The sequence below is a fragment of the Hungatella hominis genome, from assembly GCF_014288005.1.
Classification (GTDB): domain Bacteria; phylum Bacillota; class Clostridia; order Lachnospirales; family Lachnospiraceae; genus Hungatella; species Hungatella effluvii.
The window spans coordinates 1-115343 of sequence record NZ_JACOPB010000017.1; the positions used below are offsets into that span (position 1 = coordinate 1).

Genomic DNA, 115343 nt, shown 5'->3' on the forward strand with positions numbered 1-115343 from the left:
AATTGGACATCTAATTTTAAAATCTCCATGTAGCTAGGCTTATTTAAGTTACCCTTTTTTAGGATAATAAAAATATCAACTTTTTTCACATCACCTCTTGACATTTCTTAGCTGGACTTCAATTGTTGTTTGTATCTCTATTTTAGTGAATATGCATAAAACATAATACCTGAATTTCCGAACAAACAGCAAAAATACCGAACACATCAGTGAGATTTGTTCGGTATTTTCGTATTTATCCGCTGTGTACAAGTTTAAAAGCCTTTATATAATCTTTGTACGGTATTCTTTTGGGGAACAACCCATGTATTTCTTGAAGACGTAGCTGAAGTACTTATAGTCCCCGATCCCGCATTTCCATCCGATATCGGAAATGGCATTCCCCTCGTCCCTCAGCATGGCCAGGGCCTTCTGGATGCGGTACCGGTTCAGATACTCGATTACGGTGGTGCCTAACGCCTTCTGAAACCGCTGGTTTAAATAGCGCTCCGAGTAATGCAGCTCTTCTTCTAAGTCGGCCAGCGCGATCTTCTGATCGTAGTTTCTGGCGATGAAATCGAGAATCTGAGAGGCAACCGGGTCCATGCCGCCCATGGAGTCCGGCTCCGGTATCAGAACGGAATGCTTCAGCTTTTCCCGGTCCTCCATCTCCCGGCGGAGAATTCCGATGTTTTTCAGTTCCAGGGCAGCCCGTTCCAGCGCTTCCTTCATTTCCTCCATATCCAGGGGTTTTAAAACGTAGTAGGAGACGCCGTTTCGGATGGCTTCCCTGGCATACTCAAAGTCGGAGTAGCCGGTCAGGATGATGGCGACGTAATCATAGGCACATTTCGTCCTGGCGATCATCTGGAGTCCGTCCTCTACCGGCATGTTGATATCGGTTATGACGATGTCCGGGTTCCTCTCTGCGATCAGAGCGCCGCCCTCTTCCCCGTTTCGTGCCTCCCCGACGACACTGCAGTTAAATTCCTCCCACGGTACGGAGTTTTTGATTCCTCTTCGGATGATGTCCTCATCCTCTACCAATATTACACTGTACAAGGTTTCTTCTCCTTATTTTTTAATCTGATATCCACCCGGAAATATTCCCCTTCCCGGCTGTCTATGGTCATCTCGCTGTTGTCCCCGTATTCCAGCACAATGCGCCGGGCCAGATTCTGGAGGCCGTTGTGCTCGGTTTTCAATTCTTCCGATTTTAACATGGCCCGCAGGGTCTCCAGCGTGGAGCGGGGAACGCCTGGGCCGTCGTCCTCGACGCTCAGACAGAGGTAGTCTTCCTCACACCATCCGCGTATGGCGACACGGATTTCCATCTTCTTCTTAAAACCGTATTTAATGCTGTTCTCGATGAGGGGCTGTAAAAGCAGCTTCGGAACACGGTATCTCATGCACTCGTCCGTGAGGGCGGTCTCGCAGAGAAAACGGTCTCCGAACCGGGTACGCTGGATATAGAGGTAGTCTTCTATGTATCGCATATCCTCAAGCAATATGACATCCTGCTTCGTGTTATTGATGCTGTAGCGCAGAATATGCGTGAATTTCTCGATGAGGTGAGCGGCTTTATCGGGCTCCGACATGATCAGGTACTTGATGGTGTCCAGTGTGTTATAGATAAAATGAGGATTGATCTGGGTCTGTAGGTTGCTGATCTCGATCATGCTGTTTAAACGGATTAAATCGGTGTTGCGCGTGTTCAGATCGTTGATGCTCTTAACCATACGGTTGATCTGGCTGGCGATCTCCTCGAATTCATCTCCGGTATGGATTTCGATCACATGGCCGCTGTCGCCGTGGCGTATGATTCTCATCTCATCGGCCAGCATGCCGACCGACCGGGCATTCTTTTCCGCCATGAGTTTGGAGAGCCTCAAGGTCATGATAAACCAGATCACGCCCAGAAACACGATGGTCAGGATACCGATGGTAAGATAGAGCACATTTTTCGGGTAATAGATAAAGGAATAGAGAAACACGCCCTCGTCCTTCATAAAATGGGACGAAAGCAGATACCGGTTTCCGTGAAGGAAGACCATGCGCTCCTGTGATTCATTTCTGAATTTATTGGTATTCCGCTCCGGCAGAAATCCCTCGCGGGAGCAGAAGATGATATCCCCGTTTGCGGTGGTGATGATGTTGTCGTACTGATAATCGGAAAACAGCCGGGCCCAGTCATGGCCGTTTAAATAGGCGCCCACAAACCCGATAAGTTCGCCGCTGCGGTAAAGGGGCTTGGAGAAGACGTATTCCGAGGTGTCCCCGGTAAAATAGTAGACGGTGTGATAGAGGTCCGGGCCATTTTCGGCTGCGTTGTCACAGACAATGCCGTTAAATGCGATCCGGTGCAGGTTCATATCATCGGCGCCGTAGCTGGTATAGACGATATTCCGGTCCCGGTCTGCCAGAATTAAGTTCAGGCGGATCGGGCTGTCTACATTGTACTTGCTTAAGGAGTAATGTACCTCGCTGCCATCCGTCCCATCCTCGATGCACCGCGTAAAAACGGAGTCATTTTCCGTGTCGTTTAAGTAGGAATCCGTGGCGTAATAAGCCGTTTGAAAGGTGCTGGTCAAAAATTCAATGTGTTCCTGCACATTAAACCTGGTGTTTAAATAGTTAATCCCGAAAATGGCGGCTGAAAAAAACAGGCATCCGATGAAAACCAGGAAAACAATATTTCTGGTTGCCGCTTTTTCCAGCTGTTTTTGAAAAATAGTCTGTTCCCGTTTCTGTTTTAATGCCATGACGGCCTCCCATCGAAGGGCCTGCGGACAGTAACGGTCCGCAGACAGATATTTATACATGCAGTATAGCACAAGACTGCAAATAAGGACACATTTTTTAATAAACCGAGACCTTTTTTTCTGCCTGATAATTCGATAAAATATGATTAGAAAATATCGGAGGGTGATACAAATGGAGAACTATTACCTTGCAGTGGACATCGGCGCCTCCAGCGGCCGCCATATCCTCGGCACAGTGAAGGACGGAACAATCAGCCTGGAAGAGATCTACCGTTTTGAAAACGGCATGGAGAAGAGAAACGGCCATCTCTGCTGGGATGTGGAATCCCTGTTTCACGAGATCAAGATGGGAATGAAGCAGTGTGCGGCGCTGGGAAAGATTCCGTGCAGTATGGGAATCGATACCTGGGCGGTGGATTTTGTCCTGCTGGACAGAGACGGACGGAGGCTGGGAGACGCGGTCGGCTACCGGGATGACAGGACGAAGGGCATGGACGAAAAAGTATACGAAGTCATTTCTCAGGAGGCCCTGTATGAAAGGACCGGAATCCAGAAGCAGATATTCAACACCATCTATCAGCTGATGGCGGTGAAAGAGGAACAGCCGGAGGCACTTTCCGGCGCGGAGTCCCTGCTGATGATCCCGGATTACTTCCATTACATGCTGACCGGCGTGAAGAGACAGGAATATACCAACGCGACGACCACCCAGCTGGTCAGTCCGGTGACGAAGACGTGGGACTATGAGCTGATTCGTCAGCTCGGATATCCTGAAAAACTGTTTACCGAGCTGTCCATGCCGGGAACCGTGGTAGGGACGCTGACGAAAGCCGTGCAGGACGAGGTCGGCTTTAACTGCAAGGTGGTTCTTCCTGCGACCCATGACACAGGCTCTGCGGTTATGGCAGTCCCGGTTCCGGAGAACGGGGAAAGAAAAGGCCATGAGACTGAAAAAACACATGATACGGATGGTCTGTTATACATCAGTTCCGGCACCTGGTCCCTGATGGGTACCGAGTTAAGCGAGGCTGACTGTTCTGCAGAAAGCCGGAAGGCTAATCTGACAAACGAAGGCGGTTACGAGTATCGTTTCCGTTATTTGAAGAACATCATGGGCCTGTGGATGATTCAGTCTGTAAAAAAGGAGCTAGCCGCGGCCGGAGAAGAATATTCTTTCGCTGAACTTTGCCGCATGGCGTCCCATGAGACCATAAAGTCCATTGTGCCCTGCAACGACGACGTATTTCTCGCGCCGAAGAGCATGACGGAAGCGGTAAACGCGTATTTAAGAGAAGCCGGCCAGGAAGTACCGGAGACGGCCGGTGCGCTGGCGGCGGTTATCTACAACAGCCTGGCTCAGTGTTACAAGGAGACGGTGGAGGAACTGGAAGCCATCACAGGCAGAACGTATCAGGCTGTGAATATTGTGGGAGGCGGTTCCAACGCAGAGTATTTAAACCAGCTGACTGCAAAGGCCACGGGGAAAACGGTATACGCGGGTCCGGGCGAGGCAACCGCCATCGGCAATCTTCTGGCTCAGATGATCAGAGCCGGAGAATTCCAGGGACTTGCGGAAGCGAGAGCGGCCGTATACCATTCATTTGAGATCAGCACATATGTATAACGGAGGAACGAGGATGATACATAAATCATTTAAAATGCATCTGTATGAAGGCATGGCCGAAGAGTATGAGAGGCGGCACAACCTTTTATGGCCGGAGATGAAGGACATGATCCATGAGTATGGCGGCCATAACTATTCTATTTTTCTGGACAGCGAGACGAATGTGCTCTATGGCTATATCGAGATTGAAGACGAAGGCAAATGGGCGAAATCAGCAGACACGGCCATCAACCGCAAATGGTGGGATTATATGGCTGATATCATGGATACAAACCCGGACAACAGCCCGGTTAGTGTGGATTTAAAGCCGGTATTCCATCTGGACTGACCGGCGGTACAGATAAAATCAGAAAGAGGAGAATGATATCATGACAGTAAAAGAGAGATATGAAGCCGCAAAGGAAATTTACCGTGCAGTCGGTGTGGATACGGACGCCGCCCTGGAGGCCCTGAAAAATATTCCGGTTTCCATGCACTGCTGGCAGGGAGACGATGTAATTGGATTTGACGGGGCAGGCGCACTTTCCGGCGGGATTCAGGCGACCGGAAACTACCCGGGACGCGCAAGAACACCGGAAGAGCTGATGGCCGATATGGACGAGGCGCTCAGCCTGATTCCGGGAACACACAGAATCAACCTTCATGCAAGCTATGCCGTATTTGAAGAGGGTGAATGGGCAGACAGAGACAAGCTGGAGCCGAAGCATTTTGCAAAATGGGTGGAATTTGCAAAGGAAAGGGGCCTCGGAATCGACTTTAACCCGACCTTATTCTCCCACGCGAAGGCGGAAAATGCCACATTATCCAGTGAAGTTTTAGAGATCCGCAAATTCTGGATCGACCATGTGAAGGCATGCATCCGCATTTCCGAGTATTTTGCAAAGGAGCTGGGGACGCCATGTACCATGAATATCTGGATTCCCGACGGATTCAAGGACATTCCGGCGGACCGTACGGCTCCGAGAGCGAGACTGAAGGATTCCCTGGATCAGATCCTTTCCATCGATTACGACAAGTCCAGCGTGTTTGTGGCGGTTGAGTCCAAGGTGTTCGGAATTGGTATGGAAAGCTGCACGGTCGGTTCCCATGAGTTCTATATGAATTACGCTTCCAAGAATGATATTTTATGCCTGCTGGACAGCGGTCACTATCACCCGACAGAGGTTGTTTCCGACAAGATTTCTTCCATGCTTCTGTTCTTTGACAAGGTGGCTCTTCACGTGACGAGACCGGTGCGCTGGGACAGCGACCATGTAGTCTTATTTGACGATGAGACGAGAGCGATCGCGGGGGAAATCATCCGCGGCGGCGCAGACCGCGTCTTACTGGCCCTCGATTTCTTTGATGCCAGCATCAACCGCATCAGTGCCTGGGTTGTAGGCATGCGCAATATGCAGAAAGCGCTGTTAAACGCATTGCTTCTTCCGAACGCCAGGATGGCGGAACTTCAGAACAACAGGCAGTTTACGGAATTAATGATGCTTTCCGAGGAAATGAAGACCTATCCGTTAGGCGATGTATGGGATTACTTCTGCGAGCAGAACGGCGCCCCGGTTAAGGAAGCGTGGTTTGAGGAAGTAAAGAGGTATGAGGCCGACGTTCTGGCAAAGAGAAGTTAAATAAAAACAGAAAGAACAGGTGTATATAAAATGAAAGTAACAGAAGCAGAATTTGTAAAAGGCTTTATCCGTCTCTGTGACGACGGTTTCAAACAGAACTGGCATGAAAGAAACGGCGGCAACTTGAGCTACCGCATCAAACCGGAAGAAGTGGAATCCGTGAAGGAAGAATTAACAGACACGAATCCATGGCAGCCGATCGGAACCAGCGTTCCGAAGCTGGCCGGCGAGTATTTTATGGTAACGGGAAGCGGAAAATACTTCCGCAATGTAATCCTTGATCCGGCGGCCAACAGCTGCATCATCGAGGTAGATGAGGCGGGAGAGAACTACCGCATCTGCTGGGGCCTGGTGAATGGCGGACGCCCAACCAGCGAGCTCCCATCCCATCTGATGAACCATGAAGTGAAGAAAGAAGTTACTAATGGAAAGCACCGCGTTATTTACCATGCGCATCCGACCAATGTCATCGCCCTGACCTTCGTTCTTCCGCTGGAAGACAAGGTATTTACGAGAGAATTATGGGAAATGGCTACCGAGTGTCCGGTCGTATTTCCGGATGGCGTCGGCGTAGTAGGCTGGATGGTTCCGGGCGGACGCGACATCGCCGTGGCTACCAGCGAACTGATGAAGAAGTATGACGTTGCCGTATGGGCTCACCACGGCCTGTTTGCCTCCGGCGAAGATTTTGATCTGACCTTCGGCCTGATGCATACTGTGGAGAAGTCTGCCGAAATTCTCGTGAAGGTGCTCTCCATCCGCCCCGACAAGCTTCGGACGATTACCCCGCAGAATTTTAGGGATCTGGCAAAGGATTTTAAGGTAACACTTCCGGAAGAGTTTCTGTACGAGAAATAAGAGGCCTTACTGCCATGGAGAGGTCGTGGGAGGCGCCTGGTTCCAGTCTTCGGACATGATTTTTATGAATCAGCTCGTCCCCTTCTCCTGTGCGGGCTCCGGAACCGTTCCAGGGCTCGATGCAGAGAAACGGCGCCCTGTCCGGGTACACGGTCCAAAATGCAATCGTCTCAAAGTCCGGATAGGAAACCTCGACGCCACGGCCGCTTTCCCGATGGACGAGAGAGACACGGCGTGAGGCGATTTCGGGAAAATAGAGGGCATTGTCCTGGAAGAGTTCCCTGGAAAGGGGAATGATACGGCCATGCAGTTCGTATCCGATTGCGCCGGAGAGATATTCTCCCAGGAAACGGTCAAAGGGCATGGCATAAGTGGACTCCTCTTTCTCAAATAAAAGACTGTAATCCTCGAAGACAGCGTCTTCCTCTATAGGACAGCAGAAGCCAGGATGGGCTCCGATGCAGTAATACAGGGCAGAGGAGTCCTTGTTGGCGACCCGGTATTTCAGGAGAAGGCTCTCATACTGCAGCTCATAAGTCAGCGACAGGCAGAAGGACCAGGGATACATGGTTTTTGTGTATTCACTGTCCTGAAGAAGGAAGGACACGCTGCAGTTAGTCCGTGTGGTCCTCTGAAACTCCATATCCTTGCAGAAACCGTGCTTTGGCAGGCTGTATTCGCTTCCGTCTATCACGATCCGGTTATCCCGGCAGCCTCCAACCACGGGAAAGAGGAGCGGAGAACAGCGGTCCCAGAAGCGCGGATCCCGCTGCCAGATGTATTCTTTCCCTCTGCGGTCTTTTAAAGAAACAAGCTGTGCTCCTGCGCTGTCAATCACCGCGGTCAATTCTGAATTTCTAATTGTAGTCAACATAAATCTTCCCCATTTCTGTAAATTGATACGGATACTATACCATCCTTTTTGCTTGCCGGAAACAGGAATATCGAGTATGATAGTGATAGTGCTCCGGGGAGTACTTTAGTCAGGAAAGGAGGCTTGTCCTATGCTTCGCATTGAAAACACCGGTAAATCTCAGATGAAATCCAGAAACAGGGTTCGCATATTTCGCGAAATTTTAAATCATGAAGGCATTTCCAGAAAACAGCTGGAGAAGCGCCTGGGCCTTTCTGCGCCGTCCGTCACGCGGGTAGTGGAGGAGCTGCTGCGGGAGGGGCTTATATGTGAGGAAGGCACTGAACAGACCCATATGGGACGCAGGCCGGTTATGCTCTGTGTCAAAAAGAATGCCTATTACAGCGTCGGAATGAATTTAAGCAGATCGAGGCTTTACTACTGTATCAGGAACCTGGGAGGAGAGCCGGTGCATTCCGGTGAGATAAGGCTTTTAGGGAAAACGAAGGGGGATCAGCTCTTAAGTCTGATGGAACATGCCGTCCAGGACTGCTTAGAGACTGCAGGCATTGAGAAGAAACACCTTCTTGCCATTGGTATTGCCTCCCGCGGAACGGTAAACGAAGGAAAGGGAAGCGTAATCTATTCACCCGACTCAGGAGAGGAGATCCATGTAAAGGAATACATGGGAGCGCGGTATGACTGTGAGATTCTCGTGGAAAACAACGTGATTGCCGACTTAAAAGGGCAGTATCTGGACTTGAGCGGTACCAACCGGAATCTGGTGTATCTTTACATTTCCGACGGCGTCGGAGGCAGCATTATCTGCAATGGCCAGGTGATCGACGGCGAGAACAGCATGGCAGGTAAGTTCGCCCACATCCTCGTGGAGAGCGGAGGAAGACGGTGCGCCTGCGGAAAAAGAGGACATTTGGAATCGTATGTGTCAAAGCCGGCCATGGAAGAGGCGTACTTTGAAGCCAGCGGGAAACGGCTGGAACTGCCGGAGATCTGCAGGCAGGCTAATGAGGGCGAGACGGCCGCGGCTGCAGTCCTGACGGATGTCATCGACAAGCTGGCGGTTGGAATCAATCAGATTCTTCTGGTTGTGAACCCCGGAACGCTTGTGTTGTATGGTGATCTGTTCGAGAGTGTCGATGGGATTCTGGAGCGTTTGAAGCAGAAGACGAAGGAACTGGCCTTTACGGAGGAGATTGCCGACAACTGCTGGATGGTGAGAGAGACGAAAAATGTCCGCATTGAGGATAGCATTGCCAGACTGTCTGTGGAACGGGCTCTGGAGATTATTGTCTAAACTTAATAAAAAAATATAATTTCATATTGAAATAATATAGAGATGTGATATAATGATAAAAAGACAACGGGGTGTGTCTTAAAAATTTAACTAATTAATTTCAAAATGAAATTATATGAAAAGGAGAGGCAGCAAATGAAAAGAAGAAATTTGATGGCATTGGTACTTGCGGGAGTTATGGCGGCGTCGGTTATGGGATGCGCCAGCCAGAGCGGAGCGAAGAATCCGTCTGAGACACAGAAGGAGGCCGCCAAAGAGGAAGCATCCAATGAGAGTGTGTCCAAGGACAATGAGAGTGGAGCCGCCGACAGCGCCGCCGTGCCGGCCGGCAGCTGGAAGCCGGACCATGACATTACGATCCGTGTTCCCAATGCAGCAGGGGGAACCATGGACACGATCACGAGGATTTTGGGACAGGGAATTCAGCAGAGCACGGGAACGACGGTTATGATTAATAATCTGACCGGAGCGTCCGGTGCCATTGCAGCCAATGATCTTCTTGCCAAGGACGCAGATCCCTGCGAGCTGATGACGTCTGGAATCGCGCTCTTTACACTGGCGCCTCTCTTTAATCAGGATATTAAGGTCAGCCTTGACGATTTCGCCATTGTATCCGGCATGGTATCTGAGGATTTTGTACTCTGTGTGAACCCGGAAAAGAGCGGCATCCATAACTGGGAGGAACTGAAGGCCTATGGAGAGAAGGAGCGGATTCTGTTCGGCTCCAATACACCTGGAGGAACGACTCATATGCTGGGCACTGCGCTGTTCGGAGAAGCGGGCTTAAACGCGGAGGCTGTAACATCGGACGGAACGAATAAGGATATGCTGGCCCTGACCTCCGGTGACGTAGTCTGCGCCATCGGCAATGCCAGCGCCTGTCAGCAGTTTATCGAAGAGGGAACGGCCGTTCCCATCGTGGTATTTTCAGCGGACGCCTATGAAGGATTCGAAGGTTTTACCGTTCCGTCCGTCGTGGATTTGGGATATGATATTCAGTTCAAATCCTGCAACTTCCTGATGGCGAAAAAGGGAGCGGACCAGGCGGCTCTGGATCAGATTCATGACATGATTCAGGCCTATACGGAAACCGAGGAATGTAAGAAACTGGCCGAGAGCGCAAAATACGTCCCGGATATTGCCGACGGCGAGACCGTCCGTGCCATGATTGAGGATTCCGCTAACATGTGTCAGGAAATCTACGAAAAATATTATCACTAATAAGGCAGGGAGAAAGCGATATGAAAGTGAAGTACAGGACAAATCTGTGGGCCGGAATCGTAAGCGTGATCTTCGGCCTGGCAGTCCTCTGGCTGATTCCGGCTCAGATAGGTACAGAATATTCGTCAGGAAACAGCCTGACTTCCAGGGCCGTTCCCGGTGGAGCAGCCATTCTGTTTATCGTATGCGGCGCGGCGCTGATCGTCCAGAGCCTTATTTTAAAGAAGGACACGGTCCGGGAACTGGATCTGGCAAAAGAAGGCAAGGCGTTCCTTTACATGGCGGTGTTTGGGATCTATGTGATCCTGTTTGAATACAGCTTTATTGTGGCTTCCATATTCCTGGGAGCCGCAACCCTGCTTTTTACAAAGAGTAAAAAGCAGCTGTATTATATGATCGTAATTATCACGGTTTTCGTCCTGTATCTGCTGTTTACGCAGGTACTTCACGTGAGACTGAAGTAGGAGGCCGCAAATGAAGGAAATTATATTTCAGGCACTGCCCCAGCTGTTTACTCTGGAGAACTTTGTATTTGTAAACCTGGGGATTTTTATCGGAATCATTTTCGGCTCCATACCAGGGCTGAATGGCAATCTGGCCATTACCGTTCTGATTCCATTTACGTTTAAATTAGGCAGTGTTCCAGCCCTGCTGATGCTGACTGCCATCTTTTTTGGCTCGAATTTCGGAGGCTCCATAACGGCGATTCTGATCAATACGCCGGGAACGAACGCAGCGGCAGCCACCCTGCTGGACGGATATCCCCTGTCGAAAAAGGGAAAGACCAGGAAGGCCCTGGACATGGCCCTGGCGGCGTCCACCTTTGGCGGACTGGTAAGTGCGTTGTGCCTCCTGTTTTTCGCACCCCAGATCAGCAAGATCGCCGTCTATTTCGGAGCCCCGGAGTATTTTGCCCTGGCGGTGTTCGGGCTGTCCGTAATCGCCTCAGTCAGCGGACGGAGCATTTTAAAGGGAGTGATCAGCGGGGCCTTCGGCGTACTGATCGCCACGGTGGGAATTGATGCTGTCAGCGGCGTTACCCGTTTTACCTTCGGTAGTCTTCAGATGTATAACGGAATCAAAATGCTGGCGGTTTTACTGGGCGTTTACGCGATTGCACAGATGATCAGCCGTGTAAACGGCACGGAAGAGGAGGAAGCGGGGACAGAGCTGAAGAAGGCAGATCCCTCGGACCGCCTGACGCTCGGCGAATTAAAGAGTACCGTTCCCACCATGCTGAAATCCTCCGCGATCGGAGCGTTTATCGGAGCCATTCCGGGCACAGGCGGGGCGATCGCCTCCTATATCGCTTATAACGAGGCCAAACGCTGCGCGAAACCGGGCGAGAAGTTCGGTGAGGGAGAATTAAAGGGAATCGCTGCGCCGGAGTCCGCCAACAATGGGGCGACCGCGGCCACGCTGATTCCGCTGCTTACACTGGGAATTCCGGGAGATGCGGTGGCGGCCACGCTGTTGGGCGCATTCACCATGCATGGGCTGGTGGTTGGTCCGAAGCTGTTTTCCACTTCGGGTCCGGTCGTTTATGCCATTTTGATCGGATGTGTGATTTCTCAGATTGTGATGTTTTTACAGGGAAAATATCTGCTTCCCCTGTTCGTAAAAATCACACACATTCCGCAGGAGCTTTTAACGGCGCTTCTGGTTGTTATCTGCTGTACGGGAGCATTTTCACTGGCGAATTCTTCCTTTGACGTGAGGGTCATGCTGATTTTCGGCTGTATCGCTTATTTCATGCAGAAGGTGGAGCTGCCTCCCGTTCCGATTATTCTCGGAATCGTTCTTGGCCCCATCGCAGAGGCCAACTTAAGAAATTCCCTGGTCCTTTCAGACGGCTCCTGGACCATATTCTTAAAACGCCCAATCTGTCTGGCGTTTATTATTCTGACCTTTGTTCTGATCTGGCTTTTAAAGAAGAACGACAAAAAGCAGCGGAGCATGGAAGCAGAATTTCTGAAAAAATACGGAGAAAATACGGAGAAGTAAGGAAAGGAACCACTATGCATTACAAAAAACTATGGACGGATTTACACAGCAATATTCATCATAATCAGATGGGAGAGCTGAACCAATGGATTGAACACGCAAAAAAGACTGTTGATTTCTGGCCGGTTGCCTACTATCCCTTTTATATGAAGCGTACCGAAACAGGGGCAGGCCTGGAGGATTTATATGACAGGGAACAGATCGAACAGGACTGGGAACAGCTTCGCGATGCGGTAAAACAGCAAAACGAAGCCGGTTATCCGATGTTTATGGGCTATGAGTGGCAGGGCTCCGGAGAGGACGGAGACCATAATGTGTTCTTTTTGGATAATGATCAGCCGATGCTCCATCCCATGCGGTACGAGGAACTCTACCAGGCGTATAAGGACAGGTCGGCGATAGCCATCCCCCACCACGTGGCCTACCAGCTGGGCAGCAGGGGAAAAAACTGGGAGACGCACCGGGAAGCTTTCTCTCCCTTTGCTGAGATATATTCCAGCCATGGCTGCAGTGAAAATGATACAGGCCCTTTTGATATGGAGCGCCATCTCCACATGGGGCCGAGAACCGGAGAGACCTGCTATGAGAGGGGTATCGAGAAGGGGTATCTGGTCGGCATGATTGCCTCTGGAGACAACCACAATGTACCGGCAGTTCACGATCATGGAACCATGTGCGTGCTGGCAGCGGACGGCTCAAAGGAGGCGATCTGGGAAGGCCTGTTAAACCGCCGGGTATATGGCGTCAGCAGAAGCCGTATGGATATTGATTTTACCATAAACGGAAGCCCGATGGGGTCTGTGGTGAAGCCGGGAGAGGGAACGCTTGCATTTGCCATTGAGGCGGCGGACGCCATTGACCGGGTAGAGATCCTTCGGGACAATGTTCTGGATACCATGGCGGTTCATGCGGGAACCTGGGAAGAGACTGAGTATACCGGAGTAAGAAATTATAAGTTTGCAGTGGAGTTTGGCTGGGGGCCGAATCCCAAGTTTTATAAGGACCGTCTGACGAAAACATGGGATGGGTCTCTGGAGGTTCCGGGCCGTCTCTGCTCGGTGCAGAAATGCTTTAACAGCTTTGGTCAGGAGCTTTGCAATGTGACGGAGAAATCCTGTGAATTCCATATGACTACCTATATGAGCACCACTACAGGCCACTGGATGGGACCAAGTACGGTCGTGAAGGAAGGCTTTGTGTTTGAAGTGGAGGGAAAGCCGGAGGACGAGATCGTGCTGAAGGTGGACCGCTACGTCTACCGCTTTACGCTTAAGGAATTGATGAAATCCTCGAGAATTCTCGCCCAGTATCAGGAGAGCATGGATTTGGCCGCAGAGGTCTTTGGAAATGTGGAACACTACCGCGATGATTTCTACTGGCACAACGCCTATAAGACCAGAATTCGTCAGGCAGTGCCGGAAGAGGCGTATACGATGAAGTATGAAAAGAAGGTGACACTGGAGGCGGGAAGCTGCTACCGGCTTCGGGTACACTTGAGAAATGGAGACACCGCCTGGGTTTCCCCGATTTTTGTGCGGGAATAACAGACAAAAAGAGTTCCGAAGAGTGAAGGCGTGTGCCTGGAAATGGAATCGTGAGAGCGGCATTCACTTTTCGGGACTCTTTCTTATTAATATGTAAACTTTAAAATGTAAACTTAAATTGTAATCCTAAAATGTAAACTTAAAATGTAAATTTAATGGCGCAGAATGGAATACCACTCTGCGCCGTCTGATTACCGGTTGGCTGATTCTAATTCATTATGGTTCGTCTGCCGTGTCTTCCACAATGGTAGTGGATTCCTCTGCGGCAAATTTCTTCAGTGCATCTCCGGTTCCCTCATATATCTCTTCGACTTCTTCTGAGTCTGCTTGTTTATCTTCTGTATCTGCGGCCTGCTCCGGTTCTTCTTTGAACCCTTCTGTGGCGCCGGCTGCGTAGTCGAGCCCGCCGTCTTCGGTAATATCTTCTTCTTCCTCGTCGTCCTCTGAACGGTCCATAGCGGAATCAAGCATATCCTTGGCAGTATCGGCAACTGCGGAAGCGGCTTCCCTGGCCGTACTGTTCACGATGCTGGCTGCGTCTTTCACGAGGTTCTTCGCGGCAGAAGCTGCATCCTTGGCTGCGTCGGCCATATCGGCGGCGGCTACCTTGAATTCATCTTTGTCTGCGTGAAGGGATACGTAGTTCCTGTTCATTGTGCTGTCAATCTTGGAAATGTCATCATTCCCGTCATCTTCAAAATCATGAAAATCTTCTTCCAGTTCTTTATGGAAAGATTTATATTTCGTAAAATAAGAGATACCGGCCGCAACGGCACCCGCGATGGTGGCGAAAGCCACTAACTTCCCAAAACCATTACCCTTTTTTGCCATGTGAAACACTCCTTTCATTTGATTCTTATTGTAATACTTATAAAGAAAAAAATAAAGGTATATAATAAGAAAATTTCTATAAACTATGTAGGAACGGGAAAATGCTCTCAGTTATGGAATGAAATTGTAAAAAAAATATAAAATTAGCACTCAACTATTGACAGTGCTAATAATGAGTGATATAACTTAGTATGTGAATAAAAGAAGTTTCCATTGCGAAACAAAAAGAAAGAATCAATAGAAACAGTATGAGGAGGAATTGCAATGAAATTAGTACCATTATTTGACAGGGTAGTATTAAAACCATTGGTTGCAGAGGAAACGACGAAATCCGGTATCGTTTTACCGGGTCAGGCAAAAGAAAAACCGCAGCAGGCGGAAGTAATCGCAGTTGGACCAGGCGGCTTGGTTGATGGCAAGGAAGTAACCATGCAGGTAAAGGTCGGCGATAAAGTAATCTTTTCCAAGTATTCAGGAACCGAAGTGGAAGGCGAAAGCGAAAATGACAAGCTGGTTATCGTAAAGCAGAACGATATCCTGGCTGTGATCGAATAAACCGTATCCCTAAGGCAATACCGAAATCATAACAAAAACGATAGATAGAAAGAAACTGGAGGAATGAAATCATGGCAAAGCAGATTAAATATGGTGTAGACGCCAGAAAAGCACTGGAAGCCGGCGTAAATCAGTTAGCAGACACAGTTCGTGTAACATTGGGACCGAAAGGAAGAAACGTTGTTCTTGACAAATCCTTTGGCGCTCCGCTGATCACCAACGATGGTGTGACCATTGCAAAAGAGATCGAGCTGGAAGATCCATATGAGAACATGGGCGCACAGCTTGTGAAAGAAGTAGCGACAAAGACCAACGACGTAGCAGGTGATGGTACCACTACAGCGACGGTACTGGCTCAGGCGATGATCAATGAAGGCATGAAGAACGTGGCTGCAGGCGCTAACCCGATTGAATTAAGAAAGGGTATGAGAAAAGCCACTGAGGCAGCGGTAGATGCAATCGCAAAGATGAGCGAGCCGATCAAGGGCAAAGCTTCCATCGCCAGAGTAGCGGCAATCTCTGCAGCAGATGACGGTGTCGGCGAGATGGTAGCCGATGCGATGGAGAAGGTTTCCAACAACGGTGTCATTACCATTGAAGAATCCAAGACCATGAAGACTGAGTTAGACTTAGTAGAAGGTATGCAGTTTGACAGAGGATACGTTTCCGCTTATATGTGCACCGACATGGAGAAGATGGAAGCCAACTTAGACGATCCGTATATCCTCATTACAGATAAGAAGATTTCCAACATTCAGGAGATCCTTCCTTTGTTAGAGCAGGTTGTACAGTCCGGCGCAAGACTCTTAATCATTGCAGAGGATATCGAGGGTGAGGCCCTGACCACTTTAATTGTAAACAAATTAAGAGGTACCTTTAATGTAGTAGCTGTTAAGGCTCCTGGCTACGGCGACAGAAGAAAAGAGATGCTTCAGGATATCGCTATCTTAACAGGCGGCAAGGTAATTTCTGAAGAATTAGGCTATGAATTAAAGAGCACCACAATGGATATGCTTGGACGCGCTAAATCCGTTAAAGTTCAGAAGGAAAATACGATCATCGTAGACGGCGAAGGCAGCAAAGATGAGATCGAAGCAAGAATCGGCCAGATCAAGGGGCAGATCGAAGAGACCACATCTGATTTTGATAAAGAAAAATTACAGGAAAGACTTGCGAAGTTATCCGGTGGTGTCGCTGTTATCCGCGTAGGCGCGGCTACTGAGACTGAAATGAAGGAAGCAAAGCTTCGTATGGAAGATGCTTTATCCGCGGCAAGAGCGGCCGTAGAAGAGGGCGTTATCGCCGGCGGCGGTTCCGCTTATATCCATGCTATGAAGGACGTTCAGAAGGTGATTGACAGTCTGGAAGGTGAAGAAAAGACAGGTGCTAAGATTATCTTAAAGGCTTTGGAGGCTCCGTTATACCACATTGTGGCAAACGCAGGTCTGGAAGGCGCCGTTATTATCAGCAAAGTAAAAGAGGCACCGGCTGGCACAGGCTTTGATGCTTATAAGGAAGAATATGTTGATATGATCGAGGCCGGTATCTTAGATCCGACCAAGGTTACAAGAAGCGCGTTACAGAATGCGAACAGTGTTGCATCTACCTTATTGACAACTGAATCAGTTGTTGCTAATATAAAAGAAAAAACACCTGCAGCTCCGGCTCCAGGCGGAATGGATATGATGTAATAACGGAAGCAAAAGCGACGCATGCGTAATGAAAAGAGGGTTTGCAGTGCTTGCATTGCAGATCCTCTTTATTTTGTCTCATAGGAGAGTTCATCCTGTGAAACAAAAAACCTCCGGGTGATGTGGACCGTGAACTATATCATCTCCCTTCACAGAAGAAAGGACATCAGTCTATGAATGAAATGTATGCAGAATGGCTCGTAAAACGAAAAGCACCAGCTTATATGATGCTTGTCAAGGTATTGATGGTTCTGGTATGTGTGGTGGCATTCTTTATTGCTGTATCCCCGCTGCTCGGAATTTTCGGAATCCTGGTTCTCTTTGCGGCAGCAGCGGCAGCCTACTTTGTCTTCCGCAACAGCGAAGTTGAATTTGAGTACCTTTATGTAGGCAATCAGTTGACAATCGACCGGATTTACGGAAGGACCAAGAGAAAAAAGGCCTGGGAAGGTTCCATGGATGAGATTCAGATCGTCGCGCCTACCGGTTCCACGGAAGCGAAAGATCACGAGAGAAATAATATGAAGGTTTTGGATTTCTCTTCCCACACCCCGGACGCCAAGACATTTACATTGATCAGCCAGTCCGGCAGTGAATCCGTGAAGATTATTTTCGAGCCGAACGATAAGCTTCTTCACTGCATGAAGATGACGGCTCCACGAAAGATCGTGGACCGCGTTTAAGGAGATGCCTTGAACGTCGTTTGAGGATTTGTTTCAGGATAAGTTTTATAAGGGTAAAAGGAAAAGGACAGATACATGATGCGTATTAGGACGCGGCGTGTGTTTGGCCTTTTTTGTGCTCTTTGGGAATGGGGGAGGGGTGAAGCTAAAACGGCTGGATTGGTGGGGAGTGAACTGTTACGATTTTTATAGGAATTTTTGTAAAACCTAACATCGATGCTTGACAGGTGTGATTCGAATATAGTAAGATAGAAAACAAGTTCCACAGCATTTTCTTGCCTGTGAAATTCTAAAATTCTTTGTTTCAATGCGGTTTCCGCAAAAAAATCCTATGTTTAGCTTCAGGAGAGTTGGTGATGTGTATGAATGATTGAGAAAAAGTCTTGTAATGGCAAAGCTTTTACAGTATAATAAAAACATCTGAGAGACGTAAAAACTAAATACAGGAGGAGTGAAATGACAATAGATGAAAAGTTGGATTTACTCTGTGGAAATGTTCAGAGTATAAATGATAATGTAATTGTGATGAAAAATGATATGGCTGTGATGAAGGGCGATATCGTGGAATTAAAAGGCGATGTAGCAGAGCTGAAGAGCGATATGGCTGAGGTAAAGAGCGATATCGTGGAGTTAAAGAGTGACGTAGCAGAGCTGAAGAGTGATATGGCTGAGGTAAAGAGTGATATCGTGGAGTTAAAGAGTGACGTAGCAGAGCTGAAGAGCAATATGGCTGAGGTAAAGCGCGATATCGTGGAATTAAAAGGCGATGTAGCAGAGCTGAAGAGCGATATGGCTGAGGTAAAGAGCGATATCGTGGAGTTAAAGAGTGACGTAGCAGAGCTGAAGAGCAATATGGCTGAGGTAAAGAGCGATATCGTGGAGTTAAAGAGTGATGTAGCAGAGCTGAAAAGTGATATGGCTGTGGTAAAGAGCGATATCGTAGAATTAAAGAGCGATATGACCGTGGTAAAGACTGATATCGTAGAATTAAAGTACGATATGACCGTGGTAAAGACTGATATCATAGACCTGAGAAATAATATGAACACCATGGAAGGCAGAATTGATGCTAAGATGGAACAGTTAAATGAAAATGTGAAGGGGATTCGTTTTACCATTGAAAATGAAATCCGCCCGAGTATTGCTCTTATTGCAGAATCACATTTCATTCTGAACAGAAAACTGGATGAGGCGATAAGAGTAGCGGGAAGTATCGAAATGACAAGAATTCGAGTCAGCATACTGGAAGATGATGTAAAGAAGCTGAAAAGAGCAGTAAATATGTGATCTATATCATAAGATACGAGAAATTAGTAGATTTTGAAGAGAATATCAGTTATACAACAGAGCTTACTATAATTAGAAAAGAAAACAGTAAATAAATGAATGCAGCTTACTTCAGCAAATGTGCCGAAATAGGCTGCATTTTTGATTATAAGCTTCTATTTTTAATTTGGATCTTAAAGGCATAAAATAAAGACCAGCAATATACAATAACAGGAGATTTCTAAATAAATCAGATACAAATGATAAATAATAAAATGTTATTACGTGTTAACATTTACTGATATGTAAATAAGGGGGATGAAATATAGATCGAATGTGTTAACAGCATCTCCTGTAATTTCATAAATACAAACCAAGCGTTAGAAAGACCGCTTGACAGGCTCCATATTAACATATAAAGTATAAGAAACATATCGTTTTAAAATCAGGTGAGACGGCTAAATAAATCCAAAGTCGAACGACAGAAGGAGCTGTACATGAAAAAACTAAGAAGTCCCTTGTTATCGGTGCTCGCAATTTACATACTGTGTTTTATCTTTCGAATGATAGAATATTTTATCATTCGTACAGATCAGACCTTATTGGGAGAAGCGATTATACATAAGATTGCTGGCATCATAATTCTCTGGATTGCAATAAAAATGCTATCTACTGATTTCGAGTATATTGGATTTAAGCGTAAAGGTATATTCAAAAATTTTACTTTCGGTTTACTGTTTGGTATTTCTGTGTTTGCGGCCGCATATGGGGCGGAAATCCTGATTGCAGTTTCGCAGGGAAATTTCCAGTCCCTTCAATTTTATGTCAGCAGCTATGCTGTGGATAAAAATATAGGAAATCAGACCGGTATCCTGTTCTTCCTTATTTGTATAGTTGGTAACATCGTTAATGTACTGATGGAGGAAGGCGTATATCGAGGACTTTTTCAAAAAATTCTTCAACAAAAATACAGATTTATTGCAGCGGCAATTATTTGTTCCATTTTATTCGGTGCGTGGCATGTCATAGGCCCGATTCGCAATTATTATGACGGTCTGAGCAGCATGGGAGGGATGGCGGCCAACATTTTCATGTTGGTAATCACAAGCGGTCTTGTTGGTTTTAAAGCGGCTATGATAACAAAATTGACCGGCTCACTTTACATGGCTATGGGGGATCATTTTGTCAATAATACAATCGTAAATATTTTACACGTTACTTCCTATACTGGCGCTGATGAATTGATGTTTGTGCGAATTACAATTGCTCAAAGTCTCTCATTTCTGTTGGTTCTTATTTTCTATATCTGGAAACAGAAGAAGACTGATTCAGACAGTTCTCCCTCCGGAAATTAGTCAGCCGTATCGAATCGGGAATGGCATCACTAAACGATAAATTTTGATTGCGGGCAGTGCATTTGTTTACATACTTATGCATTGCCCGCTTAATGATTATGCGCATTCGGACAGGAAGATTATGTACATTTATAAGCCGCAATGAATATATTAAATACGCTGGAAATTATGTCTTTCACACACGGAAAACAGATTGAAATTGTCCGTTGACAAGTGACGCAAAATTTGTTAAACTATGTAACTAACAAGCAAAAATATATTAGTTACATTAATAAAAAGGACAAGAAAGAGAGGAAAAATTAATGGGTACAATTATTGGCGACGGCATTACTTTTGACGACGTACTTTTAGTTCCAGCTTATTCAGAAGTAATCCCCAATCAGGTTGATTTGACGACCTGCCTCACGAAAACCATCAAGCTGAACATTCCCCTGATGAGTGCTGGTATGGATACGGTTACCGAGCACCGTATGGCAATTGCCATGGCAAGACAGGGAGGTATCGGTATTATCCACAAGAACATGTCGATTCAGGCGCAGGCAGATGAGGTTGATAAGGTAAAGAGGTCGGAGAATGGCGTCATTACGGATCCATTTTATCTTTCCCCAGAACATACATTAAAGGATGCGGACGAGCTGATGGCGAAGTTCCGTATTTCTGGTGTGCCGATTACAGAAGGTAAAAAGCTGGTCGGTATCATTACCAACCGTGATTTAAAATTTGAGGAAGATTTTTCCCGCAAGATTAAAGAATGTATGACTTCCAAAAATCTGGTGACGGCGAAGGAAGGCATTACCATGACAGAAGCGAAGAAGATTCTTGCCAAGGCGAGAGTAGAAAAGCTTCCGATCGTTGATGATGATTTTAATTTAAAGGGACTCATTACAATTAAGGATATTGAAAAGCAGATCAAATATCCGTTGTCTGCAAAAGACAGCCAGGGAAGACTTCTGTGTGGTGCTGCTATCGGAATTACTGCTAATGTTCTGGATCGTGTGGCCGCTTTGGTCGCTTCCAAGGTCGATGTGATTGTCCTGGATTCCGCTCATGGCCATTCCGCCAACGTTTTAAACTGTGTACGCATGATTAAGGAAGCATACCCGGATCTTCCGGTTATCGCTGGAAACATAGCGACCGGAGACGCGGCAAGGGCCCTGATTGAGGCCGGTGCAGATGCTATTAAGGTCGGTATCGGACCTGGTTCTATCTGTACAACCCGTGTGGTTGCCGGTATCGGTGTGCCGCAGATCACAGCGGTTATGGATTGCTATGCGGTAGCGAAAGAATATGGAATTCCGGTTATCGCAGATGGTGGTATCAAGTATTCCGGAGATTTAACAAAGGCTATCGCAGCGGGCGGTAATGTCTGCATGATGGGGAGTATGTTTGCCGGATGCGATGAGAGCCCGGGAACATTTGAACTGTATCAGGGAAGAAAGTATAAGGTATATCGCGGCATGGGCTCTATTGCAGCCATGGAGAACGGAAGCAAGGACCGTTACTTCCAGTCTGATGCCAAAAAACTGGTTCCGGAAGGCGTGGAAGGCCGTGTTGCATACAAAGGTCTCGTCGAAGATACCGTATTCCAGATGCTGGGCGGACTCAGAGCAGGAATGGGCTATTGTGGTGCTTCTGATATTAAGACACTTCAGGAAACAGCTAAATTTGTAAAGATTACCGCAGCATCCCTGAAGGAAAGTCACCCGCATGATATTCATATTACGAAAGAGGCTCCGAACTATAGTATTGATGAGTAGACGGGTCCGCAGATCTGGGATGCAGCAGAGTGATCGGTGGATGAGGGCTGATTTTAGTAATAAATGTATTTGACGAGACGCTGAAGCAATGTCTGATGATCTTTATATAAGAGTTTTTATAAGCCGGTATAACCCGTAGTTTTGGGTTTTACCGGTTTTTTCTATACCGGAAGAGTTTCACAGATTCTCTCATGGCTTTTATCCCGCGGCAGCCACTAACGCCCGCATTGGCTGCATTGGAACCGAAATCACTGTACTCAGATAACATAAAATATTATTCGTCGGCAATAAATCGGTAATATTTGTCGCAGTCCTTTTTGGAAGCTGATTTCCAAAATAAATTTTATTATTATTCCAAAATTTTATAATTTGTCCATTTGGCAAAGCATATTCATTGTTGATGAGAAATTCTTTCAGTGCGTGAAATTCTGTGATTTCTTCCATATCTTCTATATTAAATGAATAAAATGCTGCCTTTAAATTTCTTTTGAATTCACATAGCTCATTCATTACTTTTCTAAGCAAAGCGCAAATATGCACTCTGTGCCAAAAGGCCGGCCTTTCTTTCCATGCAACGGTTACGAATTATGTAGCCATTTTTGTTTTTCCCCTCCATAATTTAGATTTTATGCTTGCTCCATACGTTCGATACAACGAAGTGTCTTATACCTTTTGAACTGGTCCGATATACTCCCAAACCTTTTTTAATATAAAAGGCTAGTTTTTTTGCCGCAGATATTCACTGAATTGCATCAAGCGGTGGCTTGATTTTACTTGCTGTTATTCTAAAGAGAGCAGGTTTTCTTTTTTTATTGGAATGGAGCGTGAATTTTGACTATTGATAAAATAGGAAATTGTAGTATTTGATTTATTGAAGAATGTAATAAAAAATGTAATATAAAGTATATAAATGATAATATAACTGTCTATAAACAAAAAACATATTAAAAGAACTGATAAAATAGTTCTTATAATCTGCTTTATCTACCAATTTAAAAAACAAAATCCAGCATTTTAAATAAAAAAAAGTAAAAAATTACAAAGAAAGAAATGGAAAAAAGTTGAAATGTAACCATTATGTTACCATGAAGATGTATAATGCATCTATAATTAATTTTTTTATAAGGAAAATAAAATGAATTGTAAATTTTTTTGAAGGAATAGGAAATTTAGATTAATGTGGATTACTTAAAGCAGATTATAAGAAGGTGAGAAAATTGTCGATAGCAAAAATGAGCATGCTTGATAACTCATATCGCTATTTTACCGTAACAGTAGAACGGTACGAGAGACAGTGTATGGAGGGAATTATCAGTCACGCGGGAGAAACACCCGGTATCCGTTATAGTAACTTTCTTGAATTAGTACTCCAGATGGACCAAATATTCAACCGGATGTCATGTCCGAAACAGACCATGGAATTTCGGGGGTTTTCCGGTACTGAGTATCCGGCACCGAAAGTGAAAGAATGCAAGAAGGTATGTAATGGAAAATTAGCAACATTTCAGATATACGTAAAATTCCGATATGACGCCAGCTGGCAGGGAGATATTACCTGGCTGGAGGAAGAACGGACGGAGCAATTTGAAAGCATATTACAGATGATCCAGCTGATAGACGAAATTCTTACCGGAAGATATAGAATAAAAGATTCGGGAAAAGGCGCAAGAACATGTCAGGTAGCTGTAAACTCCTATGACAGCGGACTGTTGGAAGGAAGTGTTCAGAACGCATTTATCAATCATCTGGAGGATTTCAAAGGAACCATTGGCCTGGCTGATGCTATGGTCCATTTATTTGAGGTTGGAATCGGCAGGAGTTCTTCCGGGATAGCACCGGGAGAATGCAAGATCATTTCAGAAGAGACTTGGGATGCCTACCGGAAAGGCGGTAGAAAAGCCACCTTTGTAATAAAGATCCTGTACAGGGAACACTCAACCTGGCAGGGCGTGATATGCTGGCGGGAAACCGGCGAAAAACAGGCTTTCAGAAGCTTTTTGGAAATGATAATTCTGATGGCCTCCGCTTTGGAAATCGGAAGCGGGGAAAAAGAGTGTGAAGATAGATACTATACTGACAATAGACATAAGACCATAAAGGAAGGGTAAGGAAGGAGAGAAAGTATGAAAGGACTAAGAAGAAAGTTCAGGCGAGGGCTGGCAGGTTTTCTGGCATTCGTGCTGACAATGACATCATTTAATATGGTGTCGTGGGCAGATGTGGCGAGTGCATTTGAAAAAGAGAATGCCACATTTGTTCTGAATGGAGAGGATATCAGGGATTCTGCTCAGGCTGCCATAGAGAATGGTAATGAGTTCTATTTCGAAGATCTTGGCGCCGACACATCAGACAGGAGTCTGGCTAAAGATTATCAAAGATTGTTTGAATCGGGATCTGTTTTTGAGTTTACTCCGTCATATGACATGGATGAAGAGGAATATGCAGCTGGAGCTGAGCTTCGAATGTTTATTCGTGTTGATGATGCATATGAGGGATATCAGATTACAGGAGATGAGGATATTATTTTCCTGTATATCAATGATTCCTCATCAAGGATCACATTCCGTTCTAAAATTGATGGGTATACAACTAAGAAGGTAACGGTAAAGGGCAATTCTTCATTATTAGATGATAATGGAGCAGCCGTACCGGGGGTAGAACCTCAACTGCCGACTGGAGAGGAAGAAACAAAATCAAATGGAGCAATTGAAACTCCTGATGCAAATGGGGAAAACGATTTAGATGGAGAGAATGAGGTTCCAGAACCAGGTAAGGAATCTGAATCAGAAGAAACAATTGAAACTCCTGAGGCAAACGAGGAACCTGAATCAGAAGAAGCCATTGAGACATCAGCAGCTGATACAGAAACAGGTGAAACAAACGAGGGTTCTGATGCGAATGCTGAAAGCAACGGGGATCATATTGTTCAATCACCAGATTCGAATACAGATGTTGAAGAAATTTTAAATACGGAAACAGAGACTGATAAATCAAATGAGGTTCAGACCCCAGCTGAAGATGCATCAGAAGACAACCAGGAACCAGGAGATCATGCAGCTTCTGAATCGGCTTCAGAAGATGATAGTAATATTGATACAACAGCTGATAAGAATACCGCAGCCCCCAGTTCTGATAACAGCAGCGATGTGGAAGTGTTATCTGACGATGCTGGACAGCTGTCCGTATCACATCATTCTTCCTATGTTCTGAAAACAGCTATTTCTGATATAGAGGAAAACGACAGCAATGATAAAGCTATAGATGAAGATAAAAATAACAAAGCTGCCGAAGTTCCAGCAGATAATCAGGAAAAAGTAGAAGATTTCCAGAATGAGGAAACAGATTATGTGGAAGCCGTTGATGCCGAAGTAAACGAAGAAACAACGATTGCGGCACCTGTGGAAACAGAAAGCTGTAATGATGCGGTAAGTGATGAAGAAGAACAGACATCGGTTTCGTCCGAAGAAATAATCCAGGTGGATGATTCTATTGATAATCCGGTGGAAAAAACAGAGGACAACAGTGAGAATCTTTCTGATGAAAAAGAATCGACAGTAACGGTAGAAACTTCAGCAGAGGCTGTAGAGCAGGAAGAAGTAACGGCAGTAACAGGAAGTACGAGCGGCAAGACGTATGGTCAGATCGTATTGGATGAATCCTATTATGCAAAAGCATATGTTACAACGCTTAATAAGCTTCATGTTGATGTGTCATCAGAAGGTTATGCAGTAACTTATACCGTGACCCCTGTAGGTACAGCAACCATAAAGGGTGCAAAGAGCGTTGCGGAAGGAAACGATTTGAGTTTTACAGTAAAACCTCAGATTGGTTATATGATTGACCATGTCACTGCAAATGGAGATGAATTGGAAGCGGTTGATGATTCCGAAGCTACAGACTCCAATGCTTCTTTATCTGCAAAGCGTTACATTGTATCTTCCGTGACAGAGGAACAGGAAATTATTATCTCAATGTCGGAGGTTGGTGAGCACCCTGAGTTTAGTTACAGCAAGACATTAGGCAATGTAGTGGTTTCTCTGCATGCGGAAGAAGGCATCTTACCAGCCGGGACAGTGGCAAAAGTAACGGAGGTTACAGAAAAAGTTCAAGAGGCTGTCAAAGAAAAAACAGCAGAAGAGACAGGGGAAGATATATCTGAAAATACAGTTCTTGCTTATGATATTAAGTTGTTTGTAGAAAATGATGAAGGGGAGCTGGAAGTTCTTGATAACAGTTGGAGTGAGAATGGCTATATAGATGTTACGTTCTCAGGTAAGGCAATTGAAGAGAAGAGCGCAGAGGCGGAGACTGTTGAAATTAAGCATGTAGACACCGGAGAAGTGGATGTAGCAGCAGATGATATAAGCAAAATTACTTCCGATGAAGTACAAAGTCTTGAAGCAGTTTCAGATATAATTGAAGTTCCTGGAGCCGCAAATGTTAATGAATTAGTATTCGAAGCAGAGCACTTTTCTATTTATACAATTATGTTTAATAGTTCCTCTTCTGGAGTAAGGATAATTACTGTTGATACTAATGGTATGGTAATCGGTAAAATTGAAGACACATATTCTCTTGGTAACTCCTCCAAAACAGTTACTTCCATAAGTCAATCTATAAAAAATGGAATACCGGCGGGATATGAATTTAAAAAGGCAACCGTTGGTAAAAAGTATTATGAGGGACAGAAAGCTGATAAACAGGATTATATTGATAAAGAATCAATTTATTCCATTAATCGCGCAGGAACTATCAGTAATAGAAAGCTGCAATACCAAACCAGTGGGAATTCTCAAAAAGTAGACATTGAAAAAACACAGGATATTTATTTTTGGTATGAACCTGAATCCACAACAATCACATTTGACGTAAATGGTGGATCAGGAAATACACCTGAAAGAATCTCGGCAAAGGTTGGTGATGTCATTGATCTGCCTGCGGGAGAGGGACTTTCGAAAAAGAATAATATATTCTTGGGTTGGGCCAAATCGAAGGATTCCAATACTGTAACGGTAGTTGGAAGCGTGAGTGAAAAAGTTCAGGTTTTTTCAGCCGGTGGTAAATTTGAAGTTTCAAAGAGTGAAACTTTATATGCTGTATGGGCACAAAACGCTGGCACGGTTTCTAATCAAAGTCTTACTATTGCTATAAGAAAAGATGGGGTTGCACCGGCGGAGCCATCAATTCAAGATGGTAATAAATATTATTATTTAGTTAATGGATTGGCTGTAGGTAATTTATTGAATTATTTTAATTACGCACATACAGTAGCTAATATTGGTGCGGTAAAAGAAAATTTAAAAGATGCTTTTTACAATCTTGCGAATAGCTATAATACAAATAATAAATATTGGAACACACAAACGGAATATGTTGATTGGTATGTAATAAAGTACCAGGGGAATGATTCAAGGTGGCATGTTGATGGAGTTGTGAGAGAACGTTCTAAGGTAAATCTTGATTACGACCCTAACTGTACTGATTACTCTGGCCTGGTTCCTGACGGAAAACAGTTTATGCCGGGAACAATGGTAACTGTTGAAGGAAAAAGAACTTTAGAGAGACCGGGATACCGTTTCGTATGTTGGAATACAGATCCTAATGGGCTGGGGATGCGTTATGAGGAAGGGGATCGTTTTTTACTAAATGAAAATACCAGATTGTATGCACAGTGGGCAGAGCGGGATAAAGTGCCAGTGTATTATCGGGTTATCAATAATCTTGGAGGCAGTGTCACTAGAAGTGAAGAGTGGCTAAATCCCGAAATAGGTATAGCCCAAGGAGCTACGGCGGCAGCAGATAATGGATATTTATTTGCAGGCTGGTATATGGATTCAGCGGGAAGTCAGTTACTTACCGAAGATCTAACATATACACCGGAAAAACCTGTGGGAGGATGGGTTAGTAAAACTTATTATGCTAAGTTTACGAAAGATTTAAGTAAATGGTTTTCAGTGGTTTATAATACTGATGGAAATGGAACGATAGATGGCCAGAAGAAACCGGTAGAGAAGACAGATATTCTCAAGGGAAGCGAATTCCCGGCACAGCCGATAGTGGCTGCGGATTACGGCTATCAGTTTGACGGCTGGTATGAAGGAAGTAAGAAAGTGGATACGTTCCCAACCACGGTGACCGAGAACAAGGAATATACAGCGCGATTCGTAAAAGATGAGAGCAAGTGGTTCGCGGTAACATATAACGCAGATGGAAACGGAACGATAGACGGCCAGAAGACAGCAGTAGTGAAGACAGACCTTCTGGAAGGAAGTGCATTCCCGTCAAGACCGGCAGTAGAAGCTGATTATGGTTACCAGTTGGATGGCTGGTATGAAGGAAGTACGAAAGTAGATGCGTTTCCACCCACAGTAACCGAGAGTAAGGAATACACAGCCCGATTTGTAAAAGATAAGAGCAAGTGGTTTACGATAACATTCCAGACAGAAGAACACGGTAAAATAAACGGAGGAAAAACGGATATTGTACATTCTGAGATTCTGGATGGAAGCATATTCCCTGGAAGACCAACAGCGACCGCAGATCCGGGTTATCTGACTGCTGGCTGGTATGATGGGGACACCAAAGTAGTGAAGTTCCCTGAGACAGTAACAGAAAGTAAGACATATGTATTAAAATGTGTTAAAGATCCAAGCCAGTGGTTTACGGTAAGATATAACACAGATGGAAACGGAACAATAGATGGCCAGAAGGAACCGGTTGAGAAGACTGATATTCTCAGGGGAAGCATATTCCCGGCACAGCCGATAGTGGCCGCGGATTACGGCTATCAGTTTGACGGCTGGTATGAAGGCAATACAAAAGTAAATACGTTCCCGGAAAAGGTGACCGAGAATAAGGAATACACAGCGCGATTCGTAAAAGATGCGAGCAAGTGGTTCACGGTAACGTATAACACAGATGGAAACGGAACGATAGACGGCCAGAAGGCAGCAGTAGTGAAGACGGATCTTCTGGATGGAAGTGCATTCCCGGCAAGCCCGTCAGTAGAAGCTGATTATGGTTATCAGTTTGACGGCTGGTATGAAGGAAGTACGAAAGTGGATACGTTCCCGACCACGGTGACCAAGAGTAAGGAATATACAGCACGATTTGTAAAAGATGAGAGCAAGTGGTTCACGATAACATTCCGGACAGAAGAACACGGTAAAATAAACGGAGGAAAAACAGATATTGAACATACTGAGATTCTGGCTGGAAGCGTATTCCCTGGAAGACCGACAGCAACTGCAGATCCGGGTTATCTGACTGCTGGCTGGTATGATGGGGACACCAAAGTAGTGAAATTCCCTGAGACAGTAACAGAAAGTAAGACATATGTATTAAAATGTGTTAAAGATCCAAGCCAGTGGTTTACGGTAAGATATAACACAGATGGAAACGGAACAATAGATGGCCAGAAGGAACCGGTTGAGAAAACTGATATTCTCAGGGGAAGCATATTCCCGGCACAGCCGATAGTGGCCGCGGATCATGGCTATCAGTTTGACGGCTGGTATGAAGGAAGTACAAAAGTAACTATGTTCCCGGAAAAGGTGACCGAGAATAAGGAATACACAGCGCGATTCGTAAAAGATGAGAGCAAGTGGTTCACGGTAACGTATAACACAGATGGAAACGGAACGATAGATGGCCAGAAGGCAGCAGTAGTGAAGACCGATCTACTGGACGGAAGTGCCTTCCCGGCAAGCCCATCAGTAGAAGCTGATTATGGCTATCAGTTTAACGGCTGGTATGAAGGAAGTAAGAAAGTGGATACGTTCCCGACCACGGTGACTGAGAGTAAGGAATATACAGCGCGATTTGTAAAAGATGAGAGCAAGTGGTTCGCAGTAACGTATAACACAGATGGAAACGGAACGATAGATGGCCAGAAGGCAGCAGTAGTGAAGACGGATATTCTGGATGGAAGTGCATTCCCGGCAAGCCCATCAGTAGAAGCTGATTATGGTTATCAGTTTGACGGCTGGTATGAAGGAAGTACAAAAGTAAATACGTTCCCGGAGAAGGTGACCGAGAATAAGGAATACACAGCGCGATTCGTAAAAGATGAGAGCAAGTGGTTCACGATAACATTCCGAACAGAAGAACACGGTAAAATAAACGGAGGAAAAACGGATATTGAACATACTGAGATTCTGGCTGGAAGCGTATTCCCTGGAAGACCGACAGCAACTGCAGATCCGGGTTATCTGACTGATGGCTGGTATGATGGGGACACCAAAGTAGTGAAGTTCCCTGAGACAGTAACAGAGAGTAAGACATATGTATTAAAATGTGTTAAAGATCCAAGCCAGTGGTTTACGGTAAGATATAACACAGATGGAAACGGAACAATAGATGGCCAGAAGGAACCAGTAGAGAAGACTGATATTCTCAGGGGAAGTATATTCCCGGCACAGCCGATAGTGGCCGCGGATCATGGCTATCAGTTTGACGGCTGGTATGAAGGAAGTACAAAAGTAACTATGTTCCCGGAAAAGGTGACCGAGAATAAGGAATACACAGCGCGATTCGTAAAAGATGAGAGCAAGTGGTTCACGGTAACGTATAACACAGATGGAAACGGAACGATAGATGGCCAGAAGGCAGCAGTAGTGAAGAACGATCTACTGGACGGAAGTGCCTTCCCGGCAAGCCCATCAGTAGAAGCTGATTATGGTTATCAGTTTGATGGCTGGTATGAAGGAAGGACGAAAGTGGATACGTTCCCGACCACGGTGACCGAGAGTAAGGAATATACAGCACGATTTGTAAGAGATGAGAGCAAGTGGTTCGCAGTAACGTATAACACAGATGGAAACGGATCGATAGACGGCCAGAAAGCAGCAGTAGTGAAGACGAATCTTCTGGATGGAAGTGCGTTCCCGGCAAGCCCGTCAGTAGAAGCTGATTATGGTTATCAGTTTGATGGCTGGTATGAAGGAAGTACAAAAGTAGATACGTTCCCGGAAAAGGTGACCGAGAATAAGGAATACACAGCGCGATTCGTAAAAGATGAGAGCAAGTGGTTCGCGGTAACGTATAACACAGATGGAAACGGAACGATAGACGGCCAGAAGGCAGCAGTAGTGAAGACGGATCTTCTGGATGGAAGTGCGTTCCCGGCAAGCCCGTCAGTAGAAGCTGATTATGGTTATCAGTTTAACGGCTGGTATGAAGGAAGTAAGAAAGTAGATACGTTCCCGACTACGGTGACTGAGAGTAAGGAATATACAGCGCGATTTGTAAAAGATGAGAGCAAGTGGTTCGCAGTAACGTATAACACAGATGGAAACGGAACGATAGACGGCCAGAAGGCAGCAGTAGTGAAGACGGATCTTCTGGATGGAAGTGCCTTCCCGGCAAGCCCATCAGTAGAAGCTGATTATGGTTATCAGTTTGATGGCTGGTATGAAGGAAGTACAAAAGTAAATACGTTCCCGGAGAAGGTGACCGAGAATAAGGAATACACAGCCCGATTTGTAAAAGATGAGAGCAAGTGGTTCACGATAACATTCCGGACAGAAGAACACGGTAAAATAAACGGAGGAAAAACGGATATTGAACATACTGAGATTCTGGCTGGAAGCGTATTCCCTGGAAGACCGACAGCAACTGCAGATCCGGGTTATCTGACTGATGGCTGGTATGATGGGGACACCAAAGTAGTGAAGTTCCCTGAGACAGTAACAGAAAGTAAGACATATGTATTAAAATGTGTTAAAGATCCAAGCCAGTGGTTTACGGTAAGATATAACACAGATGGAAACGGAACAATAGATGGCCAGAAGGAACCGGTAGAGAAGACTGATATTCTCAGGGGAAGCACATTCCCGGCACAGCCGATAGTGGCCGCGGATCACGGTTATCAGTTTAACGGCTGGTATGAAGGCAATACAAAAGTAAATACGTTCCCGGAAAAGGTGACCGAGAATAAGGAATACACAGCGCGATTCGTAAAAGATGAGAGCAAGTGGTTCGCGGTAACGTATAACACAGATGGAAACGGAACGATAGACGGTCAGAAGGCAGCAGTAGTGAAGACGGATCTTCTGGATGGAAGTGCCTTCCCGGCAAGCCCGTCAGTAGAAGCTGATTATGGTTATCAGTTTGATGGCTGGTATGAAGGAAGTACAAAAGTAGATACGTTCCCGGAAAAGGTGACCGAGAATAAGGAATACACAGCGCGATTCGTAAAAGATGAGAGCAAGTGGTTCGCGGTAACGTATAACACAGATGGAAACGGAACGATAGACGGCCAGAAGGCAGCAGTAGTGAAGACGGATCTTCTGGATGGAAGTGCCTTCCCGACAAGCCCATCAGTAGAAGCTGATTATGGTTATCAGTTTGACGGCTGGTATGAAGGAAGTACAAAAGTAAATACGTTCCCGGAGAAGGTGACCGAGAATAAGGAATACACAGCCCGATTTGTAAAAGATGAGAGCAAGTGGTTCGCGGTAACGTATAACACAGATGGAAACGGAACGATAGACGGCCAGAAGGCAGCAGTAGTGAAGACGGATATTCTGGATGGAAGTGCGTTCCCGTCAAGCCCGTCAGTAGAAGCTGATTATGGTTATCAGTTTGATGGCTGGTATGAAGGAAGTACAAAAGTAGCTATGTTCCCGGAAAAGGTGACCGAGAATAAGGAATACACAGCGCGATTCGTAAGAGATGAGAGCAAGTGGTTCGTGGTAACGTATAACACAGATGGAAACGGAACGATAGACGGTCAGAAGGCAGCAGTAGTGAAGACGGATCTTCTGGATGGAAGTGCGTTCCCGTCAAGCCCAATAATAGTGGCAGATTCTGGATATGTATTTGATGGTTGGTTTGAGGGAACATCAAAGGTAGATGCATTCCCAGCAACAGTAAACGAAAATAAGGAATATGTTGCCAGATTTGTAGAAAGACAGGATTTACCTTATGAAGTCCATTATTTCTATGATTATGTCGAGAACAAATTAGAACAGGTAATTGCATACGATGGAAAGTTTAATGAGAAAATTCCATATGATGCACCAAACGTTAAAACCTATAACAACAATAACTATGTTTTAGAGTATATTAACGGCGCGGATAATAAAGTGACTATAGAACCAGAATTAAACATTGTCAATATCTACTACGCCCTTGACGAAAAAGGTACTGGCCCGGATCCTGATAAGCCAGACCAGATTCCCGATAAGTACCAGGTATCCTTTATGTATATTGCAGATATAAATGGTAAGGTAGAGGGACGCTTGAAAGAAGTTGTTACAAGGGAAAAAGCAGCAGATGGAAGTTTCAGTGCCACGAATCCAGCTTATCCGGAGGCACTGGTGACAGCAACGGCAGATAGCGGATACAGTTTCCAGAATTGGACCTCCAGTGCAGTGGGAGATGTTGCTGGAAAACCAGTAAGTACATTTGCATCGGAAGCGGATATTAAGAAAGCTGGTTTTACATCCGATTCAGTTTTCACAGCACATTTTTATGCAAAAGATGATACAACATACAGAGTAGAATACTACTACGAATCTCAGGGCAAATATCCTGCATCTACAGATAATTTCGAAATAAGAACTGGTAAAACCGATGCATCTGTATCTGTTACAGATAACGATAAAGCGAAAAACGGATATGTATATGATACGACAGCATCAAATGTGGAGAACGGAATTGTCAAGGGAGATAATAGTCTGGTATTAAAACTTTACTTTAAACAACAATTTACAGTAACGTATCAGCCGGGAGATCATACATTCTTTACAGAACAAGTGATCGGTGGAATTTCTTATGGTGATAAGACACCGGAATTTACGGGCGAAATGAATATAATCGGAAGATATGTATTCGACGGTTGGAAACCGTCTGTTGCAGGAACGGTAACAGAAAGTGCGGTTTATGTAGCGCAGTGGAAGTATACTGGCAGCAATGACAGTGGAAGCAGCGGAGGGGACGGAAACACTCCGAATCCTAATAAGCCATTCGTTCCAGAAGGTCCTGCTGGCGGGATGGTAACTGTTGAGCCAGGAGATGTGCCTCTGGCTAATCTGCCAGAAGGTGGACCAGTAGATAATTTAATTCTGATCGATGATGGTAATGTACCGCTTGCAGGTCTTCCAAAGACCGGTGATCGTGCAGGAGCACATGCAGGATTAGCAGCATTGATTTCTGGATTCCTAATGGCAGCATTTACAGCATTGAGGAAGAGGGAAGAAGAGAAGTAAAGAATTAGCAAAGTGAAAATGATATGAAAAATGGCGACGGCCTGACAGAACTAATCATCTGTCAGGCCGTCGCTATTTTATGTCCAAATAATATAGAACCATAATTCAACAATTTTTATTTTAAGTATTTCACTGCATTTTCTTTTATTTAAAAAATTTTTTCTTGATAAACCCTGATTCCTGCTCCTTTGATTTAAAACTAATTTTTAGATATTCTGTAAGATTTGATGCGATTATAATGAAGCATTGGAAAGTATGAATGTGAAAAATGAAAGTACAGATTAAATATAAGATCAGTATTGTATAGACTAAAATATAGAAATAAGATATGAAAACAAACAAAAAGTAAGAAAATAACTAATAGTACATATAATTTATTTTATGAGTTTTAATTCAGCCAACCTGGCATAAAAGAAGTAAAAAGAACAAAAATAAATTATGGAAAAATCTTGAAATGTAACCGTTTTGTGACCATGACGCTGTATAATGCTTTTATAATTAATGTTTTTGTAAGATATAGAAATTAAAAAAATTAAAATAACTGTATAATAAAATAAATTATAGGAAGGTGAATAAATTGTCGATAGCAAAAATGAGCATGATTCATAATTCATATCGTTATTTTACCGTTTCCGTAGATAAATACGAAGATCGATGTATGAAGGGAGTTATCTATCATGCGGGAAAAACTCCGGGAATCCGATATGATAATTTTCTTGAAATGATAATTCAAATGAATCGTATTTTTGACAGCATGTCATGTCCCAAACAGGCTATGGAACTGCGGCGATTTACAGGAATAGAGTATCCGGAACCGGTAATACGGGAATGCAATCGCTATCAGAATGGCAGAATGGCGACGTTTCAGATTTATGTGAAATTTCGCTATAACGCCAGTTGGCAGGGAGATATTACCTGGCTGGAAGGTGAACAGACAGAAAGCTTTGAAAGTCTTTTGCAGATGCTTCAGATGATTGATCGAATCTTTACCGGTCAATCGGAGGAGAGAGGAACGAGGGTCACAAAGATCTGCCAGATTGCGATTAATTCCTGCGAAAAAGGATTGGTGACAGGAAGAGTACAAAACGCTTTTATCAATCATCTGGAGCGATTTAAAGGAACCATTGGTCTGGCTGATGCAATGGTGCGTCTGTTTGAAGCAGGCGTTGGAGAAAATGATTCCGGAAAATCTCTGGAAGGAAAAATTATTTCAGAGGAAACCTGGGATTCCTATCGTTTAGGCGGGAAGGAAGCGACCTTCCTGATCAAGATCCTGTTCAGGGAACACTCAACCTGGCAGGGAGTAATTTACTGGCGTGAAACCGGTGAAAAACAGGCTTTCAGAAGCTTTTTGGAAATGATCATGCTGATAGCCTCTGCATTGGAAAGCGGTAAGGAAGAGCGTGAGTTTGAAGATAGATTTACAACAACTAATAATAGAGAAAAAGCCCGGATGGAAGGGTAAGGAAGGAGAGAAAGTATGAAAGGACTTAGAAAAAAGTTCAGACGAGGGCTTGCCGCGTTCCTGGCATTTGTTCTGACCATGACCTCCGTGAACACGGTGTCACTGGCAGATGTATCAAATGCACTGGAAACAGAAAAAGCTACCTTTGTCATGAGCGGAGAAGATATAGTGGAATCCGCTCAGGCTGCTATTGATAATGGCAGTACCTTTACTTACGAGGATCTCGGAATCGAGGAGACAGGAAGTACAGCGAAAGAGTATCAGAAGTTATTTACAAATGGCACAGTATATGAAATCGCCCCTTCTTATGACCTGGACGAAGAGGAAAACGCAGACGGAGCGAATCTCCGGATGTTTATCCGAGTAAAAGGTGAAACAGAAGGATATCAGATAACTGGTGAGGAGGAAATTATTTTCCTTTATATCAATGATTCTGAATCCAAAATTGCATTTCGTTCCAGAGTTGATGATTATGTAACGGATAAGGTTACGGTTAAAGGAAATTCTTCTTTGGCAGAAACCGAAAAGCCGGTACTCGATGAGAATGGAAATGCAGTAGAAGGCGATAAGCCGGCACAAACCCCGGAAGAATCCACTGTACCCAGTGGGGAAAACGGAAGCGTAGAAGAGACGAAGGAGCCGGAGACTGAGGCACAGGCACAGGTACCGGAAGAATCGATGCAGGAACCGGAGTCGGAGGTACCTACGCAGGAACCGGAAACAACAGCACCGGCAGAAGAGCCAAAGACAGAGGCTCCTACGCAGGCAGAAACCGAAAAGCCAACACAGGCCCCGGTACAGGAACCGGAAACAGAGGCCCCAGTGCAGGAGCCAGAAACACAGGCACCGGAAACTGATGCGGCAACACAGGCACCGGAAGTGCAGGAACCAGATACAGAAGCTCCCGCACAGGAACCGGAACCAGAAGCACCGGCACAGGAACCAGAGGCGGCAGATACAGGAAATGAAACCGCGTCTATAATAAGAAACAACACCTACGTATTGACAACTGCAATTGAGCCGACTTCAGAAGAGTCAGACGTATCAATTGTAGATGAAGAGGTTCCGAAAGCAGATAGTCCGAAAGAGGATACAGAAGCAAATACGCCTGCCGATAATCCGGTTTCAGTAAGCACAGGAAGTAATGCGGATAAAGGTGATCATGCCGATCATGAAGAGAGTAAACCTTCAGAGAAAATCGAAGGCAAGACCTATGGCCATGTATTACTCAATGAAGAAAGTTATGCGAAAGCATATGTAACGACCCTTGATAAAATGGGGATATCTGTTGAAGCAGCAGAAGGGTTAACTCTTACGATTCATCATAATGCATTTTATAATGATGAAGATATTTCTGAGGATGAAGTGGTTAGAGGTCTTAAAGAAGGAGAGGAGATTAATCCTGCAGACTATGCATGGAATAAAGAATTTCTTACCTATGCGGGGAGCAGTCAGGATAATATTGTTATAAGCAGTCAGACTGAGAACAGAGTAGATTTATATTATAATGCAATAGCTGAAGAAAAAACAGAAGATGAGGTGACAATTACAGGCGCAATCCCCAGAAGCTATTTTCGATCGGCAAAAGCAGATGATAATACTACACCTGGTAAGGTATTTCCAACGAAAACAGCAGAGTGGGTAGATGAAGCGAATGGTATTGGCAAGATTGATTTTACGATATATGGAAACCCAATTAGACGAGGCAGTGATGTTGTTTTAGTTATTGACAGTTCCGGCAGTATGGAGGGAGAAAAATGGTCAACAGCTAAAAATGCTGCTAAAGGGTTCATAGATAATTTATATCAGAATAAAGATGGTGTTGTATCTGACGATAGAATTGCTATTGTTGATTTTGATAGCTCGGCAAAGGCTTATCCTGGAACAAATAATGGATCAGAGACTTTTTTAAAGGTTGATGACAAAATTGTAGCAAACAAAAAAAATTATTCAGCAACAGAATATTTTAAATCATACGTTTTAGATTCCCAAATGAAAGATAAAGGCGGAACAGACTATGATAAAGCATTACAAACAGCCCAGAGCGTAATTAATAATCGTAGGGATAGCTCCAGACCAGCATATATTGTATTCATGAGTGATGGAGAACCTAATGGTGAGTGGGTTTTTGATTGGCTGAACACTTATTATGATTATTATGACGGTCAGGAAGTAGCATCAGAACTTAAAAATAACGGTGTAACTATTTATTCTATTGGGTTAAATATTGGCTCTGATAATTTTACTGATTTTATTGTCCCATTAGCTTCCGATCCTGCATCAACATATGCTAAAAATATAGTTAATACAAGCGATCTGGTAGGCATCTACGACGCCATCGCCAGCTCCATCAAAATCGCCGGAACAGAAGCGACAATTACAGATGTCATCAACACAGAAGCGTTTGAGATTGCAACGGATTACAACGATGGCATGTGGTATGAAGCAAGCACAGGCACCGTAAGCAAGAGTTCCGATAATAAGACAATTACATGGGATTTCGGTAATATTTCTGCCAATAAGGAAACCCTTACTATCTATATTAAAGTAAAGGATACCGTACAAGGCGGCACTGCACCGGATACCAACAAAGAAGCAAAAGTAGATTACACGGATCCGAATGAACAGTCCCAGACTCAGGATATACCGAGTCCCAACCTGGCAGTTGGAGATGTGGGTACCATCACATTAAACTATTACCTGGTTAATGAAGACGGCATTACAATCAACGGAACCGGCGAAGCGATTGATTTCGCGCGCCGCCAGCAGCTGGGAACCAAACTTTACGGGGATGCACCTCAGGAGTTTGGCAGCTATACCGTGAATGCACCATCGACCATTGAGTACAATGGTATCAAATATCAGTATGTAGCGGCAAGTGCATCGAAGGATGGAAGTGCAAATCCTGCAAATGTAGAGCTGAGCCCTGCCAAGAAGGCAGTCAATCTGTACTATGGCTATCAGGAAATCAAAGATGTAACAGTAACCTTTCATGGCAACGGAGGCACGCCAAGCGTTAGCAGCGTGACCGTGCCAAAGGATACCGCTTTAGGCGGCCAGATAGCAACCGCAGTAAGAGAGGATCATAATTTCCTTGGATGGAATACAGCGATGGATGGTTCTGGCAGCGCGTTCACTTCCAACACGATCGTTACAGATAACATGACTGTATACGCACAGTGGCAGAAAAAACAGGCGCTGACCATCAAAGCAGCCGACACAGAAAAAGTTTATAATGGTGAAATACAGTATGCATCGGAAACAGGATACGAATCGACTGGTTTAAAAGCGGGTCACAGAATTACAAACATAAAAGCCAGTGGTTCCGGACGTGATGTTCAGGAAGATGGCTATCCAATCACCATTACAGGTAGTGTAAAAGTTGTAAATGAATCGGGTGTCGATGTAACACATGAATACACGATTACAAAAGAACCGGGAACTTTGACAATTAAACCAAAAGAAGTGACAATTACGGTAGATAACAGTTCAAAGGCTTATGGTTCCCCGGACCCGAAGTTCACCGGTAAAGTAGAAGGCCTTGTAAACGAAACAGACCTTGGCACCGTATCATTTGTGAGAACAAATGAGGCTGAGGAAGTCGATGTTTACAAGGAAGTACTCGCTGCAAAGTATAAAGCAAATAAAAACTATACTGTAACAGAGCACAGAGGCGACTTTGAAATCAAGGTAGCTACGATGCCGGGAGCGTCTTTATCGGCTAAGGGCGGCAGCTGGGAATACGATGGAAATGCACATTATGCAGCAGCAACTCTTAATAAGGCGGATGGCTATACCGTATATTACAAAGTAAATGACGGTGACTGGACAGTAAATCCGCCGAGTGTAACAGAGGTATCAGAAGGTATTGTAACGGTATCTGTAAAAGCAACGAAACATGGCTATGTAGACCTGGGGACTGAGAATGTCACGCTGCAAATAACACCGAAGCCAGCAACAATTACAGTAAAAAATGCAGAAAAGACCTTTGGGGAAAGCGATCCAACCTTTGAGGGAACCGTACAGGGACTTGTTAATAGTACAGATCTTGGAACGGTTACTTATAAACGATCGAATGATACCGAAAATGTGGGAACGTATATCGAAGTCCTGATTGCAGAGTATACAGAAAACAAAAATTATACGGTTGATGTAAAAAAAGGTGATTTCAGAATCAAGCCGGCAAAGGATCCTCAGGCTGACTTAAAGATCGCCGGAGGCAGTTGGCCGTATGACGGAAAAGAGCATAAAGTAAAGCTGAATGTCATAGATTCTGCACTGGCTGCGCTGAAGAGATATACGATTGAATACAGTACGGACGGAGGCCAGACCTGGTCTAAAAATGTACCAGGAGTGACTAATGTATCCGACGGAACGCTTACAGTCATTGCAAGAGGTACTCGTGAAGGATATGAAACGCTGGAATCGAATGAAGCTACTATTTCAATTACTCCGGCACCGGTAACGATTGTTGTAAACAATGCGGAGAAGTTCTATGGTGATGATGATCCGGCATTTACAGGTGTTGAAAAAGGACTTGTAAAAGCGGGAGATCTTGGAAACGTAACCTACAGCAGAACCAATGATGATGAAGAAGTAGGCGTATATCAGAACGTATTAACTGCAAACTATACTTCAAACAAGAACTATACAGTAGAGATAGAAAAGGGCGATTTCAAAATTAAGAGCGCATCTCTGGAAGGCGCAGTGCTGACAGCAGTTGGCGGAGAGTGGACTTATGATGGAAATGCACATGCCGCCACAGCTGCATTGGAAAATGCACCCGGCTATACAATCTATTATAAGACCGGAAACGGCGACTGGACTACAGAAGCACCAAGTGTGACAAACGTAGCAGATGGGCTTGTAACCGTATCGGTTAAAGCAGAACGCTATGGATACGAAGCCCTGGAGGCAGAAGATGTAACGCTCAAAATACTGCCGAAGGAAGTCATTATCCAGGTAAAGAATGCAGAGAAGTTCTTTGATGAGCCGGATCCAAAATTCGAAGGAACCGTGTCAGCGTTAGTAAACCAGGAAGACCTTGGTACGGTAACGTACACCAGAGAGAATACGGAAGAAGCTGTTGGTAAGTACACGCAAGTATTGACAGCAAACTATACTTCAAATGGTAACTATGAAGTTACCATTAAAAAGGGCGATTTTGAAATCAAGACAGCGACTTTGGAAGGTGCTTCTCTAAGTGCGACTGGCGGAAGCTGGCCGTATGATGGAAAAACGCATTACGCCAACGCAGAACTTACAAAAGCGGATAACTACACCATCTATTATCGTGTAGGAGATGGTGAATGGACGACGGAAAAACCAGGTGTCACCAATGTATCAGAAGGCGAATTGACGGTATCTGTGAAGGCAACGAGAACTGGCTACGTGGATATTGTGACAGAAGATGTCAAACTTGTCATTACACCAAGAGAGGCGACTATCACTGTAAATGATGCAGAAAAATTCTACGACGAAAAAGATCCGTCATTTACAGGAACAGAGACTAATCTGGTAAAGGCGGGAGATCTGGGAACGGTTACTTACCGCAGGACTAACGATGCCGAGGAAGTAGGCATTTATACAGATGTATTAACGGCAGATTATACCGCCAACGACAACTACAATGTAACTGTAGTAAATGCAGACTTTACGATTAAAGTTGCATCTATCGCAGGTGCGAAATTGACTGCGGCAGGCGGAAACTGGATCTACGATGGCGAGGCCCATGCGGCAGCCGGAAGAGTTGAGAACGCAGACGGCTACACTGTATACTACAAAGTTGGAGACGGCGGGTGGACCACAGAGGTCCCGAGTGTAACCAATGTACTGGACGGAATCGTGACAGTATCCGTAAAGGCAACAAGAACGGGTTATGAAGAACTGACGACTGACGCGGTTACACTGGAGATCATTCCGAAAGACGCAGCTATTGTTGTAGACGATGCAGAGAAGTTTTATGATGAAGCAGATCCGAAGTTTACAGGAACCGTGACAGGACTTGTAAAGGAAGGCGATTTAACAGGGCTGACGTACATCAGAACAAACTCTGACGAGGCAGTCGGCATTTATCCGGAAGTACTGGCAGCAGCCTATATTGAAAATCCGAACTACAATGTAACCGAGCACAAGGGAACGTTTGAAATCAAGACAGCGACCATGAAGGATGCCAAAGTGACGGCAGACGGCGGAAGCTGGGTATACGATGGAGCGGCACATGCGGCGACCGCATCTCTTAAGAACGCAGACGGCTATACTGTATATTACAAGGCTGGAGACGGCGAATGGACCACGACAGCACCGAGCGTCACCAACGTGGCAGAAGGAATCGTAACCGTATCCGTCAAGGCAACGAAGACGGGATATACAGATTTAACGGCTGAAGATGTAACCATTCAGATTACAAAGAAGCCGGTAACGATCACGGTAAACAATGCGGAGAAGTTCTTTAACGAGGCAGATCCGGCATTTACCGGAACCGTAACAAAACTGGTAGCAGACGGCGATCTCGGAACGATAACCTATGTGAGAACCAATGACGCAGCAGGTGTGGGAACGTATGAGAAGGTGCTGGATGCAGTTTACACAGACAACACAAACTACGAAGTAACCGTAAACCGCGGCGACTTTAAGATTAAAGAAGCGAAGGACCCGGAGGCAGAGCTTAAGATTGTCGGAGGAAGCTGGGTATATGACGGAGATGAGCACAGAGTAAAACTGGATGTCATCGATTCCGTTCTGGCAGCACTGAAGAAGTATAAGATCGAATACAGTACGGACGGAGGAAATACCTGGTCTGAGACTGTACCGGGAGTCACCAATGTGGCAGATGGAACCGTAACTGTGATTGCAAGAGGTACCCGTGAAGGTTATGAGACCCTGGTATCCAATGAGACAACAATCCAGATCACAGCCAGAACCGCAGCGATCCGGGTACATGACGCGGAGAAGTTCTTCGATGAATCTGACCCGGCATTTACGGGAACAGAAGAGAACCTGGTAAAAGCAGGGGATCTCGGAACCGTAACCTACAGAAGAACAAACGCAGACGAAGCAGTAGGAACCTATCCGGAAGTACTGACCGCGGACTACACGGCAAACAGCAACTATATTGTAAATGTAGTAAACGGAGACTTCGAAATCAAGACCGCATCCATAAAAGATGCAAAGCTGGAAGCAGCCGGCGGAAGCTGGATCTATGACGGAGCAGCCCACGCGGCCTCCGGAAATGTAACGAACGCAGACGGCTACACAGTATACTACAAAGCAGGCAATGGCGAGTGGACCACAGAGGCCCCGAGCGTAACCAATGTACTGGAAGGAACCGTAACCGTATCCGTGAAGGCTGTGAGAAGCGGCTATGTAGATTTAACGACAGAGGATGTAACCCTTAAGATTACACCAAGGGAAGCAGCCATCACAGTGGATCATGCGGAGAAGTACTTTGATGAGCAGGATCCGGAGTTTACCGGAACGGCAGCAAACCTTGTGGCGTCCGGAGATCTTGGAACCATTACCTACAGAAGAACCAACACAGAAGAGGCAGTAGGAACCTATCCGAAGGTACTGACAGCGGATTATGAGTCAAACAGCAACTACATCGTAACCGTAGTGAAGGGAGACTTTGCTATTAAGACCGCTTTCATTGAGGACGCGGAACTGGCAGCAGCCGGTGGAAGCTGGACCTACGATGGAGCAGCCCATGCAGCGACAGCCAAACTGAAGAATGCTCCTGGCTATACAATTTATTATAAGGCTGGAAACGGCGAATGGAGCACAGTGGCTCCGGATGTAACCAACGTATCGGAAGGACTCGTAACCGTATCTGTAAAAGCAACGAAAACAGGTTATGAAGACCTGACGACTGACGATGTAACCCTGCAGATCACACCAAAGACAGCGACGATCACGGTAGACAATGCAGAGAAGTTCTTTGATGAAGAGGATCCGGCATTTACAGGAACTGTAACAGATCTTGTAAATGAGAGCGATCTTGGAACAGTAAGCTATAAGAGAACAAATGCAGAGGAAGCGGTGGGAATCTATAAAGAAGTCCTGACTGCGGAATTTACAGATAACAGCAACTACAATGTGATTGTTCAGAAGGGTGATTTCCAGATTAAGACAGCAGCTATCACGGGAGCAGCCTTGACAGCGGCCGGCGGAAGCTGGGTATATGATGGAAATGCCCACAGGGCAGAAGCCATTGTCGAAAATGCAGATGGATACACCATTTACTATAAGACAGAAGGCGGCGCCTGGAGTACGGAAGTACCGAGTGTTACAAATGTCTCGGATGGAAAAGTAACCGTATCTGTCATGGCAGTAAAGACCGGCTACGAAGATTTAAATACGGAAGACGTTACACTTGAAATTACGCCAAGAGACGCTACAATTGTCGTCGATGACGCGGAGAAGTTCTTTGATGAAAAAGATCCGGTATTTACAGGAACCAAAAATAATCTGGTTAAAGAAGAGGATTTGGGAACTGTTACCTACCGCAGAACCAACACGGCAGAAGAAGTAAGAACGTATCCCGATGTACTGACTGCAGACTATGTTGCAAACAGCAACTATCACGTGACTGTGGTAAATGGCGACTTTACTATTAAGACCGCCTCGATCAGCGGCGCAGAATTGACTGCAGCAGGCGGAAGCTGGATCTACGATGGCGAGGCCCATGCGGCAGCCGGAAGAGTTGAGAACGCAGACGGCTACACTGTATACTACAAAGTTGGAGACGGCGGGTGGACCACAGAGGCCCCGAGTGTAACCAATGTACTGGACGGAACCGTGACAGTATCCGTAAAGGCAACAAGAACGGGTTATGAGGAACTGACGACTGACGCGGTTACTCTGGAGATCATTCCGAAAGACGCAGCCATTGTCGTAGACGATGCAGAGAAGTTCTTTGATGAAGCAGATCCGAAGTTTACAGGAACCGTGACAGGACTTGTAAAGGAAGGCGATTTAACAGGGCTGACGTACATCAGAACAAACTCTGACGAGGCAGTCGGCATTTATCCGGAAGTACTGGCAGCAGCCTATATTGAAAATCCGAACTACAATGTAACCGAGCACAAGGGAACGTTTGAAATCAAGACAGCGACCATGAAGGATGCCAAAGTGACGGCAGACGGCGGAAGCTGGGTATACGATGGAGCGGCACATGCGGCGACCGCATCTCTTAAGAACGCAGACGGCTATACCGTATATTACAAGGCTGGAGACGGCGAATGGACCACGACAGCACCGAGCGTCACCAACGTGGCAGAAGGAATCGTAACCGTATCCGTCAAGGCAACGAAGACGGGATATACAGATTTAACGGCTGAAGATGTAACCATTCAGATTACAAAGAAGCCGGCAGCGATCACGGTAAACAATGCGGAGAAGTTCTTTAACGAGGCAGATCCGGCATTTACCGGAACCGTAACAAAACTGGTAGCAGACGGCGATCTCGGAACGATAACCTATGTGAGAACCAATGACGCAGCAGGTGTGGGAACGTATGAGAAGGTGCTGGATGCAGTTTACACAGACAACACAAACTACGAAGTAACCGTAAACCGCGGCGACTTTAAGATTAAAGAAGCGAAGGACCCGGAGGCAGAGCTTAAGATTGTCGGAGGAAGCTGGGTATATGACGGAGATGAGCACAGAGTAAAACTGGATGTCATCGATTCCGTTCTGGCAGCACTGAAGAAGTATAAGATCGAATACAGTACGGACGGAGGAAATACCTGGTCTGAGACTGTACCGGGAGTCACCAATGTGGCAGATGGAACCGTAACTGTGATTGCAAGAGGTACCCGTGAAGGTTATGAGACCCTGGTATCCAATGAGACAACAATCCAGATCACAGCCAGAACCGCAGCGATCCGGGTACATGACGCGGAGAAGTTCTTCGATGAATCTGACCCGGCATTTACGGGAACAGAAGAGAACCTGGTAAAAGCAGGGGATCTCGGAACCGTAACCTACAGAAGAACAAACGCAGACGAAGCAGTAGGAACCTATCCGGAAGTACTGACCGCGGACTACACGGCAAACAGCAACTATATTGTAAATGTAGTAAACGGAGACTTCGAAATCAAGACCGCATCCATAAAAGATGCAAAGCTGGAAGCAGCCGGCGGAAGCTGGATCTATGACGGAGCAGCCCACGCGGCCTCCGGAAATGTAACGAACGCAGACGGCTACACAGTATACTACAAAGCAGGCAATGGCGAGTGGACCACAGAGGCCCCGAGCGTAACCAATGTACTGGAAGGAACCGTAACCGTATCCGTGAAGGCTGTGAGAAGCGGCTATGCAGATTTAACGACAGAGGATGTAACCCTTAAGATTACACCAAGGGAAGCAGCCATCACAGTGGATCATGCGGAGAAGTACTTTGACGAGCAGGATCCGGAGTTTACCGGAACGGCAGCAAACCTTGTGGCGTCCGGAGATCTTGGAACCATTACCTACAGAAGAACCAACACAGAAGAGGCAGTAGGAACCTATCCGAAGGTACTGACAGCGGATTATGAGTCAAACAGCAACTACATTGTAACCGTAGTGAAGGGAGACTTTGCTATTAAGACCGCGTTCCTTGAAGACGCAGTGCTGACAGCAGCCGGAGGAAGCTGGGTCTATGACGGAGCCGCCCACGAGGCAGCCGCTAAGCTTGAGCATGCACCTGGTTACACGATTTATTATAAGGCTGGAAACGGTGAATGGAGTACCGAAGCACCAGGCGTTACCAATGTAGCAGATGGAACCGTAACGGTATCTGTGAAGGCGGCGAAAACCGGTTATGAGGACTTAACGGCTGAAGATGTAACGATTCGCATAACAGCAAGGCCGGCAACCATTGTTGTAGATAACAAATCCAAATCTTATAGTGACATTGACCCATTATTTACGGGTCAGATACAGGGATTGATATCCGACGGAGATTTAGGGACTGTAGTTTACCACAGACTTGACGCGGATAAGAACAAAGAGGCGGTTGGCGCTGACATTACACTGACTGCAGGCTACAGTGATAATTCCAACTATAAGGTAGAGGTGAAGAACGGTAAGCTGGATATCATTGCATTAAATACGAATACCGTTAATGTAACCGGAGAAACCGTAACGTATGATGGAAAGACACATGGACTGAGAGAAGTAACCGCACTGAAGGAAGGCTCAACGATTCTTTACTCCGTGGATAATCAGAACTTTAGTGAGACAGTGCCTGTCTTTACAGAAGCGGGCAACCACACCGTCTATGTGAAGGCTGTCAATCCGAATTATCACGACACAGCCGTTGTAACAGGTATTGTAGTCATTCAGAAACGTGCATTATCCATTACAGCAGCCAGTGCGGAAAGAAAATACAACGGAACAGAATTAACCGCACCGACCGCGTCGATCACAGATGGAACGCTTGCAGACGGCCAGACACTGACGGCAGTTAAAGTGACAGGTTCACAGACCTCAGTTGGCAGCAGCGAGAATATAGCCAGTGATGCAGTGATCATGGCAGATAATGCAGAAGTTACCTCCAACTATAATATCACTTATTTAGCAGGCACCCTTAGAGTAACCTCAGGCAGCAGCGGAGGCGGTGGAGGCGGAGGCGGCAATACTCCGAATCCTGATAAGCCATACGTGCCGGGGGGACCTGGAACTGATCCGGGAACAGTAACGATTGAACCGGGTGAGGTACCGTTGGCAAACTTACCGGAAAGCAGTTCGTCTGATAACTTAATACTGATTGATGACGGCAATGTACCACTTGCAGGTCTTCCGAAGACCGGTGATCGTGCAGGTGCACACGCAGGATTAGCAGCACTGCTGTCCGGATTCCTGCTGGCAGCATTTACAGCGCTGAGCAGCAAGAAGAGGGAAGAAGAGAAGTAAAGATTCGATACGAAATGTGTTATTACGCAAATGGCGGCGGCCTGGCAGATGTTATGATCTGTCAGGCCGCCGCCGTTTGTATGAAGGAATTGCCGAACTACTTATTTTCCCGTCAGAAACTCCACCTGCGCTACTACCTGTCCGATGTACACGCTCAGCGGCAGTTCCTCACAGCCAACTACGTAGTGATTGCATTTGTTCACCGGAATCAGGATTTTCTTAGCCTGGCTGGAGCCGATGGCTTCCGCCATGACCGGAGTGATCTCACCGAGCAGCGAGTTCGGGATTACGATGCCGATAGGTCCGATAATAATGTCCGCGCTGCGGCTGGCCACTACCACGGGATTTTCACCGGTTGCACCGGCGTCCGCACCGGCTTTCAGCATGGAGGAGGTGGCGATGGAGTTGGTTCCGATTGCGGTTATTTCAAGTTCCGGATGGGACTTTTTTAACTGGACAATAACGGCGTGTCCCATCTTGCCGCCCTGCCCGTCGATTACGATAATTTTCATTTGTAGGTTCCTTTTCAATGATATATAATTTTCTTATTTATTATAAAGCATTCCTGCCGGGTTTACAAGAAAAGGGTATGAATTTTGAAGTGGCTCCCTTTTCCCTGTTTACGGAAGGGCTTACTTTGTAGTATAATATGGAATTACAAAAAACAGGAGGAATACATCATGTATGTAGAAAACAAAAATGTTCCGCTTACAGACTTAGGCGGCGGTGTTGTGCGGAAGGTACTGGCCTACAGCGAGAATTTAATGAATGTGGAGCTGAAGTTTGAAAAGGGAGCGATCGGTGCAAAACACAGCCATCCTCATGAGCAGATCGGTTATATTATATCCGGTTCCCTGTTATTTCAGGAGGAAGGCAAGGAAGACAAAGTTCTGGTAACAGGAGACAGCTATTACGTTGAGCCGGATGTGGTGCACGGTGTGGTAGCATTGGAAGAAACCATGCTGCTGGATATCTTTACACCAATGAGAAAAGATTTCGTGGAATAAAAGTAACAGTTCAGCCTTCGCTTCCGGCTGCCGCTGTCCGGCCCCGCGCTTTCGTTTCCCGGACCTTTCCAGTTCCGGTTTCGGGCATAAGCATTTCTAAATGTGCAGGATTTTTCTAAAAACCAGTGAAAATCCCCAAACTCGCTGCGCTCAGACAGGTGGGGATTTCCCCTGAACGAAAAATTCTGCACATTAAGAACTGCTAATGCCCTGCAAAGTCACAGTAAAGGTCTGGGAAACGAAAGCGCGGGGCCGGACAGCGGCAGCCGGAAGCGAAGGCTGAACTGTTACGAATAAAGAACCATAACAAGAGAGAAGTCCGGAAAACAGTTTTATTTCCCGGACTTCTTCCTTATTTCTCCTTATGAGGCAGTCTGCCGCGTAAGAAACGTTTCTTTAATTTACTCCAGTTAAACGGTATCATCGGATAGATATAGCTCTTGCCTGCGATCGTCTTGTTAAATACGACAGCACAGACGGATAGTATGACTCCGATGGCAAATCCCCAGTAATTAAAGAGGGCAGTGAGCACCAGCAGGATCATTCGCATGAATTTGAATGCGTAGCCCAGCTCGAAGCTGGCCTGGGAGTAATTGGCAATAGTCACGAAGGCCATATAGAGCATGGTTTCACTGTTAAACCAGCCGGATTTTACGGAGTATTCACCCAGGACGATACCGGCGATAACACTGAGCGGTGTGGTCAGCATGCTGGGCGTATTAACAGCGGCCAGCCTCAGACCATCGATGGCAAATTCCAGTATGAGTAGCTGGAAGATGAGCGGTACATGAGGCGGTTCTGACAATTGAATGAACTCCAGCCAGGAAGGGATGACATTGGGATTCTGCATCAGCAGAAGCCACAGCGGCGTTAAATAAAGGGTCAGCACAGAGATTGCCATACGCGAAAGCCGCAGGTATGATCCCGTTACCGGCGGGAAATAGTAATCGTCGGCTTCTTCAATAATGTCGAAGACAGACGAAGGCAGAATCATGGCGGCAGGAGAGTTATCCACCAGAATGATGATGTTTCCCTCCAGGATCGAGGCGGCCGCAGTGTCGGGACGCTCGGAAAATTTAAACTTCGGAAATGGATTGTACCATTTATGTGGATAAAGGCACTCCGCAAGGCTTTCCTGGTTCATGGTCAAAGCGTCGACCTCCAGCTTGTTGATCCGGTCTTTGATCATGGCGAGGAGATTTTCATCGATCCGGCCCTGCATGTAGCAGAGGGCGATGTCCGTGTGGGAGCTTTCCCCGGCGCTGGTGATCTCCATGGTGAGCTTTGGATCACGGATTCGGCGGCGGATCAGGGCCGTGTTGAAAATAAGGGTTTCCACAAACCCGTCACGGGAACCGCGAAGTACCTTGTCTTTTTCAGGCTCAGACACGCCGCGGGCCGGATAGGTGCGGCAGTCGATGGTGAAGCAGCTGTCATACCCGTCGATGAACAGACACGACACGCCCATGAGGAGCTGGCCGATCATCTCGGTATCACTCTTTACCAGTCCAACCTCTCCGTAGGGAAGGTATTTCTTGGAAAATGCGTGAGCGTCTTCCGGCATGGAGTCTTCCTTCAGCGTTGAAAATGCCTGGAGTATTTTGAGCCATACCTCATCTTTGGTGAAGCCATCTATAAAATAGAGACAGGCCTCCCGCCCACCCACATGGATGACTCGGTAGACTACGTCGAAATTCGTGTCCACATTCAATTTTTCTTTCAGATAAGACATGTTATCAGAAAGCTTACTGGAAAAGTCCATATTATGGTCTCCTTTTTTACTGTTTTGGTAGTCCGCGGATTAAGCGGCAATGAAAGGGAATTAGCGATATAGAAAGTATGCGCATTTTTTGTGAAAATATGTTTCATGAAAGCATGTACGCATGACTAAGACGTTTTTGCATGCATTGTATAAAAAATTGCGATAATCATTCTTCCATTCCGGCCCATTTTTGGTGAAATACACTAAAATGATTGACTTTTTCCATTATTGATGTTATGATTGTCCATGTGAGAAGCACAAAGGGGTGCCTTGCGTGTATGATTTCAGGCATGGGGATGCCAGAATTATAAGAACTTAATAATGTGACGGTTTTAGATCGTGACGAAGAACTGCTTTCTGTGGGGGATAAGCAGTTCTTTTTTTATTTCACAGCAAGTAAAATCAAGCATAAAATTCTCCGTGGCTTTATAATAACGGCAGGGCGGTTGAAACAAGGAGAACAGACGAATGTACGAGTGGCAGAAACAGATCCAAATCTTTGTCGATGAAATTGACAAATGCATCAAAAATTATAACGATGAAGCTTTGACACTGAGCTTTCTTTCCCGCAGTCTCGGTTATTCCGAATTTTATACGACGAGAAAATTTAAAGAGATATCGGGTATGCAGTTTCGGGATTACTTAAGGCTGAGGAAATTAGCCTTTGCACTAAAAGAGGTCCGGGACAGTGATAAGAGCTTTTTGGATATTGCGCTGGATTATGGTTTTTCGTCAAATGAAGCCTTTACCAGGGCCTTTAAAGGGACTTATGGCATGACGCCCAGTGAATACCGCAAAAAACCGAAGCCAGTTGTTCTGCGTACAAAAATAAACCCTTTCGACCGCTACTTATTAGGATTAGGAGAAATTGGCATGATGAAATCTACCGATGATATTAAAATTTATTTTGTAACCATACCCGCACACAAATTTCTGCACATTAAAAATTATGAGAGTAATGGGTACTGGGATTTCTGGCAGAAACAGAATCTGATTCCGGGCCAGGATTACGAAACCATTTGCGGTTTACTGGACAGCATTAAGGGGAAATTAGACGATGAGGGCGGAAGTGAACCTAACTGTGGAAGCGGCCAGATCATGGCCTATATTAACGACCCGGAGGGCAGACTCTGCGACTGGGGAATCTCGCGAACCGAGTGTCACGGCGTACGGCTTCCTTATGATTATAAAGGTGAGATACCGTCGCAGATGCTGCTCATTGATGTCCCTGAAGCCGAGTATATCGTCTTTGAACACGGTCCCTTCGATTATGAACAGGAAAACCGCAGTGTTGAGGAAAAGATTGAAGCGGCAATGGCGGCCTTTGATTATTCCGGCACCGGCTACAGTTTTGATGCCACACCGGGCAGAATCACATACTTTTACTTCAATCCGGAACAGTATTTTAAGTATATCAGACCGGTGAAAAGGTAGAGGTACCTCCTCATTGTGCCTGCAGTGAAGTTCGCAGAGCCTAATGGCAGTGTGCCTTCAGAAATTGAAAAAAACCGCCGGAACCTAATCGATTAGGTTCCGGCGGTTTCGCCATGGAGACAACAGGGCTCGAACCTGCGACCTTCTACACGTCAAGCAGATGCTCTCCCAGCTGAGCTATATCTCCATATCGCTATTTTAATCGAAAGGAGCAAAAAAATCAATAGTTAGAATAAAATTTTTTAAGTTGTCTTAATTTGTATTGATGGAAGTGAGAATTTTACATATAATAGCATTAATGCGTACTTAAGGAGAGGAGTTTTTTACTATGTGGAGGAAGTTAAGAAAGAACAGGCATTTTCGGACATTTATAACGACAGTGGCGGTCATCGGCTCGGCGCTGCTTCAGACATTTGTTATTCAGGCGTTCATAAGGCCGGCTGGGCTGCTGTCCGGCGGATTTACCGGAATTGCTATCCTGATTGACCGCGTGACGTCCCTGTTCGGAATCAATCTGTCAACTTCCCTGGCCATGGTGATTTTGAATATTCCGGTGGCCTGGGCCTGCAGCAAGAGTATCAGCCGGCGGTTTACATTTTTCTCACTGCTCCAGGTATTACTGGCCAGTTTATTTTTGAAAATCTTTCATTTCTCACCGATCTTCGAGGACGTGATCCTGAATGTGATCTACGGAGGCGTTCTGTATGGTTTCTGCATCGTCCTGGCGCTGAGAGGCAATGCCTCCACAGGCGGAACGGACTTTATCGCCCTCTACGTATCCAATAAGACGGGAAATTCCATCTGGACGTCTGTATTTGTGGGAAATGTGGTGCTTTTATGTATCTTCGGAGCTATCTTCGGATGGGATTACGCGGGATATTCGATTCTGTTTCAATTTGTGTCCACGATGATCGTATCCACCTTCCATCACCGTTATGAGCGGGTGACACTGCAGATTACGACCTCCAAAGGCCTGGAGATGACGGACGCCTATGTAAAAACCTTCCGGCACGGCATATCCTGTGTGGATGCCATCGGCGGATACAGCAAAAAGCACATGTATCTGCTTCACACCGTGGTGTCTTCCTACGAGGTGGCGGATATCATCACCCTGCTTCATGAGGTGGATGAGCATGTGATCGTCAATATGTTCCGGACCCAGCAGTTCTACGGTGGCTTTTACCGTGCTCCGATGGAGTAGGCGGAGCCTGGAGCGTGTTTGAGAATTCATTCCTGCCATCTGCACGCCCCACTTTGCGGTATATTTACCCCTCATTCGGTCAACGTAGCCCACTACGCTTTCCTCATTCGGGGCAAATCTCCCACAAAGTGTGACGCACATCTGTCAGAAAGCAATTTTCAAACACGCTCTAACGGTTCCGCCTCCGAAACCCATACCAGTGGTGTTTCTTCAGCTTGGAAAACCAGTTAAAATAGAAGAAGAACAGGATCGAAGTGATGACCCATGTCAGCGGATAGCTGAAAATAACGGTCTGAATCGTCGGACGGAGCGGTACTGCAGCCCAGATCCAGACGACACGGAGTGCACAGACGCCCAGACAGGTGATAATCATAGGAATCCAGCAGTCGCCGACGCCTCGCAGAGAACCGGAATAAATCTCGATGCAGACGTAGGTGAAGAAGGTCGGAACCAGATACTGCAAGATCTCGGTTCCTTTTTCGATAACCGCCGCGTCCGTGGTAAACAGCAGATAGATATAGCTGCCGCCGCAGTAGAGCAGGACACTTAACAGGAAGGTGGCGGCAAAGCTCATGGCCAGACACACGCGAACCCCCTTGTGAACCCTGTCCTTTTTCCCGGCGCCGTAGTTCTGTCCAACAAATGTGGTAACGGAGATGCCGAAGGCATTGATGATCATCCAGAACACGCTGTCGATCTTTCCGTATGCGGTCCAGGCAGCAATGGTATCGGTTCCCAGCGCATTGACGCTGGACTGGATAATCACGTTGGAAGCGGAGTACATGACGGACTGAAGACCCGCGGGGAATCCGATCTGGATAATCCGCTTCAGCATGTCCAGATCCAGCCGAACAGACCGGGGGATCAGATGGTACGACTCCTTTGTCTTCATCAGCACGATGATGACCAGTACGGCGCTGACCAGCTGGGAGATGATGGTAGCCAGCGCGGCTCCCATGACGCCCATATGCAGGTAGACGACGAAAACGATATCCAGTACAATGTTGGTAAAACAGCTGGCAATCAGGAAGTACAGCGGCCGTTTCGAGTCCCCGATCGCCCGCAGGATACCGGCTCCCATGTTATAGATCAGGTTGCCGATGACTCCCAGAAAATAGATTCGCATATACAAAACCGCGTGATTTAATATATCATCCGGTGTTCCCATGGCGGATAAGGCCCAAGGTGCGCCTGCCACACCGATGACCATGAGGACAATGCCTCCCACGATGGAAAATGCAATCGACGTATGTACTGCCCTGCTCACCCGGTCCGGCTGTTTCGCACCGTAAAACTGGGAGATAATTACGGTGGCACCGGAAGAAAGTCCTACGAAGAACCCCACAAGAAGATTGATCAGGGTTCCCGTAGGACCTCCTACGGCTGCCAGCGCTTCCTTTCCAACGAACCGCCCTACAATCACGGCATCGGCGGTGTTATAGAGCTGCTGGAAAAATGTTCCAAATAAAATTGGAAAGAAAAACAGAAGAAGCTGTTTCCAGATCACTCCTTCTGTAATTTGATTCTGCCCCATGACACTCTGTGTCCTGCTTTTCTGACTCATATCCCGTTCCTCTTACTGTAAAATAATTATGTATTCTGAACTCATTATACAGGGAGAAAAGAGAAAACACAATCCCCATACCATATTCTTATTTTGCAGTTTCGGCTTTGGTCAGCGCCGTGTCGACTGCTTTTAAGAGGACGGTGGATGTGTAGCGTGTCTCATCGGAGTAGGAGATGTTTTTGGTGGACTGATTTTTTACAATCTGCTCCGAGAGAGTGTCCATGGCCGGCTGCATCAGCGGATACATGGTTGTGACCGCTTCGCTTAAGGGAACGAGGGTGACCGATGTAATTTTATCCGCATCCACGGTTACCTGTACGTTGACATCCTGGTTATTCAGCGTGATCGCGGAAGAGTAAACTCCGGGCACATAAGTGGCCACTTCTCCGGAAGTGGGAACGGTATCTTTTTTCGGCCGGAACATGATGAGAAACAGGGTGATTAACAGTATTCCGAGGCCGACAAAGATGGCGGTGTAGATGATTTCTTTCATCCGCAGTACAACAATTTTTGTTTTAGAGCTCATATTAAAATAAGGTCCTCCGAACGGGTTTTGTTATAGTGTATTCTGCTTGGGGGCGGTTTATGAATAGACGGCAGAAGAGAACTGTTGTTCTGAAAACGATGGACTTGTACATCAACATATAGTAAAATATAGTTGGATAGCCATTAAAATGTGAAAGGCTTGAGAGGGAAGGAGCAACACGAAAGATATGTCCATACAGTTATTAACAGGCGGTTCCGGTTCCGGAAAGACACACCGCCTGTATACCGATTTGATCAGGGATTCCATTGAGAATCCGGACACGAAGTATTTTGCCATTGTTCCGGAGCAGTTTACCATGCAGACACAGAAGGAGATTGTGACGCTGCATCCGAACCACGGCGTGATGAATATTGATATTGTCAGCTTCCAGCGTCTGGCGTATCGTGTTTTCGAGGAGCTTGCCATCGTAAACCCGGACGTCCTGGACGATATGGGAAAATCCATGATTCTGAGAAAGGTGACAGGAGGTAAACAGAAGGAACTGCCGCTGTACCAGTCCCATCTGAATCAGAACGGCTTTATCGGCCAGTTAAAATCCATGCTTTCAGAGCTTTACCAGTATGGCATTACGCCGGAAATGCTGGACGCGAAGATCCCGGAGACCACCAGCCCCATGCTCCGCCAGAAGCTGGAGGATATTTCCGTCATTTACAAGGCGTTTAAGGAGTATATCAAGGACCGCTATATTACGACGGAGGAGATTCTGGATGTGCTTTGTAAGCACCTGCCGGAATCGAGGCTGATCAAAGACAGTGTGATCACTCTGGACGGCTACACGGGCTTTACTCCGGTCCAGTACCGCCTGCTGGACCTTTTTCTCCGTTACAGCCGCCGGGTGATCGTGACTGTGACCATCGATCCAACCGTGGCGGAACGGGGGAATAGGGGCGTGCAGGACTTATTTCACATGAGCAGTGAGATGATGGATAAGTTAAACGCACTGGCCCGCCAGAATCACGTAAAGCGGGAACCGGATATCGTTCTCGACGACCATCCGGCTGTCCGGTACCGCAGCGGAGTAAAGCAGCGGGTGGAGATGCCGGTAGAGCTGCAGGGGAGACAGCAGGGGAGACAGCAGGGGAGACAGCAGGCAGAGAAGCTGGCAAAGCAGCAGGAAGAGCAGCAGATGGAGCAGCCGGCAGCGGACACGCCGTCCCATTCGGCGCTTGATTTTCTGGAGCAGAACTTATACCGCTACAGCGGCCGTGTGTATTCCGGCAAAGCGGAGGAGATCCGCCTGGTGCAGGCGGTGAATCCGGCCGGGGAGATCTCCCACGTGGTCCGTCAGATCGGAAAACTGCTGCGCGAGGGATACCGGTACCGTGACATGGCCGTTATCACCGGTGACATCGGAAGCTTTGCAGGAGAGCTGATCCATCAGTTTGATGCGTCGGAGATTCCGTACTTCCTGGATGACAAAAAGAGCATCCTGAAAAATCCCATGGTCGAGTTGGTGCGCGCGGCGCTGGAGACGATTCAGAAGGATTTTTCCTACGAAACCGTGTTCCGCTACTTAAGAACCGGTCTTGTGACGAAGCCGGAGGATGAGCGCAGGCTGGACCGCCTGGAGAACTACGTGATCGCCATGGGAATCCGGGGATTAAAGCGGTGGAATACCACCTGGGAGGGCTGGTACCGCGGCGGCAAGGACTTAAATTTAGAGGAATTAAACCAGCTCCGGGAAGAGATTATGGCGCCTCTCACGGCGTTTATCGAGGCGTTCCGGGAAGAGGGAAGGACGGTGCGCACCATGACGGAGGCCGTGGTCCGGCTTCTGGAGGCGCTCTCGGTGGAGGAGAAGATGCTGGCCAGAGAGGCCTCATTTCGGGAACAGGGAGAATTTGGGCTTGCCAAAGAATACGGTCAGGTGTACGGCCTCGTCGTCGATCTGATGGACCGTCTCGCCAGGCTCTTAGGGGACGAGAAGGTGAGCCGCAGGGAGTATGCGGAGATTCTGGACGCGGGCTTTTCCGAAATCAAGGTAGGTCTGATCCCGGCGGCTGTGGACCGGATCGTGGTGGGCGATATTACGAGAACGCGTCTCGACCATATCAAGATTCTGTTTTTTATCGGTGTAAACGATGGAATCGTGCCGCAGAAGAAGGAAAACAGCAGCCTGTTTACGGATAAGGAGCGGGAATTTTTAGGCAGCCATCACATTGAGCTGGCGCCCACCGTACGTGTGGAGAGCTTCCGTCAGCGGTTCTATCTGTATCTCGCTTTAACGAAGCCGGCGGAACGGCTTTATCTCTCCTTCTCGGCCATGGATGCGTCGGGAAAGAGCCTGCGGCCATCGATATTGCTGGGAGAGTTAAGAAAGCTGTTTCCGCAGCTGACCGTTGTGGCCGCATCGGATGAAGCGGCCGGCGTGCCGCTTTCCATCCGGGAAGCCAGGGATAAGTTGACCCACGGCCTTCGGAACTTCGAGATGACCCGGGAGGATTCGGAATTCTTGGAGCTGTTCCGCCATTTTATGATGGATGAGGAGCAGAGAGAGAACGTAAAAAGACTGGTAGATGCGGCATTTTACGCCTATGAGGAGCGTGGAATCGGGAAAATGGCGGCGAAGGCGCTGTACGGCACGGTGCTGGGCGGCAGTGTCACGAGGCTGGAACAGTACGCATCCTGTGCCTATGCCCATTTCCTGAATTACGGTCTGGAGCTGGCAGAGCGCCAGCAGTATGAGCTGGCGGCTATGGACATCGGTAATCTGTTTCACGATTCCATCGACCTCTGTTTTAAGAAGATGAAGGAACAGGGAGGCGACTGGAAGACGATCGGGGAAGACGAGAGAAAGGCCCTGGTGCATACCGCCGTGACCGAGGTGACCGAGGAATATGGGAATACGATTTTAAAGAGCTCCGCCAGAAATGCCTATCTGGCCCGCAAGGTAGAGAAGATCACGGACCGTACCATATGGGCGCTGGCGGAGCAGCTGAAGAAAGGCGATTTCACGCCGGTAGGATTCGAGGTGTCCTTCTCGGCCGCCGATAATCTGAAGGCCATGAAAATCGCTCTCTCCGAGGAGGAAGCGCTTCATTTGAGGGGCCGTATCGACCGTATGGACTTGTGCGAGGATGAGGAACACGTCTATGTGAAGATTATCGATTATAAATCCGGCGGGACTTCCTTCGATCTGACTGCGCTTTATTACGGTCTGCAGCTGCAGCTGGTGGTCTACATGGACGCGGCCCTGGAGATGGAGGAACGCCGCAATCCGGACAAGGCTGTGATCCCGGCCGGTATTTTCTATTATAATATCAACGACCCGGTGATCGACCGGGAAGGAGACATGACCCCGGAGGCCATCGACAGGCGGATTCTAAAGGAACTGCGCATGAACGGTCTGGTAAACAGCGAGCTGGAGGTCATCAGCCATCTGGACCACGAGATTGAGACGGAATCCGATGTCATCCCGGTGGCGATGAAGAACGGCCTGATCCAGGAGGCGAAGTCATCCGTAGCGGGAGGAAAACGGTTCTCGGCCTTAAAACGCTATGTCAATGAGAAGCTGAAGACCGAGGGACGCGAGATTCTGGAAGGGGCCGTGGCGGTGAACCCGTACAAGCAGGGAAATAAGACGGCCTGCGACTACTGCCCGTACCATGCGGTGTGCGGCTTCGATTTAAAAACCTCCGGGTTTGGCTTCCGCAAATTCAAACCACTGAAATCAGAAGAAATATGGCCGGAGATAGAAGGAGAGCAGCAGGATGGCGATTAACTGGACAAAAGAACAGAAGGCGGTCATTGAAAGCAGAAACCGCAATCTTCTCGTTTCCGCGGCAGCGGGCAGCGGAAAGACAGCGGTTCTGGTGGAGCGGATTATCCGCATGATCACGGAGGGAGAGAATCCCCTGGACATCGATCAGCTTCTGGTTATGACATTTACGAAGGCGGCGGCGGATGAGATGCGGGAGCGCGTACTTCTGGCCGTCGATGAAAAATTGAAGGAGGACCCTGAAAACGGTCATCTGCAGATGCAGGCGGCCATGATTCCTTACGCCCGGATTACGACCATTGACAGCTTCTGTCTGGGAATCATCCGGGAGCACTATAACCAGCTGGACATCGATCCGGCTTTTCGTGTGGGGGATGAAGGGGAACTCCTCCTGCTTCGCGGCTCCGTGATGGAACAGCTGCTGGAGGACTATTATGAGGCCGGGGATGAGGAATTTTCCCGGTTTGTGGAGACGTATGCCACCGGCAAATCGGACCGGGGCATCGAGGATCATATTATGGCTGTCTATAACTTTTCCGGAAGCAATCCGTGGCCGGAAAAATGGCTGGAGGCCTGCGAAAAGGAACTGGAGGACTACGAGGAGGGAAGCGGCGACAGGCTTATGGAGACGGAGTGGATGCGTTTCCTGATGTGGGATGTCGCCATGCAGACAGGGGAATTCTGCGCCCAGCTGAAGGAGGCGCTTGCCGTCTGTGACGAGGAAAACGGGCCTGCGGCTTATATCCCCATGCTGACATCGGATTTGCGCATGCTGCAGGCGATCGGGAACGCAAAGGATTACGGCTGCCTTAATGAACTGTTAGGCAGCGCCTCCTTCGACCGCCTGGCCTCCATCCGGAGCAAGGAGATCGACGCGGATAAAAAATCGTTTGTGACCGGATGCAGGGACCGGATAAAGAAGGCGGTCGGAAAACTCCGTGATTTATACTGCTTTGAATCCATTGAGACCGTGGTGCGTGACTTAAGGGGTACCGCGGGGGCGGTGCGGATGCTGCTGAGACTGGCCGGAGAATTTCACGACCGTTACCAGGAAGCCAAGCAGGAAAAGAACCTGGTGGATTTCGGGGATCTGGAGCATTACGCGCTGGAGGTGCTTTTGGAAGAGACGGATGAAGAGGATACGGGGAGTGTGGAGAATCCCGCCAAAGTACATGGCCGAAGACCGTCTGCCGCAGCCGACGAGCTGAGCCGCCAGTTTGAAGAGATTCTGGTGGATGAGTACCAGGACAGCAACGACGTGCAGGAGGCGCTGATCCACGCCATTTCCAGAGAGCGGTTCGGGACGCCCAACGTGTTTATGGTGGGCGACGTGAAACAAAGCATCTACAAATTCCGTCTGGCCAGGCCGGAATTGTTCTTAAAGAAATACGAATCTTATCCCAGAGAAGAAGGTCTGTATCAGACCATTGAGCTGCACCAGAATTTCCGAAGCCGGGACAGCGTGCTTTCCGGCATCAATGAGGTATTCTATCAGATCATGACGAAAGGTTTGGGAGGGATTCTTTATACGGAAGACGCCGCTCTCCATCCCGGCGCGGTATTTGAACCGACGGAAGAGACGGTAGGAGGAAAACTGGAACTTCACATGGTCAACACGGGAGGCGGCCTGTTAAAACAGCTGGAGTCGGATCCTGCGGACGATTATACGGCCCGCGAGATGGAGGCCAAGCTGATCGCTGCCCGGATGAAGGAACTGATAAACCCTGAGACCGGGGTAAAGGTCTGGGATAAGAAGGAAAAGCGCTACAGGACCGCCTGTTACGGCGATATGGTTATCCTTCTGCGCAGCTTAAGCGGATTTGCTGAGGATTTCGTCAACATCTTAATGAATGAGGGAATACCGGCCTATGCGGAGCGGAGAACCGGCTACTTTACGGCGATTGAGGTCGAAACGGTGCTGTGCTTCTTAAGCATTATCGATAATCCGATGCAGGATATTCCGCTGGCTGCGGTCTTAAAGTCCCCCATCGTGGGAGCCACGGACGAAGAATTGGCCCGCCTTATGGCCGTGTTCAAGAGAACGGCGAAAAAGGGACAGGACAGGGGGATATACGGGGCGTGGATGTATTATCTGGAAAACTGTCCGGAGGGTGAACGAGATGGAGAACTTTACGGAAAGCTTGCGGCGTTTTCCGATGAACTGGCAGAGTACCGCCGCATAGCCGGCTATCTGTCCATCCATGAGCTTCTGTATACCATCTATGAAAATACCGGATATTACGATTACATCGCGGCCATGCCAGCGGGAGAGGCGAGACAGGCAAATTTAGACATGCTGGTGGAAAAGGCGTCAGCCTATGAAAAGACCAGCTATTCCGGGCTGTTTCATTTTATCCGCTATATCGAGAACTTAAAAAAATATGACACGGACTTCGGAGAGGCCGCCCTGGCCGGAGACGAGAATACCGTGCGGATTCTGAGCATTCATAAGAGCAAGGGACTGGAATTCCCGGTAGTCTTTCTGGCGGGCATGGGCAAGAAGTTTAATAAACAGGATTTATATGGAAAGATCCTCATTGACCCGGATCTGGGAATCGCAACGGATTACCTGGACTTAGAGCTGAGAGTCAAGACACCGACATTAAAGAAGAATGTCCTCAGACGCCGTCTGGAGCTGGAAGCATTGGGAGAAGAACTGCGTGTTCTCTACGTGGCTATGACCAGAGCGAAGGAAAAGCTGATTATGACGGGCACGGACCGCTATCTGGATAAGAAACTGGAGCGTTTTTCCGATATTAAGAGAACGGCCGGACAGATTCCGTTCACCATCCTGTCAACGGCGGATTCGTTTTTGGACTGGCTGCTCATGAGCCTTTCCGGAAAACTGTCGGAGTCAGCGCTTTTGTCTGACGCGGGAGCGGAAACTGGTCTGATGACGGTAAGGTCTTATTCCGTTGCCGATCTGGTAGGCGTGGAGATCGAACATCAGGCGGAAAAAAAGCTGTCTAAGGAAGAACTGCTGAACTTTGACTGCGCCCGTATTTACGATGAAGCGTATGCCGCAGGCATATCCGCGGCCTTTGCATACCGTTATCCCCATACTGCGGACATCGGCCTCCATACGAAGCTTTCCGTATCGGAGCTTAAGAAACAGGGCCAGCTGATCGATGAGGAGGAGAGCACCTTCCTGCCTACGATTCCGGCCTTTCTGCTGGAAGAAAGCGGGAAAAAGGATCAGGGCGGCGGCGCATTCCGCGGAACCGCCTATCACCGTGCACTGGAACTGTTAAACTTCCCAGGTATGAAAACCATTACCGATGTGGAGATGGCACTGGATACATTCCGCAGGGAGAAGTACATGGACGAAGAGAGCCTGTCCCTTCTGGATGCCGGGATTTTATGGAATTTTTTAAGTTCCCCCCTTGGCCGGCGCATGAGTGCCGCACAGGCCAGAGGCCTGCTTTACAAGGAACAGCAATTCGTCATCGGAATTCCGGCCCGCGAGATGGAGGTCTGCAATTCCGATGAGCTCGTCCTGATTCAGGGAATTATCGATGCATATATGGAAGAGGAAGATGGCCTCGTCCTGATCGATTACAAGACCGACCACGTGGTGAGAGGCCGCGAATCCCTGCTGACAGAGCGGTACGGGATCCAGCTGGAGTACTATAAGCGTGCGCTGGAACAGATGACAGGGAAAAAGGTGACGGAGAAGATTATTTATTCGCTGACGCTGCAGGAGGAGATTGTGCTTGAGTAGGGGAGGAATTTTGAACAAAATCAGGAGGAACATATGGATATAAACTATCAGGAAATTGCGGACAGGACTGCTGTCCATGCTTTAAAAAGCAATATTATACTTGACTACTCAGAAAAGAGTATTGCGGAAGTTGAGTCAATCTTAGGCACGTATTATGACCATCTTACAGAGTATGACGGAAAGGAAGGTGCAGATACGTTGTGGAATGTCGCAGTTCACTACGGTATTTATCTGGGGGAAACTATGCTGCGTCTTGGGATGAAGGAAAAGGGGTTTGCGTGGTTCGTAGATGATGGCTTGCCGATCCTGAAAAACCAGACAAGTGCACAGATTTCTCCCATCACAAAGGCCCACAAGCGGATTTTAAATGGGCCGGAGGACAATGTAAAGAGTTTCTGTGATGTGGCATTTCTGTTTGCTGAAGGGAAATTACCTACAGAAAGCGTTTATCGGGCCATCAATGTGCAGCTGTCCTCCGGTCAGATTATAGAAAATGTGTTACATCGGGATATTGATTCTTACGTTATGATGGTTGAACAGGGCAGGGAGGATTTCCTGATTCTGGAGTCCCGGGACGGTTTCCTTCAGTTTTACGGTGTGGACAACCAATACGTTTGCGAGGTGCGTGTAAATCTGCCGGACGGCGATTTCCATACATACTCTGTCATTGATAAGGCTAAAGAGCAGCGGACCCGGCGGGTTCAGTTTGCCACGCCTTATGGACAGTTTACACCTACAGAACGGGAGGTGGTGCCTCTGGAGCTGTTGAACATGGTTATCAGAGCCTATTACGAACATGTGAAGACAGACGACTTTCTCGAAGCGATTCCATATATTGATACCACAGAGATAACGAAGCGGTGTATGGGGCTTATTCAATAAATGACACATTTAATCCCTCTGCCCATTTATAACCGTTTTGCTGAAAAAGAATTAGTATTGCTAAAATATTTTTATGTGCTACAATGATAATAGATAAAATCTATAAATAAGGGAGCGGGGAAAACATGATACCAGACAACGAAGTAAGGCTGACACAAATGACAAAGACAGCGGGCTGTGCTGCCAAGATCGGTCCGGGGACTCTGGCGGGAGTACTGGAGAATCTTCCCAAGGCTGAGGATCCGAATCTGCTGGTGGGAATCGAGACCTCCGATGATGGAGCCGTATACCGGGTGAACGATGAGCTGGCGTTCATACAGACGCTGGATTTCTTTACACCGGTGGTGGACGACCCCTATACGTTCGGCCAGGTAGCGGCGGCCAACGCATTAAGCGATATTTATGCCATGGGCGGAGAACCGAAGGTGGCGCTCAATATCGTGGCCTGGCCCAACTGTGTCAATCCGGCATTTCTCGGTAAGATTCTGGAGGGCGGCGCCTCAAAGGTCGCGGAAGCGGGAGCGGTCCTGGCAGGCGGCCATTCCGTTCAGGATGATGAGCCGAAGTACGGTTTAAGCGTGACGGGATTTGTCCATCCGGACCGGATTTTTAAAAACTGCGGCGCAAGACCAGGCGATGTGCTGATTCTGACGAAGCCACTGGGAACAGGTATCGTCAATACGGCGGTGAAGGCGGATATGGCTTCCGAGGAGGCGAAGGCGGAGGTAATCCGGGTTATGACCTCCTTAAACAAGACGGCCAAGCGCGTGATCGAACTGTTTGACGTGCACAGCTGTACCGATGTGACCGGGTTCGGCTTAGCCGGTCACAGCGTCGAGATGGCGGAAGGAAGCGGTGTGACTCTGGAAATCCATATGTCGGATTTACCGCTTCAAAAGGAAGCTCCGGATCTGGCAAAGATGGGGCTGATACCGGCGGGAGCTTACAGAAACCGTTTGTTTGTTGAGAATAAGGTTGATTTCGGGGATACAGAGGAGTTTCTGTGTGATATTTTCTGTGATCCTCAGACCTCGGGGGGACTTTTAGTCAGCGTAACACCGGAGGATGGAGAAAAGATAACGGCCGGGCTGCGGGAAGCCGGTTTGGAGACTGCGTTTGCGGTGATTGGCTGTGTGAAGGAACTGGAAGATAAATTCGTGAAACTGAGGTGAGATTATGATCTATCTCGATAATGCCGCCACCTCGTACCAAAAGCCGGAGGCGGTATATCAGGCGGTACAGGAGGCCATGCACCATATGGGAAACTCCGGCAGAGGGGCTCACGGCGCATCCCTGGATGCGTCCAGGCAGATCTATTCTGCCAGAGAGCTGCTTGCGGAGCTGTTCCATGCGGGAGACCCATCCCGGGTGGCGTTTACGGCCAATTCCACCGAAAGCCTGAATATGGCAGTCTTCGGCCTGTTCGGACCGGGAGATCACGTAATCACCACAATGCTGGAACATAACTCCGTTCTGCGTCCGCTCTATCTTCTGGAAGAAGCCGGACTGGAGCTGACGATTCTTCCCGCCGATCAAAATGGCTGCATCTGCTACGAGAATATTGAAAAGGCAGTCAGGCCCAATACGAAAGGAATTATCTGTACCCATGCCTCCAACCTCACCGGAAATATGGTGGATATCGGACGGATTGGGCGCTTCTGCAGAAAGAAAGGCCTGCTTTTCGTTGTGGATGCTTCCCAGACCGCAGGCGTGTTCGACATTAATATGGAAGAAATGGGAATTGATGTTCTCTGCTTCACCGGACACAAAGGCCTGCTCGGCCCCCAGGGAACGGGAGGAATCTGCGTACGCCAGGGTGTTGCTGTGAGACCTCTTATCGTGGGCGGAAGCGGAGTCCACAGCTATTCCAAGGCTCATCCGGAGGATATGCCGACTGCATTGGAGGCCGGAACTTTAAACGGTCACGGAATTGCCGGACTTTACGCGGCTTTACGCTATATTAAGGAAACTGGCATGGAGCAGATCAGGGAAAGAGAGCTTTCTTTGATGAGGCAGTTTTACGATGGAGTGAGAACCATTCCGGGAGTGACCATTTACGGCGATTTTACGGGACAGAGGGCGCCTATTGTGTCACTGAATATCCGGGATTACGATTCCGGTGAGGTGGCGGACGAGCTGGCGTATCACTATGAGATTTATACCAGGGCAGGCGCCCACTGTGCGCCTCTGATGCATCGGGCGCTGGGGACGGAGGGCACCGGAGCCGTCCGTTTTTCCATGTCACACTTTAATACGGAAGCCGAGATCGACGAGGCCGTCCGGGCGGTACATGAAATTGCAGAAGGCTAGTACAGCGTTGCACTATTACCGCGTTATTCATGCAATGAAGTACTAGTACTGCTTTGCATAAATTCCTAAGTAATAGCACCTGCTAGGGGGAAATGTCTATGAATCTGAAACAACTGGAGGCCTTTGTCTGCGTGGCAGAGGTGAAAAGCTTTTCTCAGGCCGCCAAGAAACTGTATCTGACCCAGCCTACGGTCAGTGCCCATGTCCATTCGCTGGAAAAGGAGCTGGGGGCCAGGCTGTTTATCCGCACGACGAAGGACGTGGAATTATCGCCGTCCGGGGAACTCCTGTACGACAATGCCAGAAAAATGCTGCAGCTGGAAAAAAATATTCTCCGCGATTTTACGAGGACCGATACGCCGGGCGTTCAAAAGATAACGGTGGGAGCCTCCACTGTTCCAGGGCAGTACATTCTTCCCCAGATCCTTTCCCTGTTTTCCAGGACGTATCCCGGTAATAAGCTGGAATTAATGGAGGCGGACAGTCTGGAAGTAGTGCGCATGGTGTTGGATGGGAAGGTGGAGATCGGCTTTACCGGCACGCGGCTGGAGGATCCGACCTGTGTGTTTGAGCCATTTTATTACGACCGCCTTGTGGTGATTACGCCAAATGTGGAGACATACCGGCAATATGAGAAGACCGGCTTTCCCATGGAACGTTTCTATGAGGAGAAATGGATTGTCCGGGAGGACGGATCCGGAACGCGAAAGGAAACGGAACAGTATTTGAAGGAACACGGCGTAGATTTAAAACGCATGAACGTGGTGGCCACAATAAGCAATCAGGAGACCATTAAAAAATCGGTCAGCACCGCCATGGGAATTGCCATTATCTCCAGTGCCGCGGTGGAAGATTATGTGGCTCAGGGGCAGCTTCTGCGTTTCCCTCTGGCAGAGGGCGATATTTACCGAAAACTTTACATGGTCTGGAGTAAGAGCAATAAGCCTGGTAAGGCGGCCCGGCTGTTCATACAGTTTGTTAGGGAACTGTATGCTTACTTATAGATGAAATCTATAAGCGTAATACGATTATCAATTAGACAGAGGCCCCTTTCTTTGCTACACTGATTTCATAAAATCTGTGACAGTTCAGCCATGCGGCAGTTTGTACAGAAAAGTGTGTTACAAGCTGGCTTGTATAAGCGCTTTTCTGTACAAACTGACATAGGGCGGAACGCCTGGGCTTCTTGTTTTCTGTTTTTGAAAACAAGAAGATGCATGGCTGAACTGTTATTTATGAAAAAAGGGGGACAACATGAATTTGACGGAATCAAAAAAAACACTGGCGTTATCAGGGGCAGCGCTGGGTATCGTTGCGGCGGCGCTGGCTTTCTTCGGAAACCCGAAGAACATGGCGATCTGCATCGCCTGCTTTATCCGTGACACGGCGGGGGCCATGAAATTACACCAGGCGGCGTTGGTGCAGTATGTACGGCCTGAGATTGTCGGAATTGTGGTGGGCGCGTTTTTCATATCTCTGATCACAAAAGAATACCGCTCCACGGCCGGCTCTTCACCGATGATACGGTTTGTGCTGGGGATGATCATGATGATCGGCGCCCTTGTATTTCTGGGATGTCCGCTGCGTATGCTGATCCGTATGTCGGCAGGCGATTTGAACGCCTACGTGGCTCTGATTGGTTTTGTGGGCGGCGTCTTTACCGGAACAGCCGCACTTAAGAAGGGCTTCAGTCTTGGAAGATCTTATGAATCAAAAAGCGTCAGCGGATACGTTCTGCCGGTCCTTTTGGTTATCGTACTGATCTTGAGCGTGACGACGACCCTGATGGCAGTCAGCGAGAAGGGGCCGGGAAGTATGCACGCGCCGGTTCTCATTGCACTCGTGGGCGGGCTGGTATTCGGAGCGGTCTCACAGAAATGCCGGACCTGCTTTGCCGGAAGCTTTCGAGATGTGATTTTAATGAAAAACTTTGATTTGATTACGATTATCGGAGCATTTTTCGTAGTAATGCTTATCTTTAATATTGCAACCGGAGGGTTTAAGCTTTCCTTTGATGGTCAGCCGGTAGCCCATGCACAGCATTTGTGGAATATACTCGGTATGTATGTGGTTGGATTTGCAGCTGTCCTTGCAGGCGGGTGTCCCTTAAGACAGATGGTGCTGGCGGGACAGGGATCTTCCGATTCCGCTGTTACCTTCCTGGGAATGTTCATAGGCGCGGCTCTCTGCCATAACTTTGGACTTGCCGGCGCGGCAGCTGCGGCAGCGACGGACGCTTCACCAGCGGTAGCCGGAGGCCCGGGAATGGCTGGAAAAGCAGCGGTTATCATCTGTATCGCGGCGCTGTTTGTGATTGGTTTTCTTCCGGGAATTCAGCGGGAGAAAAAATAGATGAACAGAGATTAGAGTTCAGAGTGTGCAGAGAACAGATCAGGAGGAAACCCACATGTACGAAGTAGATGCAAGAGGCTTATCGTGTCCGGAACCGTTAATACTGGTGTCGGATGCATTGAAATCCCATCCGGGAGAGAAATTGAAAGTTTTGGTGAGCGAGCCGCATTCCAGAACGAATATAGAGAAATTTGTTAAGAGCAGAGGACTCACCGTGCTGGTAAAAGAGACTGGTTCGGAGTTCGAACTGACAATAGAAGGATAGAAATTAATGAGGCAAAAGGAAAATAAAGTGATCGTGACTTTCCACACAACTGCGGAAGCGATTGCGATGGAGAAAGCATGTTTAAACGGCGGAATCCCGGGTCGTCTTATTCCGGTCCCGCGTCAGATTTCCTCCGGATGCGGATTGGCCTACTGTGCCGCCGCAGAACTGGAGGAAATGGTTTTAAAATATATGAAGCAAAACGATATGCATTATGAAGCGGTTGGAGTGTATTTGATCTGACCGCTTTTTTGTTTTTCATAGGAAAGTTCATCCCATGAAACAAAAACCCTCCGGGGGACAGCGTGCCCCGCTTTATCGGGTATGCGCACTCCGTGCTAAGGAAATATGGCCGCTGAAGCGACCGCGCTCCGGCGCGAGAGTCCGGCTCGCCGGACTCTTTATTACTAATAATTTTTTAGATTTATAGAAAAAAACTATAAGTATCCTCTCCGAATTGTATTCAAAATATCGACCAAGAAGACAGAAATAAAGAAAAATGCACAAAAATGAAAATGGTATTGACAAATAGTTGTACAATATGGTAGACTCAAACTGTCAGAGGTCAGAAAATTTAATAGAGATAAGTATTCAAAGAAACTTATATATGCTCATAATTGGTTGAGCGTTTCTACCAACTACCGTAATAGTTGTCTATAAGTTTTTGCATGACTGTCAGCACGATCAGTAAAGACTGCAAAAGACACCAGTCATGTGAAAATTATAGGGGTGACGGTGGTTTTTTTTTGAGGTGGAAGTCGTCCGGACGCGATTTTACAGCTGTCTCTCCTATAACTGGAATACGGAATAGGAGGGAAAATGGCCGGAGATAAGAATTTTGTACTGAAGGGAAACATCTGTTACAGCGAAGATGCAAAGAACTTAAAACTGGTAGAAGCCGGATGGCTCGTCTGCAGGGAGGGGCTGTGTGCCGGAGTTTTTGAGACACTGCCGGAGGAATACGCATCGTATCCGGTGACGGACTGCGGTGATCAGATCATCACACCAGGACTGGTAGACTTACATGTCCACGCACCGCAGTATGCGTTCCGCGGTCTTGGAATGGATTTAGAGCTTCTGGACTGGCTGAATACCAACACATTTCCGGAGGAGTCCAAGTACCGGGATTTAGAGTACGCGAAGAGCGCCTATGGAATTTTTGCTGATTCCATGAGGAGCAGTGCGACAACGAGAGCCTGTATTTTCGCAACCATCCATAATCAGGCGACAAAGCTTCTCATGGATCTCATGGAGGAAACTGGATTAAAGACCATGATCGGCAAGGTCAACATGGACCGGAACTCACCGGAATACTTATGTGAAGAGAGTGCGGAGCAGTCCGTGGCCGACACGGTGAAGTGGCTGGAGGACACGGCGGATCAGTATAAGAACGTCCGTCCGATCCTGACACCAAGGTTCATTCCATCCTGTACGGATGAGCTGATGAGGAAGCTAAAAGAGGTTCAGAAGAAGTATGACCTTCCGGTTCAGTCTCATTTGTCGGAGAATCAGGGCGAGATCGCATGGGTACAGGAGTTGTGCCCGGAGTCACGCTTCTACGGAGATGCTTACGATCAGTTTGGCCTGTTCGGCGGAGATGTGAAGACCATTATGGCCCACTGTGTATCCTCGACTGAAGAGGAAATCGAATTAATGAGAGAACGCGGCGTATACGTCGCCCACTGCCCGGAATCCAATACGAACCTGTCATCCGGTGTTGCACCGGTGAGAACCTATCTGGACAAAGGCGTCAACGTGGGGCTTGGCTCTGACGTAGCCGGCGGAAGCAAGGAATCCATATTTTACGCCATGGCACACGCAGTCCAGGTATCCAAGCTGAGATGGAGATTACAGGATACCAGCTTAAAACCGCTTACCGTGGAAGAAGCATTCTATTTGGGAACCATGGGCGGCGGATCATTCTTCGGAAAGGTTGGAAGCTTCATGGAAGGTTATGAGTTTGACGCTTTGATTCTCGACGACAGTGATATCCGCCATCCGCAGCCGCTTTCCCTGAAGGAAAGACTGGAGCGTTTCATCTATTTGTCTGATGAGAGGCATATAAAAGGGAAGATCGTAGCGGGAAACAGAATTTTTTGATATAATGAAAGCAAAGTGTAAATTTAAAACTGAATATAGAATTTCGAGAAGTTACCATATACGAAAGAAACCCATATATACTGAGCTGCGTGGGGCTGCTCTGCTATATAAATGAAAATCATTCAACTATCAAGGAGGTAGGAAGTATGGAAACGAAGGGAAATGAGAACTTTTTTGAGAAAGTGTTCCACTTGTCGGAAAACCACACGGACGTCAAAACCGAAGTTGTAGCCGGTATTACCACATTTATGACCATGGCATACATACTTGCAGTAAACCCGAGCATCTTAAGTGCGACTGGTATGGACAGCGGCGCCATATTCACGGCGACTGCACTGGCAGCACTGGTAGCGACTCTGTTAATGGCAGCATTTGCAAACTATCCGTTTGTACTTGCACCAGGTATGGGATTAAATGCGTACTTTGCATACACCGTTGTTTTGAACATGGGTTACACCTGGGAGATGGCTCTGGCAGCTGTATTCGTAGAAGGTCTTATCTTCATTCTTCTGTCACTGACCAATGTGCGGGAAGCGATCTTTAACGCAATCCCGATGAACTTAAAACACGCGGTATCCGTAGGTATCGGTCTGTTCATCGCATTTATCGGCCTTCAGAACGCGAAAATCGTTGTGGACGGCGCCACACTTGTTTCTGTTTACTCCTTCAAGGGTGCTTTAACGGATGGAACCTTCAATTCCGTAGGAATTACAGTTTTATTAGCAATCATCGGTATTCTCATTACCGCAATTTTAGTTGTTAAGAATGTAAAGGGCAATATCTTATGGGGAATCCTGGCAACCTGGATTCTTGGCATGATCTGCCAGGCGGTCGGCTTATATCAGCCGAATCCGGAACTTGGCATGTACAGCGTATTCCCGGATTTATCTTCCGGTTTCGGTATCAAGAGCATGGCTCCGACGTTCTTCAAACTGGACTTCTCAAGAGTATTATCCCTTGACTTCCTGGTAGTTATGTTCGCGTTCTTATTCGTCGATATGTTCGATACGCTGGGAACGTTAATCGGTGTAGCTTCCAAGGCCGACATGCTTGATAAAGACGGAAAGCTTCCGCATATCAAGGGCGCTTTGATGGCAGACGCTGTTGGTACATCCGTAGGCGCATTATTCGGTACTTCCACCACCACCACCTTCGTAGAGAGCGCTTCCGGCGTTTCCGAAGGCGGCAGAACAGGTTTAACGGCAGTAGTAGCAGCCATTTTATTCGGCTTATCCTTATTCCTGTCCCCGATCTTCTTAGCGATTCCGTCCTTTGCAACGGCACCGGCTCTGGTAGTAGTAGGATTCTTAATGCTTACTTCCATTACGAAGATCGACTTCAACGATTTTACAGAAGCAATTCCATGCTACATTGCAATCATCGCCATGCCGTTTATGTACAGCATTTCTGAAGGTATTGCCATGGGCGTTATCTCCTATGTAGTCATCAATCTGGTTACAGGTCACGCAAAGGAGAAGAAGATCAGTACGCTGATGTATGTTCTGGCGGTACTGTTTGTACTAAAATATATATTAATTTAATAATATATAGAGCAACTGAAAATAGCAACCTGAGCAAATCAGGAGAACCGGTCAGGTAGACATTGTCAAACGGGCTGGCGGCGACATCACTTTGATGGATGAAATTGTCCTGAAAAAGTCTCGTCGCTGCCAGCCTTTCTTATTTTTTAAGAACCGGGGCCTGATTAGCAGGAGAATAAAAGAAACAGGAGGTAGGATACCATGGGAGTTGGTAATAACATGGTCCGCGTTGACGCCATCGAGAAAGTGACCGGCGGCGCCAAATATACGGCGGATTTGGAACCAAAAGGACTTCTTGTGGCTAAGGTCGTAAGAAGCACAATTGCCAATGGTGTAGTAAAAAGCTTTGATTTGGAGGCAGCTCTGGCTGTGCCGGGAGTCGTCAAGATCGTTACGTGTTTTGACGTTCCGGATATTCAGTTCCCGACACCGGGACATCCCTGGTCTGTGGAAACCGCGCACCAGGATATTGCAGACAGAAAGCTGTTAAATACCAGAGTCCGTGTCTACGGTGACGACATCGCTGCAGTAATCGCAGAGGATGAGATCGCGGCAAACCGTGCGGCGCGTCTGGTGAAGGTGGAGTATGAGGAGTACGAACCCATGCTTACCGTCGAGGCTGCCATGGCGGAAGGAGCCACGGTTCTTCACAAGGAGAAGCCGGGCAATGTAATCGCCCATTCCAGCTTTGTAGTAGGGGAAGGAACCTATCAGGAGGCTGTGGAAGGAGAGGACGTGGTAGAGATCGATCATGTCTATGCGACGCAGAGCGTTCAGCACTGCCATATCGAGACTCCGATTTCCTTTGCCTACATGGAAAAAGGAAGGATTGTTGTGACGACTTCTACACAGATTCCTCATATCGTACGCCGTGTCATCAGCCAGGCGCTGGGGATTCCGGCCGGTGAAATCCGCGTGATCAAGCCGTACATCGGCGGCGGATTCGGCAACAAGCAGGACGTCCTTTATGAACCGTTAAATGCGTTCCTCTGCACCCAGGTGGGCGGAAGAGGCGTCCGCATGGAGATTTCCAGGGAAGAGACGCTGGCCTGTACGAGAGTGCGCCATGCGATTAAGTGCCATGTTAAGGCGGCTGTCAAAAAGGATGGAACGTTGGTAGCGAGAAAATTTGAGGCGTATTCCAATCAGGGCGGTTACGCTTCTCACGCCCACGCCATTGTGGCAAACACATCCAATGAGTTCAAGCAGATTTACCACGATGAGAAGACTCTGGAATCCGACGCTTACACCGTCTATACGAATATTGCCACGGGCGGCGCCATGAGAGGTTACGGAATTCCGCAGGCTGCATTTGCGGCGGAGTGTATGGCCGATGATCTGGCGGTGGCCGTTCATATGGACCCGTTGGAATTCAGAATGAAAAACTGTATGCCGGAGGGCTATGTGGATCCCCATACCCACGTTGCATGTAATACATACGGCTTAAAGGAATGTATGGAAAAAGGCCGGAGCTATATTCATTGGGATGAAAAACGGAAAGAGTATGAGAACCAGACCGGTCCTGTCAGAAAAGGAATCGGTATGGCGATCTTCTGCTATAAGACAGGCGTTTACCCGATCTCTCTGGAGACCGCTTCCTGCCGTATGGTTTTAAATCAGGACGGCTCCATGCAGCTGCAGATGGGGGCTACGGAGATCGGACAGGGCGCGGATACCGTATTTACCCAGATGGCCGCGGAGACCACCGGTATTACGGAGGACAAAGTTCATATTCTCTCCACGCAGGATACCGATATTACACCGTTTGATACGGGCGCTTACGCATCCCGCCAGACGTATGTCAGCGGTATGGCTGTGAAGAAGGCCGGACTTATTTTCAAGGACAGAATCCTGGATTATGCGGCATATATGCTGGATAAAGAGAAAGACACCATGGATATCCAGAATAATGTGGTAGTCGATAAGGAGAGCAGGGAGAAGCTTCTTGATATGGCGGAGCTTGCGACGACGGCGTTCTACAGCCTCGACCGCTCGATCCACATCACTGCGGAGGCGACCAGCCACTGCAAGGATAATACATTTGCAACGGGCGCCTGTTTCGCAGAGGTGGAAGTGGATATGCCTCTCGGCAAGGTGAAGGTGACCAACATTGTCAATGTTCACGACAGCGGCAAGCTAATCAACCCGAAGCTGGCTGAAGCACAGGTTCACGGCGGCATGAGCATGGGACTTGGATACGCGCTCAGTGAAGAACTCCTCTTTGATAAGAGCGGCAGGCCGTTAAATGACAATCTGCTGGATTACAAACTGCCTACCTCCATGGACACGCCGGATCTCCACGTGCAATTTGTGGAACTGGACGATCCGACGGGTCCATTTGGAAATAAAGCGTTAGGTGAGCCGCCGGCTATTCCGGTCGCACCGGCCATCCGGAACGCAGTGTTAAACGCAACTGGTGTAGCGGTAGATTCCCTGCCTCTTGACCCGCAGAAGCTTGTGGCTCATTTTAAGGCAGCGGAACTGATTTAGAAGGGACGGTGATATTCCATGTATGATATTGAAAAATTATACCAGGCAAAAGATATAGGGGATGCGATCCGTGCCTTAAAGGAAGACCCCGAGGCCGTCGTCATTTCCGGCGGCAGCGACGTGCTCATTAAGGTCAGGGAAGGCAAGCTTGCCGGATGTTCCCTGGTCAGCATTCACGGAATCAAAGAACTGGAAGGTGTGAGAATGGAAGAGGACGGCACCATCGTCATCGGCCCGGCGACCACATTTTCCCATGTAACCAATAACAGGATTATTCAGAAATATATTCCGATTTTAGGGGATGCCGTGGACCAGGCAGGCGGACCGCAGCTGCGCAACATCGGTACGGTGGGCGGCAATGTCTGTAACGGTGTGACCAGTGCGGACAGCGCCTCATCCTTCTGCTGTCTCGACGCGATTTTAGTCGTCGAAGGACCAGAGGGAGTGCGGGAGATTCCGATCCGCGAGTGGTATACCGGCCCTGGAAAGACGGTAAGGCAGCACGACGAGATATTGACTGCCATCCGGATCCGCAAGGAGTCCTACGAGGGCTTTGGCGGCCATTACATCAAGTACGGCAAGAGAAACGCCATGGAGATCGCTACCATGGGCTGCGCGGTTACAGTAAAACTGACCGAAGATAAGAAGCACATCGAAGAAATGCACATCGGCTACGGCGTCGCCGCTCCGACCCCGATCCGCTGCTTTAAGGCAGAGGAAAAGGTGAAAGGCATGGAAATCGGAAATGAGCTGTTTGAGACGCTGGGCAAGAGCGTTCTGGAGGAAGTGAATCCGCGTACCAGCTGGAGAGCTTCCAAGGAATTCCGTTTACAGCTCATCGAAGAGATGGCAAAACGTGCCCTGAAACAGGCGATTATAAATGCAGGGGGTGAATGCGATGCTTAAGATTGTTCATATGATTGTCAACGATAAAGAGGTCGAGGTGGCGGTAGACGACAGGGAATCCTTACTGGAGACGCTGAGGGACCGTCTGGGCCTTACCAGCGTGAAGAAAGGCTGTGAGGTTGGAGAGTGCGGCGCCTGTACCGTCTTGGTGGACGGCGAGGCCATCGACAGCTGTATCTACTTAACCATGTGGGCGGAAGGACGCCGGATCATGACGGTAGAGGGCTTAAAAGGTCCTAACGGCGAACTGAGTACGATCCAGAAGGCGTTTGTGGAAGAAGCGGCCGTACAGTGCGGCTTCTGTACGCCGGGTCTGATCATGACCGCGGTGGAGATCGTGGGAACCGGAAAACGGTACAACCGCGAGGAATTGAGAAAGATGATATCCGGCCATCTCTGCCGGTGTACGGGATATGAAAATATCTTAAACGCCATGGAGAGAATCGTGGAAGAGACTTATAAGGTGGTTGGCAAAGAGGATTAAAGGGAGAAGCGTGTTACTGTTTTCATAGAGCTTCATTATGTTTTGGATTGTTTCGAAGAGAGAAAAAGCCGGAGCGGCGACATTTGGGAGAGTGTCGCCGCTCCAGCTTTTTTTGTGAGGTGCGGGGCGGAGAAGGGGAAAAATGGACGGCTGGTGTGATGTTTAGACTTGTTTCGGAAAAATGATGCGGAAGCATACTGTCAGACGCGGCATTTCTATGGTATGATAGATGAAACGTAAGTGACACATCTAAGAAAACGAGGACAGAGCGTATGGAAGACGGGCTGAGAACCGTGATGAAAGAATACATCGATCAGGTAAACGACGTTTGCCTCCGTTTGCTGGCTGGCCTCTGCCTGAAATCCAAAGCGGATTTTCTGTGCAGCAGAAAGCTGCGCTGGGGCATCGAGTATGAGATCAACGGAACGAAGTATCTGCTTCATGGGGCCGGATGCCGGGCCTGTGACGGGGAATGGTATCTGGACTGGAACTTTGGCTATGGAAGCAGATGGTGTGGAACTGTCAGCGAAACCTTTGAACCACAGTTTCCCAAAGAATTTGATACTCTGATCGTGGAACATTTTGAGGACCGGTGGGTGATCCTGAGGAACCGGATGGTTGAGCGCTTCTTGAGAAAGAGCAGAAGGGTGTACAGGGAAATCGGCAGCAGCCTGAATAAATATACACTGAGATTCATGCTGGACGGGAAAGAGACCGGTACATTTCTGTACGATGATATCTGTTATCCGGAGCGTGCGGTGACGATTATGAGAGAAATTCTGATAAACCTCGGGAGCGGTACAGACAAACCACAGAAAATGGAGAACAGATGAAATACTTAATATATGGAGCAGGAACGATCGGAATAACCTATGGATGGCTGCTGTCTCAGAACCACGAGATCGACCTGCTGGTGAAGCCGGAGCACTATGAAGAACTGTCTGGAGGAGTGGTTTTATCCGTTAAGGACTTGAGGAAGAAGGCCTCCTCTTACGAGAACGTGACTTTTTATCCCAGCTGTGTGACGGAAGTGACAGACCATTACGACGGGATCCTGGTAACTGTTAACCGGTGTCAGCTGGCAGACGTTCTGCCCAGGCTTTCAGAGCTGGCTGAATATACAAAATATTTTACATTTATGCAGAATAACTGGAATATTCAGGCGGAGATCGAGGCGTACTTATCGGCGGATCAGTATCTGATTGCGTTCCCTTCCAGCACGGGAGGCGGCCGCGATGAAGCCGGTTTAAAGGTCATCCTCTTCGATGAGGCAGTAAGGCTGGGCGGAAAATGCCGGGCCGGGCTTGGCGACATACAGACAGCGCTGAATCAGTCCGGGATTCGTACGGTTTTCGATAAAAATATCTTTGACTGGATGAAGGTCCACTATTTGCAGCAGTCTGTTACGGCGGGCGCTGTGCTGGAGTGCGGGGGTTACGGCTCATTTGCGAGTGACTATCAGGCCGTCAAGAAGGTGGTCAAGGCGTTTCGGGAGGGGATCGGTGTATGCCGGATGCAGGGAGTCGATACGAATAAGACATTTCCGGCCGGTCTGTTCAAGCTCCCGACGTTTGTGGCAGCCCATATCATGCAGAACATGTTTTTAGAGGCCAACACCAGGGAGATGGTGGAAAACCATATGAAGAAGGGGCTTCCGGAATGGGCGGCGGGCTATCAGGAGATATTAAACGCAGGAACGTGCTGCGGCCTGCCTATGACGGTATGGAGATCGTACGATGAGGCGGTGGAAAAGTACTGCCTGGAACAGACATTGAAATGTTAAAAATGCACAAAAAACAGACGATTTTTTTATTAATTTATACAGATTGCAGGAAATGAGACTGTCTGCTATACTAACACTCAGTAAGAATTGCACCTTGATAAGTACATCTCTATATGGCTGTTTAAAACATAGCTGGGTTCACGCGGCATATTTTCTCCCAATTTATATTCGTTGACATTAGTCTTGACGATATGAAGGGACGAATCGTGAGCGTCCCTGTCCGCCAGCAGTATACCAGAAGTATAGTTGTATGAAACAATGCATATTTTTACGTAAAAAATTCAGGAGGAATTGAAATGGCAGAAACTCTATTGATGAAAAACGTAAAGTATCTTGTGACATGTGACGACAACGACAGGTTAATGACGGATATTAACATGCTGGTGACAGATGGGGTAATTACCTACATTGGAACAGAAGAAAAAACAGCTGATAAAATAATTGATGCGTCCCGGATGGTTGTCTATCCGGGACTTATTAATTCCCATCATCATTTATATCAAACCTTCACAAGAAATCTTCCACAGGTACAAAACATGGAACTCTTTCCATGGCTGAAAACTTTATATGAGATATGGAAGGGCATCGACGGCGACAGTGTCTACTACAGCTCCTTAACTGGAATGGGGGAGCTGTTAAAGACTGGCTGCACGACGTGCTTAGATCATCACTACGTGTTTCCGGAGCATAGCGCCGGAGCACTTCTTGACGCGCAGTTTGCGGCAGCGGACGCCCTGGGAATTCGGATGGCGGCCACGCGGGGCAGCATGGATTTGAGTGTGAAGGACGGGGGACTGCCTCCGGACAGCGTGGTTCAGACGATCGATGAGATTTTAAAGGATTCGCAGGCGGTGGTTGAGAAGTATCATGATTCTTCCAGGTATTCCATGCATACCGTTGCGCTGGCGCCTTGTTCGCCGTTCAGCGTGACCGGCGGTCTCTTAAGAGAATCAGCGGCCCTGGCCCGCAGCCTGGGAGTCCGCCTCCATACGCACCTGGCGGAGACGAAGGACGAGGAGGCGTTCACCCTGGAGCATTACGGCATGCGTCCGCTGGCCTATATGGAGAGCCTGGGATGGATCGGAGACGATGTCTGGTATGCTCATGGAATCCATTTTAACACAGAGGAACTGGAACTTCTGGCAGCGACGGGGACTGGAGTGGCCCACTGCCCTGTCTCCAACATGAAGCTTTCCTCAGGCATTGCCAGAATCCCGGAAATGCTGCGGATGGGAGTAAAAACCGGACTGGCCGTAGACGGAAGCGCCAGTAACGACGGCTCCAATATGCTGGAGGAGATGCGGGTGGCCTATCTGCTTCACCGCCTGAATTCCAGCAGTGGGGCTCCATCCGGTTACGATATCTTAAAGATGGCTTCGAGAGGGAGCGCATCGATTCTCGGGCGAGAGGAACTGGGACATTTAGCCGAGGGGATGGCGGCGGATTTCTTTGCCATAGCCCTGGACCGCATCGAACTGGTCGGCGGACAATACGACCCGAAATCACTGCTGTCCTGCATCGGATTCAAAGGTGCTGTGGATTACACGGTTGTGAACGGGAAGGTCGTGGTAGAGCAGGGCCGTCTCGTCAATGTGGAAGAGGAAAAGATCGTATCGAAGGCCAACGCGGCTGTGGAAAAACTTCTGAATATAAAGTGAGGATCGTGAGATGAATGAGAAAAGAAATGCTTCGGTTTTTGATTTAAATGGAATACCCAAAATGTCCCAGACACTGCCCCTGGCGCTCCAGCATGTGGTTGCCATGATCGTAGGCTGTGTGACGCCGGCCATCATCGTCGCGGGAGTGACAGGCGCCAGCCGGGAGGACCAGATTATCCTGATCCAGGCGGCGCTGCTCATATCCGCGGTTGCGACGCTGATCCAGGTGTTTCCTGTCCATAAATACTGCGGCTCCGGCCTTCCCGTCATTATGGGCGCCAGCTTTGCATACATACCCATGCTGATATCGCTGGGAAGCAGGTTTGACCTGCCCACCATTTTCGGCGCGCAGCTGGTGGGCGGCGCGGTTGCGATCCTGGTCGGTGTCTTCTATAAGAAGATCAACGCGCTGTTTCCACCCATTGTGACGGGGACAGTGGTCTTTACGATTGGTCTTTCCCTGTATCCGACGGCGGTGAATTACATGGCCGGCGGCACGGGAGCGGCGGACTTTGGAAGCCCTCTTAACTGGGCAATCGCACTTTTTACGCTGGGCGTCGTACTTTTCTGCAATCACTTTACGAAAGGGATCACGAAAATGGCATCGATCCTGATCGGGATGGCCTGCGGCTACGTTCTGGCCCTTGTGCTGGGAAAGGTTTCCTTCGCCCCTGTAGCGGAGGCGGGATGGTTTCAGATTACGACACCGCTGCATTTTGGCATTAAATTTGAACTCACCTCGATCATATCGATGACAATCATGTGTATTGTGGGATCGGTAGAGGCAATCGGGGACTTTACCTCCACAGCGGGAGGCGGCCTGGACCGGGAGGCCACGGAGAATGAGATGTGCGGAGGGATAATCGGGAATGGAATCGCCTGCATACTGGGCGGTCTGTTTGGCGGAATCCCCACGGCGACATTCAGCCAGAATGTGGGAATTGTCATTATGACAAAGGTGGTAAACCGGTTTGTGATCGGTACGGCGGCTGTTATCATCCTTCTGGCCGGATTTATTCCGAAGTTTGCCTCGCTGCTGACGACAATCCCCTCCTGCGTGCTGGGCGGTGCGACGGTGTCCGTCTTCGCCATGATCGCCATGACTGGAATTAAGCTGATCGTGAAGGAAGAACTGACCGCCCGCACCATCTCGATCGTGGGCCTGTCCGTTGCCGTCGGTATCGGCATGATCCAGGCTCCGGGCTGTCTGGGACTGTTCCCGGACTGGGCCAGAACCATATTTGGGGAATCGGCGGTCGTGATGTCCAGTATCATGTCGATTGCACTGAATCTGATCCTTCCGAGGGAAGAGGCGGAAGCGGAAGAGCGGGTGTATGAGGCGGAGCGTGTTTAAGGAGCTTTCGTTTTGCTTGGAAAATGTGATTTTTTTCTTTGAGTAGTGTGGTATAAAGACATAACGTATAAAGCCGTCTTGTATTGACAAGGCGGCTTTATACAGTTCTCATCGGCAGCAAACGTGGATTCGAGGGCCTGGAGCGTTGCATAATTCACCGAAACTTACGCCCTAGTATGCCCCAATGCAATAAGCTTGTATGCGATCGATAGAGATTCCTTTACTTCTCGATATTACCGTTCAGCCTGATGATTTCCTGACGCAGGCGCTCCAGCTCATCATCTTTCCGTTCCAGCTCATCATCTTTCCGTTCAAGTTCATTATCTTTCCGTTCCAACGCTTCTGCAAGTCTTCTGATCTCTTCCTGCTGTTCTTCAATCATCAGTTCCACTGTGTTCTTATCATACATGGCCAGCGTCTCATTGTACATCGCAATCAACTCCTCCGGTTCCCTCTGAAATGCAGCTATTTCTTTGTATAGTTCCAGAAAAGCGGGATACGTCTCAATCACTCGTTTTATGTCTTCTGGTTTATCCGTGCTCAAAAAATACAGCCACGCATCCAGCTCTTTATCTATATTGTGAGTGATTTCCTTAAAAATGTCAAGCGCTATAAAGATATATTCCTGCAGCAGATTCAGCTCCAGTCCTGTGTCAAATTTTTGACTGGAGCGATGGATGTACTGGTCCGGAACCTTATGAAATTCAGACGAACTGTTCTCCACCAATACGATCGTATAGACCTTCTGGAGGTCGCGGTATGAAAACTTTTTCTTTTTCCTGCTCTTTTGCCGGTCATATTGACGAATGACCAGATCCGAGGAATAGCAGGCGCTTCTCTGTCCAGGAAAGTGGTATCCCACCTTCTGAATCTCCACATTGGCCAACGCACCGTTTTCCAGTTCCACAACGATATCCATGATAATTAACGACGCCTCGGCCGCCAGACGTCTGGACTGAGAAGGCAGAACCTGTTTTACCGTTACTTTCTGTCCAATAATAACCGTCAGCAGGCGGGACAATCGTTCCCCGTGAAGTACGGGATCAAATATGTGTTTAAAAAACGGGTCATATGTGATCTTTACCCCTTTTGCGCCCCTGACAATGTCAAAAATCTCCCTTTTGTAGTCTTCGGTCAGGTTTAAATACTCTTCATAGGCCGGCGACGTCTCCAGAATTCTCCGAGCCTCCTTTTCGGGCAGCACAATACCGCCCATACCGTTAGACAGATACTCTGTGTTTTTCATACGCATGATCTCCTTTTTCAGATGTGTTTGAGTGAATAGATTGGCGAAATGCCAGATAATCAGAATGAACGGAAGAGGTTCCGCTCATAAAGTGAATGTATTTATTATAGCAGAGTAACAGGGAAAATGGAACAGAAAGATTAGAAATAATGCCCCATACAATCCGACTGTTACAATTCACAGCACCAGGCGGCAGAGGCTCGCGGTGGGGCCGTGAATTGTAACAGCCAGCTGCCCCGATAAACAGGAGGAATAAATGGAATGCATGTGGCCTGCGTACTGCCTGCCTTATTTCCCTGCCCCGCAGGAGCTTCTCAAAATCAACTGCGGATGCAGCAGGATCGTGCCGATGGGAACGCCGTTTAACAGGCTGTCCAGCGCGTAGTATCCGCACTTTCCCAGCTGAGGGCGGTCCTGGCGGATTGTGGTTAAGGGGGGCGCCGTGTAGGGACTCATCGGCAGATCATCGAAGCCGATGATGCTTAAGTCCTCGGGGATCTTCTTTCCCAGCTCCTGGCACTGGACCATGGCCGCGTTGGCCAGCTGGTCGTGGCTGCAGATGATGGCAGTCACGCCGCGCTCCAGAAGCCGCGGCAGATGCTTCTGAATGCATTCGGAAATGTAATAGGAGCTTCCTGACAGCTGAGGATCGGCTGGAAGGCCGTTTGCCTTAAGCGCTGCAAAGAAAGCCCGGTGGCGTACTAAAAAGACGTGGGAGCCCAGCGCCCCGCTTAAGTATCCAATCTTCTTGTGGCCCAGGCTCTTTAAATGGTTCACCGCCAGTTCCATCCCCTCATCGTTATCCACGGCGACGCTGGCGACGGAGGGATTCCCCATGACATAGTTGTCAAACAGAACCGCGGGAGTGCGGCTCGTCTTAAAATCCGCGATCCAGGGTTCGCTTAAGGAGATACCCATGACCAGGGAGCCGATGTAATCGTTTTCCAGCATGAACACGTCGTAGGGTGTGGTCTTCTGCAGGCTTTTGGTAATGGGAATCACGTCCACGGTTAAGCCGGCCGGCTCGGCCATCTGGCGAAATCCCATAATGATGTCGTAGCCGAAGTGCCCGGGCGAGGTGTATTCCATATTATAAATAAGGACGCAGACCTTCTTGGAAACATTTCTTTTTCTGCGAAGTTTTGTGTATCCCATCTCGACTGCTGTCTCTAAAATTGTTTTTCGTAAAGTTTCGCTTATGTCGGGGGCATCACTCAGGGCTTTGGATACCGTACCCTTGGAAATCCCCAATTTATCAGCAATATCCGCTATCGTTACCATATTCTTCTCCAGTTCTTTCCGATAATTCAGACAGTCATTCCGGCTGCTTTCCAGTCCATTATATATAAAATAATAAAAAAATGCAATAAAATATACAAAATCAAAATAAGAATTTTCGGCTTGTTTCGTCTGAATGTCAAAATGCAAAAACAAATAAATCGTTCTTTCGTTGAAAAAAAGAAGGATGAAGAGGAGAAAATTAGATAAAATTCCTTAAAATAGTCTTGACGTACGGAAAAAGATGGAGTATGATACAAATATACGAAACTAAACGAAACTTTTTGAGAAAGTCACTGCACCTCAGCTTGAAATAATCTCGACACACGCGGGTGACACGTATCGCATGCAGAAGACAGAAAGGCTGGTCTCTGCGAACTCATAACAAGGAGGAAGATGGGAATGAAGAGAGAGTTGGGATTGACGCTCACCCTGGCGGCGGCAGCCGTGATGACCGCCGGAATGCTTGGCGGCTGTGGAAAGGCATCATCGGGACAGGGAGGAAGGGAAGAGGTCAGACTGATGGTGTGGTCGCCTTCCGAGGATCAGTCGAAGGACAGCGGCCAGTGGCTGCAGACGAGCTGTGAACAGTTTGCCAAGCTGCATCCGGAATGGGATATCACGTTCGTGTATGGAGTCGCTGACGAGGCTACGGCCGCCAACCAGGTGGCGCAGGACGCGGAGGCCAGCGCAGACGTGTTCATGTATGCCAACGACACCTTGACGATCATGACAGACGCCGGTGCATTGGTGAAGTTCGGCGGAAAGTACCGGGAAGAGATCGAATCGACAAACTCGAAGGAAGTCATCGATTCTGTGACCATGGACGGTGAATTGTACGGTGTTCCGTTTACTACCAACACCTGGTTTATGTATTACGACAAGAGCGTGTTTTCCGAGGATGACATTAAGAACCTGGATCAGATGCTGACTAAAGGCGTGGTTTCCTTTCCCTTTACCAACTCCTGGTATTTACCTTCCTTTTATATAGGAAACGGCTGCTCCCTGTTCGGGGACGGAACCGATGAGTCGCAGGGGGTCGATTTCGGCGGAGAGAAGGCACTGGAGGTCACCAACTACTTAGTTGATTTAATCGCCAATCCGAATTTCCGGGTGGACGCGGATGGATCGGGAATGGCCGGTCTCCGGGACGGAAGCATACAGGCCATCTTCTCCGGCTCCTGGGATATGGCGTCGGTGAAAGATATCCTCGGGGACAACATGGGCGTGTCGGCCCTTCCTGCCTATACGTTAAACGGCGAAGAGCGGCAGATGACGGCATATGCCGGTTCCAAGGCGATCGGAGTGAATCCGGAGTCGTCCAATATGGTCCCTGCGGTTCAGCTTGCCGTGTACTTAGGCTCTGCGGAGGCACAGAAGCTTCACTATGAACTGAGAAATGTGGTTCCGTGTAACTTAGAGCTGATGGAAGAACCGGCCATTGCCAGCGACGCGCTGGTGGCGGCACAGAATGACACCTTCAACCGTACGTCGATCCTTCAGCCGTTCGTTGCAGCCATGAATAACTGCTGGGTTCCGGTGGAGAACATGGGCAAGGGAATCCGGAATGGGAACGTAACCCACGAGAATGCAGGGGAACAGACGGAAGCCATGAATGCTGCGATGAACAGCAATGGAATTTAGGGGGATGAATCTATGGGAAAGTTAACGGGTAAATTAGAATTTGCAGCAGCCTGGTCCTTCCGGGAGGCGCTTAAAAACGGCGGCGCAGAGACGAAGCTGTCCATGGTTTTGATGGGTCTGGGAAATATTGTACATAAACAGGTCGCCAAGGGCCTGATTTACATGGCAATCGAAGCGGCTTACGTGGTATTTATGATTATGACCGGCTTTCACTGCATCTCCATGCTGGGAAGTCTTGGAACCGTGGGGCAGCAGGTGGTCTGGGACGAGGTGAACCAGGTCTACTTATACACGAAGGGAGACCAGTCTGTGCTGATCCTGCTCTATGGAGTGGCGGTGCTGTTTCTGACCGTACTCATGGCGGCCGCATGGTACGGCGCAGTGAAGAGCGCCTATAAGGCGGAATGCCTCGATAAGGCGGGAAAGCATGTGAACAATTTCGCGGAAGATTTAAAGAGTCTGCTCCACGAAAATTTATACCGCCTCTTCATGACGCCGCCGCTGACCTTTATCTTCGGTTTTACCGTGCTGCCGCTGATCTTCATGATCTGCATGGCGTTTACCAATTACAGCAAAATCGACAACCATCTGGTCCTGTTTGACTGGGTCGGCCTCGATAATTTCCGGGCGCTGTTTGATTCCGGCAGTATCCTGGGAAGTACCTTCTGGTCAGTCCTGTCATGGACTCTGGTGTGGGCGTTTTTTGCCACCTTCACAAACTATATCTTCGGTATGATCCTTGCGATCGCCATCAACCGGAAGGAGACGAAGGCCAAAGGCTTCTGGCGGTTCTGTTTCGTCCTTTCCTGCGCGGTTCCCATGTTCGTATCGCTGCTGATTATGAGAACGATGCTGCAGCCTAACGGCGCCGTTAACGTGCTCCTGAGAAATATCGGGCTGATTGGAGCTGATGCCAGCCTGCCGTTTTTTACCAATCCAACCTGGGCCCGCGTAACCATTATCGTCATCAACATCTGGGTGGGAGTTCCCTATACGCTGCTTCAGCTGACCGGTGTCCTTCAGAGCATCCCGGCCGACGTATACGAGGCAGCGAGAGTGGACGGCGCCAATGCCTTCCAGACCTTCTTTAAGATCACGCTTCCATATATGCTTTACATCACCACGCCGTACCTGATTGCCACATTTACCGGCAATGTCAATAACTTCAATGTCATCTACTTATTATCCGGCGGCGATCCGGTGACGGATTTAGCCTCTACGGCGGGCAAGACGGACCTTCTCGTCACCTGGCTCTATAAGCTGACGATTGATAAACAGTATTACAACATCGGCGCAGTCATCGGTATCCTGACGTTTATCATTCTGGCCGTGGGAGCGCTGCTCACGTACCGCAACAGCAAATCCTATAAAGATGAGGAGGCATTCTAATATGAAGAAAATGAGATCGGCAAAGCAGGTTAAGACGGTAAATAATATCCTGGTTCACACGGCTCTTGCCATTCTGGCGGCAGTCTGGGTGTTTCCCATCATCTGGGTGGTGCTCACCAGCTTCCGTGCGGAAAAGGGCTCCTATGTGTCCACCTTCTTTCCCAAGGCGTATACGCTGGCAAACTATACCAGGCTTTTCACGGATACGACGATTTTAAACTTCCCGCGTATGTTCGCCAATACGCTGTTCATCGCGGTGTGTTCCTGCATTTTGTCCACGTTCTATGTGCTGGCGGTATCCTACTGTCTCTCCCGGCTTAAGTTCCGTATGAGAAAGCCGTACATGAACATGGCGATGATTCTGGGTCTGTTTCCTGGCTTCATGTCCATGGTGGCGGTGTATTTTATCCTGAAGGCTCTTGGACTGACAGAAGGCAATCTGATCCGCCTGGCGCTCATACTCTGTTACTCCGGAGGCGCGGGACTGACATTTCAGATTGCCAAGGGCTTCTTTGACACGGTTCCGCGCGCCATCGACGAGGCGGCTTTAATCGACGGCTGCAACCGCTGGCAGATATTTTCAAAGATTACACTGCCATTAAGCAAACCGATTATCATCTACACGGTGCTGACCTCCTTTATCTCGCCGTGGGTGGATTTTATCTTCGCAAAGGTAATCTGCCGCGCCAATTCGGACCAGTATACGATAGCGATCGGCTTATGGAGAATGCTGGAAAAGGAATATATTGACAACTGGTACACCAGCTTTGCGGCCAGCGCGGTGCTGATATCCATACCTATTGCGATCCTGTTTCTGTGTATGCAGAAGTATTATGTGAATGGCATGTCCGGTGCAGTGAAAGGGTAACGCAGCATCAGGAAGGCTGAGGAATGACTATGACGAAGAAAATGACAGCAAGAGAGCTGAAACGCTTCTATGCGGACAGCACATTTAAGAAAAATTACATCTATGACGGCCATGATCTGGGCGCTGCCTGCGGCAGTGACGGGACTGTGTTTAAGCTGTGGAGTCCGGTCGCGGACCGGGTGGAGCTCCATCTCTACCCGGATGGGGACGAGAGCGGCTGTATCCGCTCCGTCTCCATGGAACGGGGAGAGAAAGGCGTATGGATGTACCGGACGGAGGAATGTCTTCACGGTACGTATTACGATTATGATGTGAGCATTGGCCATGAGACGCGCCGGACCGGGGACCCGTATGCAAGAGCCTGCGGAATCAACAGCAGGCGCAGTATGGCGGTAGAGCTTGGAAAGACAGACCCGGAAGGCTGGGAATCGGACCAGGCTCCGAAAAGGCAGCGCGAGGACATTATCTACGAGCTTCATGTGAAGGAGTTTTCCTGGGACGGGAGCGCGGGATTTCCGGAGGAGTTGAGGGGAACGTACCGGGCGTTTACAGTGGAGGATACCACCCTGTTCGGGGATGGCGTCCACCCAACCGGAATCCGGTATCTAAAGGAGCTGGGCGTTACCCATATCCAGCTGATGCCGGTCTATGATTTCGGCTCCGTCGATGAGGCCGGAGACCGGGACCAGTTTAACTGGGGCTATGATCCGGTCTGCTACAATGTGCCGGAAGGCTCCTATTCTACCGATCCGGCCCGCGGGGAGGTGCGGATAAAGGAACTGAAGGAGCTGGTGCAGACGCTGCACCGGAACGGTTTTCGGGTCATCATGGACGTGGTTTATAACCACACCTACTCGGCGGATTCTTCCTTCCAGCGGGTTGTGCCATGGTATTACTACCGCCAGGAGGAAGACGGAACGCTTTCCGACGGCTCCGGATGCGGCAATGATTTTGCCGCCGAGAGGGAGATGGCTGCGTCATTTATCCTGGACTCTGTCCTTTACTGGACAGAGGAATACCATATGGACGGCTTTCGGTTTGATTTAATGGGGCTGCTCCCGACGGAACTGATGAACCGGATCCAGGAAGAGCTGGATAAGCGGTACGGCATGGGTGAGAAGCTGATCTACGGGGAGCCGTGGGCTGCGAACGAGACGCCCATGGAACCCGGCTTTCATCAGGCCTTGAAAGAAAATGAAAAGAGACTGAATCCCCGCGTCGCCATGTTCTGCGACAACACGAGGGATGCGGTTAAGGGCCACGTGTTCGAAGCCATGGAACCCGGTTTTGTAAATGGCGGGGAAGGACTGGAGCGGGAGATCATGCACGCGGCTTCAGCCTGGTGCGACAGGGGAGGGGCATTCCACGCTGGTTCGCCGGAACGTGTCTTAAGCTACGTTTCGGCCCACGATAACCTGACGCTCTGGGATAAACTGATCCTTTCCATGACCCGCAACGATCACTCGCTGGCACTGCACATGAGCCGCTGTGACAGGAAAGGCTTTTATGAAAGACCGGAGGAGGTCATGCGGGCGTATAAGCTGGCGGTTTCTGTGTATTTTACATGCCAGGGACGCTTATTCTTCCTTTCGGGCGAAGAGTTTGCGCGGACAAAAGAGGGAGATGACAACAGCTTTGAAGCTCCCATTTCCTTGAACCGCCTGGACTATAAACGGGCGTATGAATTCGAAGAACTGGTTCATTTTTATAAAGACCTGATTGCGCTGAGAAAATGCCTTCCGGGCCTCTGCGATAAATCGGAGGAAGCCGGAAAACGCATTTTTAAGAAGAATGCAAACCGAAAGGGCGTCGTCAGCTTCCAGGTGGATAACCGATACAGGGGAGAGGGGCTCTGTGACACGCTCTTTATCGCCTACAACAGCCGCCGCCGTCCGGTGAAGGTGACACTTCCGGAAGGGGAGTGGGAAGCATTTTTAAAGGATGGAGACAGCGGGATGTGGAGACGGCCGCAGAGAGAGACGTATTCGGGCCTTCTGATTCTGCCGCCGGTTTCCGCGGTTATCATGGGACGGAAAACAGAGATGAAACAGGAGGCAGCGCGATGAAGCTTGTATATGGAAAACAGGATTTTAAAACACTGGAGCGCGGCCAGGAGAACTGTTATCTGCTGACCAACGGGCTCGGCGGCTTTTCATCGGAAACCGTGATCGGCTCAGCCGCCCGCAACGACCATGCGTTTTTTATGGCCTGCACGAAGGCACCGAATCACAGGTATCACATGATTCACAGGCTGCGTGAGAGGCTGGTTACGGCAGAGGGCGCGGAATATCTCTCCAGCCAGGAGTTTGCAGACGGAAAGGAACCGGAAGACGGATACCTCCGCCTGTCCTCCTTTCAGTTTGAGGATTGCCCCGTGTGGATGTACCACACGGCCGGAGTCGAAGTTAGAAAGACCGCGGCCATGAAACAGGGGGAGAATACAATTGCCGTCCGGTATGAGATTCAGAATCACAGGAGAGAGGCGTGTACTCTTTTAGTAGTTCCTTTTCTGCAGTTTGTAAAGAAGGGGGACGATCTGGACATGGATCAGGCGTTTTCCTGTTCTGACGGCCGGGTCAGTTCGGCGGGATTGGACCTCTATTTTTCTACAGACGGCATTGTGACTGCCTTCGAACCGGTTTATGAGACGTACTACTACGCTTATGACGCCTGTGACGGACGGAGGGAGACCGGGAGGGCTCTGGCCAACCATGGGGTCAGCTTAACGGCTGGCGCCGGGGCGTGTTCCAGTCTGGAAATCGTTTACTCTCTCAAACCGGTGACGGAAACGGCGGAGGCCATACTGGAAGGCGCGGTCCGATATCGCCGGGAACTGGAGAGACAGGCCGGTTTTCAGTCTGAGGCAGCTTCCATGCTGGCTAAGAGCGCGGCACAGTTTATCGCCCGCCGGGAATCCACAGGGGGAGATACGATTCTGGCCGGATATCCTTTTTTCGAGGACTGGGGCCGGGATACCATGATCGCGCTGGGCGGATGCGCTCTGGCGACGGGGCGGTTCGAGACGGTAAAGAGCATTTTAAGGACATTTTTGAAGGCGGAGAAGAACGGGCTGATGCCGAATCTCTTCCCCGAAGGCGGCAGCGAGCCCATGTATAACACGGTGGATGCGGCGCTTCTTTTTATCAACAGCGTTTATCTGTATTTTGAGAGGACAAATGACATATCCTTTGTAAGAGAGTGCTATCCGGTCATGGAGCATATCGTGAAGCGGTATGAGGAAGGGACGGAGTTCGGTATTCACATGGATGAAGACGGGCTGATCGCAGCGGGAAAGGGCTTCGACCAGGTAACCTGGATGGATGTGCGGATTGGCGACATACTTCCCACACCACGCCACGGGAAACCGGTAGAGATTAACGCTTACTGGTATAATGCGCTGCGGATTATGGAGAGATTGGGCGGGATCGCCGCGTCGTCCGATGACACAGCGGCCGCCGGTACAGCCGCTTCCGCCGCTCGCTGCGGCCGTCTGGCGGAGCTTGTAAAACAGTCTTTTAATGAAAAATTCTGGCTGGAGGAAAAACACTGCTTAAAAGATGTGATCTCCGGGACAGAAGACGGCGGCAGAGCGGCCGCTGACAATCAAATCCGCTGTAACCAGATCTGGGCGGTCTCCATGACTTTTTCCATGCTTTCACCGGAAAAAGAGAAACAGGTGGTGGAAACTGTGGCGGAAAAGTTGTATACTCCTTATGGACTGAGAACTCTCTCTGAGGATGAGAAGGAGTTCAGTCCATTTTACGGAGGCAGTCAGCTTGACAGGGATTTGGCGTATCATCAGGGTACGGTCTGGATGTTTCCGCTGGGCGGATACTACCTCGCATATCTGAAGGTACATGGGTACAGCAGGGAGGCGAAGGCGGAAGTATGCCGCCAGCTGGAGGTTTTGGAAGGCGCCATGCGGGAAGGATGCGCCGGGCAGCTTCCTGAGATTTATGACGGGAAAAATCCCGTTTCTTCGAAGGGCTGTTTTGCCCAGGCGTGGAGTGTGGGTGAAATCCTCCGTGTATATGAAGCTTTGGAAAAAGTATAAGTAAAGGAGAATCGATGATGATGGAACAGGAATTAAATAAAGTTCTGGGCGAAAGATTTGGAAAAACTCTTGAGGAAGCCTGTATGGAGGAAATCTACCATGCGCTTCTTACCATTGTAAAGGGCAGGATGAAGGATCTAAAAAAGAATGCGGGCAGCAGGAAGCTCTATTATATTTCGGCGGAATTTTTAATTGGAAAGCTGCTTTCCAACAACTTGATCAACCTCGGCCTGTTTGATGAGACGGCGGAAGTCTTAAAGAAGCACGGAATCGATATTGCGGATATCGAAGAGGCGGAGACAGAGCCATCACTGGGAAATGGCGGCCTCGGAAGGCTGGCGGCCTGCTTCCTCGACTCGATTGCGACGCTTGAGCTGCCGGGCGACGGCGTGGGCTTAAATTACCATGACGGCCTCTTTAAACAGACCTTTGCAGACCATAAGCAGAGGGAAGAGAAGAACCCGTGGATGACCGGGGACGACTGGCTGACAAGGACGGATGTTCGGTTTGAAGTGCCGTTTAAGGATCTTACCGTGACCTCCACCATGTATGACATTGACGTGCCAGGCTACAAAGGCGGAAAGAATTCCCTCCATTTATTCGATTTAGACTCGGTGGACGAATCCATCATCCATGACGGAATCGAGTTCGATAAAGAAGATATCCGGCGGGGCTTAACCCTCTTCCTCTATCCGGACGACAGCGACGAGAAGGGACAGCTTCTGCGCATCTACCAGCAGTATTTCATGGTGAGCAACGCGGCTCAGCTGATTTTAAAAGAGACGGAAGAGCGCGGATTTGATCTCTACCATCTCCATGAGCATGTAGTTATTCAGATCAATGATACCCATCCGACCATGGTGATTCCGGAACTGGTCCGCCTCCTGATGGCAAGAGGCTTTAACATCGACACAGCCATCGATGTGGTGAGAAAGACGTGTGCGTACACCAACCACACCATCTTGGCAGAGGCTCTGGAAAAATGGCCGGCTTCCTATTTGGAAAAAGTGGTTCCGCAGCTGATGCCGATTATCCGGGAGCTGGATAAGAGGGTGAGACGCGATTTCCACGATGAGAAGGTCTATATCATCGACGAGCAGGAACGCGTTCATATGGCTCATATCGATATCCATTACGGGCAGAGCGTCAACGGCGTTGCGGCTCTTCATACACAGATTCTCGAGGAATCAGAGCTGAAGCCGTTTTACGATATTTACCCGGAAAAATTCAATAATAAGACGAACGGCATCACGTTCCGCAGATGGCTGCTGCACTGCAACCATGAGCTGGCTTCCTATGTTGAGGAGCTGATCGGATCCGGCTATAAGATTCACGCGGAGGAGCTGGAAAAACTCCTTGTGTATCAGGAGGACGAGGCAGTTCTGGACCGTCTCCGCCAGATTAAGCAGAATGCAAAGCTGGACTTAAAGAAGTATTTGAAGAGTACCCAGGGAGTCGAGATTGACGAAAATTCCATTTACGATATCCAGGTGAAGCGTCTCCACGAATACAAGCGCCAGCAGATGAACGCGCTTTACGCAATTTATAAGTATCTGGAGATTAAGAAGGGCAATCTGCCGAAGCGTCCCATTACCATGATTTTCGGAGCTAAGGCTGCCCCGGCCTATACGATTGCCAAGGATATTATCCATTTAATTCTCTGTCTGCAGGAGCTGATCGACAGCGATCCGGAAGTGAGCCCGTACTTAAAGGTCGTGATGGTGGAAAATTACAATGTGAGCAAAGCTGCGAAGCTGATTCCGGCCTGCGACATTTCCGAGCAGATTTCCCTGGCTTCCAAGGAGGCGTCCGGAACCGGCAACATGAAGTTTATGTTAAACGGCGCGGTGACTCTGGGAACCGAGGATGGCGCCAATGTGGAGATTCATCAGCTTGTGGGCGACGATAACATCTATATTTTCGGAAAATCCTCCGATGAGGTTATTAAGCTCTATGAAACCAGCGGTTACTGCTCCAGAAAGATTTATGAGAGCGACAGCCTCGTGGAGGAGCTGGTGGACTTTATCATCAGCAAAAAGATGATCTTAACCGGTGATCCGGTTAATTTAGGAAGGCTTTATAAAGAACTGGTTTCCAAAGACTGGTTTATGACACTTCTGGATTTGAGAGAATACATTGCGGTGAAAGAGCAGATGCTGGCGGATTACGAGGATGAGCGTTCCTGGGCCCGCAAGTCCCTGGTTAATATTGCGAAGGCCGGATACTTCTCTTCAGACAGAACCATCGAGGAGTACAATAAGGATATCTGGCACCTGTAAAACGGAGGGTTTACGCTGCAAAGTGAGTGTGTATGGAAGTAATGATACGCTGGAGGAAATGGAAAGACTATGGCAGACAGAAATGAGCAAAAATGGTGGAAAACATCGGTGATCTATCAGATATATCCCAGAAGCTTTAAGGACAGCGACGGGGACGGAATCGGAGACTTGAACGGAATCATAGAAAAACTGGATTACCTGGAGGAACTGGGGATCGATGCCGTCTGGCTTTCACCTGTGTGTAAGTCACCTCAGGACGACAACGGGTATGATATCTCAGATTATCAGGATATTGATCCGCTGTTCGGCAGCCTCCAGGACATGGAACGCCTGATTAAAGAGGCGGGAGAGCATGGGATTAAGATCATCATGGATCTGGTCTTAAACCATACATCGGATGAACACCGGTGGTTTTTAGAGGCGAAGAAGAGTAAGGATAATCCATACCATGACTACTACGTCTGGCGCGACGGTGAGGAGGGCGTTCTTCCCAATGACATGAGAGCCTGCTTCGGCGGCCCGGCATGGGAGTGGGTACCGGAACTGTCACAGTACTATTTTCATCAGTTCTCCGTCAAACAGCCGGATTTAAACTGGGAAAATGAAGCAGTACGGAGGGAAATCTACGAGATGATCCGCTGGTGGATGGACAAAGGCGTGGGCGGCTTCCGCTTAGACGTCATCGATCAGATCGCCAAGGAACCGGACTTAAAGATTACGGGCAATGGACCGCGCCTTCATGAATTTATCCGGGAATTGAGCCGGGAGACGTTCCAGAAAGGGGATTGTGTCACCGTAGGCGAGTGCTGGGGCGCCGATACGGAGCGTGCAAAGCTCTACAGTGCGCCGGATGGAAGCGAGTTCTCCATGGTATTCCAGTTTGAGCACATTATGCTGGATTCCGTACCGGGCAGGGAGAAATGGGATCTGGCGCCCCTTCCTTTCGTAAAACTCAAGGAAGTTTTAAACAAATGGCAGTGTGAGCTGCAGGGGAGCGGCTGGAACAGCCTTTTCTGGGACAATCACGATCTGCCGCGGATCGTATCGCGGTGGGGTAATGACAAGGAGTATCGTGTGGAGTCGGCTAAGATGCTGGCCACGGTTCTCCACGGTATGCAGGGAACGCCCTATATCTACCAGGGAGAGGAACTGGGCATGACGAACACGGACTATGAGATCGGAGAGTATCGGGACATCGAGACGCTTCATATGTATGAGGAACGTCTGGAAGCCGGGTATTCCGAGGAGGAGATCATGCGGTCCATCCATGCCAAAGGGCGGGACAATGCCAGAACGCCGATGCAGTGGAACTGCGGCGAGGGAGCCGGATTTACAGATGGAACTCCCTGGATCCGGATCAATGGGAATTACGGGGAAATCAACGCGGAAGGAGAACTGGCGGATCCTCAATCGGTCTTCCATTATTATAAGAGACTGATTCGTTTAAGGAAAGAGTATCCTGTCTTTGTACATGGAAGCTTCCAACTGCTTCTGGAGGGCGATCCGAATATATTTGCATACGTGAGAGAATGGGAAGGCGTCCGCCTGCTGGTACTCTGCAATTTCTTCGGCAGTGAAACCTGGTGCCCTTTAAAGGAGATGTGGGAAGGAAAAAAACGGCTCCTGTGCAATTATCAGGATGGAGAGAATGACGAGATTTTAAGACCGTATGAGGCCCGGATGATTCTGCTTTAAGAAAGAAACACTTTGGCCCGGCGGCTGAAACTGTGGAGGAAAACTGCGGGGAAGGCGCCGGGCTTTTGCATAACCATAAAATACATTCCAAAATGGAGGTCTGCCCATGAGCGCCAGTTCGGTAACAGAATACACAGATAACTTAAGTGAAAATGGAAAAAAGTATGTCAGCGATTTCATCGGATTCATGCGCGAACAGTATCCGCAGATCGATTCTAAAATATGCTTTTCAATGCCAATGTGGCTGGCGGGTGAAAAAATGAAGGACGGATATATTGCTGTCTCCGCAGCCAAAAATCATTTTTCTATCCATTTTTCAGAGGAAGGATATGTAACCAACATAGCCAGAATGGTACCTGCCTGTAAAACCGGAAGGCAGTGTATCAATATCAAATATGGAGATGACGAGTCCTATCAGATTGTGAAGGATCACGTCAGGGATTTTTTGCTGCGCCAGTAACGGCTCATGGGGACTGTGCCCGCCGGAGTGTTCCGGCGCACACGGTCCCCATGGTTTATTTCAGGCCATTTATGTTGTCCACGAATTCACTGTTTCTGGCAGTCAGTTCTACCCAGGCCGGCCGAAAACCGCATTTTATTGCGTTGCGGACGGACTTTAAGTTGGACCATGCGGCACAATAAAAGGGAACTTTCCCCAAAGCGATGATTTCCAGCGCCAGTTTGCTGGTCAATGCGGCCGCGATCCCTTTTCGTCTGTAAGCGGGAAGAACGTCGATCCCGATCTGGTACATGGTTTCACAGTCGGCAGAGCAGCCGGCGAGTCCGATTAGCCTGCCGTGATCGTAGGCTCCCACGCCAAGAACATCGAACCCTCTGTTTTCGCTGGATAGGGCGTTGCTCCATTCCTCCGTATACAGATCAGAAAAATCGCCTTTATGCAGGACTCTTGTCTCGAATTCACAGGGCAGCTCCTTCAGTTGTGTCAGATCAGGCAGAAAGTATTCTGCCATAAAGCATACCTTTAAATCGTAAGCGGCCAGAGAGTCGTTTAAAGCGTTTATATTAGGCGTCTCAAAACAATGCTCAACTGGATATTTTTCTATGTAGACGCTAACAATGCCGGCCAGCCGTTCACTCACCTGAGCTACAATGTTATTGCCGTAGGATACTAGGTCACATTCCAGCGGCAGAGGCAGATATTTTCTCGCGTTTCTGTGCGGTTTCGACAGTACAACCCGGTTTTCTGCCTGCAAAAAATCTTCCGCGCTGCAGCTGCAGTCGACTGCGGATTGTTCTAATGCTATTTCCAGTATTTCCTTATTTGTCATAAATAATCTCCTCAAAGTAAAGCATATCAATTGAATGAAAGTAACTTCTTCCCGCATTTATGCCACATGATATCCCTCCCTTTTTCTTTCAGACTTTATACAGCCGGACGAAGCTCTCCGGCCATAATCCTGTGAATCCATTGTACCATAGGCCAAAGATTCGTGAAAGACTTTGCCGTGCGGTTATTGTAATCCGTTCGCATTGCAATTGTCCCTCTCTTTCGCTATAATGGATGAATAGAAATGGCAGGAGGAATTGACATATGATACGATGTGCAACCATAGGAACAAATTTTGTGGCGGACTGGTTTATGAAGGCGGTCCAGGCGTGTGACGGGATCAACTGCAGCCTGGTTTATTCCAGAAACAGGGGGACGGCGGAGGCGTTTTGCATGAAACACGGAGCGGAGCGGTGGTGTACGGATTTAATGGAGGTTGCGGAAGCGGAGGATGTAGATGCAGTCTATATCGCCAGCCCTAACAGCCTTCATTACGAACAGGCGGCGCTGATGCTGTCCCATGGAAAACATGTGCTCTGTGAGAAGACCATAACCTCCAATGAGGCGGAGCTTAAGGAACTGGTCCGGATTGCGGGAGAGAACCGCGCAGTTCTTATGGAAGCCATGCGTTCGGTCCATGAGGAAGGATTTTTGCGGCTGAGAGAGGTGCTTCCGATGGTGGGGACGATCCGGAGGGCCAGCTTCCAGTATGCGAAATATTCCTCTCGATACGATAAGTTTAAGGAAGGAATCATTGAAAATGCATTCAACCCGGTGTTTTCCAACGGCGCTCTGATGGACATCGGAGTCTACTGCGTCCATCCGCTGGTACGGCTGTTTGGTATGCCGAAGAAGATTATCGCAGATTCCCTGCTTCTCTCCAACGGTGTGGAAGGAGCGGGTACCATCCTGGCCTCCTACGATGGCATGCAGGCGGAACTTCTCTACTCCAAAATAACCAATAACCGCCTTCCAAGTCAGATTCAGGGCGAAGACGGGACTCTGGTGATCGACAATATTACGAATATCTGCAGCGTGGTTTTCTATGACAGAAAAGGCAATGCGGAAACGGTTATTGATCTTCCTCCGGAGCACAGCCTGGATGGAGAAGTAAAGGACTGGCTCCGCATGATTGAGACCGGGGAAGGAGTTCGGGAAGACAACGAATGTTCCCTGATGGAACTGCGTGTGATGGATGAGGCGAGACGCCAGGCGGGAATCGTCTTCCCGGCCGATCTCCGTAAAATTACCGGATGTTGATTATATGAAAACAAAGGGGGATTACCTATGTATTATTCGACGGCCTGTCCGTCACCTGTGGGAGTGATAACCCTGGCCTCCGATGGAGAGAAGCTGACCGGTCTGTGGCTGGAGGGACAGAAGTATTATGGCGGTGCGATTGCAGGCAGCATGACAGAAAATGATGATGTGCCGGTGTTCAGCGCCGCGAAACAGTGGCTGAACCGGTATTTTTCAGGGGAGAAACCGTTGGCCTCGGAACTGCCCCTGGCGCCTGTGGGCAGCGAATTCCGGCAGAAGGTATGGGAGATTCTCTGCGAAATTCCGTATGGCAGCGTGATCACCTACGGAGATATCGCGAAACGAATGGCTGTGATGTTAAACAGGCCCACCATGTCGGGACAGGCGGTGGGCGGAGCGGTCGGGCACAATCCCATCTCGATTATCATCCCGTGCCACCGTGTCGTGGGATCGAACGGAAGTCTGACGGGATACGCAGGCGGAATTGATGCGAAGATAAAGCTGCTGGAGCTGGAAGGCGCAGACATGTCTTCGCTGTTTGTTCCATCTAAGGGGAGCGCACTCTGAACTTGACAGAATCAGTAAAAGAAGGGTTTTGCAGCAGCATCTGCAAAACCCTTCTTTTTATCCGCGTTGCTTGTTTTCGAGGCAGTGCTTTTTCTTCAGCACTTTTCTCATTTTGACGGCATATCCGGCTGTTATGGGGTAAAAACAGGACAAAACCAGGACTGCCAGCAGAGTCAGTATGGGAATGGCTATTTTTATGGCAAGAATCATATGGACGCTTTTTACTGAAACTGGAACGTTGGCGGCATATCCTGTGAACGCCAGCAGGCTGCCGACGATCAGAGTAGAGAAGGAACCGCAGAATTTCCGAACAAAGGTGCTGGAAGCATTGATAAAACCGGCCTGTGCACAGCCGAAATGGAGTTCGGTATAATCGGTGCAGTCAGGAATCATTGCAAAACAGCAGATATTGGAAAAGGTCAGCCCGGTTGTGGTGAAGAGGCTCATGATTACCACCTGCCATAAGACTGCGTTTTCACGCAGCACAAGCAGAATCACCGCGGAGATAAACTGGAGAAGCATACTGATTCTCAGCATGGCGATCTTCCCGAAGCGTCTCATGAGAGAGGGAAGAAATGGAACCAGAACCAGGTTGACGCATATCTGTATGGCGGAGATGACGGCCAGGATCGAAAGACTGCCAACCACATATTTTATGTAGTACAGACTGATTGTTGCATTGATCGAGATTCCGAGATTGACCATGCCCAGCATCAGGCTGTTGCAGAGAACAGCGGGATTTTTAAAGACAACGTTGGACTGTCTGCGCCAGCTGAGCTTTGGAGGCGTTGCAATGGACATGTAATAATCCTTCTTTTTTGCTGCATTCGCTGCGAGAAAAGCCGTAATGACGCACAGAATGGCCACGATGGCAGCGGAACAGAACCATCCAGCAGAGGCATTTTTAAAATGTGTAATAACGGGAATTGTGAAGAGTCCAACTGCGGAAGTGGCTACCGCTCCGGAAAGCTGTCTTGAGGTGAGGAGCAGATTCCGCTCATGAGCGTCATGGGACAGCACGCTGTTCAGTGCCTGCCACGGCACGGTAAACTGAGTAAAAAAGACGGAGAGCAGCATCATGACGGCGCAGTAATAGATGATTAGTCCGCGGGAGGACAGCGGAGGGACGGAAAACTGCAGCAGAATCATGACGGCCAGGCCGATGGCGCCGAAGATCATGTGAGGACGGTATTTGCCCCACCGTCTGGTGTTGGTGTTGTCCACAATTTTACCGATCAATGGATCGTTCACTGCATCCCATATGGACATTAACATGGAGCAGGTGCCCACCAGTCCAATCGGCAGGCCTGCCATGTCTGTCATAAAATTCATTCCGAACTGGGTGCGGAACTGGTTGGGAAGCGTGCTTGCAAAGCCGCCGACCCCATAGGCGATAATATCTTTCTTTTGCAGCTTCTCCTGATCAGCTCCTGTTTTTTCTGTAGCCATAATTGTTTCCCCCTTAGTACATTTGAAAATATTTTAATATATTTATTAAATAAAATCAAGGGTATTTTATAAAATAAATAATAAATATAAATAAAAAACCAGGAATCTCTATTTTTTAAACAGAGATTCCTGGTTAGAAGAAATGTTCTAAAGTTCGATACGGTAGACCCGGGTGGGACGTCCGCGCAGCGGCGCCTTCTTTTCTCCGACTACCTCCGCATAGCCTGCGGACAGAAGATGATTGACGAAACGGTTTGCATTGGCTACAGTGACCTGCAGGGTGCCTGCCAGGTCCTGCGTTGTGATGTCAGAATCTCCCTGGAGATTTATTGCAGAACGTATACGCTGCAGCGTCATCACGGACAGTCCTGTATCCTGAGACGCTTTTTTCAGCTTTTCGGAAACCTCCTCTTCGGCAGGAACGCCGGCATCTTCCAACGCTCTTGGCACACTGCCTGAGCAGCCGATCACATAGCTTTTTCCGCTTTTCACTGAGAGATTGTATGCCTCTAAAGCGTGGGTGCGGGCGCTCATGACGTCGCGGCCGATACCGTATCCTACGGACAGCTCCATTCCCAGCCTTCCAAGCATGTAGGTGCAGAGCCGGCACTGGGTGAAGTTATCGGTGATCCTCTGAAGCGTACGTCTGGTCGTGTAGAGTTCAAATCCTCCCAGGGCCTTTTTCATCATCAGTCCAGTCGTATATTCCTGATCGAAGTCCAACAGACACTTCTGAAGCTCAATGCTCTCCGGAATGATGTCCTCCGCGGAAGCAGACTGCATGGAGGGGCTGGTTAAATAGACGACGCCAGGCAGATTATCGTTCATCTGCATCAGGCTCAGCTCATCCTGTAAGTGAACCAGCGAATCGATCACATTATCCGGCGTGGGATACGCGAATTTACACGGGATGCCGTTATCCTTTAAAAATGCGTAGGCATAGCTGTGACGGCAGATGATAAGATCAAAGGCGCCGTCTGCCCACCGTGCCTTAGCATTTTCCACAATGATGCGGTCCACGTCCAGAAGCTCTTCGAGAGAAAAGCGGGCCAGAAATTCCATGCGCTTTTTATCGTCGAACCGCGCGCTGCCCTTTGCATAATCGAGGGCTGTAATGACCTCAAGCCCGGGAATCCAGAGAGAGTGGTCAAATACAATCCTGGAAAGATCACAGGTACGGTCTTCATATAGAAGATGAAACAGGATCTGATAGAATTCGGCGGGCGATTCGGAAATGCTGACGAAGGGCTTCTCTGCCGCGCCGTGTGTCCGCAGGATTGCTTCTCTCGCAAATGCTCCCGTCGTGCAGAATGCGTCATACTGATTCTGAATCTCTGCAAAAACCTTTGGCAGATCCTGAAAGGAAGGACATACTACGTAATCTAATTCATAATTCAATTCGATATTTTTCATAATTCCGCGGATGTAGTCACAGTGTTCCGCGGAAGAAATTAAGGCTGCTTTACAGCTCATGATTGATCACCACCTTGACCGCTTTATTATATCAGGCGGAGATTTTAAACGCAAGGATATTTATTCAATCATCATAATAAAATAATAAATATTAAAAATATTTACTTGACATTTAATAAATAATATGCATAATAAATATTAAAATATTGAATAAATGGAGGGGAAGAAAATGTCTTATATGGATAGAGCGAAAGAACTCGCTCCCGTTATTGTGAAAGACAGAAGAGTGCTGCATTCAAAGCCGGAAGTGGGGATGAATCAGGAGCATACGGTGGATTACGTGTATAACCGGCTGAAAGAGATGGGGTATGAGCCGCAGAGAATGGGCGGCGGCGTATGCGCGTTGGCAGGCATTCCGGGAAAGACGCTGCTTCTGCGGGCCGATATGGATGCGCTGCCCATGGAAGAGGAGAGCGGGCTGCCGTTTGCATCACAGAATCCGGGAGCAGCCCACTGCTGCGGCCATGACTTACATACTGCCATGCTGCTGGGAGCCGCACAGATCTTAAAGGAGCACGAGGACGAGTTAAAAGGTACGGTAAAACTTATGTTCCAGCCAGGGGAAGAGACCTTATGCGGGGCGCGGGCCATGATTGATGCCGGAATTCTTGAGAATCCCGGCGTGGACGCGGCGCTGGCATTTCATGTGAATTCCGGGGTTCCGGCAGGCGCTGTTCTGGCATTTCAGGGACCGACGGCCGCTTCCAGCGATTCCTTCACTATCACGGTGACGGGGAAAGGCTGCCACGGAAGCCGTCCTGATGAAGGCGTTGATCCGATCGCCATTGCATGTCATATCCATACTGCTCTTCAGGAACTTCAGGCGCGTGAGCTGAAGGCAGGAGAGATTGGAGTCATGACCATCGGCAGCATTCATGGAGGAACTACCTTCAACGTGATTCCGGAAGAGGTGAAGATGCAGGGAACCATCAGAACTTTCGACAATGAGGTCAGAGAGAAGCTGCGCGCCAGAATGCAGGAAATCTGTGAAGGCGTTGCTGGCGCGTTCCGGGGCAGTGCAAAGGTCAGCTTTGAGCCGGCCTACGCTGTGCCCATGGTCTGTGACAGGGAACTGGCTGCAGAGATAAAGGACAGTCTTTGTCAGCTGTTTTCAGAGAAACAGGTTCGTTTTGTAGACAAATCTTTCCCCGGATCGGAAGATTTCTCGTTCATTGCACAGCAGGTTCCGGCGTCATTCCTTGTGCTGGGGGCAAGAATCGAGGAAAAAGAGGTGTACGGCCAGCACCATCCAAAGGTACAGTTTAATGAAAAATGTCTGCCTGTCGGTGCGGCGGCGTATGCGTATGCCGCTGTCAGCTGGCTGGAGAAACAGAGCAGAAAGACACAGGAGGAAGGGTAAATGGAAAATCAGGCTTCGAAGAAAAAGATTCATTACGCATGGTATATTTTAGTGGTTTGTTTTTTGATGAACATGACGGTGCATGTGCTGGTGATGCAGGTCGCCTCTCTCTATATGGTGCCCATGTATCAGGAACTGGAGGTTCCCCGTGTTATGCTTTCACTGCAGAGCGTTCTCATGGCGGTCGGAGCGGTGCTGACTGCTCCGTTCTGGGGAAAGATGTATAAGAAGTACGACGCCAGAGTCGTATTGACAATCTGTACCGCCATGACGGCGCTCTGCACCATCGGCCGCGGTTTCATGCCGAACATGGTATCTATTCTGGTTCTGGCGGCCGTAAAGGGCGTCTTCTTCACTGGAAATACAGTACTGCCAAACTCCATCCTGCTGACGGCCTGGTTTAAAAAACGCCGCGGATTTGCAGTCAGCACGGCTTCTCTCGGAATCAGCGTCGGCGGCGTTATATTCAGCCCGATCGTGGAACGCCTGATTTCCAGCATGGGATGGCGTATGTCGGACAAAATTGTAGGCCTTATTATGCTGGCTGTCATGATTCCGTGTACTATCTTCATCGTGCGTTCCACACCGGCGGACAAGAATCTCCAGCCACTGGGCGCTGACGAGCCGGTAGGGGAACAGGCCGCGGCAAAGAAGCCGGCGCCGGTCGGTTTTACTCTGGCGGAAGCACGCAGAAGTCCTGCTTTCTATATCTTTATGCTTTCCATATTTGCGATGACCTTTGCAACAGGCGCCGCATTACAGCTGCCGGCGTATTTAACTGATATCGGGTATGGAAGCGCAGTTGCCGCTAAAGTACTGTCCGCTTACATGGCGGTGGCTATTGGCGGTAAGCTTTTACTGGGATATATTATAGACCGGTTCGGTGAAAAAATCGGAAGCATTTATATCTGTGTCGTCGGGGTACTGGCCTTCCTGTGCTTCATTATGGCGGGCAATAAGACGTTCATCTACTTACTGATCGTTCTCTATGGACTGGCCTCCGGTATAACATCGGTTCTCCCGGCTCTGCTGACCAGTAAAATATTCGGAACCAGGGACTATGGCCCGATTTACGGAACGGTGGTTTCCGTCAACCGGTTCGGCGGAGTGATCGGTACGGTTTTAGTATCGCTCCTCTTTGATATCACAGGCGATTACAGCATCATCTGGCCTCTGTGCGCAATATGCATGGCCGCTACCCTTGTGGCGATTGTGTACTGCATGAACGATTCGGAAAAAAAGATGAAGGCTGCGAAAACAGCCGTTTAATTGAGAAAAATAATTGAAAACAGCGGTACGCCGGACGGAAACCAGCCAACTATTATACGGTGGGGCTTCCATTCGGCGTATCGTTATTTACATATCATAGGAAAGCGCGCCTGTGATATTAAAAGACAGGGTCATGGAGAATGATTTTCATAAGGCATATGCTATCGCCCATTTTTATACTTTTCAGTAATTCCACGTCAGCCTTACAGGCAAACGCTCGTTCAAAAAGGATTTTGCTGTACCCTGTCGTACACTGGCACCATGTATTTGTCTCTAACCTATCCACCTCCGCAAGCATGGGACAGGGACAGTAATGAAATTGCAGAAACAGTTCGCCGTGAACCGGTATGGACTGTTTAAATATCGTGGGGGAGGTATGAAGGCGCTTTTTAAATACCGTGCTGTAATTGGATGAACTGTATCCATAATCTAAGCCGATATCTGTAATTGCTTTCTTTGGATTCAATTTCATATCGACAGCACTCTGGTCCACCTTACAGCGTTTGATAAACGAGTAAACACTTTCACCGGTTTCTTCCTTGAATATCCGGCTGAAATGGTATTTTGACAGAAAGAAATGAGCTGCTACGGTATCAAGCGATAAATCCTCATCCAAATGCTGTATGATATAGTCAATGCTTTGATTGATAAGTTTTTTTCTATCCATATGTCTCCGGTCTTTGTTTCAATCACATGGGGGGATGGTGTGTTTGCCTTCGTAAAACTGCTTTCATACTGCGTGTTTCAGTGACGAAAACCCCCTGTGCCATTTACTGGTCACAGGGGGGGCTGATATCAATGATTTTATTTCTGGTTCGCTTTTTTCCCTTCTCTCGGAAGGATAATATTCAGCAGGACCGCCACGATGGTAGCGACTACGACCGGTGAACGGCCGAAGATGGTGACTACCCAGCTGGGGAATGTGGAAAGTGCTGCGGTGGCCTGGGAGATACCCATGCCGAGCGCTGCGGCAAGTCCTACGATAGAAGAGTTGCGGTAAGTCATCTCTTCTGACATAACGAGCTTCATACCGGTCATGGCGATAGAAGCAAAAACCGATACGGTTGCGCCGCCCAGAACACATTGGGGAATGGTGGTGAGCAATGCGGAGAACTTCGGAATTAAACCGGCTGCAAGGAGAATGACAGCGGTAAGACCCAGGACACAGCGGTTGACAACCTTTGTCGTCGTAACGATACCGACGTTCTGGCTGTAGGTTGCGGTGGGGAGGCCGCCGAGCAGGGCGCCGAGAATATTGGTGACGCCGTAGCCCATGATGCCGCCCTGAAGTTCCTTATCGGTTGGTTCACGGTCGATAGAACCGCTGGTAGTTGCCGTAAAGTCGCCGATCGCCTGTATGGAGTTGATGGCGAACAGGATTGCAATGGCAATACAGGAAGACGGTTCAAACATGATTCCAAAATGAAGAGGCTGGGGAACCTGGAAGGCTGCCGCGGAACCGATGCTGGCGAAATCGACCATGCCAAAGAAGAGTGAGACAACATAGCCGACGATGATGCCGATCAGGATCGAAGCGAGCTTAAAGATTCCTTTGCCGAAATGGTTCAGTATAGTAACCACGGCAAGTGTTAAAAATGCTATCGCCCAGTTCTGCCAGGAACCGTATGTAGGGCTGGAGGTACCTCCGGCCATGTAATTGATTGCCGTCGGATATAAGGATAAGCCGATGGTGAAGACCACGGTACCCGTAATAAGCGGCGGGAAAAACTTACGGATCTGCATGACAAAAGCACCCACAATGAAGGCGACAACGCCGCCGACGATCTGAGCGCCTAAAATAGCAGGAACGCCGTAGTCCGCTGCGATCGACTGCATGCTGGGCACGTAAGCGAAGCTGATGCCCATGATAACCGGCAGAGCGGCTCCGAGATGGATCCCGTTCTTTTTACCGATGGGGAAAAGCTGCAGTAATGTGGAAAGTGCGGATACGACAAGAGCAGCCTGGATTAAGATAACCCGGTCTGCGGTGGAAAGGTTTGCAACGTTGGATACAATAATGGCTGGAGTAACGCAGCCAACGATCATGGCTACCACGTGCTGAAGTGCTAACGGCAGTGCCTGGGAGAATTTTGGGATGCCGTCCAACTGAAATATAGAAGCGTATTCTTTACTTGACTGTTTCATAGAGAGAGTTCCTCCTTAGGTTATTGGAAGTACTCCGGGAAACCGGATCGCGGTTTCCCGGCAGAAAATTTACTGATGAATGCGAGTACCGGTTTTCCCCAGGATTCCCTCTTTTGCTTTTTCAAGCAGAGTGATGAGTGCGTTGCGCCCATCTTTGGAATCTGCGAATTTCACAGCAGCCTGCACTTTCGGAAGCATGGAGCCCGGCGCAAAATGGCCTTCGTCCATATACTTTCTGGCATCGTCTGTTGTGATATCGTCCAACCATTTCTCTTCCGGTTTTCCGAAGTTGATAGCGACCTTTTCTACTGCGGTTAAGATGATTAAGAAATCAGCGTCCAGTTCTTCCGCCAGCAGTTCACTTGCAAAGTCTTTGTCAATTACGGCGCTTGCGCCTTTTAAATGGTTTCCGATTAAAGTAACCGGGATACCGCCTCCGCCGCAGGCGATGACCAGCTGTCCGGAGTCCACGAGGGAGCGGATCGCACCGATCTCAATGATTTCGGCGGGCTTTGGAGATGCAACGACACGGCGGTAGCCGCGGCCTGCGTCTTCCTTCATGATATATCCGTACTTTTCTTCCGCAATCTTAGCCTGTTCCTCTGTCATGAAATGGCCGATCGGTTTGGAAGGTGCGTTAAATGCAGGATCCTCCGCATCTACACGGATCTGTGTGATCATGGTAGTGACCGGAATATCCGTTAGTTTTCTGTTTAACAGCTCTTCTCTCAGTGCGTTCTGCAGGTCATAGCCGATGTAAGCCTGGCTCATGGCAACACAGACGGAGAGAGGAGTATTAGGCTGAGACGGATCTTCACGGCTCAGCGCGCTCATAGCGTTGTTGATCATGCCGACCTGAGGTCCGTTGCCGTGTGCAACGACGACCTCGCAGCCTTCCTCGATCAGGTCTACGATCGCTTTCGCGGTGATTTTAACTGCCGTCATCTGTTCTGGCAGTGTGTTGCCTAAGGCGTTGCCGCCCAGGGCAATGACAATTCTTTTCTTCTTATCCATTGAATAAACCCTCCACCGGTTTTATATAAAATCCAAAAAAGGACGCACCTGCTACTCGCTGGCAGCGGGTGCGCCCGGATTCATATTCTTCTTATTTGAATACGCGTGGCGTGTTTCTTTCTTCCAGCTTCTTTAAGATTTCCTGTGGATTCTCAAACTTGGCAAGGAAGATCATAGCGGCGATTACGTATGGCTTGAAGCTTGCTTCTTTGTATAACGGATCGCGGTAACGATCGAATACGGAAGCTTCTACTTCACCATCTACACAGCTTACGTCGTTGATATCAGCCGGTAAGCAGTGTAAGTACAGGGCCTTGCCATCCTTTGTAGTCTTCATAAGCTCTTCTGTACAGCACCAGTCTTTGTGGTCTGCGTTCTGAGCCAGTAATTCTTTCTCCAGAGCTTTGATGCCTTCTGTATCGCCTTCGCCGTAAAGGTTCGTTCTCTTTTCCATTGCTGCGAATGGAGCCCAGCTCTTCGGGTAAACGATGTCAGCGTCTTTAAATGCGTCAGCCATGTCGTGAGATACACGGAAGGAACCGCCGGACTTCTCTGCGTTCTTTCTGGCAACTTCCTCAACCTCCGGCATTACTTCGTAGCCTTCCGGATGAGCCAGAACAACTTCCATGCCCATACGTGTCATCAGACCGATTACACCCTGAGGAACGGATAATGGCTTTCCGTAGGAAGGAGAGTAAGCCCATGTCATAGCCAGTTTTTTGCCCTTTAAGTTCTCAAGGCCGCCGAACTCATGGATAATATGTAACATATCAGCCATACACTGTGTCGGATGGTCGATATCGCACTGTAAGTTTACTAAGGTTGGCTTCTGCTCTAAGATTCCGTCCTTGTGGCCCTGTGTTACAGAGTCAACAACTTCGTGCATATAAGCGTTGCCCTTGCCGATGTACATGTCATCACGGATACCGATCACGTCAGCCATGAAGGAGATCATGTTGGCTGTTTCACGAACGGTCTCGCCGTGAGCAACCTGAGACTTGCCCTCATCTAAGTCCTGAACTTCCAGGCCGAGTAAGTTACATGCGGAAGCGAAGGAGAAACGGGTACGTGTGGAGTTGTCACGGAATAAGGAGATTCCGAGGCCGCTCTCGAATACCTTTGTGGAAATGTTGTTTTCTCTCATGAAACGGAGAGCGTCAGCTACGGTCCAGACAGCTTCCAGTTCTTCGTCTGTCTTTTCCCATGTTAAGAAGAAATCATTGTTGTACATTTCCTTGAAATTTAAAGCGTTTAACTTGTCGATGTAATCCTGTAAGGTTTTCATATTGGTATAAAGCCTCCTGAAATAAATGTAATGTTATTTGGTATCTATCCTGCATGCTGTCCAGCCCGTCATAGATTTGGGGAAGGAATGAGGGCCGACGGCAAGAGTGATTGTTTTAGGGGTGGCTGCAGGTTTTAAGGAGACCTGCAGCCGGCATATATGGTTACAAAATGGCAACTGATTGGCTAAGTATTATTTCTCGCAGTAGATAGAAGGCAGCGCTGCGTAAACTGCTGCACATGTTACTAAATCCTGCTTCCATGTCTTCTCGTTCGGAGCGTGAGCCTGAGCCTCTGCGCCAGGTCCGAAGCCGATACAAGGAATTCCGTTGCGTCCCATGATGGAAACGCCGTTGGTGGAGAATGTCCATTTGTCTGTCAATGGACGGGCAGTTCTCATGGCAAGTGTTTCTTCTGCGCCGATACGGGTATCGCCGTATAAGTTCTTGTAAGCTTCTTCCAGAGATGCGGTTACTTTGTGATCCTCCGGAATAACCCAGGTCGGGAAGTAGCACTCGATCGGATAGGTAAGTCCTTTATAGGAAGGACGGGAATATTCATACATGGATACGGTTACGTCTCCGCCGTACTTCTTTACACTCGGTAAGTTACGGATTTCCTCTAAGCAGCTTTCCCAGGTCTCACCGGCTGTCATACGACGGTCTAAGGATACCGCGCAGGAGTCAGCAACCGCACAGCGGCTCGGTGATGTGAAGAAGATTTCGGAAACAGTGACAGTGCCGCGGCCTAAGAAGTTTGCTTCTTTCCATTCTGCGTTGTAGCTCTCGTCTAACATCTTAACGAGACCTTTTACTTCTTTGTCATCGGCTGCGTCGTTTTCATTTAAGGCACGTACATCCTGAAGGATATCGGCCATCTTGTAGATCGCGTTGTCACCGCGCTCCGGAGCGGAGCCGTGACAGGAAACACCCTTTACGTCTACACGGATTTCCATACGTCCTCTCTGGCCGCGGTAGATTCCGCCGTCAGTAGGCTCTGTGGATACAACGAATTCCGGACGAACCTTATCTTCGTTGATGATGTACTGCCAGCAGAGACCGTCACAGTCCTCTTCCTGAACAGTACCGGTTACCAGAACGGTGTATTTGTCGCTTAAAAGTCCTAAATCCTTCATGATTCTGGCTCCGTAAACGGCTGATACAATACCGCCGCACTGATCGGAAACGCCGCGGCCGCCGATTTCGGTGTCATTCTCGTAGCCTTCGTATGGATCGAAGTTCCAGTTGTTCTTGTTGCCGATACCAACAGTATCGATATGAGCGTCAAAACCGATTAAGGTTGCGCCGGTTCCCATGTAACCAAGAACGTTGCCCATATCATCGATAACAACCTTGTCAAATTCAAGCTTTCTCATCTCTTCTGCGATGCGGTCGATATGAGCTTTCTCGTCACAGCTCTCGCCTGGGAATTTTACGATGTCTCTTAAAAATCTGGTCATGTCAGCTTCGTAATTTTTTGCTGCCTCTTTGATTTTTGCGTAATCCATGATTTTAATACCCTCCGTTTTTTATTTTATAATGAAGTTCAATTGCCTAACGTTCTTTTCCTTCCCAAACGATCGCTTTGTAGCGTTCCGGGTCGGTGTCGCCCTCCGTAGAGAAGAGGAGAACTTTTGAATCCTGATTCAGTCCTAAATGCTCTCTTAAATCCTTGTACTCATCCATGGTCATGATGCAGGCCAGAATACCGAATGGAGCTGCACCGGACTCACCGGACGTGACTGATACGTCTCCCTTAATCGGAGCTGCCAGCATTCTCATGCCTTTTGCTGCTGCCCAGTCAGGAGCAGAGACGAAGGTGTCAACGTGGTTCTTTAAGATATCCCAGGAGATAGTGTTCGGCTCGCCGCAGGCTAAACCTGCCATGATGGTCTGCATATCGCCGTCCACGATCTGAATGCCGCCGTCGCCGGCTTTCGCACCCTTGTAGAGACAGGCTGCAACATCAGCTTCCACAACGACAACCTTTGGCGGGTTTTCCGGATAACGATTTGCGAAGTAGCCCTGTACAGCTCCGGCAAGAGAACCAACGCCTGCCTGAACGAATACGTGAGTCGGTCTGTCGCATCCGTATTCCTCTAACTGTTCGCCGGCTTCCATCGCCATGGTTCCGTATCCCTGCATGATCCATGCCGGAATCTCTTCGTAGCCGTCCCATGCGGTATCCTGTACGACAACGCCGTGCTCTGTCTTAGAAGCGGCATCGGCTGCCATGCGGACACATTCGTCGTAGTTGACTTCCTCGATGGTAACGTCAGCGCCTTCCGCCTTAATATTATTGAAACGGGTGATGGTGGAGCCCTTTGGCATGAAGACAACTGCCTTCTGTCCTAACCGGTTAGCCGCCCATGCAACACCTCGTCCATGGTTTCCGTCTGTGGCTGTAAAGAAGGTAGCCTGGCCGAATTCCTCGCGGAGTGCTTCGGAAGTCAGAACACTGTATGGAAGATCGGAGACGTCTTTACCTGTCTGCTGTGCTATGTACTTCGCAATCGCGAAGGAACCGCCCAAAACTTTGAAAGCGTTTAAACCGAAGCGGTAGGATTCGTCCTTCACATAAACCTGGCCGAGTCCTAAATATTCAGCCATATGGTCGAGCTTTGCAAGCGGTGTTTTGCTGTACTGCGGGAAGCTCTCATGGAATTTCCTTGCCTTTCCGATTTCTTCCAGCGCCATGACAGGTAAATTCTTGTCATCTGTCTTCGGCATGGTGTTAACCACCCATTCGATTGGATTCATGATGTTTGATTCTCCTTCTTATTTTAATAATAAATTTAAAATGGAAATTTTATTGAAAACTTATTTATTCTCTTTTCCGGCATCCATGTAGCTGTAAAGCGTGAACTTGGATATTCCGAAAAAGTTGGAAACCTTGTCGCCGGATTTTGTAATCAGGAATGCCCCGGCATCGTTTAAATACTGAATCGCTGTGATCTTGTCATCCTTGCTCATCAGTGCCACCGGTTTGCCGACCAGCTGTACGGACTGTTCGATGAGCGTATCTAAAAGGTCGTTGACGTTGTGCGTGATCTTTCTTGGCTGCCGGTCTTCACTGGACATCTCCGCGGTGGAGATGAGAGAGCGGATCGAGTTGTCAACAGTGAGCAATCCTGTGATGTCATAATTTAAGGAAAAGATATAATCAATGGTACCGTCCTTTCCTCTTATATACATGGTACTGGATTTTAAAATCCTTCCGTCATCTGTCTTCGTTAAATAAGACAGCCGGTCTTTTAAGCATTCAGGATTCCGGTTCAGCGTTTCAAGAACGATTTCCGAAGGTCCGTCTCCCAGTTTTCGGTTGCTTACGTGACCGTTTTCGATATAGACGATGGAGCTTTCTATATCCTGCTTTTTTAAGTCGTGGATGACTACCTCACAGGCGTTTCCAAAATGGGATGCCACACCGTGTGCAATCTGAGTCAGTTGTTCGAGCTTTGAATCCATCTTGTAACCCCCCTTACTTGAATTCTTATACTCCCATCATAACATAAAAAAATGAAAAATCAATACTTTTTCTAAAAATTTTTTAGGCAAACTAATTTTTTTTGTATTTTCATCTTGCATTTCTTACTTTTAGATGATACACTGTACCTATAAAGATATTTATGGTACAAACTGCATAAAAATGATGAGAAGGAAAAAGTTCTCAGGGACAATATGCAAGAACAACGCACGGGAGGCGGGGAAGGTCCCATGTGCACACTGTATACTCAAAATTTTTAAGATTTTGACGAAAAATTAGGAAAAAGAGAGAAAAGGAGATGGAGACATGCTGATTATCGGTAATGGAAGAATGATCACAAGAAACCCGGAGGCTCCGTTTTTGGAAGATGGAGCAGTGGCGATGGATGGATCCACTATTATGAAAGTAGGAACGACAAAAGAGATAAAAGAAGCATATCCCGATGCAGAATATATCGACGCCAAAGGCGGCGTCATCATGCCGGCGTTTATCAACGCGCATGAGCACATTTACAGCGCATTTGCAAGAGGCTTAAGCATCAATGGCTACGATCCCCACGGTTTCCTGGATATCCTGGACGGAATGTGGTGGACGATCGACCGCAATTTAACACTGGAGGAGACAAGGCTTTCCGCCATGGCAACCTATATCGATTCCATTAAGAATGGTATTACCACCACCTTCGATCACCATGCAAGCTTCGGCCACATACGCGATTCCCTGTTTAAAATAGAAGAAGCGGCTAAAGAGACCGGCGTTCGCTCCTGCTTATGTTATGAGATTTCTGACCGTGACGGCATGGATAAGGCCAGGGAAGCGGTAATGGAGAACGCGGCATTTATCAAACACGCGCTGGCGGACGACAGCGACATGATCGCCGGAATGATGGGTATGCACGCCCAGTTCACAATCTCCGACGAGACCATGGCCCTGGCGGCAGCCAACAAGCCGGATGAAGTCGGCTACCACATTCACGTGGCCGAAGGCATCGAAGACCTTCACGACTGCTTAAAGAAATACGGCAAGCGCATCGTAGACCGTCTTATGGACTGCAATATCCTTGGCCCGAAGACACTGCTTGGCCACTGTATTTACGTAAATCCTCACGAGATGGAATTAATTAAGGAAACAGATACCATGGTCGTACATAATCCGGAATCCAACATGGGCAACGCCTGCGGATGTCCTCCAACCATGGAGATCGTTCACAGAGGAATCTTAACCGGTCTCGGCACCGACGGATACACACATGACATGACGGAATCCTACAAGGTTGCCAACGTACTTCACAAACACCATCTCTGCGATCCAAACGCCGCCTGGGGCGAGGTTCCGCAGATGCTGTTCGAAGGAAACGCAAAAATAGCCAACCGTTACTTTAAGAAGCCTCTCGGCGTATTAAAAGAAGGCGCCGCCGCCGATGTCATCGTAACCGATTACATTCCGCTGACCCCGATGAACGCAGGCAACGTAAACAGCCATATTCTTTTCGGCATGACTGGCAGAAGCGTGACAACGACAGTCGGAAACGGAAAAGTCCTGATGAAAGACAGAATTCTTACGAATATTGATGAAGAGAAAGTCATGGCTGACTGCAGGCAGGCGGCAAAGGAACTGGCTGACCGCATCAATAGTAGATAGGGAAATTTTGATGAGGGAGTTGGGGGTGGGCTGGCGGTTACGTCCTTTCTGCGGGAGACGAAATTTTATATAAATCTAAAGCATGATTTAATAAAATTTGTTCCCGCAGAAAGGACTGTGTACGGGCAGGCTGAATACTCCCTCGCAAAAGTTGCTGGTGGAATAGAGGGGCTGGCCGATGGGATTGGCGGAATAAATGCAGAAAATGCAGGTAGAAGATTCCAGAGAGAAAGTCTTTTGTTTGATGTAAAATGAAGGCAGCAATTGTAATTTTAAAGAGATATCTAAATAGCAATCACAATACCAATAAAGCAGAAAGAAAATATTAGAAAATTCACAGCGAGGTGTTTTCTTTTTTCAGCGGCAGCCAGGGAAGCAGCGGGTTTTGGAGGGAAACAAATTTTATTAAATCATGCTTTAGATTTATATAAAATTTCGTCTTCCCTCCAAAAACCGCGGACCCGGCAGCCAACAAATTCAAAAAAAGATAAACACCCGCGAATCAGGAGGTTAATGATGGGAGACAGAATGACACCAATGCCATTTCCGCAGTTAGTGGAGTGGGTAATGAAGGAACATGACGATAAGGGGACTGTGTTTGGGGTTTACAGACCTTATCAGGCGAAGGCGGAGAATGACAGGAAAATCTTTGGAAGGACTCTGGAGACTCCGGTTGGTCCGGCGGCGGGTCCTCATACCCAGCTGACCCAGAATATTGCAGCAGCTTACTATGCGGGAAGCCGGTTCTTTGAGCTTAAGACGGTTCAGATCATCGACGGCGAGGATCTTCCGGTGAGTAAGCCCTGTATCAAGGCTGATGATGAGTGCTATAACTGTGAGTGGTCAACGGAGCTTTACGTTCCGCAGGCACAGGAAGAGTACATAAAGGCATGGTTTTTACTGAGCGTTATGGCGAAAGAGTATGGACTCGGCGCCATGGACGGATTCCAGTTCAATATGAGCGTGGGATACGATCTGGAGGGAATCAAGTCTCCGAAGATTGATTTGTTTATCGAGTCCATGAAGGATGCAAAGGATACGGAGACTTATAAGAACTGCAGAGAGTATCTGCTGGAAAACGTCTCCATGTTTAAGCATGTGACGAAGGAGGATATTGAAGGGATTTCTTCTAATATCTGTAATTCCGTTACTCTTTCCACGCTGCATGGATGCCCGCCTCAGGAGATCGAGCGGATCGCTACGTATTTGATCGAGGTGAAGGGACTTCATACCTTTATCAAGTGCAATCCGACACTTCTGGGATATGAATTTGCAAGAAAGACCATGGATGAGATGGGATACGATTACGTCGCTTTCGGCGATTTCCATTTCCTCGATGATTTACAGTATAAAGACGCGATTCCGATGCTTCAGAGGCTGATGAAGCTGGCCGGAGAGAAGAATCTGGAGTTTGGCGTGAAGATCACCAATACGTTCCCGGTTGATGTGAAGCAGAATGAACTTCCAAGCGAAGAGATGTACATGTCAGGAAAATCGTTGTATCCGCTGTCTATTTCACTGGCTGCGAAGCTGGCGAAGGAATTTGACGGACAGTTAAGAATCTCTTACTCGGGCGGTGCTGATTACCATAATATCAAGAGCATTGTAGATGCGGGAATCTGGCCGGTAACGGTGGCTACCACTCTGTTAAAGCCGGGCGGATATCAGAGACTGGATCAGATGGCGAGTGAACTGGAATGCGGAAGCGTGGAGTTTGCCGGAGTGGATGCAGAGAAGGCCGCGAAGCTGGCGGAAGCTGCGATTACGGACGAACACCATGTAAAGGCAGTAAAGCCGCTTCCATCCAGAAAGATGAACAAACCGGTTCCGCTTACCGACTGCTATGTGGCGCCGTGTAAGGAAGGATGTCCGATCCACCAGGATGTGACCACGTATTTACAGCTTTCCGGAGCAGGCAGGTATGAGGAAGCCATGAAGGTGATTGCAGAGAAGAATCCGCTTCCATTTATTACGGGTACTATCTGTGCACATAACTGTATGAGCAAATGTAACCGTAACTTCTATGAGGATCCGGTCAATATCCGCGGCGTCAAGCTGGTGTGTGCGGAAGGCGGCTACG

The 115343-nt window shown here is 48.3% G+C and carries 75 protein-coding genes, 1 tRNA gene, 1 pseudogene and 1 riboswitch (1 of these 78 running past the window's edge); of the genes and pseudogenes, 55 read left to right on the plus strand and 22 right to left on the minus strand.

The window, feature by feature from the left end; all coding sequences use genetic code 11:
• Positions 1–264 precede the first annotated feature (264 nt).
• The gene (locus H8S75_RS25480) at positions 265–1041 is read right to left on the minus strand and encodes a response regulator transcription factor (RefSeq protein ID WP_055653760.1); all 777 of its coding nucleotides are present in this window, start codon (positions 1039–1041) and stop codon (positions 265–267) included.
• Positions 1029–2741, minus strand: coding sequence for a sensor histidine kinase (locus tag H8S75_RS25485; protein WP_187023923.1), 1713 nt, complete (start codon positions 2739–2741; stop codon positions 1029–1031). Before H8S75_RS25485 ends, H8S75_RS25480 begins: the two co-directional genes overlap by 13 nt.
• 172 nt (positions 2742–2913) lie before the next feature.
• Here H8S75_RS25485 and rhaB point away from each other — a divergent pair, with 172 nt between their 5' ends.
• Genes rhaB through rhaD form a run of 4 tightly spaced genes read left to right on the plus strand, consistent with a single transcriptional unit; the run spans position 2914 to position 6842 of the window.
• Positions 2914–4365 (plus strand): rhamnulokinase, encoded by a 1452-nt coding sequence (gene rhaB, locus H8S75_RS25490; RefSeq protein ID WP_187023924.1) that lies wholly within the window; start codon positions 2914–2916, stop codon positions 4363–4365.
• A 13-nt stretch (positions 4366–4378) separates the two neighbouring features.
• Complete coding sequence (gene rhaM, locus H8S75_RS25495; protein ID WP_187023925.1) at positions 4379–4693, plus strand: L-rhamnose mutarotase; 315 nt, start codon at positions 4379–4381, stop codon at positions 4691–4693.
• Positions 4694–4733: 40 nt separating this feature from the next.
• A complete protein-coding gene (locus H8S75_RS25500) occupies positions 4734–5984 on the plus strand; it encodes an L-rhamnose isomerase (protein ID WP_055653753.1) in 1251 nt (416 codons plus the stop codon).
• A 30-nt stretch (positions 5985–6014) separates the two neighbouring features.
• Positions 6015–6842 carry a rhamnulose-1-phosphate aldolase gene (rhaD, locus tag H8S75_RS25505; protein ID WP_187023926.1) on the plus strand — a complete coding sequence of 276 codons (828 nt, stop codon included), beginning with the start codon at positions 6015–6017 and terminating at the stop codon, positions 6840–6842.
• Here the strand turns inward: rhaD and H8S75_RS25510 are convergent.
• Positions 6802–7716 carry an aldose 1-epimerase family protein gene (locus H8S75_RS25510; RefSeq protein ID WP_187023927.1) on the minus strand — a complete coding sequence of 305 codons (915 nt, stop codon included), beginning with the start codon at positions 7714–7716 and terminating at the stop codon, positions 6802–6804. The genes rhaD and H8S75_RS25510 overlap by 41 nt on opposite strands.
• Before the next feature lie 130 nt (positions 7717–7846).
• On the opposite strand from H8S75_RS25510, the gene H8S75_RS25515 reads away from it, so the two are divergent.
• The 5 genes from H8S75_RS25515 (at position 7847) to H8S75_RS25535 (ending at position 13779) form a co-directional block, all read left to right on the plus strand.
• A complete protein-coding gene (locus tag H8S75_RS25515; protein ID WP_187023928.1) occupies positions 7847–9010 on the plus strand; it encodes an ROK family transcriptional regulator in 1164 nt (387 codons plus the stop codon).
• Between the two features lie 135 nt (positions 9011–9145).
• Positions 9146–10231 (plus strand): tripartite tricarboxylate transporter substrate binding protein, encoded by a 1086-nt coding sequence (locus tag H8S75_RS25520; RefSeq protein ID WP_187023929.1) that lies wholly within the window; start codon positions 9146–9148, stop codon positions 10229–10231.
• A 20-nt stretch (positions 10232–10251) separates the two neighbouring features.
• Positions 10252–10695 (plus strand): tripartite tricarboxylate transporter TctB family protein, encoded by a 444-nt coding sequence (locus tag H8S75_RS25525; protein WP_187023930.1) that lies wholly within the window; start codon positions 10252–10254, stop codon positions 10693–10695.
• Positions 10696–10705: 10 nt separating this feature from the next.
• A complete protein-coding gene (locus tag H8S75_RS25530; RefSeq protein ID WP_187023931.1) occupies positions 10706–12235 on the plus strand; it encodes a tripartite tricarboxylate transporter permease in 1530 nt (509 codons plus the stop codon).
• Between the two features lie 14 nt (positions 12236–12249).
• Entirely contained in the window at positions 12250–13779 is a 1530-nt protein-coding gene (locus H8S75_RS25535; protein WP_187023932.1) for a hypothetical protein, read from the plus strand.
• 216 nt (positions 13780–13995) lie between these two features.
• Here H8S75_RS25535 and H8S75_RS25540 read toward each other — a convergent pair whose 3' ends face one another.
• Positions 13996–14610: a hypothetical protein gene (locus H8S75_RS25540; protein WP_187023933.1), complete on the minus strand. Its 615-nt coding sequence runs from the start codon at positions 14608–14610 to the stop codon at positions 13996–13998.
• Positions 14611–14874: 264 nt separating this feature from the next.
• Here H8S75_RS25540 and H8S75_RS25545 point away from each other — a divergent pair, with 264 nt between their 5' ends.
• From H8S75_RS25545 to guaB, 6 genes are all read left to right on the plus strand, one after another.
• Positions 14875–15165, plus strand: coding sequence for a co-chaperone GroES (locus H8S75_RS25545; protein ID WP_055653743.1), 291 nt, complete (start codon positions 14875–14877; stop codon positions 15163–15165).
• 71 nt (positions 15166–15236) lie between these two features.
• Entirely contained in the window at positions 15237–16856 is a 1620-nt protein-coding gene (gene groL / locus H8S75_RS25550) for a chaperonin GroEL (RefSeq protein ID WP_187023934.1), read from the plus strand.
• A 173-nt stretch (positions 16857–17029) separates the two neighbouring features.
• Positions 17030–17539: a DUF6106 family protein gene (locus H8S75_RS25555; RefSeq protein WP_187023935.1), complete on the plus strand. Its 510-nt coding sequence runs from the start codon at positions 17030–17032 to the stop codon at positions 17537–17539.
• Between the two features lie 456 nt (positions 17540–17995).
• The gene (locus H8S75_RS25560; protein ID WP_187023936.1) at positions 17996–18826 is read left to right on the plus strand and encodes a hypothetical protein; all 831 of its coding nucleotides are present in this window, start codon (positions 17996–17998) and stop codon (positions 18824–18826) included.
• 476 nt (positions 18827–19302) lie between these two features.
• Positions 19303–20160: a CPBP family intramembrane glutamic endopeptidase gene (locus H8S75_RS25565; RefSeq protein WP_187023937.1), complete on the plus strand. Its 858-nt coding sequence runs from the start codon at positions 19303–19305 to the stop codon at positions 20158–20160.
• A gap of 302 nt (positions 20161–20462) precedes the next feature.
• Complete coding sequence (gene guaB / locus H8S75_RS25570; protein ID WP_187023938.1) at positions 20463–21917, plus strand: IMP dehydrogenase; 1455 nt, start codon at positions 20463–20465, stop codon at positions 21915–21917.
• A gap of 198 nt (positions 21918–22115) precedes the next feature.
• Here the strand turns inward: guaB and H8S75_RS25575 are convergent, their stop codons facing one another.
• Positions 22116–22427: a hypothetical protein gene (locus H8S75_RS25575; protein ID WP_187023939.1), complete on the minus strand. Its 312-nt coding sequence runs from the start codon at positions 22425–22427 to the stop codon at positions 22116–22118.
• 698 nt (positions 22428–23125) lie between these two features.
• Here H8S75_RS25575 and H8S75_RS25580 point away from each other — a divergent pair.
• The 4 genes from H8S75_RS25580 to H8S75_RS25595 all read left to right on the plus strand — a co-directional run bounded on the left by H8S75_RS25580 (position 23126) and on the right by H8S75_RS25595 (position 47492).
• Positions 23126–24025, plus strand: a complete 900-nt coding sequence (locus H8S75_RS25580; protein WP_349768988.1) for a hypothetical protein — start codon at positions 23126–23128, stop codon at positions 24023–24025.
• Between the two features lie 15 nt (positions 24026–24040).
• Positions 24041–34129: a doubled motif LPXTG anchor domain-containing protein gene (locus H8S75_RS25585; protein ID WP_187023940.1), complete on the plus strand. Its 10089-nt coding sequence runs from the start codon at positions 24041–24043 to the stop codon at positions 34127–34129.
• A 568-nt stretch (positions 34130–34697) separates the two neighbouring features.
• On the plus strand, positions 34698–35594 hold the full coding sequence (locus tag H8S75_RS25590; protein WP_349768989.1) for a hypothetical protein: 897 nt from the start codon (positions 34698–34700) through the stop codon (positions 35592–35594).
• A 15-nt stretch (positions 35595–35609) separates the two neighbouring features.
• A complete protein-coding gene (locus H8S75_RS25595) occupies positions 35610–47492 on the plus strand; it encodes a doubled motif LPXTG anchor domain-containing protein (protein ID WP_187023942.1) in 11883 nt (3960 codons plus the stop codon).
• Positions 47493–47593: 101 nt separating this feature from the next.
• Here H8S75_RS25595 and H8S75_RS25600 read toward each other — a convergent pair whose 3' ends face one another.
• Entirely contained in the window at positions 47594–48004 is a 411-nt protein-coding gene (locus H8S75_RS25600; RefSeq protein WP_187023943.1) for a DUF3842 family protein, read from the minus strand.
• Positions 48005–48172: 168 nt separating this feature from the next.
• Between H8S75_RS25600 and H8S75_RS25605 the strand changes: the two genes are divergently transcribed.
• Positions 48173–48499 carry a cupin domain-containing protein gene (locus H8S75_RS25605; RefSeq protein WP_110322517.1) on the plus strand — a complete coding sequence of 109 codons (327 nt, stop codon included), beginning with the start codon at positions 48173–48175 and terminating at the stop codon, positions 48497–48499.
• A 352-nt stretch (positions 48500–48851) separates the two neighbouring features.
• On the opposite strand, the gene H8S75_RS25610 is transcribed toward H8S75_RS25605, so the two are convergent.
• Positions 48852–50261 (minus strand): spore germination protein, encoded by a 1410-nt coding sequence (locus H8S75_RS25610; protein ID WP_187023944.1) that lies wholly within the window; start codon positions 50259–50261, stop codon positions 48852–48854.
• 468 nt (positions 50262–50729) lie between these two features.
• Here H8S75_RS25610 and H8S75_RS25615 point away from each other — a divergent pair, with 468 nt between their 5' ends.
• Positions 50730–51695, plus strand: a complete 966-nt coding sequence (locus H8S75_RS25615; RefSeq protein ID WP_187023945.1) for a helix-turn-helix transcriptional regulator — start codon at positions 50730–50732, stop codon at positions 51693–51695.
• 114 nt (positions 51696–51809) lie between these two features.
• Here the strand turns inward: H8S75_RS25615 and H8S75_RS25620 are convergent.
• Positions 51810–51882, minus strand: a tRNA-Val gene (locus tag H8S75_RS25620).
• A 141-nt stretch (positions 51883–52023) separates the two neighbouring features.
• Between H8S75_RS25620 and H8S75_RS25625 the strand changes: the two genes are divergently transcribed.
• Both H8S75_RS25625 and H8S75_RS33415 read left to right on the plus strand, forming a co-directional pair.
• Positions 52024–52896 carry a YitT family protein gene (locus tag H8S75_RS25625; RefSeq protein ID WP_187023946.1) on the plus strand — a complete coding sequence of 291 codons (873 nt, stop codon included), beginning with the start codon at positions 52024–52026 and terminating at the stop codon, positions 52894–52896.
• Between the two features lie 81 nt (positions 52897–52977).
• Positions 52978–53127 (plus strand): annotated as a pseudogene (locus H8S75_RS33415) (DUF6783 domain-containing protein); the annotation flags it as partial.
• Here H8S75_RS33415 and H8S75_RS25630 read toward each other — a convergent pair.
• Together H8S75_RS25630 and H8S75_RS25635 are read right to left on the minus strand one after the other, a co-directional pair.
• Positions 53066–54460 (minus strand): MATE family efflux transporter, encoded by a 1395-nt coding sequence (locus H8S75_RS25630; RefSeq protein WP_187023947.1) that lies wholly within the window; start codon positions 54458–54460, stop codon positions 53066–53068. The pseudogene H8S75_RS33415 and the gene H8S75_RS25630 sit on opposite strands and share 62 nt — an antisense overlap.
• Before the next feature lie 88 nt (positions 54461–54548).
• Entirely contained in the window at positions 54549–54989 is a 441-nt protein-coding gene (locus H8S75_RS25635; RefSeq protein WP_187023948.1) for an FMN-binding protein, read from the minus strand.
• Positions 54990–55176: 187 nt separating this feature from the next.
• Here H8S75_RS25635 and H8S75_RS25640 point away from each other — a divergent pair, with 187 nt between their 5' ends.
• The 18 genes from H8S75_RS25640 (at position 55177) to H8S75_RS25725 (ending at position 80574) form a co-directional block, all read left to right on the plus strand.
• Positions 55177–58731, plus strand: coding sequence for a PD-(D/E)XK nuclease family protein (locus tag H8S75_RS25640; RefSeq protein WP_187023949.1), 3555 nt, complete (start codon positions 55177–55179; stop codon positions 58729–58731).
• A complete protein-coding gene (gene addA / locus H8S75_RS25645; protein ID WP_187023950.1) occupies positions 58721–62449 on the plus strand; it encodes a helicase-exonuclease AddAB subunit AddA in 3729 nt (1242 codons plus the stop codon). Before H8S75_RS25640 ends, addA begins: the two co-directional genes overlap by 11 nt.
• Before the next feature lie 33 nt (positions 62450–62482).
• On the plus strand, positions 62483–63331 hold the full coding sequence (locus tag H8S75_RS25650) for a hypothetical protein (RefSeq protein ID WP_187023951.1): 849 nt from the start codon (positions 62483–62485) through the stop codon (positions 63329–63331).
• A gap of 125 nt (positions 63332–63456) precedes the next feature.
• Positions 63457–64503, plus strand: coding sequence for a selenide, water dikinase SelD (selD, locus tag H8S75_RS25655; protein ID WP_187023952.1), 1047 nt, complete (start codon positions 63457–63459; stop codon positions 64501–64503).
• Between the two features lie 4 nt (positions 64504–64507).
• Positions 64508–65641: an aminotransferase class V-fold PLP-dependent enzyme gene (locus H8S75_RS25660; RefSeq protein WP_187023953.1), complete on the plus strand. Its 1134-nt coding sequence runs from the start codon at positions 64508–64510 to the stop codon at positions 65639–65641.
• A gap of 98 nt (positions 65642–65739) precedes the next feature.
• The gene (locus H8S75_RS25665; RefSeq protein WP_187023954.1) at positions 65740–66645 is read left to right on the plus strand and encodes a selenium metabolism-associated LysR family transcriptional regulator; all 906 of its coding nucleotides are present in this window, start codon (positions 65740–65742) and stop codon (positions 66643–66645) included.
• Positions 66646–66895: 250 nt separating this feature from the next.
• Positions 66896–67993: a YedE family putative selenium transporter gene (gene yedE, locus H8S75_RS25670; protein ID WP_187023955.1), complete on the plus strand. Its 1098-nt coding sequence runs from the start codon at positions 66896–66898 to the stop codon at positions 67991–67993.
• 55 nt (positions 67994–68048) lie between these two features.
• Positions 68049–68258 (plus strand): sulfurtransferase TusA family protein, encoded by a 210-nt coding sequence (locus H8S75_RS25675; protein WP_187023956.1) that lies wholly within the window; start codon positions 68049–68051, stop codon positions 68256–68258.
• A 6-nt stretch (positions 68259–68264) separates the two neighbouring features.
• Positions 68265–68501, plus strand: a complete 237-nt coding sequence (locus H8S75_RS25680) for a putative Se/S carrier protein (protein ID WP_002602677.1) — start codon at positions 68265–68267, stop codon at positions 68499–68501.
• 338 nt (positions 68502–68839) lie between these two features.
• Positions 68840–68935, plus strand: a riboswitch (purine riboswitch).
• Positions 68936–69077: 142 nt separating this feature from the next.
• A complete protein-coding gene (locus H8S75_RS25685; protein ID WP_187023957.1) occupies positions 69078–70358 on the plus strand; it encodes an amidohydrolase family protein in 1281 nt (426 codons plus the stop codon).
• A 146-nt stretch (positions 70359–70504) separates the two neighbouring features.
• Complete coding sequence (locus H8S75_RS25690) at positions 70505–71899, plus strand: NCS2 family permease (protein ID WP_110322504.1); 1395 nt, start codon at positions 70505–70507, stop codon at positions 71897–71899.
• A 201-nt stretch (positions 71900–72100) separates the two neighbouring features.
• Positions 72101–74389 (plus strand): xanthine dehydrogenase subunit XdhA, encoded by a 2289-nt coding sequence (xdhA, locus tag H8S75_RS25695; RefSeq protein WP_187023958.1) that lies wholly within the window; start codon positions 72101–72103, stop codon positions 74387–74389.
• A gap of 18 nt (positions 74390–74407) precedes the next feature.
• Complete coding sequence (xdhB, locus tag H8S75_RS25700; protein ID WP_187023959.1) at positions 74408–75295, plus strand: xanthine dehydrogenase subunit XdhB; 888 nt, start codon at positions 74408–74410, stop codon at positions 75293–75295.
• Positions 75288–75779, plus strand: a complete 492-nt coding sequence (gene xdhC / locus H8S75_RS25705) for a xanthine dehydrogenase subunit XdhC (RefSeq protein WP_002602682.1) — start codon at positions 75288–75290, stop codon at positions 75777–75779. The genes xdhB and xdhC overlap by 8 nt, the downstream gene beginning before the upstream one ends.
• Before the next feature lie 272 nt (positions 75780–76051).
• Positions 76052–76612, plus strand: a complete 561-nt coding sequence (locus H8S75_RS25710) for a DUF6896 domain-containing protein (protein ID WP_187023960.1) — start codon at positions 76052–76054, stop codon at positions 76610–76612.
• Complete coding sequence (locus tag H8S75_RS25715; RefSeq protein ID WP_187023961.1) at positions 76609–77562, plus strand: ketopantoate reductase family protein; 954 nt, start codon at positions 76609–76611, stop codon at positions 77560–77562. Before H8S75_RS25710 ends, H8S75_RS25715 begins: the two co-directional genes overlap by 4 nt.
• Positions 77563–77858: 296 nt before the next feature.
• Positions 77859–79220, plus strand: coding sequence for an 8-oxoguanine deaminase (locus H8S75_RS25720; RefSeq protein ID WP_187023962.1), 1362 nt, complete (start codon positions 77859–77861; stop codon positions 79218–79220).
• 10 nt (positions 79221–79230) lie between these two features.
• Positions 79231–80574 carry a uracil-xanthine permease family protein gene (locus tag H8S75_RS25725; RefSeq protein WP_187023963.1) on the plus strand — a complete coding sequence of 448 codons (1344 nt, stop codon included), beginning with the start codon at positions 79231–79233 and terminating at the stop codon, positions 80572–80574.
• A 220-nt stretch (positions 80575–80794) separates the two neighbouring features.
• Here H8S75_RS25725 and H8S75_RS25730 read toward each other — a convergent pair whose 3' ends face one another.
• Positions 80795–81820: a PD-(D/E)XK nuclease family transposase gene (locus H8S75_RS25730; RefSeq protein WP_187023964.1), complete on the minus strand. Its 1026-nt coding sequence runs from the start codon at positions 81818–81820 to the stop codon at positions 80795–80797.
• A 288-nt stretch (positions 81821–82108) separates the two neighbouring features.
• Positions 82109–83101, minus strand: a complete 993-nt coding sequence (locus tag H8S75_RS25735; protein ID WP_055659368.1) for a LacI family DNA-binding transcriptional regulator — start codon at positions 83099–83101, stop codon at positions 82109–82111.
• Positions 83102–83500: 399 nt separating this feature from the next.
• On the opposite strand from H8S75_RS25735, the gene H8S75_RS25740 reads away from it, so the two are divergent.
• From H8S75_RS25740 to H8S75_RS25775, 8 genes are all read left to right on the plus strand, one after another.
• Positions 83501–84742 carry an extracellular solute-binding protein gene (locus H8S75_RS25740; protein WP_187023965.1) on the plus strand — a complete coding sequence of 414 codons (1242 nt, stop codon included), beginning with the start codon at positions 83501–83503 and terminating at the stop codon, positions 84740–84742.
• A gap of 12 nt (positions 84743–84754) precedes the next feature.
• On the plus strand, positions 84755–86131 hold the full coding sequence (locus tag H8S75_RS25745; RefSeq protein ID WP_187023966.1) for a carbohydrate ABC transporter permease: 1377 nt from the start codon (positions 84755–84757) through the stop codon (positions 86129–86131).
• A gap of 1 nt (position 86132) precedes the next feature.
• Entirely contained in the window at positions 86133–86999 is an 867-nt protein-coding gene (locus H8S75_RS25750) for a sugar ABC transporter permease (protein WP_055659361.1), read from the plus strand.
• A gap of 29 nt (positions 87000–87028) precedes the next feature.
• Positions 87029–89065: a type I pullulanase gene (gene pulA / locus H8S75_RS25755; RefSeq protein ID WP_187023999.1), complete on the plus strand. Its 2037-nt coding sequence runs from the start codon at positions 87029–87031 to the stop codon at positions 89063–89065.
• Positions 89062–91053, plus strand: a complete 1992-nt coding sequence (locus tag H8S75_RS25760) for an amylo-alpha-1,6-glucosidase (protein WP_187023967.1) — start codon at positions 89062–89064, stop codon at positions 91051–91053. Before pulA ends, H8S75_RS25760 begins: the two co-directional genes overlap by 4 nt.
• Before the next feature lie 20 nt (positions 91054–91073).
• Positions 91074–93332 carry a glycogen/starch/alpha-glucan phosphorylase gene (locus tag H8S75_RS25765; RefSeq protein WP_187024000.1) on the plus strand — a complete coding sequence of 753 codons (2259 nt, stop codon included), beginning with the start codon at positions 91074–91076 and terminating at the stop codon, positions 93330–93332.
• Between the two features lie 69 nt (positions 93333–93401).
• Complete coding sequence (locus H8S75_RS25770; RefSeq protein ID WP_187023968.1) at positions 93402–95027, plus strand: glycoside hydrolase family 13 protein; 1626 nt, start codon at positions 93402–93404, stop codon at positions 95025–95027.
• Between the two features lie 106 nt (positions 95028–95133).
• Positions 95134–95487, plus strand: a complete 354-nt coding sequence (locus H8S75_RS25775; protein ID WP_187023969.1) for a DUF1801 domain-containing protein — start codon at positions 95134–95136, stop codon at positions 95485–95487.
• 55 nt (positions 95488–95542) lie between these two features.
• Here H8S75_RS25775 and H8S75_RS25780 read toward each other — a convergent pair whose 3' ends face one another.
• On the minus strand, positions 95543–96316 hold the full coding sequence (locus H8S75_RS25780) for a GNAT family N-acetyltransferase (RefSeq protein ID WP_187023970.1): 774 nt from the start codon (positions 96314–96316) through the stop codon (positions 95543–95545).
• A gap of 263 nt (positions 96317–96579) precedes the next feature.
• On the opposite strand from H8S75_RS25780, the gene H8S75_RS25785 reads away from it, so the two are divergent.
• Together H8S75_RS25785 and H8S75_RS25790 are read left to right on the plus strand one after the other, a co-directional pair.
• Positions 96580–97575: a Gfo/Idh/MocA family protein gene (locus tag H8S75_RS25785; protein ID WP_187023971.1), complete on the plus strand. Its 996-nt coding sequence runs from the start codon at positions 96580–96582 to the stop codon at positions 97573–97575.
• A gap of 27 nt (positions 97576–97602) precedes the next feature.
• A complete protein-coding gene (locus H8S75_RS25790) occupies positions 97603–98142 on the plus strand; it encodes a methylated-DNA--[protein]-cysteine S-methyltransferase (RefSeq protein ID WP_187023972.1) in 540 nt (179 codons plus the stop codon).
• 57 nt (positions 98143–98199) lie between these two features.
• Here H8S75_RS25790 and H8S75_RS25795 read toward each other — a convergent pair whose 3' ends face one another.
• Both H8S75_RS25795 and H8S75_RS25800 read right to left on the minus strand, forming a co-directional pair.
• The gene (locus H8S75_RS25795; RefSeq protein WP_187023973.1) at positions 98200–99591 is read right to left on the minus strand and encodes an MFS transporter; all 1392 of its coding nucleotides are present in this window, start codon (positions 99589–99591) and stop codon (positions 98200–98202) included.
• A gap of 147 nt (positions 99592–99738) precedes the next feature.
• The gene (locus H8S75_RS25800) at positions 99739–101064 is read right to left on the minus strand and encodes a helix-turn-helix domain-containing protein (protein ID WP_187023974.1); all 1326 of its coding nucleotides are present in this window, start codon (positions 101062–101064) and stop codon (positions 99739–99741) included.
• Between the two features lie 169 nt (positions 101065–101233).
• Here H8S75_RS25800 and H8S75_RS25805 point away from each other — a divergent pair, with 169 nt between their 5' ends.
• Positions 101234–102424, plus strand: coding sequence for a M20 metallopeptidase family protein (locus H8S75_RS25805; RefSeq protein WP_187023975.1), 1191 nt, complete (start codon positions 101234–101236; stop codon positions 102422–102424).
• Positions 102425–103693: an MFS transporter gene (locus H8S75_RS25810; protein WP_187023976.1), complete on the plus strand. Its 1269-nt coding sequence runs from the start codon at positions 102425–102427 to the stop codon at positions 103691–103693.
• 118 nt (positions 103694–103811) lie between these two features.
• Here the strand turns inward: H8S75_RS25810 and H8S75_RS32850 are convergent, their stop codons facing one another.
• The 7 genes from H8S75_RS32850 to H8S75_RS25850 form a co-directional block, all read right to left on the minus strand.
• Positions 103812–104360 (minus strand): DUF6144 family protein, encoded by a 549-nt coding sequence (locus H8S75_RS32850; protein ID WP_243270461.1) that lies wholly within the window; start codon positions 104358–104360, stop codon positions 103812–103814.
• Between the two features lie 137 nt (positions 104361–104497).
• On the minus strand, positions 104498–105838 hold the full coding sequence (locus H8S75_RS25825) for a uracil-xanthine permease family protein (RefSeq protein ID WP_187023977.1): 1341 nt from the start codon (positions 105836–105838) through the stop codon (positions 104498–104500).
• A gap of 69 nt (positions 105839–105907) precedes the next feature.
• The gene (gene arcC, locus H8S75_RS25830; protein WP_187023978.1) at positions 105908–106852 is read right to left on the minus strand and encodes a carbamate kinase; all 945 of its coding nucleotides are present in this window, start codon (positions 106850–106852) and stop codon (positions 105908–105910) included.
• Positions 106853–106943: 91 nt separating this feature from the next.
• Positions 106944–108137, minus strand: a complete 1194-nt coding sequence (gene ygeW, locus H8S75_RS25835) for a knotted carbamoyltransferase YgeW (RefSeq protein ID WP_055659345.1) — start codon at positions 108135–108137, stop codon at positions 106944–106946.
• A gap of 192 nt (positions 108138–108329) precedes the next feature.
• Positions 108330–109643 carry a YgeY family selenium metabolism-linked hydrolase gene (locus H8S75_RS25840; protein ID WP_187023979.1) on the minus strand — a complete coding sequence of 438 codons (1314 nt, stop codon included), beginning with the start codon at positions 109641–109643 and terminating at the stop codon, positions 108330–108332.
• Positions 109644–109689: 46 nt separating this feature from the next.
• The gene (gene dpaL, locus H8S75_RS25845) at positions 109690–110895 is read right to left on the minus strand and encodes a diaminopropionate ammonia-lyase (protein WP_187023980.1); all 1206 of its coding nucleotides are present in this window, start codon (positions 110893–110895) and stop codon (positions 109690–109692) included.
• 60 nt (positions 110896–110955) lie between these two features.
• Positions 110956–111603: a helix-turn-helix transcriptional regulator gene (locus H8S75_RS25850; RefSeq protein WP_187023981.1), complete on the minus strand. Its 648-nt coding sequence runs from the start codon at positions 111601–111603 to the stop codon at positions 110956–110958.
• A gap of 325 nt (positions 111604–111928) precedes the next feature.
• Here H8S75_RS25850 and ssnA point away from each other — a divergent pair, with 325 nt between their 5' ends.
• Both ssnA and ygfK read left to right on the plus strand, forming a co-directional pair.
• Positions 111929–113263, plus strand: coding sequence for a putative aminohydrolase SsnA (gene ssnA / locus H8S75_RS25855; protein ID WP_187023982.1), 1335 nt, complete (start codon positions 111929–111931; stop codon positions 113261–113263).
• Positions 113264–113779: 516 nt separating this feature from the next.
• Positions 113780–115343, plus strand: partial view of a putative selenate reductase subunit YgfK gene (gene ygfK, locus H8S75_RS25860; RefSeq protein ID WP_187024001.1) — the 5' portion only. 1427 nt of this gene lie beyond the right edge of the window; the window shows 1564 of its 2991 coding nt (coding positions 1–1564); the start codon lies at positions 113780–113782; its stop codon lies beyond the right edge, outside the window.

What these genes read in the sequence shown, in the direction of transcription:
- H8S75_RS25485 (WP_187023923.1), bottom strand. Translation starts at nt 2,741, where the DNA reads ATGGCATTAAAACAGAAACGGGAACAGACTATTTTTCAAAAACAGCTG.
- rhaB (WP_187023924.1), top strand. Translation starts at nt 2,914, where the DNA reads ATGGAGAACTATTACCTTGCAGTGGACATCGGCGCCTCCAGCGGCCGC.
- rhaM (WP_187023925.1), top strand. Translation starts at nt 4,379, where the DNA reads ATGATACATAAATCATTTAAAATGCATCTGTATGAAGGCATGGCCGAA.
- H8S75_RS25500 (WP_055653753.1), top strand. Translation starts at nt 4,734, where the DNA reads ATGACAGTAAAAGAGAGATATGAAGCCGCAAAGGAAATTTACCGTGCA.
- rhaD (WP_187023926.1), top strand. Translation starts at nt 6,015, where the DNA reads ATGAAAGTAACAGAAGCAGAATTTGTAAAAGGCTTTATCCGTCTCTGT.
- H8S75_RS25510 (WP_187023927.1), bottom strand. Translation starts at nt 7,716, where the DNA reads ATGTTGACTACAATTAGAAATTCAGAATTGACCGCGGTGATTGACAGC.
- H8S75_RS25515 (WP_187023928.1), top strand. Translation starts at nt 7,847, where the DNA reads ATGCTTCGCATTGAAAACACCGGTAAATCTCAGATGAAATCCAGAAAC.
- H8S75_RS25520 (WP_187023929.1), top strand. Translation starts at nt 9,146, where the DNA reads ATGAAAAGAAGAAATTTGATGGCATTGGTACTTGCGGGAGTTATGGCG.
- H8S75_RS25525 (WP_187023930.1), top strand. Translation starts at nt 10,252, where the DNA reads ATGAAAGTGAAGTACAGGACAAATCTGTGGGCCGGAATCGTAAGCGTG.
- H8S75_RS25530 (WP_187023931.1), top strand. Translation starts at nt 10,706, where the DNA reads ATGAAGGAAATTATATTTCAGGCACTGCCCCAGCTGTTTACTCTGGAG.
- H8S75_RS25535 (WP_187023932.1), top strand. Translation starts at nt 12,250, where the DNA reads ATGCATTACAAAAAACTATGGACGGATTTACACAGCAATATTCATCAT.
- H8S75_RS25540 (WP_187023933.1), bottom strand. Translation starts at nt 14,610, where the DNA reads ATGGCAAAAAAGGGTAATGGTTTTGGGAAGTTAGTGGCTTTCGCCACC.
- H8S75_RS25545 (WP_055653743.1), top strand. Translation starts at nt 14,875, where the DNA reads ATGAAATTAGTACCATTATTTGACAGGGTAGTATTAAAACCATTGGTT.
- groL (WP_187023934.1), top strand. Translation starts at nt 15,237, where the DNA reads ATGGCAAAGCAGATTAAATATGGTGTAGACGCCAGAAAAGCACTGGAA.
- H8S75_RS25555 (WP_187023935.1), top strand. Translation starts at nt 17,030, where the DNA reads ATGAATGAAATGTATGCAGAATGGCTCGTAAAACGAAAAGCACCAGCT.
- H8S75_RS25560 (WP_187023936.1), top strand. Translation starts at nt 17,996, where the DNA reads ATGACAATAGATGAAAAGTTGGATTTACTCTGTGGAAATGTTCAGAGT.
- H8S75_RS25565 (WP_187023937.1), top strand. Translation starts at nt 19,303, where the DNA reads ATGAAAAAACTAAGAAGTCCCTTGTTATCGGTGCTCGCAATTTACATA.
- guaB (WP_187023938.1), top strand. Translation starts at nt 20,463, where the DNA reads ATGGGTACAATTATTGGCGACGGCATTACTTTTGACGACGTACTTTTA.
- H8S75_RS25575 (WP_187023939.1), bottom strand. Translation starts at nt 22,427, where the DNA reads ATGAATGAGCTATGTGAATTCAAAAGAAATTTAAAGGCAGCATTTTAT.
- H8S75_RS25585 (WP_187023940.1), top strand. Translation starts at nt 24,041, where the DNA reads ATGAAAGGACTAAGAAGAAAGTTCAGGCGAGGGCTGGCAGGTTTTCTG.
- H8S75_RS25595 (WP_187023942.1), top strand. Translation starts at nt 35,610, where the DNA reads ATGAAAGGACTTAGAAAAAAGTTCAGACGAGGGCTTGCCGCGTTCCTG.
- H8S75_RS25600 (WP_187023943.1), bottom strand. Translation starts at nt 48,004, where the DNA reads ATGAAAATTATCGTAATCGACGGGCAGGGCGGCAAGATGGGACACGCC.
- H8S75_RS25605 (WP_110322517.1), top strand. Translation starts at nt 48,173, where the DNA reads ATGTATGTAGAAAACAAAAATGTTCCGCTTACAGACTTAGGCGGCGGT.
- H8S75_RS25610 (WP_187023944.1), bottom strand. Translation starts at nt 50,261, where the DNA reads ATGGACTTTTCCAGTAAGCTTTCTGATAACATGTCTTATCTGAAAGAA.
- H8S75_RS25615 (WP_187023945.1), top strand. Translation starts at nt 50,730, where the DNA reads ATGTACGAGTGGCAGAAACAGATCCAAATCTTTGTCGATGAAATTGAC.
- H8S75_RS25625 (WP_187023946.1), top strand. Translation starts at nt 52,024, where the DNA reads ATGTGGAGGAAGTTAAGAAAGAACAGGCATTTTCGGACATTTATAACG.
- H8S75_RS25630 (WP_187023947.1), bottom strand. Translation starts at nt 54,460, where the DNA reads ATGAGTCAGAAAAGCAGGACACAGAGTGTCATGGGGCAGAATCAAATT.
- H8S75_RS25635 (WP_187023948.1), bottom strand. Translation starts at nt 54,989, where the DNA reads ATGAGCTCTAAAACAAAAATTGTTGTACTGCGGATGAAAGAAATCATC.
- H8S75_RS25640 (WP_187023949.1), top strand. Translation starts at nt 55,177, where the DNA reads ATGTCCATACAGTTATTAACAGGCGGTTCCGGTTCCGGAAAGACACAC.
- addA (WP_187023950.1), top strand. Translation starts at nt 58,721, where the DNA reads ATGGCGATTAACTGGACAAAAGAACAGAAGGCGGTCATTGAAAGCAGA.
- H8S75_RS25650 (WP_187023951.1), top strand. Translation starts at nt 62,483, where the DNA reads ATGGATATAAACTATCAGGAAATTGCGGACAGGACTGCTGTCCATGCT.
- selD (WP_187023952.1), top strand. Translation starts at nt 63,457, where the DNA reads ATGATACCAGACAACGAAGTAAGGCTGACACAAATGACAAAGACAGCG.
- H8S75_RS25660 (WP_187023953.1), top strand. Translation starts at nt 64,508, where the DNA reads ATGATCTATCTCGATAATGCCGCCACCTCGTACCAAAAGCCGGAGGCG.
- H8S75_RS25665 (WP_187023954.1), top strand. Translation starts at nt 65,740, where the DNA reads ATGAATCTGAAACAACTGGAGGCCTTTGTCTGCGTGGCAGAGGTGAAA.
- yedE (WP_187023955.1), top strand. Translation starts at nt 66,896, where the DNA reads ATGAATTTGACGGAATCAAAAAAAACACTGGCGTTATCAGGGGCAGCG.
- H8S75_RS25675 (WP_187023956.1), top strand. Translation starts at nt 68,049, where the DNA reads ATGTACGAAGTAGATGCAAGAGGCTTATCGTGTCCGGAACCGTTAATA.
- H8S75_RS25680 (WP_002602677.1), top strand. Translation starts at nt 68,265, where the DNA reads ATGAGGCAAAAGGAAAATAAAGTGATCGTGACTTTCCACACAACTGCG.
- H8S75_RS25685 (WP_187023957.1), top strand. Translation starts at nt 69,078, where the DNA reads ATGGCCGGAGATAAGAATTTTGTACTGAAGGGAAACATCTGTTACAGC.
- H8S75_RS25690 (WP_110322504.1), top strand. Translation starts at nt 70,505, where the DNA reads ATGGAAACGAAGGGAAATGAGAACTTTTTTGAGAAAGTGTTCCACTTG.
- xdhA (WP_187023958.1), top strand. Translation starts at nt 72,101, where the DNA reads ATGGGAGTTGGTAATAACATGGTCCGCGTTGACGCCATCGAGAAAGTG.
- xdhB (WP_187023959.1), top strand. Translation starts at nt 74,408, where the DNA reads ATGTATGATATTGAAAAATTATACCAGGCAAAAGATATAGGGGATGCG.
- xdhC (WP_002602682.1), top strand. Translation starts at nt 75,288, where the DNA reads ATGCTTAAGATTGTTCATATGATTGTCAACGATAAAGAGGTCGAGGTG.
- H8S75_RS25710 (WP_187023960.1), top strand. Translation starts at nt 76,052, where the DNA reads ATGGAAGACGGGCTGAGAACCGTGATGAAAGAATACATCGATCAGGTA.
- H8S75_RS25715 (WP_187023961.1), top strand. Translation starts at nt 76,609, where the DNA reads ATGAAATACTTAATATATGGAGCAGGAACGATCGGAATAACCTATGGA.
- H8S75_RS25720 (WP_187023962.1), top strand. Translation starts at nt 77,859, where the DNA reads ATGGCAGAAACTCTATTGATGAAAAACGTAAAGTATCTTGTGACATGT.
- H8S75_RS25725 (WP_187023963.1), top strand. Translation starts at nt 79,231, where the DNA reads ATGAATGAGAAAAGAAATGCTTCGGTTTTTGATTTAAATGGAATACCC.
- H8S75_RS25730 (WP_187023964.1), bottom strand. Translation starts at nt 81,820, where the DNA reads ATGAAAAACACAGAGTATCTGTCTAACGGTATGGGCGGTATTGTGCTG.
- H8S75_RS25735 (WP_055659368.1), bottom strand. Translation starts at nt 83,101, where the DNA reads ATGGTAACGATAGCGGATATTGCTGATAAATTGGGGATTTCCAAGGGT.
- H8S75_RS25740 (WP_187023965.1), top strand. Translation starts at nt 83,501, where the DNA reads ATGAAGAGAGAGTTGGGATTGACGCTCACCCTGGCGGCGGCAGCCGTG.
- H8S75_RS25745 (WP_187023966.1), top strand. Translation starts at nt 84,755, where the DNA reads ATGGGAAAGTTAACGGGTAAATTAGAATTTGCAGCAGCCTGGTCCTTC.
- H8S75_RS25750 (WP_055659361.1), top strand. Translation starts at nt 86,133, where the DNA reads ATGAAGAAAATGAGATCGGCAAAGCAGGTTAAGACGGTAAATAATATC.
- pulA (WP_187023999.1), top strand. Translation starts at nt 87,029, where the DNA reads ATGACGAAGAAAATGACAGCAAGAGAGCTGAAACGCTTCTATGCGGAC.
- H8S75_RS25760 (WP_187023967.1), top strand. Translation starts at nt 89,062, where the DNA reads ATGAAGCTTGTATATGGAAAACAGGATTTTAAAACACTGGAGCGCGGC.
- H8S75_RS25765 (WP_187024000.1), top strand. Translation starts at nt 91,074, where the DNA reads ATGGAACAGGAATTAAATAAAGTTCTGGGCGAAAGATTTGGAAAAACT.
- H8S75_RS25770 (WP_187023968.1), top strand. Translation starts at nt 93,402, where the DNA reads ATGGCAGACAGAAATGAGCAAAAATGGTGGAAAACATCGGTGATCTAT.
- H8S75_RS25775 (WP_187023969.1), top strand. Translation starts at nt 95,134, where the DNA reads ATGAGCGCCAGTTCGGTAACAGAATACACAGATAACTTAAGTGAAAAT.
- H8S75_RS25780 (WP_187023970.1), bottom strand. Translation starts at nt 96,316, where the DNA reads ATGACAAATAAGGAAATACTGGAAATAGCATTAGAACAATCCGCAGTC.
- H8S75_RS25785 (WP_187023971.1), top strand. Translation starts at nt 96,580, where the DNA reads ATGATACGATGTGCAACCATAGGAACAAATTTTGTGGCGGACTGGTTT.
- H8S75_RS25790 (WP_187023972.1), top strand. Translation starts at nt 97,603, where the DNA reads ATGTATTATTCGACGGCCTGTCCGTCACCTGTGGGAGTGATAACCCTG.
- H8S75_RS25795 (WP_187023973.1), bottom strand. Translation starts at nt 99,591, where the DNA reads ATGGCTACAGAAAAAACAGGAGCTGATCAGGAGAAGCTGCAAAAGAAA.
- H8S75_RS25800 (WP_187023974.1), bottom strand. Translation starts at nt 101,064, where the DNA reads ATGAGCTGTAAAGCAGCCTTAATTTCTTCCGCGGAACACTGTGACTAC.
- H8S75_RS25805 (WP_187023975.1), top strand. Translation starts at nt 101,234, where the DNA reads ATGTCTTATATGGATAGAGCGAAAGAACTCGCTCCCGTTATTGTGAAA.
- H8S75_RS25810 (WP_187023976.1), top strand. Translation starts at nt 102,425, where the DNA reads ATGGAAAATCAGGCTTCGAAGAAAAAGATTCATTACGCATGGTATATT.
- H8S75_RS32850 (WP_243270461.1), bottom strand. Translation starts at nt 104,360, where the DNA reads ATGGATAGAAAAAAACTTATCAATCAAAGCATTGACTATATCATACAG.
- H8S75_RS25825 (WP_187023977.1), bottom strand. Translation starts at nt 105,838, where the DNA reads ATGAAACAGTCAAGTAAAGAATACGCTTCTATATTTCAGTTGGACGGC.
- arcC (WP_187023978.1), bottom strand. Translation starts at nt 106,852, where the DNA reads ATGGATAAGAAGAAAAGAATTGTCATTGCCCTGGGCGGCAACGCCTTA.
- ygeW (WP_055659345.1), bottom strand. Translation starts at nt 108,137, where the DNA reads ATGAAAACCTTACAGGATTACATCGACAAGTTAAACGCTTTAAATTTC.
- H8S75_RS25840 (WP_187023979.1), bottom strand. Translation starts at nt 109,643, where the DNA reads ATGGATTACGCAAAAATCAAAGAGGCAGCAAAAAATTACGAAGCTGAC.
- dpaL (WP_187023980.1), bottom strand. Translation starts at nt 110,895, where the DNA reads ATGAATCCAATCGAATGGGTGGTTAACACCATGCCGAAGACAGATGAC.
- H8S75_RS25850 (WP_187023981.1), bottom strand. Translation starts at nt 111,603, where the DNA reads ATGGATTCAAAGCTCGAACAACTGACTCAGATTGCACACGGTGTGGCA.
- ssnA (WP_187023982.1), top strand. Translation starts at nt 111,929, where the DNA reads ATGCTGATTATCGGTAATGGAAGAATGATCACAAGAAACCCGGAGGCT.